The sequence below is a fragment of the Rhodanobacter sp. KK11 genome, assembly GCF_033345435.1.
Taxonomy (GTDB): Bacteria; Pseudomonadota; Gammaproteobacteria; order Xanthomonadales; family Rhodanobacteraceae; genus Rhodanobacter.
On sequence record NZ_JAWPMI010000003.1, the window covers coordinates 335566 to 450908 of the forward strand.

General features: G+C 65.6%; 97 protein-coding genes, 5 tRNA genes and 2 pseudogenes (1 of these 104 running past the window's edge). 34 read left to right on the top strand and 70 right to left on the bottom strand.

Annotation, left to right across the window (positions count from 1 at the left end):
• Positions 1-84: 84 nt before the first annotated feature.
• From R5H19_RS09505 to R5H19_RS09520, 4 genes are all read right to left on the bottom strand, one after another.
• Positions 85-393 (bottom strand): hypothetical protein, encoded by a 309-nt coding sequence (locus tag R5H19_RS09505; protein WP_318158752.1) that lies wholly within the window; start codon positions 391-393, stop codon positions 85-87.
• 687 nt (positions 394-1080) lie between these two features.
• Positions 1081-1860: a metallophosphoesterase gene (locus R5H19_RS09510; protein WP_318158753.1), complete on the bottom strand. Its 780-nt coding sequence runs from the start codon at positions 1858-1860 to the stop codon at positions 1081-1083.
• Positions 1838-2350 (bottom strand): 3'-5' exoribonuclease, encoded by a 513-nt coding sequence (locus R5H19_RS09515; protein ID WP_318158754.1) that lies wholly within the window; start codon positions 2348-2350, stop codon positions 1838-1840. The genes R5H19_RS09510 and R5H19_RS09515 overlap by 23 nt, the downstream gene beginning before the upstream one ends.
• Before the next feature lie 255 nt (positions 2351-2605).
• Positions 2606-3490 (bottom strand): DNA-binding protein, encoded by an 885-nt coding sequence (locus R5H19_RS09520; RefSeq protein WP_318158755.1) that lies wholly within the window; start codon positions 3488-3490, stop codon positions 2606-2608.
• Positions 3491-3594: 104 nt separating this feature from the next.
• Between R5H19_RS09520 and R5H19_RS09525 the strand changes: the two genes are divergently transcribed.
• The 6 genes from R5H19_RS09525 to R5H19_RS09550 all read left to right on the top strand — a co-directional run bounded on the left by R5H19_RS09525 (position 3595) and on the right by R5H19_RS09550 (position 12830).
• On the top strand, positions 3595-4674 hold the full coding sequence (locus R5H19_RS09525; protein WP_318158756.1) for a site-specific integrase: 1080 nt from the start codon (positions 3595-3597) through the stop codon (positions 4672-4674).
• Between the two features lie 35 nt (positions 4675-4709).
• Positions 4710-6416, top strand: coding sequence for a hypothetical protein (locus tag R5H19_RS09530; RefSeq protein WP_318158757.1), 1707 nt, complete (start codon positions 4710-4712; stop codon positions 6414-6416).
• Positions 6413-8113, top strand: a complete 1701-nt coding sequence (locus R5H19_RS09535) for a hypothetical protein (protein WP_318158758.1) — start codon at positions 6413-6415, stop codon at positions 8111-8113. The genes R5H19_RS09530 and R5H19_RS09535 overlap by 4 nt, the downstream gene beginning before the upstream one ends.
• A gap of 7 nt (positions 8114-8120) precedes the next feature.
• Positions 8121-9230 (top strand): hypothetical protein, encoded by a 1110-nt coding sequence (locus tag R5H19_RS09540; protein WP_318158759.1) that lies wholly within the window; start codon positions 8121-8123, stop codon positions 9228-9230.
• Positions 9231-9429: 199 nt separating this feature from the next.
• Complete coding sequence (locus tag R5H19_RS09545) at positions 9430-10749, top strand: SIR2 family protein (protein WP_318158760.1); 1320 nt, start codon at positions 9430-9432, stop codon at positions 10747-10749.
• Entirely contained in the window at positions 10746-12830 is a 2085-nt protein-coding gene (locus R5H19_RS09550; RefSeq protein ID WP_318158761.1) for an ATP-binding protein, read from the top strand. Before R5H19_RS09545 ends, R5H19_RS09550 begins: the two co-directional genes overlap by 4 nt.
• 1314 nt (positions 12831-14144) lie before the next feature.
• Here R5H19_RS09550 and R5H19_RS09555 read toward each other — a convergent pair.
• A complete protein-coding gene (locus tag R5H19_RS09555) occupies positions 14145-14285 on the bottom strand; it encodes a hypothetical protein (protein WP_318158762.1) in 141 nt (46 codons plus the stop codon).
• A gap of 661 nt (positions 14286-14946) precedes the next feature.
• On the opposite strand from R5H19_RS09555, the gene R5H19_RS09560 reads away from it, so the two are divergent.
• Together R5H19_RS09560 and R5H19_RS09565 are read left to right on the top strand one after the other, a co-directional pair.
• Entirely contained in the window at positions 14947-16059 is a 1113-nt protein-coding gene (locus R5H19_RS09560) for a DUF4062 domain-containing protein (protein ID WP_318158763.1), read from the top strand.
• A gap of 195 nt (positions 16060-16254) precedes the next feature.
• Entirely contained in the window at positions 16255-17094 is an 840-nt protein-coding gene (locus R5H19_RS09565) for a hypothetical protein (protein WP_318158764.1), read from the top strand.
• A 118-nt stretch (positions 17095-17212) separates the two neighbouring features.
• Here R5H19_RS09565 and R5H19_RS09570 read toward each other — a convergent pair.
• Positions 17213-18288, bottom strand: a protein-coding gene (locus R5H19_RS09570; RefSeq protein WP_318158765.1) for an IS3 family transposase whose coding sequence is annotated in 2 segments (ribosomal slippage) — positions 17213-18033 and positions 18033-18288 — 1077 coding nt in all. Because the reading frame shifts where the segments join, the coding sequence is not laid out codon by codon here.
• 271 nt (positions 18289-18559) lie between these two features.
• On the opposite strand from R5H19_RS09570, the gene R5H19_RS09575 reads away from it, so the two are divergent.
• The gene (locus R5H19_RS09575; protein WP_318158766.1) at positions 18560-19030 is read left to right on the top strand and encodes a hypothetical protein; all 471 of its coding nucleotides are present in this window, start codon (positions 18560-18562) and stop codon (positions 19028-19030) included.
• Between the two features lie 269 nt (positions 19031-19299).
• Here the strand turns inward: R5H19_RS09575 and R5H19_RS09580 are convergent, their stop codons facing one another.
• From R5H19_RS09580 to R5H19_RS09710, 27 genes are all read right to left on the bottom strand, one after another.
• Positions 19300-20007, bottom strand: a complete 708-nt coding sequence (locus R5H19_RS09580) for a sigma-70 family RNA polymerase sigma factor (protein WP_318158767.1) — start codon at positions 20005-20007, stop codon at positions 19300-19302.
• A gap of 3 nt (positions 20008-20010) precedes the next feature.
• Positions 20011-20763, bottom strand: a complete 753-nt coding sequence (gene fliP, locus R5H19_RS09585) for a flagellar type III secretion system pore protein FliP (protein ID WP_318158768.1) — start codon at positions 20761-20763, stop codon at positions 20011-20013.
• Entirely contained in the window at positions 20756-21097 is a 342-nt protein-coding gene (locus R5H19_RS09590; protein ID WP_318158769.1) for a flagellar biosynthetic protein FliO, read from the bottom strand. Before R5H19_RS09590 ends, fliP begins: the two co-directional genes overlap by 8 nt.
• 35 nt (positions 21098-21132) lie before the next feature.
• Positions 21133-21447 carry a FliM/FliN family flagellar motor switch protein gene (locus R5H19_RS09595; protein WP_318158770.1) on the bottom strand — a complete coding sequence of 105 codons (315 nt, stop codon included), beginning with the start codon at positions 21445-21447 and terminating at the stop codon, positions 21133-21135.
• Complete coding sequence (locus R5H19_RS09600) at positions 21444-22145, bottom strand: FliM/FliN family flagellar motor switch protein (RefSeq protein WP_318158771.1); 702 nt, start codon at positions 22143-22145, stop codon at positions 21444-21446. Before R5H19_RS09600 ends, R5H19_RS09595 begins: the two co-directional genes overlap by 4 nt.
• Positions 22146-22215: 70 nt before the next feature.
• A complete protein-coding gene (flgF, locus tag R5H19_RS09605) occupies positions 22216-23379 on the bottom strand; it encodes a flagellar basal-body rod protein FlgF (RefSeq protein WP_318158772.1) in 1164 nt (387 codons plus the stop codon).
• An 11-nt stretch (positions 23380-23390) separates the two neighbouring features.
• On the bottom strand, positions 23391-23813 hold the full coding sequence (locus R5H19_RS09610) for a flagellar hook capping FlgD N-terminal domain-containing protein (RefSeq protein WP_318158773.1): 423 nt from the start codon (positions 23811-23813) through the stop codon (positions 23391-23393).
• Entirely contained in the window at positions 23814-24701 is an 888-nt protein-coding gene (locus tag R5H19_RS09615; RefSeq protein ID WP_318158774.1) for a hypothetical protein, read from the bottom strand.
• On the bottom strand, positions 24698-25129 hold the full coding sequence (locus R5H19_RS09620; RefSeq protein WP_318158775.1) for a hypothetical protein: 432 nt from the start codon (positions 25127-25129) through the stop codon (positions 24698-24700). Before R5H19_RS09620 ends, R5H19_RS09615 begins: the two co-directional genes overlap by 4 nt.
• A 20-nt stretch (positions 25130-25149) precedes the next feature.
• Positions 25150-26478 carry a FliI/YscN family ATPase gene (locus R5H19_RS09625; protein WP_318158776.1) on the bottom strand — a complete coding sequence of 443 codons (1329 nt, stop codon included), beginning with the start codon at positions 26476-26478 and terminating at the stop codon, positions 25150-25152.
• Complete coding sequence (locus R5H19_RS09630) at positions 26475-27122, bottom strand: FliH/SctL family protein (protein WP_318158777.1); 648 nt, start codon at positions 27120-27122, stop codon at positions 26475-26477. The genes R5H19_RS09625 and R5H19_RS09630 overlap by 4 nt, the downstream gene beginning before the upstream one ends.
• A complete protein-coding gene (locus R5H19_RS09635; protein ID WP_318158778.1) occupies positions 27119-27571 on the bottom strand; it encodes a hypothetical protein in 453 nt (150 codons plus the stop codon). The genes R5H19_RS09630 and R5H19_RS09635 overlap by 4 nt, the downstream gene beginning before the upstream one ends.
• A complete protein-coding gene (gene fliF / locus R5H19_RS09640) occupies positions 27568-28953 on the bottom strand; it encodes a flagellar basal-body MS-ring/collar protein FliF (protein ID WP_318158779.1) in 1386 nt (461 codons plus the stop codon). The genes R5H19_RS09635 and fliF overlap by 4 nt, the downstream gene beginning before the upstream one ends.
• Positions 28954-28957: 4 nt before the next feature.
• Positions 28958-29251 carry a flagellar hook-basal body complex protein FliE gene (gene fliE, locus R5H19_RS09645; RefSeq protein WP_318158780.1) on the bottom strand — a complete coding sequence of 98 codons (294 nt, stop codon included), beginning with the start codon at positions 29249-29251 and terminating at the stop codon, positions 28958-28960.
• Positions 29248-29619, bottom strand: a complete 372-nt coding sequence (locus R5H19_RS09650) for a flagellar basal body rod C-terminal domain-containing protein (protein WP_318158781.1) — start codon at positions 29617-29619, stop codon at positions 29248-29250. The genes fliE and R5H19_RS09650 overlap by 4 nt, the downstream gene beginning before the upstream one ends.
• A 4-nt stretch (positions 29620-29623) precedes the next feature.
• Positions 29624-29986, bottom strand: coding sequence for a hypothetical protein (locus R5H19_RS09655; RefSeq protein WP_318158782.1), 363 nt, complete (start codon positions 29984-29986; stop codon positions 29624-29626).
• 10 nt (positions 29987-29996) lie between these two features.
• A complete protein-coding gene (locus tag R5H19_RS09660; protein WP_318158783.1) occupies positions 29997-31115 on the bottom strand; it encodes a flagellar basal body P-ring protein FlgI in 1119 nt (372 codons plus the stop codon).
• Positions 31112-31651 (bottom strand): flagellar basal body L-ring protein FlgH, encoded by a 540-nt coding sequence (locus tag R5H19_RS09665; protein WP_318158784.1) that lies wholly within the window; start codon positions 31649-31651, stop codon positions 31112-31114. Before R5H19_RS09665 ends, R5H19_RS09660 begins: the two co-directional genes overlap by 4 nt.
• Positions 31652-31709: 58 nt before the next feature.
• The gene (gene flgA, locus R5H19_RS09670) at positions 31710-32414 is read right to left on the bottom strand and encodes a flagellar basal body P-ring formation chaperone FlgA (RefSeq protein WP_318158785.1); all 705 of its coding nucleotides are present in this window, start codon (positions 32412-32414) and stop codon (positions 31710-31712) included.
• 5 nt (positions 32415-32419) lie between these two features.
• Positions 32420-33187, bottom strand: a complete 768-nt coding sequence (locus R5H19_RS09675; protein WP_318158786.1) for a flagellar hook-basal body complex protein — start codon at positions 33185-33187, stop codon at positions 32420-32422.
• Positions 33188-33198: 11 nt separating this feature from the next.
• Positions 33199-33873 (bottom strand): flagellar hook basal-body protein, encoded by a 675-nt coding sequence (locus tag R5H19_RS09680; RefSeq protein ID WP_318158787.1) that lies wholly within the window; start codon positions 33871-33873, stop codon positions 33199-33201.
• A 16-nt stretch (positions 33874-33889) separates the two neighbouring features.
• A complete protein-coding gene (gene flhA, locus R5H19_RS09685; protein WP_318158788.1) occupies positions 33890-35953 on the bottom strand; it encodes a flagellar biosynthesis protein FlhA in 2064 nt (687 codons plus the stop codon).
• On the bottom strand, positions 35950-37023 hold the full coding sequence (locus tag R5H19_RS09690) for an EscU/YscU/HrcU family type III secretion system export apparatus switch protein (RefSeq protein WP_318158789.1): 1074 nt from the start codon (positions 37021-37023) through the stop codon (positions 35950-35952). Before R5H19_RS09690 ends, flhA begins: the two co-directional genes overlap by 4 nt.
• 4 nt (positions 37024-37027) lie before the next feature.
• Positions 37028-37789, bottom strand: a complete 762-nt coding sequence (locus R5H19_RS09695; protein WP_318158790.1) for a flagellar biosynthetic protein FliR — start codon at positions 37787-37789, stop codon at positions 37028-37030.
• Between the two features lie 2 nt (positions 37790-37791).
• On the bottom strand, positions 37792-38055 hold the full coding sequence (locus tag R5H19_RS09700; protein ID WP_318158791.1) for a flagellar biosynthetic protein FliQ: 264 nt from the start codon (positions 38053-38055) through the stop codon (positions 37792-37794).
• An 11-nt stretch (positions 38056-38066) separates the two neighbouring features.
• Complete coding sequence (locus R5H19_RS09705; RefSeq protein ID WP_318158792.1) at positions 38067-39200, bottom strand: tetratricopeptide repeat protein; 1134 nt, start codon at positions 39198-39200, stop codon at positions 38067-38069.
• A 157-nt stretch (positions 39201-39357) separates the two neighbouring features.
• Positions 39358-40116: a transposase gene (locus R5H19_RS09710; protein ID WP_318158793.1), complete on the bottom strand. Its 759-nt coding sequence runs from the start codon at positions 40114-40116 to the stop codon at positions 39358-39360.
• A gap of 715 nt (positions 40117-40831) precedes the next feature.
• Here R5H19_RS09710 and R5H19_RS09715 point away from each other — a divergent pair.
• Positions 40832-41380 carry an RNA 2'-phosphotransferase gene (locus tag R5H19_RS09715; protein WP_318158794.1) on the top strand — a complete coding sequence of 183 codons (549 nt, stop codon included), beginning with the start codon at positions 40832-40834 and terminating at the stop codon, positions 41378-41380.
• On the opposite strand, the gene R5H19_RS09720 is transcribed toward R5H19_RS09715, so the two are convergent.
• From R5H19_RS09720 to R5H19_RS09740, 5 genes and pseudogenes are all read right to left on the bottom strand, one after another.
• Positions 41363-41794: a hypothetical protein gene (locus tag R5H19_RS09720; RefSeq protein WP_318158795.1), complete on the bottom strand. Its 432-nt coding sequence runs from the start codon at positions 41792-41794 to the stop codon at positions 41363-41365. The genes R5H19_RS09715 and R5H19_RS09720 overlap by 18 nt on opposite strands.
• The gene (locus R5H19_RS09725; RefSeq protein ID WP_318158796.1) at positions 41766-56744 is read right to left on the bottom strand and encodes a putative Ig domain-containing protein; all 14979 of its coding nucleotides are present in this window, start codon (positions 56742-56744) and stop codon (positions 41766-41768) included. Before R5H19_RS09725 ends, R5H19_RS09720 begins: the two co-directional genes overlap by 29 nt.
• Before the next feature lie 96 nt (positions 56745-56840).
• Entirely contained in the window at positions 56841-57221 is a 381-nt protein-coding gene (locus R5H19_RS09730) for a hypothetical protein (RefSeq protein ID WP_318158797.1), read from the bottom strand.
• Positions 57222-57401: 180 nt separating this feature from the next.
• Positions 57402-57571 (bottom strand): annotated as a pseudogene (locus R5H19_RS09735) (integrase core domain-containing protein); the annotation flags it as partial.
• A 528-nt stretch (positions 57572-58099) separates the two neighbouring features.
• Positions 58100-58267 carry a hypothetical protein gene (locus R5H19_RS09740; protein WP_318158798.1) on the bottom strand — a complete coding sequence of 56 codons (168 nt, stop codon included), beginning with the start codon at positions 58265-58267 and terminating at the stop codon, positions 58100-58102.
• Positions 58268-59643: 1376 nt separating this feature from the next.
• On the opposite strand from R5H19_RS09740, the gene R5H19_RS09745 reads away from it, so the two are divergent.
• The 7 genes from R5H19_RS09745 to msrA all read left to right on the top strand — a co-directional run bounded on the left by R5H19_RS09745 (position 59644) and on the right by msrA (position 66239).
• Positions 59644-60408 carry a hypothetical protein gene (locus tag R5H19_RS09745; RefSeq protein ID WP_318158799.1) on the top strand — a complete coding sequence of 255 codons (765 nt, stop codon included), beginning with the start codon at positions 59644-59646 and terminating at the stop codon, positions 60406-60408.
• Positions 60401-62278, top strand: a complete 1878-nt coding sequence (locus R5H19_RS09750; RefSeq protein WP_318158800.1) for a helix-turn-helix domain-containing protein — start codon at positions 60401-60403, stop codon at positions 62276-62278. The genes R5H19_RS09745 and R5H19_RS09750 overlap by 8 nt, the downstream gene beginning before the upstream one ends.
• Positions 62278-63216, top strand: coding sequence for an ATP-binding protein (locus tag R5H19_RS09755; RefSeq protein WP_318158801.1), 939 nt, complete (start codon positions 62278-62280; stop codon positions 63214-63216). The genes R5H19_RS09750 and R5H19_RS09755 overlap by 1 nt, the downstream gene beginning before the upstream one ends.
• A gap of 14 nt (positions 63217-63230) precedes the next feature.
• Positions 63231-64646 carry a hypothetical protein gene (locus R5H19_RS09760; protein WP_318158802.1) on the top strand — a complete coding sequence of 472 codons (1416 nt, stop codon included), beginning with the start codon at positions 63231-63233 and terminating at the stop codon, positions 64644-64646.
• A gap of 251 nt (positions 64647-64897) precedes the next feature.
• Positions 64898-65185: a helix-turn-helix domain-containing protein gene (locus R5H19_RS09765; protein WP_318158803.1), complete on the top strand. Its 288-nt coding sequence runs from the start codon at positions 64898-64900 to the stop codon at positions 65183-65185.
• A 92-nt stretch (positions 65186-65277) separates the two neighbouring features.
• Positions 65278-65727, top strand: coding sequence for a peptide-methionine (R)-S-oxide reductase MsrB (msrB, locus tag R5H19_RS09770; RefSeq protein WP_318158804.1), 450 nt, complete (start codon positions 65278-65280; stop codon positions 65725-65727).
• Positions 65724-66239, top strand: a complete 516-nt coding sequence (gene msrA, locus R5H19_RS09775) for a peptide-methionine (S)-S-oxide reductase MsrA (protein WP_318158805.1) — start codon at positions 65724-65726, stop codon at positions 66237-66239. The genes msrB and msrA overlap by 4 nt, the downstream gene beginning before the upstream one ends.
• A gap of 27 nt (positions 66240-66266) precedes the next feature.
• On the opposite strand, the gene zipA is transcribed toward msrA, so the two are convergent.
• From zipA to R5H19_RS09835, 12 genes are all read right to left on the bottom strand, one after another.
• Positions 66267-67244 carry a cell division protein ZipA gene (gene zipA, locus R5H19_RS09780; protein ID WP_318158806.1) on the bottom strand — a complete coding sequence of 326 codons (978 nt, stop codon included), beginning with the start codon at positions 67242-67244 and terminating at the stop codon, positions 66267-66269.
• Between the two features lie 11 nt (positions 67245-67255).
• The gene (smc, locus tag R5H19_RS09785; protein WP_318158807.1) at positions 67256-70765 is read right to left on the bottom strand and encodes a chromosome segregation protein SMC; all 3510 of its coding nucleotides are present in this window, start codon (positions 70763-70765) and stop codon (positions 67256-67258) included.
• Positions 70766-70908: 143 nt separating this feature from the next.
• Positions 70909-71163 carry a BolA family protein gene (locus R5H19_RS09790; protein ID WP_318158808.1) on the bottom strand — a complete coding sequence of 85 codons (255 nt, stop codon included), beginning with the start codon at positions 71161-71163 and terminating at the stop codon, positions 70909-70911.
• A complete protein-coding gene (locus R5H19_RS09795; protein WP_318158809.1) occupies positions 71160-71459 on the bottom strand; it encodes a YciI family protein in 300 nt (99 codons plus the stop codon). The genes R5H19_RS09790 and R5H19_RS09795 overlap by 4 nt, the downstream gene beginning before the upstream one ends.
• A 3-nt stretch (positions 71460-71462) precedes the next feature.
• Positions 71463-72986, bottom strand: coding sequence for a lysine--tRNA ligase (gene lysS / locus R5H19_RS09800; protein ID WP_318158810.1), 1524 nt, complete (start codon positions 72984-72986; stop codon positions 71463-71465).
• A gap of 71 nt (positions 72987-73057) precedes the next feature.
• The gene (locus tag R5H19_RS09805) at positions 73058-73408 is read right to left on the bottom strand and encodes a hypothetical protein (protein ID WP_318158811.1); all 351 of its coding nucleotides are present in this window, start codon (positions 73406-73408) and stop codon (positions 73058-73060) included.
• A 27-nt stretch (positions 73409-73435) separates the two neighbouring features.
• Positions 73436-74561 (bottom strand): peptide chain release factor 2 gene (gene prfB / locus R5H19_RS09810; RefSeq protein WP_318158812.1). Its coding sequence is split into 2 segments (ribosomal slippage): positions 73436-74485 and positions 74487-74561, totalling 1125 coding nucleotides; the frame shifts between segments, so codons are not numbered across the junction.
• 83 nt (positions 74562-74644) lie between these two features.
• Positions 74645-76312, bottom strand: a complete 1668-nt coding sequence (asnB, locus tag R5H19_RS09815) for an asparagine synthase B (protein ID WP_318158813.1) — start codon at positions 76310-76312, stop codon at positions 74645-74647.
• A 399-nt stretch (positions 76313-76711) separates the two neighbouring features.
• Entirely contained in the window at positions 76712-77086 is a 375-nt protein-coding gene (locus R5H19_RS09820; protein WP_318158814.1) for an STAS/SEC14 domain-containing protein, read from the bottom strand.
• 66 nt (positions 77087-77152) lie between these two features.
• The gene (gene recJ, locus R5H19_RS09825; RefSeq protein ID WP_318158815.1) at positions 77153-78907 is read right to left on the bottom strand and encodes a single-stranded-DNA-specific exonuclease RecJ; all 1755 of its coding nucleotides are present in this window, start codon (positions 78905-78907) and stop codon (positions 77153-77155) included.
• Positions 78904-79824, bottom strand: coding sequence for a phosphoglycerate mutase (locus tag R5H19_RS09830; RefSeq protein ID WP_318158816.1), 921 nt, complete (start codon positions 79822-79824; stop codon positions 78904-78906). Before R5H19_RS09830 ends, recJ begins: the two co-directional genes overlap by 4 nt.
• Before the next feature lie 3 nt (positions 79825-79827).
• Complete coding sequence (locus R5H19_RS09835) at positions 79828-81771, bottom strand: ATP-binding cassette domain-containing protein (protein ID WP_318158817.1); 1944 nt, start codon at positions 81769-81771, stop codon at positions 79828-79830.
• Positions 81772-81974: 203 nt separating this feature from the next.
• Between R5H19_RS09835 and R5H19_RS09840 the strand changes: the two genes are divergently transcribed.
• From R5H19_RS09840 to R5H19_RS09860, 5 genes are all read left to right on the top strand, one after another.
• Entirely contained in the window at positions 81975-82340 is a 366-nt protein-coding gene (locus tag R5H19_RS09840) for a hypothetical protein (protein WP_318158818.1), read from the top strand.
• Positions 82341-82528: 188 nt separating this feature from the next.
• Complete coding sequence (locus R5H19_RS09845) at positions 82529-83563, top strand: agmatine deiminase family protein (RefSeq protein ID WP_318158819.1); 1035 nt, start codon at positions 82529-82531, stop codon at positions 83561-83563.
• A gap of 48 nt (positions 83564-83611) precedes the next feature.
• Positions 83612-84502 (top strand): carbon-nitrogen hydrolase, encoded by an 891-nt coding sequence (locus tag R5H19_RS09850; protein WP_318158820.1) that lies wholly within the window; start codon positions 83612-83614, stop codon positions 84500-84502.
• 121 nt (positions 84503-84623) lie between these two features.
• Positions 84624-85859: a TraB/GumN family protein gene (locus R5H19_RS09855; RefSeq protein ID WP_318158821.1), complete on the top strand. Its 1236-nt coding sequence runs from the start codon at positions 84624-84626 to the stop codon at positions 85857-85859.
• A 61-nt stretch (positions 85860-85920) separates the two neighbouring features.
• Positions 85921-86007, top strand: a tRNA-Leu gene (locus R5H19_RS09860).
• 90 nt (positions 86008-86097) lie between these two features.
• Here the strand turns inward: R5H19_RS09860 and R5H19_RS09865 are convergent.
• The 11 genes and pseudogenes from R5H19_RS09865 to R5H19_RS09915 all read right to left on the bottom strand — a co-directional run bounded on the left by R5H19_RS09865 (position 86098) and on the right by R5H19_RS09915 (position 95071).
• A complete protein-coding gene (locus R5H19_RS09865; protein WP_007508565.1) occupies positions 86098-86478 on the bottom strand; it encodes an HU family DNA-binding protein in 381 nt (126 codons plus the stop codon).
• A 313-nt stretch (positions 86479-86791) separates the two neighbouring features.
• Positions 86792-86865 (bottom strand) — tRNA-Cys (locus tag R5H19_RS09870).
• Between the two features lie 84 nt (positions 86866-86949).
• A tRNA-Gly gene (locus R5H19_RS09875) sits at positions 86950-87025 on the bottom strand.
• Positions 87026-87137: 112 nt separating this feature from the next.
• Positions 87138-87213: transfer RNA gene (locus tag R5H19_RS09880), tRNA-Gly, on the bottom strand.
• Positions 87214-87284: 71 nt separating this feature from the next.
• Positions 87285-87884 (bottom strand): CDP-diacylglycerol--glycerol-3-phosphate 3-phosphatidyltransferase, encoded by a 600-nt coding sequence (pgsA, locus tag R5H19_RS09885; RefSeq protein WP_318158822.1) that lies wholly within the window; start codon positions 87882-87884, stop codon positions 87285-87287.
• Positions 87885-87955: 71 nt separating this feature from the next.
• The gene (gene uvrC, locus R5H19_RS09890) at positions 87956-89782 is read right to left on the bottom strand and encodes an excinuclease ABC subunit UvrC (RefSeq protein WP_318158823.1); all 1827 of its coding nucleotides are present in this window, start codon (positions 89780-89782) and stop codon (positions 87956-87958) included.
• Between the two features lie 39 nt (positions 89783-89821).
• Positions 89822-90601 (bottom strand): 3-deoxy-manno-octulosonate cytidylyltransferase, encoded by a 780-nt coding sequence (gene kdsB / locus R5H19_RS09895; RefSeq protein ID WP_318158824.1) that lies wholly within the window; start codon positions 90599-90601, stop codon positions 89822-89824.
• Between the two features lie 62 nt (positions 90602-90663).
• Positions 90664-91974, bottom strand: coding sequence for a 3-phosphoshikimate 1-carboxyvinyltransferase (aroA, locus tag R5H19_RS09900; RefSeq protein WP_318158825.1), 1311 nt, complete (start codon positions 91972-91974; stop codon positions 90664-90666).
• Positions 91971-93038, bottom strand: a pseudogene (pheA, locus tag R5H19_RS09905) (prephenate dehydratase); the annotation flags it as partial. The gene aroA and the pseudogene pheA, both read right to left, overlap by 4 nt.
• A 95-nt stretch (positions 93039-93133) precedes the next feature.
• Positions 93134-94222, bottom strand: a complete 1089-nt coding sequence (gene serC, locus R5H19_RS09910; protein ID WP_318158826.1) for a 3-phosphoserine/phosphohydroxythreonine transaminase — start codon at positions 94220-94222, stop codon at positions 93134-93136.
• A gap of 81 nt (positions 94223-94303) precedes the next feature.
• Complete coding sequence (locus tag R5H19_RS09915) at positions 94304-95071, bottom strand: FHA domain-containing protein (protein WP_318158827.1); 768 nt, start codon at positions 95069-95071, stop codon at positions 94304-94306.
• Positions 95072-95152: 81 nt separating this feature from the next.
• On the opposite strand from R5H19_RS09915, the gene R5H19_RS09920 reads away from it, so the two are divergent.
• Together R5H19_RS09920 and infA are read left to right on the top strand one after the other, a co-directional pair.
• Positions 95153-95428: a polyhydroxyalkanoic acid system family protein gene (locus R5H19_RS09920; RefSeq protein WP_318158828.1), complete on the top strand. Its 276-nt coding sequence runs from the start codon at positions 95153-95155 to the stop codon at positions 95426-95428.
• 107 nt (positions 95429-95535) lie between these two features.
• A complete protein-coding gene (gene infA, locus R5H19_RS09925; protein ID WP_008436469.1) occupies positions 95536-95754 on the top strand; it encodes a translation initiation factor IF-1 in 219 nt (72 codons plus the stop codon).
• A 114-nt stretch (positions 95755-95868) separates the two neighbouring features.
• Here infA and clpA read toward each other — a convergent pair whose 3' ends face one another.
• Positions 95869-98139, bottom strand: a complete 2271-nt coding sequence (gene clpA, locus R5H19_RS09930; protein ID WP_318158829.1) for an ATP-dependent Clp protease ATP-binding subunit ClpA — start codon at positions 98137-98139, stop codon at positions 95869-95871.
• Positions 98140-98205: 66 nt separating this feature from the next.
• Complete coding sequence (gene clpS / locus R5H19_RS09935; RefSeq protein WP_318158830.1) at positions 98206-98532, bottom strand: ATP-dependent Clp protease adapter ClpS; 327 nt, start codon at positions 98530-98532, stop codon at positions 98206-98208.
• 122 nt (positions 98533-98654) lie between these two features.
• Between clpS and R5H19_RS09940 the strand changes: the two genes are divergently transcribed.
• Genes R5H19_RS09940 through hflD form a run of 3 tightly spaced genes read left to right on the top strand, consistent with a single transcriptional unit; the run spans position 98655 to position 100919 of the window.
• On the top strand, positions 98655-99140 hold the full coding sequence (locus R5H19_RS09940; protein WP_318158831.1) for an NUDIX hydrolase: 486 nt from the start codon (positions 98655-98657) through the stop codon (positions 99138-99140).
• Positions 99137-100285 carry a tRNA 2-thiouridine(34) synthase MnmA gene (mnmA, locus tag R5H19_RS09945; protein ID WP_318158832.1) on the top strand — a complete coding sequence of 383 codons (1149 nt, stop codon included), beginning with the start codon at positions 99137-99139 and terminating at the stop codon, positions 100283-100285. The genes R5H19_RS09940 and mnmA overlap by 4 nt, the downstream gene beginning before the upstream one ends.
• A gap of 10 nt (positions 100286-100295) precedes the next feature.
• Positions 100296-100919: a high frequency lysogenization protein HflD gene (hflD, locus tag R5H19_RS09950; protein WP_318158834.1), complete on the top strand. Its 624-nt coding sequence runs from the start codon at positions 100296-100298 to the stop codon at positions 100917-100919.
• Positions 100920-101051: 132 nt separating this feature from the next.
• On the opposite strand, the gene R5H19_RS09955 is transcribed toward hflD, so the two are convergent.
• The gene (locus R5H19_RS09955; protein ID WP_318158835.1) at positions 101052-102311 is read right to left on the bottom strand and encodes a porin; all 1260 of its coding nucleotides are present in this window, start codon (positions 102309-102311) and stop codon (positions 101052-101054) included.
• A 249-nt stretch (positions 102312-102560) separates the two neighbouring features.
• Between R5H19_RS09955 and rnt the strand changes: the two genes are divergently transcribed.
• From rnt to phoU, 6 genes are all read left to right on the top strand, one after another.
• Positions 102561-103220, top strand: coding sequence for a ribonuclease T (gene rnt, locus R5H19_RS09960; protein ID WP_318158836.1), 660 nt, complete (start codon positions 102561-102563; stop codon positions 103218-103220).
• Between the two features lie 110 nt (positions 103221-103330).
• A complete protein-coding gene (gene pstS, locus R5H19_RS09965) occupies positions 103331-104404 on the top strand; it encodes a phosphate ABC transporter substrate-binding protein PstS (RefSeq protein WP_318158837.1) in 1074 nt (357 codons plus the stop codon).
• A gap of 76 nt (positions 104405-104480) precedes the next feature.
• Complete coding sequence (gene pstC / locus R5H19_RS09970; RefSeq protein WP_318158838.1) at positions 104481-105500, top strand: phosphate ABC transporter permease subunit PstC; 1020 nt, start codon at positions 104481-104483, stop codon at positions 105498-105500.
• Positions 105500-106366, top strand: coding sequence for a phosphate ABC transporter permease PstA (gene pstA / locus R5H19_RS09975; protein WP_318158839.1), 867 nt, complete (start codon positions 105500-105502; stop codon positions 106364-106366). The genes pstC and pstA overlap by 1 nt, the downstream gene beginning before the upstream one ends.
• Entirely contained in the window at positions 106359-107171 is an 813-nt protein-coding gene (gene pstB / locus R5H19_RS09980) for a phosphate ABC transporter ATP-binding protein PstB (protein ID WP_318158840.1), read from the top strand. Before pstA ends, pstB begins: the two co-directional genes overlap by 8 nt.
• Positions 107172-107188: 17 nt before the next feature.
• Positions 107189-107911 carry a phosphate signaling complex protein PhoU gene (gene phoU / locus R5H19_RS09985; protein WP_318158841.1) on the top strand — a complete coding sequence of 241 codons (723 nt, stop codon included), beginning with the start codon at positions 107189-107191 and terminating at the stop codon, positions 107909-107911.
• A 60-nt stretch (positions 107912-107971) separates the two neighbouring features.
• On the opposite strand, the gene sugE is transcribed toward phoU, so the two are convergent.
• The 4 genes from sugE to rnr form a co-directional block, all read right to left on the bottom strand.
• The gene (sugE, locus tag R5H19_RS09990) at positions 107972-108289 is read right to left on the bottom strand and encodes a quaternary ammonium compound efflux SMR transporter SugE (RefSeq protein WP_318158842.1); all 318 of its coding nucleotides are present in this window, start codon (positions 108287-108289) and stop codon (positions 107972-107974) included.
• A gap of 84 nt (positions 108290-108373) precedes the next feature.
• Positions 108374-108643 carry a hypothetical protein gene (locus R5H19_RS09995; RefSeq protein ID WP_318158843.1) on the bottom strand — a complete coding sequence of 90 codons (270 nt, stop codon included), beginning with the start codon at positions 108641-108643 and terminating at the stop codon, positions 108374-108376.
• Positions 108640-109386 carry a 23S rRNA (guanosine(2251)-2'-O)-methyltransferase RlmB gene (gene rlmB, locus R5H19_RS10000; protein WP_318158844.1) on the bottom strand — a complete coding sequence of 249 codons (747 nt, stop codon included), beginning with the start codon at positions 109384-109386 and terminating at the stop codon, positions 108640-108642. Before rlmB ends, R5H19_RS09995 begins: the two co-directional genes overlap by 4 nt.
• On the bottom strand, positions 109383-111911 hold the full coding sequence (gene rnr / locus R5H19_RS10005) for a ribonuclease R (RefSeq protein WP_318158952.1): 2529 nt from the start codon (positions 111909-111911) through the stop codon (positions 109383-109385). Before rnr ends, rlmB begins: the two co-directional genes overlap by 4 nt.
• Before the next feature lie 258 nt (positions 111912-112169).
• Here rnr and R5H19_RS10010 point away from each other — a divergent pair.
• A tRNA-Leu gene (locus R5H19_RS10010) sits at positions 112170-112256 on the top strand.
• Between the two features lie 312 nt (positions 112257-112568).
• Here R5H19_RS10010 and R5H19_RS10015 read toward each other — a convergent pair.
• Both R5H19_RS10015 and R5H19_RS10020 read right to left on the bottom strand, forming a co-directional pair.
• Positions 112569-113153, bottom strand: coding sequence for an alpha-ketoglutarate-dependent dioxygenase AlkB (locus R5H19_RS10015; protein WP_318158953.1), 585 nt, complete (start codon positions 113151-113153; stop codon positions 112569-112571).
• Between the two features lie 44 nt (positions 113154-113197).
• On the bottom strand, positions 113198-115343 hold the 3' portion of the coding sequence (locus tag R5H19_RS10020; protein WP_318158845.1) for an error-prone DNA polymerase. The gene runs 1106 nt beyond the window's last position; the window shows 2146 of its 3252 coding nt (coding positions 1107-3252); its start codon lies beyond the right edge, outside the window; it ends in the stop codon at positions 113198-113200.

Below are 115343 nucleotides of genomic sequence, written 5' to 3' on the forward strand. Positions count from 1 at the left end.
CTTGTCGAACACCTGTGGAGATAGGTCATTCAGGGCGCGGCGCGCTCTTGATCTGTGGTCAGCCCGGAGGGATGGCCATGCTTGTCAGCGGACCAGATAGAGCCGGGGCTTGTCGGCTTGCATGCGGTCTAGCGCGTCGAGCCTTGCCGGTTCTTTTACCCAGGCGAGGAATAGCCTCGCGTTCGCTGGTGTCAGCTTGGGGCCGTTCCTGCCGCTGAACGGCGGGATCAGGAATTGCCGGCGCATCTTCCAGCCTGACCACTCGCCCATGAAGTCGTAGCGGCAGTCGCGCCGATCGGCAAGCATCTGTGCGATCTCGCGCACGGATACGACCGTTCCGGCAGGGCTGCGCAGCTGCTGCCGGCGATCGTCGAAGGTCCAGTTAAACCGCATGTCCGAAGCGTCCTATGCACGGGGTGCACAGGGAAGCAAGCCACGTGCCAACGCGGCGGGAGGCGCGGGCAAGATTTGACATAATATACATTATGCGAAATTATTGAAATGAGCGAGGTGAGCCATGAATGCGAGCAAACGGCGCCCCGTGCGCCTGTGGTACGTCTCCCCTTCGGACTTTCTTGGGTTGCGACACGGATGTGTGATGTGGAATCGGCACGTTTCATTGCGCAACAGCGGCAGAAACGGTGTGCAACGAGGCACGCAGCACTATGCAACTTCCTCGGAAGGCAATGAAGGCTGGCATTCTCTTCGGAAACGCCCCTGAGTGCTCTGCGTAAATCGTGCCGATAAAGTTCCTCATCGCGGCCCGAGGTACACGCTTTTTTGGGGCTGGTTCAAAATGTTGTGGGCGAAGCGGCCTGGAGAGTCACGGTGGATCGAGGAGCAGCAGGACGAGGGGCAGCTGTTGGGCGTGTGGTCCGAGGGAGAGCACCCCTTCCGGTATCCGGACTTTCAATTCGACCTCGCTGGTCAAGTCCGGCCTGAGGTTCCTTGGTTACTCGGGACGATGGCGGGTCACCTCAGTGTTTGCCACCGAGTCAGCCCCGATCATTGCGCTTGTCAGGGACTGCGTTGAGCACGGCGAAGCTTAGTCTCTCGCGACCCTCGGGAAGGGTTCATAGCCTAGCTGTCCACCAAAAGATCCGCTCTGAAGCAGCGGTTTTCGCCTTGGCCTACACGGTTCTTGTAGCCCAACGGATTGCACAGCACTCGGCAACGTCCCAACTGATAGTCGAGCGAGTCATGCATGTGGCCATGGATCCAAACATCTGCCTGCTCTACGAGGTCATCAAGCCGGGAGGCATACGCGGCTGAGACCATATCGTCCGCATGCTCTGGGGTGACCGACCGCGCCGAAGGCGCCATGTGAGTAACGACCACCGTGCGGCCGTCAAAAGGCTCCGCGAGCCGCCTCCTCAGCCAGTGTTGGTGCTGAAGATGAAGCCGCTCGGTGTCGAGTGGCTGAAGCTTTCGATGTCCATCGGATGCCAGACGAATGCGCTCGTAGTCGTACATGGCCTCTCCGCACGCAGCGACCGCATGGGCGTGCCGGTCATTCCCGAATAGGCGAAAGTCAGTCCAGAGCGTGCACCCCAGAAAGCGCACCGGTCCAAGCCTCAGTTCTCGCATCTGGAGGAAGTGGACATGCGCTGTCTTCTGGCTTGCTTCACCCAGGGCAAGTTGCAGGTCGTCGAGCCGGTGACCGTAGGCTTCATGGTTGCCGTGGACGTAGATCACGGGGATACCAGAAAAGAAGGTGTCGGCCCATGCGATACCTCGCGTGCCCGTGTCGATATCCCCGGCAAGAACGACCACGTCCGGGCGAGTCCTCAATGCGGCGGAGAGAGGCGCCTGATCACGCCAAACCTCCAAGTGAAGGTCAGACAGGATCAGCAACTTCACCGTCGGGCCCCTCCCCCTCGATCTGCAACTGGCTCCAGGCCCAGCGAAGCGCCTCGGCATCAACGCCGGCGTGATGGCGCCGCTTCGCAACCTCTGGCCGCTCCCGGAAGTAACGTTCGATCAATGGGGAAATACTCTCCTGCGCCATGAGTGCCTCGCGATATCTGGGAAGCTCTGTCGGGGTAAAGCTGCCCTGCAGCGCGCGGCGAAGCAGCTTACCGTCATCGGGATGATCGAAGATCACCACAGGGTCGTAATGCTGGGCAAAGAATCGACGCAGAGATTCCGTCAGATCGTGGGCCCGCATCGACACCCAGCCATGTTCCAACAATGGGTACACCACCGCCTGCACGAACGCCGTGGGCCGGTTCGGCAGTGGTGATACCTCAGCGTAGAACCGATGCTGGCCATCTTCGGAGGTCAGCGCCAAGCTGACGAGTTGATCCGCGTGGGGGTCGGCCCACTCGCAATCGAGGAAGAGTTTGATCATTCCGGCACGCCGTGAGGCCGATCGTCGGTCGATGAACCTTTGATTGGTGGCAGCCAAGCAGAAGTTGGATCAGCATGTGCTTGGAGCGTATCACCCGAGGATTCGGCGTTGGGTGTACGCCTATGGGATGAATGGCGCCTTTCCGGCGGCAAACACCGCGTCGAAAGAAGGCCTCGGGCTCGAATGCAGATCAAGCTTCCCATTGACGTACACCCTGAGGCCTTCGGTCGGTCTCACGAATGAAAGCTCACCGGGTCAGCGCGCCTTTAAGGCCATCTGCCCGGTCCGCTTGCGCTTTCCCGCCCCAGATGTGGTTGGCTTTGCTCGCGCCTGCAGCGCCTTCTCGAGTGCGGATACCTGACCCGCAAGGCGAGCCGTTTCATGCTCAGCGCGGCGCAGCTGCTCCTTTAAAGCGTCCTGTTCGACCACTCGACCAGCTTCTGCTTCTCGATGCACCCGCTCAGCCGTCTCATGCCGCTGTTGCCATTGCTTGCTTTCTTGCCTCAGACGATCGACTTCCTGGTGAGCGCGATCCTCGAGGTTACGGACGTACACCTCTTGACGGGCGCGTTCCGCAGCCGCCGCTTGCTGCTGTTCAAACAGCTGACCACGCAGCCCTTGAAGCTCTGCAATCAATTGATCGCACTGCACCTGCAGACGGTTTCGTTGTTGGGCGAGGTCAGCCCGAAGCGCGTGGCTGTCCTGCAGCTGCGCATCCAAGGTGGTGCAGGCGTGTTCGGCCAGATCCTTGGCCGCTTGGGTCCGAGCACGGTCGGTCTCTGCGGCCTCCAAGCGGGCAGTCCATTCCTGGCGTTCGGTGGCCAGGGCGCTACGGACGCTCTCCAACGCCGCCCGCTCCTCGGCAAAGCGCCCGGCGATCGCCTGGCTAGCGTGCTCGGTGGCCAGCTGCCACAGGCCCATCATCTCTCGTCCCACGGGTGTCGGCAGATCCGGCAAGGCGCTGAGCTGGCGCAATCGTTCGCCGAGTTGGCCGCGCCACACGTCGAGCATGCGCGTCACTGTGTTAGGTGAGCCGGTCCCGAGCTCGGCGCGCACTTTTTCCACGGTCGGATTTTCGCCGGCGCCCAAGATGGCGTCGGCGGCGGCATTGACCTGGTCCTGGGTGATGCCTCGTGGCATGAAACGGTCTCCTCGATTGGCGCCCTGCCCGCTGGGTTTCGTACTCGCGATAAGTGATGATTATCGCCAGTATGTGCCCTATTTCGTAATATACATTACATAATATGAAGCATAAACACACATCTTCAGCGCTTGCCGTACCCGCTTCCAGCTTGGTGCTCCCGGAACAGCTGGCCCAGCAAGCGGCCGACGCCGTGCGCGAACTGCTGGCGGAAGCCGCCGCGGCCAACACCACCCGCAGCTACGCGGCCGCCCTGCGCTACTGGGCCGGCTGGCACCAGGCGCGCTTCGGCCTCGAGCTGACGCTGCCGATGAGCGAGGCCGCGGTGATCCAGTTCCTGGTCGACCACATCCAGCGCAAGAACAAAACCGGCCTGGTCAGCGAGCTGCCGCCAGCGGTCGATGCGGCGCTGGTGGCCGCCGGCCTCAAGGCCAAACTCGGGCCGCTCAAGCTCTCAACGGTGATCCAGCGCGTGGCCGTGCTGTCGACGGCGCACAAGCTCAAGCGGCTGGTCAATCCGTGCGAGCTGCCCAGCGTGCGCACGCTGCTGAGTCGCGCCAAGCGTTCGGCCGTAAAACGTGGCGAGCGTCCGACCAAGAAGACGGCCATCACGCGACAGGAGCTCGAAGCCATGCTGGCCACCTGCGACGACTCCCTCGAAGGGCTACGCGATCGCGCCCTGCTCTGCTTCGGTTTCGCCAGCGGTGGGCGCCGACGCAGTGAGATCGCCGCGGCCGATCTTCGTGATCTCCGGAAGACAGGCGACGAAGGCTACATATATAGACTGGAGTATTCGAAGACGCAGCAGGCGGGAGTCAAGGCGGATTCGACGCCGGACAAGCCGATCCTGGGGCGCAGCGCCGAAGCACTATCGGCTTGGCTGGAGGCGGCGGGGATTCGGAAGGGTGCAATCTTTCGGCGGATCTGGAAGGATCGGGTTGGCCCAGCCCTGTTGCCCGGCTCCGTGGCGACGATCGTCAAACGCCGGGCGGCGCTGGCGGGACTGGAGGGGAACTTTGGGGCGCACAGTCTGCGCTCGGGGTTTGTGACCGAGGCGGGCAAGCAAGGCGTACCCTTACCGGCGGTGATGGCGATGACCGAGCACCGCTCGGTGGCCAGCGTGATCGGGTACTTTCAATCCGGCGCAGCGGAGGAGAACCCTGCCGCGCGATTGCTCAAATAGCTATTTTCGGCACATGTCATTGACTGGGGGACGCCGTGGCTGTTTTACCAGTTCCGTCAGCGGAGCAGATCATCCAGCTTTACGAAGCCGGCAACCTTGCGGTCGAGCTCGCCGAATACCATCTCCCCGCTGAGGATGGGAGCGACACCTTCCTGAAGCGATGCGTCGAGCTGCATAACAATGGTGACATTGATCTTGTCGTTGTCCCGGGCCAGCCGGCGTTCGACGCCATCGACACGCACTCATTCTTCACGGCGCAGCAATTCTATTGCGATATCATCCCGCAGCTCCGCGCGAATGCCACCGCGTTGATGGCCTGCTGCCGTACCCTGATCGAACGCGCGGGGAACGACGGTGCCGCCCACATGCCGAACGGTGCCTTTCGGCAATGGTGCAAACGCAATCTGGAGAAAGCTGCGGGCGTCATCCGAAACGCCAAGGCCGGGGACGACTTGGCCATGCAGTTCGTGACATTCGCCCTCCAGGGTGCAAACGACATCGAAACGGCCACCGAGTTTGTCAGGGAGTACGACGATAACCGGCGGCTCTACGGCCTGTCGGCCTTGGGCCAGATGTCGTTTGCGGATGGCGACAGCGCCCGGCAGGTCGTCGTCGTCGTAGAGCCGTTCATCGTCAGCGGCAACGACGATGCGATTCGTGTCAACGCGCTGTCCACGGCGTTCGACATCCTGCGGCCGTTCGAAGACCACGCACTGGCACGACGGCTGGTCCAGTCCGCCGCGCAGAGTCCGGGACCGCAGGTCCTCTATGGTCTCGCACGACTCCTGTTCCAAGCGCATTTCTCGCTGGACAGGGAGACGGTCGGAATCGCATTGAACGCCCTACGGGCCATCGATCCGCAGCACCGAGGCACTCTTAGCCTTGTGGACTGCGGGCTGAAGCGAATGGTCGGAACGCGCAATGAATCACAGGCGCTGGACTACCTGACCGAAACGTTGCGCGAGGGAACGCTGACCATCGAGCACTTCAACTCGACCTCGCACAAGCTGAACACCGATGACCCGCAGCGAGTGTACGAATTGGTCGTGCGATGGCTGCTGTCGGGCAGCATCGCATTGGCCAACAATACCGGCCAGTTCGTGAGGGCCGACAAGGAACGTATCTTCAATACCAGCGCGCAGTCGCTGGGCCTGAGCCCAATCCAGCAACTATTCCTGTGCCGCAAGGCGATCGGCTTCTTGTTTATCTATCCCGTGGCCTGCTGCTCGATCCTGGTCTCTGTAATCCGTGCCGCGGATGAGGACGTCAAGGCGCACATCGGGCAGCTTCTGTTTGACCCCGTCCTCCTGAGCTACAGCGGCGCCGCTAGGAACTATCTGGCAAGCCTGCCCTCGACCGACGCGGCCTACGGCACGGTCCAGAACGTGCTGACCAGGTTCAAAGAGTTCCACTCCGCCATCGACGACATCGGCTCCATCAAGGAACTTCATCCTTCCGAGCGACAACTGGTCGCCGCGCATCAGCGATCACACGATCAGATGCGGGAAGCGCACAAGGAGGCGGAGAAACAGTCGATCATCCGCAAGCTTGTGCACCACTCGACCATACTGCACGGAAAGCGGACGCTCACCTATGTTGTGGACCCTGGGGGCCAGAAACGCGCAGTTGCCATGGATCTCCAGAAGCACGGCGCCTACGTCGAACTTCCACACCTGGAGAAACTCGACCCCGTCGGTTTGGACTACCTGCTGCGCATGTGCATGGTTGAGAAACCCGCATGAAGCTGATCTTCCGAAGCTACTTGGCGTCCCTGCGCGAACGCGAAGAGCTTGATGCGATTCTGCCGGACCTGCTCAGCGAACTTGGCTACAACGTCTATTCCCGACCGCAACGCGGCACGACACAGGCCGGCGTCGACATTGCGGCCGTCGGCGTGGACGAGGATGGCGCGCGCAAGCTGTTCCTGTTCACAGTGAAACGCGGAGATCTCACCCGTGAGTCTTGGAACGACGGCACGCCGCAATCACTTCGCGCCTCGCTCGACACGATCCTGGATAACTACGTCCAGCATCGCGTCCCCAAGCGCTACCAAGCCCTCAAGATCGTCGTCTGCATGGTATTCGGCGGCGACATGCAGGAGCAGGTGCGCAGCGACGTCGAGGGTTACGTTCGACGATACAGCACTGACAGGGTCTCATTTGCAGAGTGGAATGGAGACAAGCTTGCCGGCCTGCTGATGCAGGGCGTACTGCGCGAAGAGATCATGCCAAAGGCACTGCGACGCCACTTCCAGAAGGCGGTCGCAATGGTGGACGAACCCGAGATCGCCTTTGCGCATTTTTCGCGGCTCGTCCACGAACGGTGCCAAGCCGCCACCAACGACAAGGAGCGGACCAGAACCGCCCGCCAGATCTACATCGCATTGTGGGTACTGTTCGTGTGGGCACGCGATATCGACAACGTCGAGGCGCCTTACCGCGCCAGTGAGTTCGCCCTGCTCCGCCTGTGGGATCTGCTTCGTCCATATGTCGACAAGACTCGCAGCGCCGCCGGTAAAGCAATCACCGCCGTCATGGGCGATGCCATCCAGCTCCATCTCGCGATCACCGAGGAATTCCTGTATCGCAAGATCCTGCCGCACGTCGGTGTGCCCTATGGCATTTCGATGGCGATCCGCGGGGGGACCTCTGCCGACGTCAACTTGAGGCTGTTCGACGTGCTCGGCCGGATCGCGATGGCCGGCCTGTGGATCCATTGGATCAGTCAGCTAGACGCCGATGCCGACCGCAAGGCCCGGCTGAGCGCGCAGGCCCGGGATTTGGCGGATGCCGGCTTCCGGCTCATCAACAACAACCCGGCACTGTTCCTGCCGCTGCAGGACGAGCAATCCATCGACATTGCGTTGTTCCTGCTCCTGGTCGGGGCAGCCGGCGGCGACCTGCATGACGCCCACGCATGGCTGCAAGGAATGGCGCAGCGGCTGGCACTAACCGTACGTGCGCATGGCCGGTATACCTGTGTGTTCTCCGAATACCGCGACCTCATCGCGCATCCACGCAGCCGGACCGACGAATATCGCCAGGACGCGACCGCTGGCTCGACTCTGATTCCGCTCATAGCCGCCTTTCTCTCGTATTTCGGCGACGGTGAAAGCTTGGCTCAGTTGATCGACCTTAAGGACAAGGAACTTCAGCATTGCACGCTCCAGTTGTGGATTCCCGACGAATCGAGCGAAACAGGCCTTTACGTCGGCAATGACGAGCACGGGATCGGGCTATGCGACCTTCCCCTGACAACTGACGGCCAAGAGCAGATCGATACCCTCGACGCGACATTCAAGCAGGAGGACGCCTTCGACAAGCTCTCGGCGATAACAACCGGCTACTGGCCGATCGTGCTAGCTGCCTGCCACCACTACCGGCTGCCCGTACCGCCCCAGTTCTGGCGGCGTATCGTCGCTCCGCTTGCCGCGGAGTGACCGAGGCATGATGTCTGCGCTGCAACGGCATCTTGGGTCACCCGACGTGACACTGGAGACCCACGTGCGGCGCTGTCATGCCGCCCTGGCCGAGGAATTGCAGCCCCGGCGTGCCATCTACCTGGACACCAAGTATTGGATCATCCTGCGGGATATCGTCGCTGGTGTGCGCACGGCCGATTCGGAAATCGAACTGCTAGACATCCTGCGCAGACTTGTGTCGGCAGGCAAGGCCTTCTGCCCGCTCAGTGAGAGCACTTTCGCCGAAATTCTCAAGCAGAGTGATGAGCGAACCCGAATCGCAACAGCAGAAATCATCGATGAGCTGAGCTTGGGCGTCAGTTTGATCCCGTACGAGCAACGCGTCGCCATGGAACTGCGGATATTCATTTATGACCAATGTCGCGATCTCGGAGCCCCGGGACCCCTGAGGCTACCTTGGACGAAACTCAGCTATGTCCTGGGTGTGATACATCCGCACGAGACTGTCTTTGATGCCAGCACCGAGCTCGCAATCCAGAAGGCATTCATCGACCACATGTGGTCGATGTCGCTGTCGCAGATGGTCGATACGCTCGGTGGCAAGCAGATGTCCCCTGACTGGCACCCCCGACTGGCCGAACAGATCAACGCGGGCAATGCGAAACACGCCGACGAACTTCGTAGCTTTAGGCAAACCTACTCCATCGAAGCGCAGGGTGCGGCCGAGGTCTTTGCGCACATGGCGGTAGAAGTTACTCGCGATCTGCAGAAACTCATCACGGGAACGCTGCCGTCCGTGGCGGGCGATGCCACGGAAGCAGAGGCGGTTCGCATCTGGACCAAGATGCTGTCAACGGTGCTGTGCCATGAAAAGCATAAGTCCAGTCTCCCTAGCCTGCACATCAATACCAGCTTGCACGCAAGCGTGCGCTGGAACAAGGCCCAACAGCTCCGGGCGAACGATTTCGAGGACTTCCGCCATGCGTGCTCGGCATTGGCATATTGCGACATCTTCCTAACCGAACGCCGATTGATGGCAATGGCGACCGCAAATCACTTGGCGCTTGACCGTCATTACGGTTGCAAGGTCGCCGCTGCGATATCAGACGCGCTTGCCCTGCTCCATGCCGAATAGCGTCAAAGCCTGTAGTGCGCGATCTAGACGATTACACCAACTAATCGCTCCTCTGCGGCGTCGGATCCCTGCGAGAAGCTGAGGCGACTCACAATCGCTGTCCCTGCTCTTGGCACGAAGCTGATAACTGACGGGGGCGTGCGCGAGGGATAATCTTTGGTGGTTGCTCACAGGGGGCGCCCAGTCAGGAGAGGCACGGATGGAAACAAAGACACACGGGTATCGGGTCGGCAGCAATGAGGAGTGGCTCGATGCCCTTCCTGCCGGTGAGGATCTGGACAAACTCATCAAGCGCGCCCGACGCCACATTGAGCCATGGTTGTCGGCCGTCTTCCAGGCTGAGCATCTCAATCTGCTGGTCGGCAGCGGCTTCTCGATGGCTGTAGCGGGGCTCGCTGATGTCGACGGTGCCGGAATGGGGTTCAACGACTTGGGTACCACCCATGACGTGCAAATCAGGGCCCACGCGACCAAGGGCGCCGAAGCGATGGGTCGCGGCGCGCCCAACATCGAGGACCAGATCCGCTCCACGTTGGTGTTGCTGGAGGCACTTAACCTCCTCGGCGACGGCAACGCGGCCGACCTGCGCACGAAGCTGGACAAACGCTTAGTCGAGTTCCTCCAAGCCATCTTGAACATGGAGGCTGGCATCGTATCCGCCGACGAGGAACACTGGAAAGCCGCGGTCTTCGCGCTCCAGTCTTTCCTCCTTAGCTTCGCCAGCCGCTCGTCCTCTCGAGAGCGCCTCCACGCGTTCACCACGAACTACGATCGTCTGGTCGAATACGGGTGCGACCTGGCTGGCCTCCGAGTGATCGATCGCTTCGTCGGCACGATGGAGCCGGTGTTCAGATCATCACGGTTGGATGTGGATTACCACTACAACCCTCCCGGCATTCGCGGTGAGCCGCGCTTTATGGAGGGAGTTCTTCGATTCAGCAAACTCCACGGCTCGGTGGATTGGCACTTGGACCAACGCACCCGCCGGATCATCCGTCGAGGCATTGGGTTCGGCGCGAAAGATGCTCGAGCGGTACCCGATAGCCCAGTCGAGACCGTGATGATCTATCCCAACGCCGCGAAGGACGTGGAGACCACCGCCTACCCCTATGCCGAGCTGTTCCGAGACTTGGCGGCGGCCCTGTGCCGTCCCAACGCGGCCTTGGTCCTCTATGGATACGGTTTCGGCGACGACCATATCAACCGGATCCTCTCGGACATGCTCTCCCTGCCCTCGACGCACCTGGTGGTTTTCGTCTACGCACTGGACGACCGAGTGAAGCGCTTCTTGAAAAACGTCGATCGGCCGGCACAGTTATCGCTGCTGGTCGGCTCCCACTTTGCGGACCTTCGGCAGATCGTCGATCACTATTTACCAAAGCCCGCGATCGATCAGATCACGGGCCGAATGGCCGAGCTGCTGAAGTCCCGGCAACCGCTTCGAGACGACAAGAAAGAAGCTGAAAAAGAGGATCCAGAGATCGCTGTGCTCATCGGCACGAAGAAGGAGGCGCCATGACCACGCCCATGGAACACCTCGCGGGACTGGTCATCGGCACCGTGGAATCGGTCGCCCCCAGCGAAATCCGGGTGATTCTGGAAGCCTCCGCACCTCAGAGCACAGCCTTCAATACGGGCACGCCGGTGTCCTTCCCGCGGCTCAATGGCTACGTGCTCGTTCCAAATGAAGCGGGTGCCACGGTGGGCTTCGTGGCCTGGATCGGCACCGAGCGTGCGGCCGCCATAGGTGACCGGGGGCGGCACGAATTGGGGTTGGTCGACCTTCCCTTCCCCCAGCGCCGCATGGTCATCAATCCCATTGGCACTCTCGTCACCCGCAAAGACAAGGCCGGTGAAGAACCTCGGCTAGAGTTGCAACGCGGTGTGATCGCCTTCCCCTCCGTGGGCGACCAAGTGCTCATCCCGACACCGAAACAGGTGAGCGCGATTGTCGGGGCGCAGGGCACGAACCGACGGGTGCGCATCGGCACGTCGCCCATGGCCAACGATGCTCCCATCCATGTCGACCCCGACAAGATTTTCGGACGCCACTTGGCCGTGCTGGGCAACACCGGCAGCGGCAAGTCCTGTTCGGTCGCGGGCATGATCCGATGGTCTCTGGAAGCCGCTGCAGCAGCGAAGGCCACCGACGGCCAGGGCGGGGCCCCTAACGCCCGCTTTATCGTCTTGGATCCGAACGGCGAATACACCAAAGCCTTCCAAGATATAGGGAGGGTCCGTGTGTTCCGCCCCGGTGATGCCGACAACCCGCTGCAGATTCCGGCATGGCTATGGAATAGCCATGAATGGACGGCCATCTCCCAAGCTCAACCAGGAACGCAGCGTCCGCTGCTCAATCAAGCGCTTCGGAACATGCGCGCCGGGAGGGAAGCTCACGAACCCGCCGAGCGGACCGCTGCTCGGATATTGGCGGTCTACCGCACCCGGCTGAACGCGGTGATCGCCGATGGCTCCTTTATAGGATTTCCCGGCCGTCAGGACACCGGGAGCCTTCTTAGCTCCCTCGCAGAATCCCTTGCCGCGTTTGCTGCCAAGATACAGGACGAAAATAAGCGAGACGCACTTGAGCACCTGGCGGAAACGATAGCTCAACTGCTGAAAAATCGCGAAAACTACAGGAAGAACAATAAGATCTTCTACAACGACTTTTCCATCGAAGACTTTGAAGAAGTCGTCCACCTCTTTGACGTGACACAAGCAGCACTGCCTATGGCACCTCTCGATACAGAGGGTAGTGAAGACGCGCCGATACAGTTTGACGTTTCCCTGTTCGCCGACTTCATTGAAGAGCTGGCCAGTAGTGGAACTACGGGTGCCAACGTTTCCAACTTCATTGCTTTCTTGACGCTGCGTATTCGCAGCATGATGTCCACGCCTTCATTGAAACCTGTAATCCTTCCTGATGAACCGGTCTCTTTGGTGGAGTGGCTGGAAGGCCACATTGGCTCCGATGGTTCTGAGAACGGTGCGGTAGCGGTCATCGACTTGTCCATGGTGCCCTCCGAAGCCACGTACACCTTGATCGCCGTGTTTGCTCGATTGGTCTTCGAAACGAGCCAACGTTATCGAAAGTCGCGCCCGGGTGGCGAGCCATTGCCGACAGTGCTGGTGCTAGAAGAGGCGCACACGTTCATCAAGCGTGGCCGAGACGGTGAAGATGGATTGCCCTCCCCTTCTCGCCTATGTCGCGAGACCTTCGAGCGCATCGCTCGGGAAGGCCGCAAGTTCGGCGTAGGTCTGGTGCTCTCCTCCCAGCGTCCCTCGGAGCTGTCGCCCACCGTACTGGCCCAATGCAACACCTTCCTGCTCCATCGCATAGTTAACGACAGTGACCAGGACTTGGTTCAGCGGTTGGTGCCAGACAACGTTGGCGCTTTGCTCCGTGACTTGCCAAGCCTGCCCTCGCGTCAAGCTATCCTGCTGGGCTGGGCCACCCCTCTGCCGGTGTTGGTCGAAATGAGTGAGCTGTCTAAGGATGAGCGGCCGCAGTCCGAAGACCCAGATTTCTGGGATGTCTGGACTGGGAAGAGCGAGCGTGCCATTGATTGGGTAGCGATCGCAGATGAGTGGACAGGCTGATCTAGCCCGTTTCCGGCCGCCTTCGCTGCTCCAATGCCAGAGTTTGATCTGGCCTCTCCGAAGTCTGCGCTGCCAACGCGGTAGACATCTCATTTTATGCGGATTAGCGGACGAAGCGTCCGTGCTTTTTAGGCGGTGTGGGGTCACCATTTCAAGGGCCAATGGAAGCCGCACGCCCCACCTCCATAACATCGACAAGTCAATCCACCGGCGTCAGCTTCCCGCGGCAAGTTCAACCGATCATGTACTACTGCAAGCGGGTCCGCTTTCTTTCGCCTGAGAAAAGTCGATCGGGTGGCCCCGGCCCATTTCGAATTGCCGTATATTAAGTGCCGCAGGAACTGAGCAAAATGGAATGTCAGCAGTGTGCCGCCAGCACCGCACTACTGACTGCCGGCGGCTGATGTAAAAGTCTTTGAATAGACGAAGGCTCGCCCCAACGCGTTCCAGTGCCGGGTAATAATGCAAAGGCACCGCCAATGCAGGAGAAAGCTATGGGAATCAAGCCTGGACCGAAGCGAATCGCGAAATCAACTGGGAAGCCCGACAGGCGCCAAAGGGACAATAAAAAGATCCCCGGAAATACGCCATCTCTCAAGCCCCACAAGCACAAGAAGGGTGACTAGCACAAGAAGGGTGACTAGCGCGCCCACATGCCCAGAGAGGGCCGCCCACACGGTGGCCCAGTTTTCTATGGAGCGTACCCCGCCTGCAGGTCAAACGCTGGCTCGAGCACGTGTGCTGCGCCCAGAAGGCGACTAGCGTTCGCCGGAACAACTTGAAGCGGACTGTCAAACAGGGCGTTTGCCCGTGCTGCAACCGAACGTTCCGGCAGCTAGCCAGGCACATGGTCTCCCAGACCCGCGATTCCACGCGGGAGATGGCAGATCAGTGCGCGTGAGCGCGTGATCCCTAATAGCTTCCGCCTCCGGGATGCTTTGCGGAGCCACGTCACGGCGCGGAGGGCCTTCGAACATCGGCGTGCTGGAGCTCTCCAACGCCAGTTGGGCGATTTCCACTTAGCTCCAGGACTGAGTGGTGGCATCCCAGATATCAGCATCGCTAGCTACCTGGGCAACCAAGCGTGCACCGTGAATAGCATCGCTCTTGTTTTTGTATCCCTCGGCACAGTCCGCGATCTTACGAGCGTTCGCTGCGTAAAGCGTCCAGCGCCACTCAGCTGCCCCATCGCGGTTGTTTAGGTTCCCCTGCCATACCTGCTCCCTGGTCAATGAGCCGCGCTGGCTCAGGCAAAGATTACACCGAATTCCGCATCGGGCGAGTACTCATACTCCCGCTGCCTAGCAGCTAGCATCATGTCGCATCAATCGCATGAAGCCATCGTCGTTCGGTACCGTCATTTGCGATGGTCAGCTGCCGCAGCAGCGGCACGGCATTCTGATGCGATGCCAGCCCCAATTTGCTGCTGACAACTCCTTCGATCGAGATCCCCATAGCCCCTGTCCCTCCGACATCGCTCCAACACTCGGATCATAGGCCGGAGTCGCGGAAGATTCGAATTTTCGAAGGTCAACGCGGGGTCGCTCACGCTTTGCGATCACTGCGCCACGGGGCGATCCGCCGGGTTCCGGCCCTCCCCGATAACCCGCTCTAATCATGTGGCTTTCCCGAAGGAGAAATCCCAACCTCCGGTTCGAGGCCTCGCTTTATCCCAAACGCGCTGAATGGTTTTTCCCACATCCGAGACATTTCCGATAGGGTCCCCAGCGCCCTTCTCGCTCATTCCCGAGCAAGCATCCGCAGACAATGCAATCCACCGTCTTACCGAGCCGCCAACGCCACAAGCGGACACCTTGAATGGCGAACAGAATGAGGCTGATCCCCGCACCTATCATGCCAACGAGAAAGAGAACGTCGGATTGGTTGGCTGGTCCGCCAAGAGCGGCCGGCAGCTTCAAAACGGCGTCCATGGCGTAGGCCACAGGGATGGATGCCCACAGGGGCACGAGACACCAAGCCATCATCCGAAAGCACATCCGATCAACGTACGACATCGCTTTGCCTCTGTTGGTAATCTGGCTAGGCTCACATCTACCTGTCGCATCTGTTGAGACGTCTTCGTTGTCAAATAGCCCAACTCCAGGAAGGCCAGGCCATGAAACCCAAAATCTTCATCAGCTCGCTGATCTCCAGCATGGTTCCCTTTCGTGCCGCCGCCAAAGAGGCCATCGAGCAGTTGGAGTGCGAAGCGATCATGGCTGAGGATTTCGGTGCAAGACCGTCATCTCCCCAGATCGCGTGCTTGCAAGGGGTTCGCCAAGCTGCGGCCGTGGTGCTCTTGATGGGCGAGCGTTATGGGGAAACCCAGCCCTCCGGCCTCTCCGCGACCCATGAGGAGTATCGGGATGCCCGAGAGAAGCGCCCCGTCTTCGTCTTCGTGCAGAACGTTGACCAGCGCGACCCTGAGCAGAACGCATTCATCGATGAGGCTGGCAAGTGGGACTCAGGACTCTTCTGGCAAGGATTCGCCACACCTGAAGAACTACGGCGTTTGGTCACAAAGCAGTTGCATGGTTGGATGGTGTCCAACGCCACAGGTCCCGTCGATGAGCAAGCGATGCTTCAAGAGGCCTTGGCTGCGCTCCCAGAGGAACAGAGGGGTTATTCCCGGTTCGGCCGGACCTTGGTCCTCTCGGTCGCCTCGGGACCGAAGCAAGCGATTCTTCGCCCCAGTGAAATCGAAAGCGGCCAGTTGGCTGATGAGATCACCCAATCGGCGTTGTTCGGCCCCACTAAGTTGTTTTCGACTGAGAAATCCAACATCGCGAAGGTTCAAGGTCACGCCTTGGTCCTAACGCATGACGAAGGCCAAGGCGAAGTACGGCTTGAGCCGGAAGGCACTATCAACATCCGCTTGCCACTGAACCTTGCGAGCCATGGCATGGTGGTGATTGAAGAAGATGTCATCGTCACACTTTCTAAAGCGCTGCGCTACGCCATATGGCTCTTGGACAAGGTTGATCCTACTCAGCGCCTGACCCATTGCGCGCTGGCCGCCAAGATCACAGGTGGAGATGGTGGAACGTGGCGGACACAGAAAGAGCAGGAGGCGAGTCCTGGTTCGTTTCAGATGTTCATGGGCAGGCCAGAAGCCGTACATCTGCGCCCCGCCCATCGGCCCCGCCCCGCACTGACCCAGCAGACTGAACATTTGGTGGAAGATTTGGTGGCCTTGCTGCGCAGGGAATGGAAGAAGGGACATTTTTGAGATGACTACGCCACTTTTCGGATGCGGCCAAAGCGGCCCGTCGAGAGCTCCGAGAAATTTACGAAAGAGCCTACGCCCTTTTCCTCTACAAGCTCGAAGTCGCCCCAACAACAGAGCATTTCCCGCTGTCTACGCCGGCCTCATGTTCTCTCTCGGGCAAAGAAGAGTGGGTTGGTGTGATGGTCGAATGGGACGATGTACATCGTCATCTTGACAGAAAAATTCGAGAGAGCTGCGTTTCAGCCAAAGCAAGGAAGTGCGGAAAGCATGAGCAAAGTTACCATCAAGAGAGTACTTATCCCGGACGAGACCTTCGAGCGATCAGCCATTCTGAAAGCGCTTCAAGAGCTGTTGCATGAAGTCTTGCAAGACTCGGCTCTGAGGCAGTGCGTCCTTTACATTCCTACCAAGGGAGCCCTGCAAGGAACAACGCTCGAAGGCGCCCTCGGCACGAAGGCTTCCAAGGCGCTCCTTTCGAACAAGCGACTTTCCCTTGAAAGTAGTTCCCTGAGGCTAGAGACGGACGCCTCGTTTAAGGGCTATACGCCCTGCGACGCAGTGGTTGTGATCTATGCCGACCAGAAAATGATGGATAAGGTGGATTCCAACCCTCACCCGAAGTTGGTGATCTGTGTGCCTCACCTTCTTGAAGCCGTCGACAGCTGGAAGCGCTCGTGGGGGCCTATCACACCGAATAAGCCTCAAGAGGATTTCGAACCTATCGGCAACAAGGTAGTGGAAGCGGCACTACTGTCCATGACCTCACGCATCAACCTCGGCAGCCAGGTCCTCAGTTCACTAGACCAGGAATCCGTCAAGGATGCCTTTCGCATCCTTCGGGCGCACCGCCAAACCGAGGATCCGGGGAACATTCGGGCTTGGTGCATCAAGCATGGCTGGCACGCCAAGGCGGCCGATGAAGCGGTCAAATATTCGATCAAGGCCTTCGCACTTGCTTCCAAGCCTAGCCAGTATGGGAGGCATTGGGCGACCGACATTTATGAGCAGTGGGTTGAAGGCGCAGCCAAGGGCTGACGCCCATCCCGCCTGAAAACGGTTCGAGTAGCTCGCCTTCGTTCCATTCACTCTGATAGGTCCGCGGTGTGTCCGACGTCCCCCCGCTTTGAGTAGCGGGACGGTTTAGAGTCCGGGCTCACTTTAACTGCTTCGCATAGGCGGCGGGTGTCAGGCCGCCGAGCGCCTTCTTCGGTCGTTCCTCGTTGTATTCCCGCCGCCAGCTTTCGATCTCGGCACGCGCATGCAGCAGGCTGGGAAACCCATGCTCGTTGAGGCATTCGTCGCGCAGGCGGCCGTTGAACGACTCGATGTAGGCGTTCTGGTTCGGCTTGCCCGGTTCGATCAGCCGCAGCTGCACGCCACGCTCGTGCGCACAGGTGAGCATCGCCTTGCCGCAGAACTCCTTGCCGTTGTCGCTGCGAATCACCTTGGGCAGGCCGCGGCTGAGCGCCAGGCGATCCATCACCCGTGTCACGCCCAGGCCGGAGATGGCTCGCTCCACTTCGATGACCATCGCCTCGTGGGTGGCGTCATCGACGACGGTCAGGCACTTGATGACGCGCCCTTCGGCCGTGCGGTCGAACACGAAGTCCATCGACCAGACCTCGTTGGCTGCCTTCGGCCGGGCCAGTGGCTGTCGCTCGGCCGCGGGCACCTTCTTCCGCTTGCGTCGACGCACCTGCAGCTTGGCTTCCTGATACAGCCGTTCCACGCGCTTGTAGTTCACCAGCAGCCCCGCCTGTCGTAGCTTCAGATGGATCATTCCCACGCCATAGCGCTTGTGCCGCTGCGCCAGCGCCACGATGCGGTGCCGAAGCTCCCCGTTGTGATCCGGGCATGGCGTATAGCGATACGCGCTGGCGCTCATGCCCACGACCGCCAGCGAACGTCGCTCACTCAACCCCTTGTCGACCATCTGCCGCACCAGCTCGCGCCGCGCCGGTGCGCTCACCACTTTTTTCGCAGGGCGTCCTTGATGACCTCGTTCTCCAGCACCTGCTCGGCCAGCAGCCTCTTCAACCGCCCATTCTCCGTCTCCAGCTCCTTCAGCCGCCTGGCGTCGGGCACGCTCATGCCGCCGAACTTGCTGCGCCACAGGTAGTACGAGGCCTCGCTGAAGCCGTGCTTGCGGCACAGATCCTTCACCGGCATGCCGGCCTCCGCCTCGCGCAGGAAGCCGATGATTTGTTCTTCGGTAAATCGCTTCTTCACGTCCAATCTCCTTCGGATGGGGGATTGGACTCCAAACCGCTGTGCTACTCAAAAGCGGGGGGACGTCGTGTCTACGGTAACGTAAGGTAGCCGAAGTATCCTTTGAGTGTCGAAGGATCAGGCCGCTCCACTCGCGATAACCGTCTGAAATAGACCTCACGCGTCGACTTGGGCGGAGCCAACGAGTGCCATTCGAAAGTAAATTCTATCTATCTCGTGCCATGCGGTTGTGCTGAGTAAGATAAGGATGCCGCTCACAAAGGAACGCCAAATGTACGGTCCAATTAGCCTTGATAGTTTGCAAAAGCAACCGTTGCGTCGTAGTACCACCGGTCAATTTAATCTCTCGGAGTCGGGTCTCTTCCTGACCGGAAATTTCCACGGCCAGACCTGCTCATTCGCGTTGTTTGGTGATAATGCGTTCGTGGATGAATGGAACGACAAGACCGAGGTCGCAGTGCTTCCCTCGCTTCAACTTCAAGTCACCCTAGGCAGCCCATCCAGCGCACTTCCTGAAGATGGCCAGTGGCCACGGGGATGGATGGCCCTCCACAATGACAATCGCCTCAGAATCGCAATGGTGGTCCACAGTCTCGACACAGAGACAAGCTGCTGCTTCGTCGACCCGTTAACTGGGGAGATCAGATTGCATACGGACTTCCCGAATTCCCTGTGGTTCAAGAATTGGATCCTTTTTGCTGACAACGGAGAGCAGCACACCTACGAGTTGCTTCGGAGCTGAGGGGCGACTTGTACGCCAACACCCAATCAGCCGGTACGGGGCGGCGGATAGGCCATGAGCCAGTCAGTACATAGCCGGTGGCCAGTTGGGATCTGGACAGGATAGGCCTCCGGGAGTCGAAGGGTTTAACCTCCCCTACCCCCGATAACTTGGCCTAATCGCCCTACGGGCACCAGCGTCGATAACGACGCCGTGATACCTAACCTGATCATCGTGTCCGGAGAAGAAAGGCCACCTCAAAGCTAATTTTGCGGGAATGCTGTGCCCGCCTATCGGGCATCCACCGAATAGGACGTCTTCATGTGCGCCCGCATCGACTCGATCGCCTGACGATGGATCTGCGATATGCGGCCCTTCGTAAGCTGCATCTGACTGGCAATGTCGACGAATGGGACATGCTGAAAATAGTGCAATGTCAGCACCATGTGCTCCCGCCCAGACAACTTCCCAAGCGTGCATTTCAAGATCTCCGAGAGTTGTTCACGTACCGCTGTCGCATATGGGCCACGGTCGACATCGTCACGCCCATCCTCAAGCGAGGCGACTTCCAGCAAGTAGCCAATGCCCATCCCGACAGTCCAGGACGTGAAGGCCTCCAGCGGATCTGACTCGCCACCAGCAAGTGAAGATGATCGTTCTGCAAGAGCTTCCTGCGGGTGTCGAACATGCGAAGCGGAGGCGAGGTGGCGCAATCCATTGAACACCGAACCGCGTACCCGGTGCCTGGCGTAAGTACGAAAGTCGACGCCACGACCTAATTCGTAGTGGTCAATTGCCTCGATCAATCCGACCGTTGCGTTCTGTACATAGTCCGCCCACTCTGCGCCCCTGATGCGTGCCTTCAAGTAGACATCCCGCGCAACTAGGCGCGACCACGACACGTGCATCTGAATCAGCGCCTCGCGAGCTCTCTGCTCTCGCTGGTCGACCCAGCGGCTCCAAAGCTCCTTTTCGGGAATATTCAAGGTCGGCGACATGCGTCACGTCGGATGAAAGCTCGACAGCAGGGCTTGGGCAACCAACGACCAGCCATTGATGAGCAGGAACAGCAGTATCTTCAGCGGCAGGCTCACCGTGGACGGCGGCACCATGATCATGCCCAGCGCCATCAGGATCGCAGCCACCACCAGGTCGATGAGCAGGAACGGCAGGAAAATCACGAAACCGATCTGGAAAGCCGTACGCAGCTCGCTGAGCATGAAGGCGGGCACGAGTTCTAGCGCCGAGATGTCATCGATACTCCTGGGTGCAGGGTGACCAGCCATGCCGACGACAGCGAGCAGGTCCTCCTTGCGTGTCTGCCTGACCATAAAGACCTTGAGCGGCTGGAATCCCTTTTCCAATGCCACGGGTGCCGCAATCTCCTTGCGCAGGTAGGGATCCAGCGCGCTGGTCTTGGCTGTCTGCAGCACCGGTGACATCGTGAACAGAGTCAGGAACAGCGCGAGGGTCACCAGCACGCTGTTCGGCGGTGTCTGTTGCAGCCCCAGCGCACTGCGCAGAAGCGAAAGGACCACCACGATCCGCGTGAACGACGTGAGGCTGATCAGCAGCAACGGAACGATGGACAGCAGCGTGAGCAGCAGAAACGAGCGCAGGGCCGGGGAAAGATCCTGGGCCGAGGCCTTCGCCAGAAGGTCCTGGAGCGGATCGGCCATCGCCGTTGCAGGCAGCCACGCCGCCAGCACGACCAGTGCGGCCAGTACCCATGCCCTGAGCGGGAATTTACTCATGCCCTTCACCCGGCGCCGCGTTTCCTTCGGGCAACGCATGCAGGCTCACGTGCCTGGATGACTCGACCACTACGAAGCGCGAGCCATCGACTTCGACGACGTAGGCATGCGAAGACTGCCCGAGGCGGGCCTGCCCCAGGACGCGGGGAGCATTCCGGCCCGGCTTACTGCCACCACCCGCCATCATCGACCAGCGCTGCAGCCAACCCCGCTTGCGCACCCACAGCAGCACGCCAACGGTGACCGCCAACAATGCGATGGTCGCCCCGAACACCGACAAGGCCTTGCCGGCCGTGATCGCCGACTCGGTGCGGTAAGGGATGGATGGCGCCACGGTAACCCCAGCGCCCAGCAGCCTGGAGCATGTGTTCATTCGGCGAGGTCGGTGATCCTGAGGCCAAAGCGGTCACCCACGGCGACCAGGTGCCCGCGACCGATGACCTTGCCATCCAGCTGAAGCTGGACCGGCGCGTCGAGCTCGGTGTCCAGGGTCAGCGTGTCGCCCTGGGCCAGCGCGAACAGTTCCTTGACGGTCAGGGTGGTCTGGCCCAATACGATTTCCAGCTTCACCGACACGTGATTGAGAAGAGCCAGGTCGCGCTGGATCACGGGCTCCGCCTTCCCACGCCTGGCGACAGGGAGTTCGGGCAACTCGATAGTCTCGACGAGCGTCGCGGTGTTCATACGTTTTCCTGCTGTGATGATGGTTGAACCAGGGCGATGGCCAGACGGTTGCCGATGCGCCCCATGCGCGCGTTCCACACCGGCGCCGACCCGGGTGCCGATACCCGGATCGGCGTTTCGAGCGGACATTCGCCGACGAGCACTTCGCCCACGCGCAGGTCGGCAAGCTCGCGCATGCTGATCGATCCGAAATCGAGTCCGGCGGTCAGGCGTACGGAGGCTGTCCCGGCCGCATCCGCCCGCAGCTGCAGCGATCGACCGGTAGGGGAAGGCGTGGATGGGCAGACGGCGTCTACCGCATCGCGCGACAGCGCCAGGTTGACGGCAACGCCACCTACTTCGAATACGGCGCCGACCGCGCCCAATTCCTCGCGCGTCAGGTCTCGCGGCCAGGCGTCAGCACCGTACTGGGCTACCGTGCCGCTCCCTGCCAACTGGCCCATCCGCTGCGTGAGATCCTCGAGCGCCGCCCTGCCCACGTCGCACGACAGCGTGGCGGTGCTTCCGCGGATGTCAGCGAGCCAGTTGCCGAATCGCGCTAGGTCGTTGCGCACAATGGCCACCATGAGGCAGGCGTGATCGACGCCAGCCTGCAGCACACAGGCGTCGCCGAGTGGGGGCGAAACGATCGGCGCCCCTTCCACCGGAGGCGCCGCACCGTCGTGGGCTACCTGCCAGTCGGCCAGCCAGGCCTGCACGCACGCGGCGATCCTCCCGTACAGGACCGTGCGACGGGTGGAGCCCGTCCAACCGAAACGAACCGACACGTCAGCTGCCGCGCGTAGAGTCATAGAGCTGCTGCAGCATGTCGTTAGTTACCGTCATGACGCGGGAGTTGGCCTGGTAACCGCGCTGGATGACGATCATGTCGGCCAGCTCCTGGGTCAGGTCCACGTTGGACATCTCCAGGCTGCCGCCAGTGATCGTGCCGAACAGGCCCTCGCCTGCCCCGCCCAGCTGTCGTTGCTGGGCCGGACTGCCTTCGTAGAGGCGGCCATCGAGCAATTCGAGCGAACTCTCGTCGGCAAAGGCGGCCAGTGCAACGCGTGCGCCCTGGCGGGTCTCCTGATCGCCGTACTTGAGCTGCAGCACGCCGCTCTTGTCGAACGAATACGACGCCACGCCGACCACCGAATGGCCGTCCTTGGGCGAAGCGACCAGGTTCGAGGCGATACCGGCATAGCTGGTGGCGCCGCTTAGGGTTCCGGCGGCGCCGAAGTCCAGCGTCACGGGCTGGGTCTGGCCCGCCAGCGTCAGCGAGACGGCCAGGCTGTTGTAGCCGGCCATGATCGACCCGTCGGTGTTGAAACGGATCTCGCCGTCGACCACCGACTGCCCGTTTGCGTCGAGCAGGGTCACCTTCCAGCTTCCGGGCGTGGTGGCGCTGTCGTTGGTCAGCTTCGCGCTGTACGTGTGGGTGTTCCCGCTTGCGTCGTAGACCGTCAGGCTGCTGACGGTGAAATCGGTATCCTGGGGAGAAAGGTTGCCGGTCACAGCGACCGTCGTGGTCGCCTCCGCGGGCAGCGAGCGCAGCTTGTTGATGCTGATGTCGGCGAGGTTGCCGTTCTCGTCGATGCCCTGCACATGGAACTGGTTGACGGTATCGACCAGGTAGCTCTGGGCGTCGAACTGGAACTGCCCGGCACGGGTATAGGAGTACTTGCCCGTAGAAGGATCGCGCAGCACGAACAGGCCCTCGCCGGTGATCGCCAGGTCCGTGGCGTTGCCGGTTTGCTCGATCTGGCCTTCGCTGGTGCGGATGCCGGTGCCGTCGATGCGGGTGCCGTTCTCGCCCATGACGTTCTCGAAGAACGAGTCCTTGCCGCGAAACCCCGGCGTGTTCATGTTGGAGATGTTGTTGCTGATGGTGTCCAGGCTTTTGGAGAAGGCGAAAAGCCCGGACAGGCTGTTGTAGAGCGATTGCAGCGGCATGGCCTTGCTCCTCAGGGAGTGATCTGCTGGATCTGCGACATGCGGATGCCAGTCACCGTATTGGACGTCGAGGTCGCGACCGACAGCGAGGCGCCGCTGGCGTCGAACTGGATGGCCGTCACCCGGCCCGTCGACACCGTGGCGCCGTCGGGGCTGGTGAACTGGACGGTGTGGTTGAGCAGGCCCAGCGACTGCCCGCTGGCCGAAAGCATGAGCAGATTGTCCACACCCTGCACCGTCTGCTGCTGCTGCTGGATGCCGACGAACTGCGCCAGCTGGGTGAGGAACTGGCCGTTGTCCATCGGCTGCATCGGATCCTGGTATTGCAGCTCGTTGACGAACAGCTTGATGAAGTCCTGCTCGTTGATCTTCGAATTGGCGGGAAGCGCAGCATCCTGCGTCTGCAGCACGCTCCCGATCGCGTCTACGGCCATTCAAACGTCTCCTTGGAATGATTCCGCATGCCAGACGACCGTGCCGTTCACCATCACGCGGTCGAGCGCAATGCCTTCTTTCAGTGCCAGTTGCCGCAGTTGCGCGACCAGCGGTTGTACGGCTTGCGACGGCAACGCGTAGTCGCGTATCCACAGCGAGGTCCTGCCGTCGGACTTCCCGCTGAGGCGCAGCAGGCGCTCCGGCCAGGGTTGATTCGCCGCGGCGAACGGACCCAGCGTCCGCGCCAGCCGCTCGACAGACCGTGTGGTCGTGCCGGCCACGCTGTCCATGCCTTCCACGACGACCGGCCATGGAGTCGCCACGGCGAAATGTCGGTCGCCCGCCGCCGGCACCGCAACCAGCCCAGTCGTGGAGTCGGGCACTTCGGCGGCAGGCGCCTGTCCGACCGCCGCAGAAACCACGGCGTGGCGCTCGTTCAGTATGCCCGCACCTGGGACGTCGGCAATGAAGGAAAGGTAGCCGTTGGCGAAACCGTGCTGCTCGAACACCCTCGCGCAAGCCACTGTCCCAGTACTGGCAGAAGGCACGCAGTGCGTGGCCAGCAACGACAGGACGCCGCCAGCCCCCCGCAAGTCCGGCGCTTCCGCGAATACTTCATCCACGTTCTCGCGCTCGTCGGGGTACTTGAGCGCCTGACCCTGTACCTGTGGCTGAGGTCTCACGACATCGCGAGCGGTCCAGGTAGCTGAAGGACTCTTGCTATCACGGGGCAAACCCCTATCCTGGCGACTTCCCTTTTCTGGCGCGTCGTGTTTGCCCGCAAGCAGATGATCGAGGAAATTCTGTGATTGCCCGCGATTCGCTGGCGGGTTCTGCGACGCGCACGCGCGCGAAGTGTGCAGAGTATGAGCGTCGATCTGGGTCATGCGGCCTCCGTGCGCCGATAGGCCAGCCAGGCCTCGGTGGCGATATCGAGTTGGCGCATGTCATCGACCTGCCGATGGCGGTTCATGGTGGCCCCCGTCCTCTCATCCAGCATCTCCCGGCGGCGCATACGCCCGCTGGCAACGTTCGTGCGGTCTACAACCTGTTCCTCGCATTCGCCCAATCGCGCGCGTTCGCTTACCAGCGTGGCCTGGACGTGCGCGGACAGTTCCTGCAGCAATGGAAGTCGCGCCAGGGCAATGGCGGGGCCACGCAATGCGTCATGCAGTGCCGCATCGGAGCGGTCGACGCACAGCTGGGCCTCGCAGGTGCGTGCCCGTTGCGCGTCCTCCTGTTCGATGGCTTTCGCCAGCGCCTGCCTGGACTGGATCTCGCGAACCCGCGCCACGCGCGCCATCAGCGCAAGCATGCGGACGTCCCTGTGCGTCGTCATGCGTGTGCCTCCGCTGGGCCGATGGCAGCGGCAAGCATCGCCAGAGCCTGCGTGCGCGTACTATGCTCGCCCGGATTCTGGCGCAGCAGGCGTTCCAGTGCCGGCAGCACGCGCACGGCGTCGTCCAGCACCGGATCGTGGCCGCTTTGGTAGGCGCCCATGCTGATCAGGTCGCGCGAACGCTCGTAGGCAGCCAGCAGTGCGCGGGTGCGTGTCGCCAACTCTCGTTCCTCGGGCGAGGCCACCCGGCCCATCAGGCGGCTGATGCTACGAAGCACGTCCACGGCCGGCAACTGGCCGCGGTCGGCGAGCTCGCGGGCCAGCACGATGTGTCCGTCCAAGATCGCACGCATGTGATCGGCGATGGGCTCGTTCATGTCGTCGCCCTCCACCAGCACGGTGTACACCGCCGTGATGGAGCCGCCGCTGCGCAGCCGGCCGCAACGTTCCAGTATCCTCGGCAGCCAGGTGAACACCGAGGGCGGATAGCCGCGCGACGCGGGCGGTTCGCCGGCCGCGATGCCGATCTCGCGCTGCGCCATGGCGAAGCGCGTCATCGAATCGACCACCAGCAGTACGTCCAGGCCCTGGTCGCGGAAGTATTCGGCGGTCGCGTGGGCGGCATGCACGGCGTGGATGCGTAGCAGCGGCGGCTGATCCGCGGTGGCGGCCATCACCACGGCGCGGGACAGCCCCTCGTCACCCAGCGACTCGGCGACAAAATCGCCTACCTCGCGCCCGCGCTCGCCAACCATCGCGACCACGATCATGTCGGCCTTCGCCTGTCGCGTCAGCATGCCGAGCAGCGTGCTCTTGCCGACGCCGCTGCCGGCGAAGATTCCCACGCGTTGGCCACGGCCGAGCGTGACCAGGGTGTCGATCGAGCGGACGCCGGTCTCCAGCACGTCGCCGACCTCGGCGCGCTGCAGCGGCATGATCGGCGCATGATGCAACGGCACGTGCGCCGCATAGGCGATCGGGCCCTGGCCGTCGATGGGCTGGCCGAGCGCATCGACCACCCGGCCAAGCATGGCCTTGCCGACGGGCACGTCACGGCGGCGGCCGGCAACTCGTACCCTGCTGCCCACCGTAACCCCCTGCGCATCGCCGAACGGCATCAGCAACACCCGATCGTCGCGGAAGCCGATCACCTGCGCATCGAGCGAACGGCACCCTGCCAGGTCAATCGCACACAAGTCCCCGAGTGAGCTGCCGGGTCCGCGTGACTCCACCATCAGCCCGTTGCAGGCCGTCACGCAACCGCAATGCACACGGAAGGAAACATCGCGCACGGACTCGACCAGGCGCTGCGCCGTCCTGCTCATGCGCGCTCACTCGTGAGCGCGGCGGCGAGCGTCTCGCGCAGCCGGGCCAGTTGGGTGGCGAGGCCGGCGTCGATATCGCCCAGCGGCGAGTGCAGCAGGCAGGCACCCGGTGCCAGCGAGGCGTCGGCAACCAGCTCGATGCCTGGCGGCAGCTCGCCAAACGCCTCCCGATCGGAAGCGCTGACGCGCACCTGCGCGGACGGAACGTGCAGCGCGCGCAAAGTCTCGCGACAGGCTGCCTCCACCGCTCGGCGCTCGGCATGCAGGTGCCCGACGATCTGACGCACCGCGATTTCCGCAACGTCCGCGGCCAGCAGCTCCACCGCGTCGTGCTGTTGCGCGGTGGCCTGCGCAAACTGTTCGATGGCCTCGCGCAGGCTTTCTCGCCAACGCTGCTTTTCCACTTCCGCCTCGGCGAGTGCATCCGCGAGCTGCTGCAGCGATGCGCTGGCCTGCCGCTGGGCTTCCTTGCGGCCATCCTCCTCGCCGGCAGCGAAGCCCTCGAGATAGGCCTGCCTGTACATCTCTTCCGACTTGGCGGACGGCGCCTCGACTGCCGTGGTCGTCACCGGCGAGCGATCCAGCGGCCGTGCCGTGCTGCCGAGCAGGACGGCGGCGGTAGCGATCCTGCGCACGCCGCTCACAGGCAACTCCCCAGCGCCAATGCCCGCTCGCCACGCTGACGTACCAATTGCGCCAGCGCGCCCGCCAGTTTTGGCGGCAACGAGGCCGGGCCTTCGCGCAGTGCGCGCTCGACGTTCTCCTGGTCAACCGGTAGCTGCCCGGCCAGGTACAGCTCGCGATGGTCGAGCGCACAGGCGGTCAGAGTGCGGGCGACCCATGCCGGCGACAACCCGTCCAGGCCGGCAAGCAGCACGTCGGGCGTCGGCGGGTCCGGCCGCGCATCCTGTGCGGTGTGCAGAGCATCGCTCAATACGCCTCCATCGGCCTGCCCCAAGGCCCGCACCTGCCGCAGCAAGCGCTTCAACCGCCCCCGCCACCCAGCCGGCAACCGGCGTCGGATCCACGCGCGGTCGCTCGGGTGCAGGCTGGCAAGCAGGACTGCCGCCTGCCGCATGCCTTCATGATTCATGGCGCGCTCTCCGGTGCTTCGATCCACTGGCGGATGCGCACCAGCGCCTCCTGCCTTTCGGCCACGGTGAGTCGGCGCGGCTGCTTCTGGCGGAATACCGCCAGAAGCAGGAGAAGGAAAACGGTGCCGGCCAGCCCGCCACCGATCCAATACGCAAGCGCGGAGGTCGCAACGGTCCGCACTGGCCGAGCCGGCTGGGCGGCGGCGTGCGTCGTGGCCGGGTCCGGTGTGGCGGATACCTCCGCATGGGCTTCGGGGGCCACTGCAGGAGCGGTCGCAATGGCCAGTTCGACGCGATCGCCGCGGGACGGATCCAGGCCGATACCGGCCGCCACCACGCCGGACAATTCCTTGAACCGCGCCGCCGGCACCGTCACCGGCAGGACGATGCCCACGCTGATGCGCTCGATGCGCCCGGGCGCCTGCTCGATTTCTTCCTGCTCCGTGCCGTGCGCGTACTCGACCTCGCGGCTGGAGGCCATGTTGCCGCTGGTGCTGGCAGCCTGGGCGGGGGCCCGGTTGGAGTCGGTCTTCTCCCGCACCAGCACGCCATGGCCATCCTTGTCCTGGGCAAGCACGCGGTTGCCGACCCGCTTGACCCGGTCGTAGTTGAGCCTGACCGCAACCGATACGGTGAAGTCTTTGCGGTGCAGTGCACGGGCGAGCAGCGACGACGCCTGCGCCTGCAGCGAGGCCTCCAGCCGTGCAACCTGATCCTCGCGATCGGCCAGCATGTCCACGCCACCGGACAGGGCCGTACCCTGGTCGTCCAGCAGGGTTACGTTCGCCGGGTCGAGCCCCTCCACTGCCGAAGCGACCAGGCGCTGGATACCCGCGACCTGGTATGCGCCGAGCTTCTGGCGGTCGCGCAACGCAAGGCTGACGGACGCCTTCGAGCCCTCCTGGTCCTGCTCGAACAGGCCGGCATGATGGATGGTCAGGTGCACGCGTGCCGAGCGCACCTCGCGCATGGTCTGGATGGTGCGCTCCAGCTCACCCTGCAGCGCGCGCTGGTAGTTGATGCGCTGGGCGAATTCGGTGACGCCGTAGTCCGAATCCTTGAAGGCCTCGAAACCCACGCTGCCGCCGTGTGGGATGCCCTCGGCAGCCAACCTCATGCGCGTGGGATACACGCTCTCCCGCGGCACCAGCATGATCTTGTCGCCGTCCTCGAAGCGGTAGGGAATGCCCCAACCTGACAATGCCGCGCCGATCTCGGAAGCATCGGCAGGACGCATGTCGGTCGCCAGCACGGCATAACCCGGGTCCAGCGCCCACCAGGCACCGAGCCCAGCCAGCGTCAGGATACCGACCAGGCCCAGCGCAAAGAGCCAGCGTGCGCGGGACGTTGTATGAACAAGGAAGAAAGGCACGGCCGTCATCGCCTCAAAGCTGCATCTGAGTCAGTTGCTGGTAGGCCTCGACCGCGCGGTTGCGTACTTCCACCGCGAACTGCAGGTCCAGGCGGGCGCGCTCCATGGCGATCATCACGTCGTGCAGTGGAATGGCCTCGCCCGCCGCCATGGCGCGCAACGCATGGTCGCCGGCGTTGAGGCTGGTGTTGAGCGCACCCAGGCCCTCGCCAAGCAAACGGGAAAAGTCACCCGTGGAGTCGATCGGCCGCGGCGCGAGTTCTGGCACGGGCATGGCGCCCGTTACCGAAGTGATGGCGTCGATCATGCCTGGTCCTTGCCGATGTTGAGAGCGGATACAAGCATGTTCCGCAGCGTATTGAAGGCCCGCAGATTGGCCTCGTAGCCGCGGCTGGCCGAGACCAGCGTGCCCATCTCCGCGACGAGGTCGATCCTGGGGAAATGCACCATGCCGTTGGCGTCGGCCATCGGGTTGGCCGGATCGCGTACCAGCCGATCCGCGCCGTGGGCAAGGCCCAGCGCCGCGCCGAAGTCGCCACTGCGATCGGTGGCGGTGGGCTGGCCGGGCGCGATCGGCGTGTTGGCGACGGCGATGTCGCGCGAGGCGTTCTCGATGCGCGTGCGCTCGTAGTCCAGGCCGCTGCGGCTGACGGCAAACAAAGTGTCGTAACCCATGAATTTACTTCCCGCTGATCGCCAGTTGCATGAGCCCGAAATGCCGGCTTAACCCGTCCGTAAGGGCGCGGTAGGCCAACCCCTGGATGCTCAGTTCGGCCACCTGGTCGTCCTGGCTCGCCGCGTCGTCGGCGCCGGACTGCTCGATTTCGCCGCGCAGCGACTGTTGCGAGATGGCCTGCATGCGGGTGCCCGCGTCCGCGTCGCCCCTCTCCGCCGCAGCCAACGCGTCGAGCGCACTGGCGAAATCGGCCCGCTGCATCGTGGCGCCAGGGACGTTCGCGCGGGCAATGTTGGCGCCGGCTATCTCCGCTCGGACCTGGGCCAGGTCCAGCCCGAGGCGCACCGCTTCAGTCGTGATGTCCATGAGTTCCCCCTTACTGGATGACCAGCTCGCCGCGCAGTGCGCCAGCGGCCTTGATCGATTGCAGGATGCCGATCACGCCCTGCGTGTTGATGTGGATCGCGCGCAACGCTGCCACCAGCTCGGTGACGCTGGTGCCGCTCGGCATCGATACCGAGTGCGCCGGCGGCTCGTCGACCTTAATCGTGCTCTGCGGCACCACCGCCGTGGTGATGTTGCGCGAAGGCCGCACGTAAGCGCCCTCGGGCTGCGAGACGAGGAAATCCGTTTGCACCTCGATGCGCAGGTCGCCCTGCGTGATGGATACTGCGCCGATGCGTACGTCGCCGCCGGCCACCACGCTGCCGGTACGCTCGTTGACAACCACCCGGGCAACCTGGTCGGGCACGACCGACACGCTCTCGATCTGCGCAATGGCGCGTACCAGGCTTGCCGGTGGGCCAGGAAAGCGCACGGCGATCTTGCCCGCGTCCTGCGCAACCGCGCTCACGCCGGGGATGCTGCGGTTGAGCGATTCGGCCACCCGCTCGGCGGTGGTGAAATCGGGCTGGTAAAGCACCACGTCCAGGGTGCCGGGGTCGCCGCCCAGACCCAGCGGCGCCGCGCGTTCGATGGTCGCCCCGTTCGGGACGCGGCCCACGGTGGGATGGTTCTTCTGCGCCAGGCTGCCGAACGATTCGACCACGTAGCCGCCCACCGAGACCGGCCCCTGGGCCAGCGCATAGAGCTTGCCGTCCGGCCCTTCCAGCGGCGTCAGCAGCAGCATGCCGCCGGTGAGGCTGCGGGCGTCGCCCAGCGAGGACACTTCCACGTCGAGCTTCTGCCCGGATTCGGCAAAGGCCGGCAGCGTAGCGGTGACCATGACCGCCGCGACGTTGCGGGCGGACAGGTCGCCCGGGCCCACGTTGATGCCGTAGTGGCTGAGCGTGTTGGCGACCGATTGCACGGTCACGCGGTTCTTGGCCGAATCGCCCGAGCCCGACAGGCCGATCACGATGCCGTAGCCGGCCAGCGCATTGTCGCGCACGCCCTGGATGCGTGCGATGTCCTTCAGGCGTACGCTGGCGCCGTCCGCTCCCGCAGCCAGCGGCAGCAGCGCAAGCAGGATGCCGAGGAAATACGTGCCTCTCACAGCAACCTCAACCACTTCATGAAACGGTAGATGGCACCGTGGCGCTGGGCTTCGGATACGTCGCCCTGCCCGGTGAACTCGATTTGCGCGTCGCCGATCCGGTTCGACGGAATCAGGTTGGAGGCCAGGATGTCCTCCTCGCGCACCAGGCCGCTCAGTGCGATGCGCTGCTGCTCGCCGTTGATGATCACCGACTGCTCACCGCGCACATGCAGCAGGCCATCGGGCCCTACTTCGGTCACGCGCACCGCGAGCTGTGCCTGCAGAGTGCCGGCGCGCGAGGTCAGCCCCTCGCCCTGGTCGGAGCCGCCCATCCCGAAGCCGTAGGGGTAGGTGCCGCGGGGCGTACGGGCCTGCGCAGACAGCTTCAGGTCGTGCGAGCCGTCGGTGTTGGCGCTGACGCTCGCGTGCGCCGTCTCGACGACGACCACGGTCAGCATGTCGCCCAGGGCATGCGCGCGCCGGTCGGCGGTCAGCCCGCGGTAGGCGTCCGGCTGGATCAGCGAACCCGGCGCCGTCGCTTGCGACTGCGCCATGGCGGGTGCAGTGATCAGGCTTAGCACCAAGGTGGCCACAATGGCCAGGGAGAACGATTCAGCGCGCAACTTCGACCACTCCCTTGCCCGTTACCCGCGCCTGTACGGGGCTTTCCGCCCCGGCGGCGAGCACGGCGACCGTCTGGCCGGCGTCGCCAGCGCTCAATGCCGTGCCGCGCGTCTGCATGCGGACCGCCCCATAGCGAACCAGTACCGTGACCTGCTGGCGCGCATCGACATCCGGCAGCGGCTCGAAGTCCTCTTCAAGCACGGGCGCGCCGGCCAGCATCGCGCGGCGCAGGCGCTGCCCCTGCATGGCGGCCAGCGAGCGTGCTGGGTGGCCGTGCAACTGGGCCGTATCCACCTCTGCCATGCGAACCTGCACGGTCTGAGCGAGCGTGCCCTGTCCGGCATCAGCCGCATAAACGGCCAGGGACTGCATCGCCTTCACCGCAAACCACACGGTCTCGGTTCGTACCGGCCGCCCTGCGACCGACAACCGGACAGGCAGCGCCACCCGCGAACGCGGCCAATGGCCCGACGGCGCCGCCGCCCGGATCTGGAGGGAACCGGACGGCACCACCGCATCCGCCGGCTCGCCGACCACCTTCGCTTCCAGGCGCGTCCCGGATTCCAGCGGCAGCGCCTGTAGCGCCGCCCTGGCCGCATCGACGATGCGCGCGGCAGCCACCGTCTGCTCCGCCGCGTGGACGGGCAGGACCGGGGCAAACAGGAACAGGAGGGGGACGACCAGGGAACGCATCGCGATCAACGGCGCAGGTTGTTGATGGTGTCCAGGATCTCGTCCGCCGCCTGCAGCACCCTGGCATTGAGCTGGTAGGCGCGTTGCGCCAGCACCAGCGAGGTCATCGACTGCACCATGTCGACGTTGGACTGCTCGACCATGCCCTGCGCGATCGTGCCGTAGCCGGCGTCCTGCGGATGGCCCAGAGTGGGATCGCCTGATTGCTCGGTGGGCACAAAGGCGTTGCCGTCGACCTGCTTGAGCCCTTCCGGCGAAGCAAACGTCGCCAGTTGGATCTGTCCCAGCTCGGTGGCCTGGGTGTCGTCGCCGAGCAGGGCCGTGATCCGCCCGTCGCTGCCGACTGATACCGAACGGGCATCGGGGGGAATCTGGATGCCGTCGGCGAGGCGGTTGCCGGTGACCGTGGCGAGATAGCCCTCGTTGTCCACGTGCAGTTGGCCGTCGCGCGTATAGATGTGGTTGCCGCCGGCATCGACGATTTCCAGGAAGCCCTGGCCGTGGATCGCCAGATCCAACGGGTTGCCGCTCTGGACCAGGGCGCCCTCGGTGAACACCGCCCGGGTGCCGAGCACCTCGATGCCCGCGTCTTTTCCTTCCGCGGACGCATCCTGTTGCACCTGCGCGGGCGACAGCGCCGCCACGTTGGCGAAGCTGACGTGGGATTGCTTGAACCCCGGCGTCTGCAGGTTCGCCAGATTGTTGGAAATGGTGTCGATCTGGGCCTGCGAGCCCTGCAGCCCGGAAGCCGCGATGTAGAGTGCGTCGATCATGGGAGGTTCTCTCAGCTGTTCTCGCCGATGTGGTTGATGCCGGCCTGCAGCACCTGGTCGTAAGCCTCCATCGCGTGCTGCAGCGACTGGGCATGACGGGTGATTTCCATCAGCCGCACCATCTCGTTGCCGGGGTCGACGTTTGACTGCTCCAGCGCACCGGTGCGCAGCGTGCCGCTCCAGTCCTGCACGGGGCCGGCATAGGCGTACAGGCCGCTGCCGAGATCCTGCAGCCGCTCGGGCTGCTCGACGTCGACGATGCGCAGGCGATCGATCACGCGCCCATCCTCGACCACCGAACCGTCCGCGTGAATGCGCGCGGCAGGGCCAAGCGTGATCGGGCCGCCCTGCCCGAGCACCGGGTGCCCGGCCGGATCGACCAGTTGCCCCTGACTGTCGATGCCCAACTGGCCCGCGCGCATCAGCAGCGTGTCGCCGCCGACGTCCACCGTAAAGAAACCGGCGCCCCGTAGCGCGACATCCAGTGGGCGCCCGGTCTGTTCGAGCGCGCCATTGCCCATGTCCAGGCGCACCTGGGAGGCCGCCAGCGCGTTGCCGAAATCCGGCGTCAGCTTCTGTGCGCGATAACCCGGCGTGCGCAGATTGGCGATGTTCTGGCTCGCTACGTTGAGCGCGTCCACATCCTGGCTCAGGTAGCGGGTGATGCCTGCAATGGTGGTATCCATGGGTTCCTGGTTCTCCTCAAGCCGCTGCCGGAACATGGGCGGCGACGGTGCCGAAGGCGCGCACGACCGCATGGGTCGGCACCTCGCCGACCGCCAGTACGCTGACGTGCGGCAAGCTGCGCTGGATCAGCTGGCGCAGGGAGCGGCGGATGCTGCCGGGACACAGCAGCACGGGCAGCAGGCTGCGCCCCATCATGGCCTCGGCCTGGTGGGCCAGGCTCGACAGCAGGGCTTCCAGTTGCGCCGCGTCGTTGAGCAGCACCGCGCTGCCCTCGCGCTGGCGCACGGTGGCGACGATGGCGCGCTCCAGCTCCGGCGCCAGCGTCAGCACGTGCAGCTCGCCCTGTGCATTGCAAAGTTTCTGGCAGATGCCGGGGCCGAGCCGCTCGCGCACCCGCTCGGCCAGTTCGTCGGCCTGTTTGGTCGTCTTGCCAGCGTCCACCAGCACTTCCAGGATGGTCTCGATGTTGCGGATGCTGACCTGCTCGCGCAGCAGCTGCTGGAGCACCTTCTGGATGTCGGTGTAGGACATCACGCCGGGCACCAGCTCGTCGATCAGGGAGGCCTGCTGCTCGCGCACCCGCTGCACCAGGCGCTCGGTTTCGGCGCGGGTCAGCAGGTCCGCCGCGTGGCGCTTCATCAGCTCGTTCAGGTGCGTGACCATGACGGTTTCGGGGTCGACCAGCGTGTAGCCGGCACCGCGCGCGAACTGCCGCTGCGCCGGGTCGATCCACAGCGCCGGAAGACCGTAGGCCGGATCGCGGGTTTCGCGCCCTTCCAGCCGTGCGCGCTTGCCGCCGGGGTTGATCGCCAACAGTGCGTCCAACCGCAGTTCTCCCTGCCCCGCCCGTGCGCCCTGCAGGTGGATCTCGTAGGCCTGTTCGCCGACCGGGCGATCCTGCCGCACCTGCACGGTAGGCATCACGAAGCCGAAATCGAGCGCGAACTGCTTGCGGAACAGCGCGATGCGCTCGGTCACGTCGAGAGACTTTTCGCGGAACCCCGCCGCCAGCGCGCTGCCGATGCGCAGCTCGATGGCATCGACCTGCAGCAGCCGGTAGAGATCCTCTTCCCGATTCGTAGGCAGCGCCGGTGGCTCCTCCGGCAGGGCCTCTTCCTTCTCGCGGTTGCGTGCGGCCATCCAGGCCACCGCCACCACCATGGCCAGCACGACGGCCACCGGCCAGGCCGGCAGGCCTGGCAACACCAGCAGCCCGCCCAGCGCCACCGCGACGATGGCCAGCGTGCGCGAATTGGAAAGCACCTGGCGCGCGATCTCCGTGCCCAGCTGCGCATCGGTGGCAGCGCGCGTGATGATGATGCCGGTGGCGACCGCGATCACCAGCGAAGGAATCTGCGTGACGATGCCGTCGCCGACCGTGAGCAGCGTATAGCGCTGCGCCGCATCGCCCCATGCCATGCCCTGCTGCACCATGCCGACGGTGAGTCCGCCGACGATATCGATCAGGATGATCACGATGCCGGCGATCGCGTCGCCCTTGACGAACTTGGTGGCGCCGTCCATCGCGCCGTAGAAGTTGGCTTCCTTCTCGATCTGGGCGCGGCGCCGGCGGGCCTCGTGCTCGTCGATCAGCCCCATGTTCATGTCGGCGTCGATGCTCATCTGCTTGCCGGGCATGCTGTCCAGGATGAAGCGGGCCGCCACCTCGGCCACGCGCTGCGCACCGCTGGTCACCACCACGTACTGGACCACCACCAGGATCAGGAACACCACCAGGCCGATCACGTAGTTGCCGGCCACCACGAACGAGCCGATGGCATGGATCACCCGCCCTGCCTCGCCGTGGCCGAGGATCAGGCGCGTGGCGGAAATGTTGAGCGCCAGCCGGAACAGCGTGGTGATCAGCAGCAACGACGGGAAAGTCGAGAAGCTCAGCGGCGTCTCGGTGAAAAAGGTGATCAGCAGCACCAGGAGCGCCATGCTGAAGTTGAGCACCAGCAGGAGATCGAGCAACGGCGAGGGAATCGGCGTGAACAGGATCACCAGGATCCCGATCATGCCGAGCACCAGCGCCAGGTCGCGCTTGCCCGTCAGCAGTTGGCGCAGCAACGAGGTCATGTGCGGATCCGGTTGCCGGGACGCGACATCAGCCAGCGGTATACCGGCACGAGATGGCCGAACAGCTCGGCCGGCACGGGCTCGTCGATGCCGCACTTGCGGAACAGCGCGCGTGCAAGCTCGGGCGAGCGCAGCATCGGCACGCCATGACGTTCGGCCAGCTTGCGCATGCGTGCGGCGACGCGGTCGCTACCCTTGGCCAGCACCACCGGCGCATGCATGGTGCGCGGGCGATAGCGCAGCGCCACGGCCAGGTGCGTCGGGTTGTTCACCACCACGTCGGCCTCGGCGACCCGGCCGACGGCGCGGGCGCGCTTGAGTAGTTCGGCGGAAAGGCGCCGCCGCTTGGCGCGGACTGCCGGGTCGCCTTCATGGCGCTTGGTCTCGTCCTTGATGTCGCGCCGGCTCATGCGCAATTTGCGCACGTACTCGCGGCGTGAGAAAAGCACGTCGGCAATCGCCAGCAGCAGCATCACTGCCAGCAGCCACATGGCCACCTTGTCGAACACCGCCAGGGTCAGCCGCGGCAACTGCCTGGGGCTGGCCGAGGCGACGGCGCCGACCACCTGCGCCAACTTGCCCATGGCGTACCAGGCCAGCAACGCCAGGGCGCCGGCCTTGACGCTGAGCTTCGCCAAATCCCACACCGTACGCATGCCGAACAGGCGCTTGACCGCCTGGGCCGGATTCATGCGCGTGAAGTCGGGCTTGAGCGGATGGGTGCTGAACACGAAACCGGCCTGCAGCACGTTGCCCGCCACCGCTACGACCAGAACGGCCAATACCAGCGGAACCAGTGCCTGGCCCACCGGCGCAAACGTCCCGGCGATCCAGTGCGCGAGCGCGCCACCGGCCGTCGGTGCGTTGCCTGCCAGCTGCAGGCAATCGCGCAGCGCTGCGGCACAGGCGCCGGCAAGCCGCCCCGCGCACACCGCCAGCGTCACGCTGAAAGCCAGCAGGATCAGCGTGCCGCCGAACTCCGCGCTACGCGGCACCTGCCCGCGCTTGCGCGCCTCCTGCAGGCGGAACGCGGTCGGTTGCTCGGTTTTGCTCTGCTCGCTCTCGGACACGGCGTCACGGCCCCCCGGTCGAGATGGCGCCGAACGCTTGCGAATACACCCGGCCGATCAGCTCCGGGGCATAGCGCAGGTCGGCGGCGAGCAGCAGGAAGGCCGCCGCGATCTTCAGCGGCAGCGCGACGAAATAGATGTTGGCCTGGGGCATCGAGCGGCTAGCAAAAGCCACCGCCAGGTCCACCCCCAGCAGGCCCAGGATCACCGGCGCCACCACGGCTAGGCCGAGAAGGAACTGGCTGCCCAGCAGGCTCACGAAGGCGCCCGGAGTGATGGCGAGAAAGGCGCTCCCCAACGGCGCGAAGCGCGTGGACGCAAGCACCCAGCGCAACAGGAACAGGTGCAGGCCGAGCGCGAAAAACACCAGCGCCGCAACCCACTGCATGGCCGTGCCGGTCATCGACTCCGCAGTCCGCATGGACGGATTGAAGATGCTCACCGCCGACGCTCCCGACTGCACGTCGACCACGTTCGCCGCCATGCCGATGGCCGCGCCCGGCAATACCACCGCCAGCGCCAGCGTCAGGCCCATCGCCATTTCGCCGAGCAGGGCCACGCCCAGCGCGATGGGCTGGTCGATACCGGCCAACCCCGTCTGGACCGGCGCAACGCCAGCTGTCAGCAACCCCACCGCCAGCAACAAGGCCAGTCGCACGAACACCGGTACGAACGCGAACGGCGTCAACGCCGGAACCGCCAGCACCGGCGTGAACCGCGCCGTGGCAAGCAGGAAACGGATGGCAATAAGCTCCAGTCCGGCCACGGCTACATCCCCGCCACCGAGGCGATCATCTGCCGGGCGAACGCCACCACCACCGACATCATCCAGGCCCCGAAGCCCAGGAACATGACCACCACCACCACCAGCTTCGGGATGAAGGTGAGCGTCATTTCCTGGATCTGCGTGACCACCTGCACGATCGAGATCAGCACGCCGACCACCAGCGTCGCAAGCAGGATCGGTGCCGAGACCTTGGCTGCAGTCAGCAGGGTCTGCGCAAGAAGGTGCATAGCGGTGTCGGCATCCATGCTCGGTCTCCTCAAGCCTCGACCATCCGCGCCCGCAAGCGGCGCAGGAACGCCAGCGGATCGGTGCCCTGCGAGGCAGGCGGCGTCTGTGCCAGGATCGGCGCCACCAGCGTGGCCGCCTCGTCATCCCTCCCATTCGCCAACAGAAGCAGCGCCTGGGCGTAGACCGCGCTGCGGCCGTTCGGATCGAGCCGACGCGCGCGTGCGATGGCTGCTTCAGCCTCCGCTGCGTTTCCGCGCAAGGCATGCAATACGGCGAAACCACCATGGGTTTCGCCGAAACTGCGGTCGAGCGCAAACGCCTGCTCGTAGCTGGCCTGCGCGCCCGCGAGATTCCCCAGCAGCAACTGACACCAGGCCAGTGCATGCCATGTACCGATGTGACCGGGCATGCGCACCACCGCCTGTTCCAGCAGGCGGCAAGCCTCCGGGATATTCGCTCCCAGCATGCACGCCTGGCCAAGGCCGGCCAACGCGCGCCCCGCATGCGGATGGCGGCCCACCACCCTACCGAAAGTGGCGACTGCCTCATCCACGCGCTGACTCCATAGTGCGAGCGTGCCGGTGGTGATGCTCGCCTCGAGCTGCGCAGGATCGCGTGACAACACCGCCAAGGCCGCCTGCCTCGCTTCGTCGAAGCGCCCCAAGTCCAGGAGCAGCAGGGCGCGAACGCCACCGGCTTCCACATCACCCGGTTGCCCGGTCAGGATTTCGTCAATGGCGGCGAGCGCTTCGTCCAATCGCCCCTGCCAGTGGAGCAGGCGTGCGTGCAGGCGCTGGACCTCCGGCAACGGCGGAAGCTGCCGGAGCGCTGGCTGCAATGCCTGATCGGCCAGCTCGATATGGCCCAAGGCGAACTCGGCATAGGCCAGGTCGTGATGGATCGTCGCAGCTTCGGCGCCATCGGCCAGCAGGCTGCGAAGGATGCTTGCGGCAGCAGCGGCATCACCGGCCTGCAAGTGTGCGCGAGCCTCGAGAAAGCGCAGTCCATGATCCGCCCGCACGCCGGGTGCCAGACCGTCGAGTACCTTGAGCGCCTGGTCGACGCGACCCGCAGCCAGCAGTCGGCCGATCAGGTCGGTAGCCAACACCGTATTGGAAGGATCTTTCCGGAGAAAGGCCTCAAGTTGGTCGAACTCGGGCATGTAATCCATCACTTCTTGCGCACGACTGCGTGCCCTGCCGTCGCGTACTGCGGCTTTCGCCTCATTCCATGGCGCCGATGCTTACCGACCAACGCCCCCCTGTTTATCCCGAACTGCTGCTTCCACCTGGTGCGAGCTGGAGCGTCCGAGATCCCGTTCACAAAGTCTCGACGAAGGCCAGCCAATCTGTCAAGAGAAAAGGGGACAGGAAAAATGACGCAAGCCTGTCGGTCGCCTTGGGCTTTTTGCGTGGCCTTCCCCGAGGCCGTGCGGGCCGATGCTCCCCGAGCACGGTAGCCACGCGCCGCAGGAACCGCTCGCTTCCCCACGCTCGGCCCTGCCGCGTGTGCATGTCCAGCGCCTCGTCGATCTCGTGGCTCTGCGCAACCAGTTCGCGATAGCGATGCAGGCGTTCGTCCGGGCTGACACCCAGTGCGACGTAGGCGGCATGCAGGCTGACCAGCGGGTCGTGTCGGCCGTGCGCGTTGTGCGCATGGCTGGACCAGGCATGATCGGCATGCAAAGTGTGGGGGCCGTGCCGTGCGCTCCGCTCGACATGGGCGCAGGTAAGCAGGATGTGTCGCTGTCCGCCTACCGGGCATGAAAGGTAACGGCCCCGCCAGCACGCGCCGCGGCGACCGTCACGCGCGTTGGCGTGCCGTGCGTAGGCCAATCCCACCCGCCGCATCATCCGCGCCACAGCCCCGGGCACCGGCCCGGTGACGAGGAGCTGCGTACGCGAGGGGGCGAGCGCATAGGCATGGATCTCGCAGCCGTCCCCACGGCTCGCTTCAGACAGATACTCCAGGTACGTCCAGCAATCGTCCGCGCAGGCGAAGGTCGGCGCATCACCCGCTCCGATCTGCATCACGTGCTGAGGTACGCCTGCGATATCCAGGCGGGCTAAACGGGGCATGCAGGAACTCCAGTGCAACTGATGGGGAATGCCAATCCCCAGGCTTGACCGACAGTTTAGGGGGGCGAGGACACGGGCGCACCTGAACCAGCCGTCGGATCGCCTGCGCGATGCTCTTCAGCGTGTCCCCGAACTGCACCACGTAGCCCGTGACCACCGCCCGGTCTCGCCAACAGCGAAGCCTTTCGCGACCTCCACGCCAACAGCCAAAGCGACACCATCGAACCCGGATGCAGCCCGCTGGATGCTCCCACCACCGAAGGCCTCTTCGCCGCCCTGTACTTCCTCATCGAGCAAACCGAACGGCCCAGCCAGCCACTCCTGCCCCAGCTCGCGCCGCTCCACCCGGGCGACGCGCCTTACTGAGCCCCAAGCGCAGACCACGCCGGGCCACCCACCAAGGTGCGCCCGGCAGGGCCGAAGGCTAGGCTTGCATACTCCATCGCGGCTGGCGCTCGTCTCGCCAAGGATCGTCTCGAACACCAGAGAGCCGAAGCGCGTTGTCCATGGCAAAACGGCCGCATCGAGCGCTTCTTCGGCACGCTCAAGGACACACTCCCGGTGAGCCATAACCGCACTTATCGACCATTTCGGATGGCGGTTGCTTCAAAAAAGGGCATCGCCGAAGATGCGTAAGGGCTATTTGGACAGCGGACGCCACACCGGCACTGCTGGGCAGTGGGCGAGCTTTTTTAGCAGCTAAGAAGATAGATCAATGAGCAAACAACACACGGAAGTCAGCAAGTTCCTCAGCTACGTGCTGCGCCACGAACCGCACGCCATCGGCTTGACCCTAGATAGCGAAGGCTGGGCGGAGGTCAATGCGTTGATTGCCGGCGCTAAGCAAGCCGGCCGCACGCTCGATGTTGAGCTGATTCGTGCTGTCGTCAACAGCAGTGATAAAAAACGCTTCGCGCTCTCTGACGATGGCTCACGCATTCGCGCCGTGCAGGGGCATTCGACCGATACCGTCGCCATCCAGCGCGAACCCAAGCAGCCGCCGGAGTTCCTCTATCACGGCACCGCCACGCGCTTTTTAGACTCGATCCTGGCCGAAGGCCTACGCCCTGGTGAGCGCCACCACGTGCACCTGTCGGAAGACGTTTCGACTGCGACAGCGGTCGGCCAGCGCTACGGCAAACCCGTCGTCCTAAAGATCGAAGCCCTGCGGATGCACCAGCAGGGCTTCGTGTTTTTTCAGGCGGACAATGGGGTGTGGCTTGTCACGAATGTCCCAAACTCTTTCTTAGTAATTGGGCCCTGAGCCACTTAAGAAGTTCTCAATACCAGCAGCATGAACCTTTGCGAAGGCAAGCCATTCCTCAAAGTCCTTAAAAGAATAGCTCCTCCCGGACTCATCCAAAACCAGCATCAACACGGCCGGGTTGCCAGACGCGTCGTCGCCATCAAAGCAAGCAATGTCATTGAGGTCGGCATCCACTTTCGCAAACGGGATCAGATTTCGCCCATCTCTCTGCCTACGACTAAACAAGCCCTTCCCCGTTTCGGTTGATGCATCAATAAACCACCACGGATAGATTTCGGGCAAGGCGCCAGATGCCGCCATGTCAACAAATACCCGAGGGTATCTAAACCCGTTCGGCAGCAATTCCGGCGAATAAAGTGCCAATTGCTTCTCACTCATTGAATTAATGCCCCATCCAAATGTTCGGATCATAGATAGATCCATTCGGGAATCGTTGCGACCAGTTCATAACGCCGCCATTTCTCAAGACATCGTTCTGCAGCGGGCTATTGATCCTGAGCAACGCTGCGTCGCCCCATGTACTGGGAGTCACGCCACGAACGCTCAAAGAGTCCGTTCGATTGGCATCGAGAATCAGATCATCAAAAGCACGTACATTCGCTTGAATCTCTATTCCCGCCTGACGAGCCGCCAAGATGCGCGTGTTGTCAATACTGGTCAGCGTACCATCTAGCATACGAACAACATCGACGGGCTTTCCTACCCAACCATTGGTACTCATGCTCTCAACCAATGTGTCGAAATTGTAGCTCGCGCCTAGCTTATGATACGAAACCCAACTCTGTGTGAAGCTTGTCTTTGTCGGATCAAGGGTCTGCAGTCCCAGCCTCACTTCGCTGTTTGCAACCCCAAACGCCGCCTCTCCTTCCAGCATCCGCGCCGACGACATGCCAACACTTTCCAACGACCCCACGCCCATCACGGCCAAGTTCGCCACAGTATCGAACCGCGTGTTCCATGCCTCCATACCCATGACCGATCCGTGGGTGAATGGGTTGACTCCCTGCTCCGTTACCACGTTGTCCGATGACCATAGTGCGCTAAAGCCCGCGTAGACGCTGCCCAAACCCTCCAACACCTTGGGAACAAGGCGCCGCAAGCCCGTCATTCCCGGTGCGTAAGCGGCGTCCTCCGGCGTCACCGCATTCGCATCGTTCTCGAAGTAGTCATATACCTTGTTGAGCATAGTCTTATCCAGCGCACGCGTACTACCGAGCTGGCCGGAATGCGCAAGATCAAACGCTGCTTGAGTGCCTCCAGTGTACGAAAGCTCCGAACCAAGGCTCGGACCACCAGGCCAGGTACCGATGAAGGAGCTGGACGAACTTGTACTCGGTACCGCCACACGCGCCCATGCTCCCGACCCCAGATTTCCTTCTGCATACGCCATCAAACGCGCATCCATGCCTGACTCGACCGACGCACCCAGCATGTCACCCGCCTGCATGCCGAGCGCTTCCATGTCGCCGTTGACCGACGCCTGCGCTCGATCATTCATGTCCGCATCCAACCGCGACCGCTCGCCGGTCAGCAGCGTGTTCTCGGTGGTCGCTATCTGCTCCATCCGCCGCTGGTTGCTGCGCACCTCGTACGCATTGATCCCCGCTACCGCCGCATTGCCCAGCGCATTGCCGAACACGTCCTCGCCGACCTGCTCCCAGCTCTGCACGTGCGAGTCACCGAGGATGACGCTCGTCTCACGCTTGACGACATCCTGCACGACGTTCGCGCCTACCCTGCCCCAGTAGCTGCTGCCGCCACCCAGCGCGCCGGCCCCTCCCTGCGCCTGCGTCGGGCCGATCTCGCCGGCCGCCGCCGAGCCCGCGGCATTAGCCACCAGGCCGGCCCAGCTGAAGTGGGTGCTCTGACCCACGACCTTGGACACCACATAGCTGCCCGTGTAGCTGGCCGCACCGACGATGGCATTGCCACCCCAGGAGATACCGTTGGCAGCCGCTGCATCGCTGAGCGAACTGGTACTGGAACTGAATTCGGAACTCAGGCCTCCACCAATCGCGCCACCTGCGGCCCCAACAGCGACTTCTCCCAGACTGAACCCTTGATGGACGCCAAGCGCGTCGCCGGTGAGCTGCCCCGCCGTGCTCGCGGCCGCACCAGCCACCGCACCGCCAAGAACCTCCGATCCGAGCAGATGACTTGCCCACGGACCTGCGTAGTACGCCACCACGACCATGACGGCCACCACCACGATCTGCGCCAACGCATTGCAATGGTGATGGCTCGGCGGCGGGGGCGGTGGCGCGTACACGCTCGGCGGCGTGGTGCTGCCCGCGATCTTTGCCGGGTCGTACGGCTTGAACGTGTCCGCCGTGTTCGCGTTGGTGGTCACCTCGGGCAAGGTCAGCGACTGCCCCACCACCAGGTCGCCGTCGCTACCCAGCGCATTGGCCTGCGCCACCACGTACCACAGGCTGGCGTTGCCGTACGTGGCCTGCGCGATGCTCTTGAGCGTGTCCCCGAACTGCACCACGTAACCGGTGCTGCCCGCCTCGGTGTTGCTGAAGGCGGTCAACCCGTCCAGCGCGTCGATGCCGCCGGCCTCGTCCACGCTGCCCACCTGCTGCCCGGCCACGTAGGCGTAGTGGTCGGTACCGGCCCCGCCCTGCGCGACGAAGGCGCTTCCCGACAGCGTGCCGTCCCGGCGCTGCAGGATCTGACCGCTGCCGTCGAAGGCGAACGCCCGCACCGTGTCGGCGACCGTGCCGCTGGGCAGCTGCACGTGCTGGTCGATCGCGATCCGCTCGCCCAGGTTGTCGTAGTAGCTGGTGTCCGTCGCCGGCACGTAGTTGCCGTTGCTGCTGCTGCCGGAGGTGGCCCGCTCCAGGTAGCCGTCCTTCTTCAGGTAATTGACCGTGTAGGTGTCCGTGCGCGCCGCGGCCAGGTCGTAGTACTGGTAGCCGACCACGTTGCCTACGGCGTCGTAGCCCGTCCCCGCCGCCCCGACCGCCGTCTTGTAGGTCACCTCGTTCTGCAGGGCTAGCCCGCCCCAGCTGGTGGCGTCGAGCGCCGGCGCCGCCGGCACCGCGCTGCTCGCACCCGTGCCGTCCCAGCCGGCCGCGTGCCCGAAGTTCTGCTCCTGCAGCAGCTGTCCGCTGGCGTCGTAGTGCTCCGCCGTGGCCGACGCCAGCATGCCGCTCACGTCGGTGCCGTCGTAGTAGCCCTCCTCCTCCAGGTCCGGGTCGCGTTTGTAGTACGGCATGTTGGAGCCGCCGACCGTGGTGCCGTTGGCGTAGAACTGCGCCGTGACGGACAGCCGCCCCGCCGCGTCGTAGCTGCGCGTTTCCTCGACGCCCCGCGAGGCGCCGCCCGTGGTCAGGTCGACCGAGTAGTCCGCCCGCACCAGCTCGTTGCGCTCGTCGTAGTACGACGACTGCACCAGAGTGTCGCCGCTGCTGGCGCTGACGGTGGTGCGCGCGCGCGTGTTGCCTGCCGCGTCGTAGCTCAGTTCGTACGACGCCGCCGACGCCTTCAGCGTGACGTGCCCGTTCGACAACTGGCCGTTGACGATGTCCACCCGGTTGTCGGCGTCGTAGGTGAACCAGTAGGACTGGATGTTCGGCACCGGCGGCGTGGAGGTGCCACCGCCCCCCGAGGGCGGCGGGTCGTCCGGGTCGGGCAGCGGGAGCAGGTTCGGCGTGACCTCTCCGCCGGTGTCCGTGCCGCCGGCCGGGTGGCCCTGACCGGCTGCGGCGCCTTGTGCGTTCACCGGGAGCGCCGGGTTGGCGCCCGAACCGCCGGCTGCGGCGCCGTGCGCGTTCGCCGGGAGCGCCGGGTCGGCGCCCGGATCGCCGGGCCCCACTCCATGCGCGCCCGCCGGGGATGCCGTGCCGGCACTGGAGGTGCTGACCGTCAGCGACGACGTGCCTGCCGCACTGTTGCTCAGCGTGAACTGGGCCGTCGCCGAGCCATAGGCGTTCGTGGCGATGACCTCCAACTGGTAGCTGCGGTCGTGCTGGTAGGTGTCCGTGACTTCGTCGATGAGGTAGTCGAGGGTCGTGGGCGTACCGCTGATGGTACCGTTGGCGCCGATGGACAGACCTACCTGGCTGATCGCCACCCATTGCGCCGGCACGGTAATGACGTCGCCAGGGGGGAGCATCATGGGCGTGACCGTATCGGACGGCTGGGTTTTGGCGACGATCATGTCCCCATTGAGGGTGGTCAGCTGGTGCTGTGGAATCAGCACCTTGGCCGTGTAGGTCAGCGCCTGCCCGCCAGGCGAGGTGAAGGCCCCCGCCGGCATCGGAATGCTCAGCGGCTTGCCGATCGTGCCCGTCACGTTGGTATAGCCGCCGTGGTAGACCGGCGGCAGGGTGGCCGCCACGATCGTCATGGTGAAGGTCCGGGTGGACGACGCTCCCTTGCTGTCGGTGGCCGTGTAGCTGACCGTATAGGTGCCGGCCGTGGTCGGGGTGCCCGAGAAGGTTCGCGTGCCGGCGTTGAAGGCGATGCCGGGCGGCAGGCCGGTAGCGCTGTAGGTGATCGCGTCGCCGTTGGCGTCGCTGGCCGCCGGCCCCTGGAAACTGGTGATGGCGATGCTGGTGGTACCCGACTGGTTGGCGGGAGCGGTAAGCACGGGCGCGACGTTGTTCACCACCAGGGTAAAAGTGGTGGAGACCGTCCGGTTGACGGCATCCTTCGCAATGACCTTGATGGCATAGCTCCCGGAGGCGATCTGCCCGATGGAGAGGCTCGTGCCGCTCCAGACAAGCCCACTGTTCAGCGCCGTCCCATCGGCCATGGTGGCGCTGTAGGTCAGGCCGTGGCCCCAGGGGTCGCTGAAGGTGTTGCTCTGCACGACGGTGAAGGCGGCGGTGTTGGGGTTCTTGGCCGGCGGGTTGGCAATGGCATTGAGTAGTGCGGGCGGACCGGCGACGGCCATTTGGAACGTGACGCTGGTCACCGCGCCCTTGCTGTCGGTGGCCTTGTAGGTGACGGTGAAGTTACCCGCCGCCGTGGGCGTACCGCTGAAGGTGCGGGTGGACGCGTTGAAAGTCACGCCGGTGGGCATGCCGGTGGCGCTGTAGGTGATGGCGTCGCCGTTGGCGTCGGTGGCGGCCGGCGCCAGGTAGGCGGTCATCGCGACGGACGTGGCGGCGCTCTGGTTGACCACGCCGCCCGAGAACACCGGCCCGACGTTGTTCACGGTGACCGTAACGTTGGCGCTGGCCGTGCGGCCCAGGCCATCGGTGGCGGTGATCGTGAGGGTATAGTTGCCCGAGGCGAGCTGGCCGACCGTGAGCGAGCTGCCGCTCCAGCTCATGCCGGCGGGCAACGCCGCCCCGGAGGACAGCTTGGCGCCGTAGGCCAGTCCGGCGCCGTAGGGGTCGGTGAAGGTGTTGGCCTGCACCAGCAGGATGGCGCCCGCGTTGGGGTTCACCGCCGCGGGCGTGGCGATCGCGTTCTGCACGGCGGGCGGCGCGTAGGAGTTCGCCAACGTGAACTGCGCGGCAGCGGTGCCGCCCTGCCCGTTGGTCGCGATGACCTCCAGCTGGTAGCTGGTGTCCTTCTGGTAGGTGTCGGTGACCTCCGAGACCAGGTAGTTCAGTGTGGTCGGCACACCCGTGATGGCGCCGGTGGTGGCGTTGATGCCCAGGCCCACCTGGCTGATCGCCACCCATTGTGCGGGCACGGTGATGGTGTCGCCCGGCGGCAGCAGCATGGGCGTGGCCATGCCGGATGGCTGGGCCTCGGTGGTGACCATGTCTCCATTGAGAGTGGTCAGCTGGTGCTGCGGGATCAGCACCATGGCCGTGTAGGTCAGCGCGCCGCCGTCCGGTTCGGTGAAGGCGTTGGCCGGCTTGGCGATGGTGATGGCGCTGCCGCCGATGACGCCGGCCTGGTTGGTGTAGCCGCCGTTGTAGACCGGCGCGGGCTGGACGTAGGCCTCGACGCCGACCGTGAACGCGCCGGCGGCCGACTGCCCCTGCGGGTTGGTCACCGTGACGGTGAGGGTGCTGCTGGTGCCGATCGCCGTGGTGGGCGGCGTGCCGGAGAACACGTGGGTGCTGGCGTTGAAGGTCAGCCAGCTGGGCAGGCCCGTGGCCGCGTAGGTCAACGCGGTCTGGTCGTTCTCGTAGAACGCGCTGGCCGGCACGGTGTAGCTGAAGGCCCGGGTGGCGTCCGCCGTCTGCGCCGCCAGCCCGCCCTGGTAGACCGGCGGGGTGGAGGCGACGGTGAAGGTGAAGCCCAGGGCCGCGGAGCCGCCGTTGGCGGCGCTGGCCAGCACGCGCAGCGAGTAGCTGCCGATACTGCCCGCCGGCGGCGTGCCGCTGAAGACGCGCGTGGTGGCGTTGAAGCTGAGCCAACTGGGCAAGGCGACCCAGGCCGAGCCGTTGGAGTACTGCGCGGTATAGGTGATCGCGGCGCCGTTGGCGTCGGTGGCGGCCGGGGCGGTGAAGCTGAGCGCAGTGCCGATCTTGCCGGTGGGCGGCGTGAGGCCGCCGCCGAACACCGGGTTCACCAGCGGAACGGTCACGGCCAGCGTGGTGCTGACCGTGGCGCCGGTCACGTCGGTGGCGGTGAGCGTGACCGTCCAGCTGCCGTTGGCCAACGGGTTGCCGCTGAGCACGCCATCCGCGCTCAGGTGCATCCAGGCCGGCAGGTTGGCCCCGGTGAAGCTGAGGCCGAAGCCCAGGGTGTCGGTGAAGGCGCTGGCAGCGTTGAAGCTCCAGGGCTGGCTGGGCGGCGCGGTCTGCGCCGCGATGGTGGCGACGGTGGGGCCGCCGGTGCCGGTGTTGATGGGCGAGGCGTTGGTGCCGAAGCCGCTCTGTACGAACACGGCGCGCCGGTTGCCGGCCGCGTCGTAGTTGTAGGCCGTGCGCATCAGGCCCACGTGCGTGTCGGGATTCTGGTTGGTGACCACCGACAGGCGGTTGTGGCTGTCGTAGCGGGTCACCGTCTCGTTGTGCACCACCTGGCCGGCGCCGTCGGTGGTGTAGGTGGCCACGTCGGTGGCGTTGCCGGAGGCGTCGTACTGGTAGGTGGTCCAGGCCGAGGTCTGGCTGCCGGTCTTCTCGGTCTTCTGCTGGACCAGGCCGTTGGCGTAGTAGGCGTAGTCGACCTCGCTGGTGGTGCCGACCCAGGTGCCGGGGATATAGCCGGGGTTGGCCTGGCCGGCCGGCGCCCAAGTGCTGGTCTGCCGGGTCAACAGGCCGGAATAGGCGTCGTAGGTGTAGCCGTAGCTCGCTCCGCTGAGGTCGGTGTGCGCGCGCACCCGCCCGAAGTAGTCGTAGACCCAGCTCTGTGCGTTGCCGTTGGCGTCGGTCTCGCCGATCTTGTTGCCGTTGGCGTCGTAGCTGACGGTGTCGGCGACGTTGCTGGCGTGCTGCACGGCGGTCTGGCTCTTCAGCACGCGATGCTGGCTGTCGTAGTCGTAGTACGCGGTGTTGTTCAGGGCGTCGGCGACCTGGCGCCGGTCGCCGTTCTCGTTGAGCGTGTAGGTGCGAAGCGCATGCGCCGTGCGGGTGGCGCCGCTGGCGTCGAGCGTGAAGTCGCCCTGTGCGGTGACCTGGTCGTCGGCGTCGTAGGTGGTGGTGGTGATGTGCGCCACCGTGCCGGTGCTGGTCTGCACCGGCGGCGTCTGCTGGACCAGGGCGCGGCCCAGCGTGTCGTAGGCGGTATAGGTCTTGGCGCCGAGCGCGTCCTGGCGGATGGTCAGCTGGCCGGCGGCGTCGTAGGTGTTCCAGGACGCATGGTTGTTCTCGTCGGTCACGCCCATCAGGCGCCCGTTGACGTCGTAGTACCACTGCTTGACCGGCATCTGCCAGGTGCGGCTGCCGTCCGCGCCCACCACCAGCACCTGCGGCTCGGTGGTCTTGATGACGTGGTTCCGGCTGTCGTAGACGAAGGTGGTGACGTAGCCCCGGGCGTCGGTCTCGGACAGCACGTTGCCCCAGCGATCGTAGGTGAACGTCAGATAGGCGCTGCTCTCGCCGGTCGCCGCCGACTCGCTGGGCTGGGACTGGTATTTCCGCCGCCCGTCGAGATCCACGACCCATGAAGTCCAGACACTGGAGCCACCGCCAGTGACCGTGTGTGTGTCGCCCAATCCGTTCCCGACCAGGTCGCGGGCGTAGCTGTGCAGGCTGCCGGTGCCGGCATCGGTGGCCATGCGCAGGTTGCCGGCATTGTCGTAGGTGTAGCCGATCTCGTAGCCCGTACTGCTGTAGGCATTGATGACCCCGTCGCCCCGGGCCGCCACTTCGCCGAACGCGTTGTACTTGACGTACTCGGCACGGTCCGGCGTGCCGGCGCCGGCGCGCGTGGTCACCGTGCTCAGGCGCTGGTTGGCCGCATCGTAGGTCGAGGTGGTGGTGACCACCGTCGAGACGGTATTACCGCTGAGGGTGTACCACGAACCGGTGAGGTTGCCGGCGGCGTCGTAGGCACTGTAGGTCGGATGCCCGTTGGCGTCGAACTCCGCCACCTGGCGCCCCAGGGCGTCGTAGTGGTCGTAGGTGGTCTGGGCGGCGACGCCGGCGCCAGTACGCACCGTACGCACCGCGTTGCCGAGCGCATCGTAGGTCAGCGTGGTGACCGGTGCGGCCTGCACGTACAGCGAGGCGGTGGACAGGTCCACGCTGGCGCTGCCAGCCAGGGTGGCCTGCCAGGTGCTGGCCAGCACGGCGCGGACGGGTTCGGTGACGGAGAGCACGCGGCCCAGGGCGTCGTAGGTGGTGCTGGTGGTGGCGCCGTTGACGGTGACCGAAGTGACGCGGTCTTCGCCGTCGTAGCCGAAGCCGGTCACGCTGCTGCCGGCGGCGATGCCGGCGGTGCCGTTGACGTAGCTGAAGTCACCGCCCTGGACCTGCTGGGTCTTGCGGCCGATGCCGTCGTAGGTATAGCTGGTGGTCCGGTCGTAGCCGCTGGCCACGGTGGCGGCCGCCGGCAGGCCCGGCGGCGTGGCCGTGGTCAGGCCGCCGGTGGCGATCGCGTTGGCGTACTCGGTGGTCGAGGCCACTTGCCCGGCGCCGTTGTATGCCCAGGTGGTGACGTAGCCCATCGGGTCCACGTCCATCACCTTCGCGTTGCGCGCGTCGTAGTAGCTGTAGGTCGTCGCCCAGACCGGAGCGGCGTAGTCGGGCTGCCCCAGGGTGCTGTGCGCCCCCTGCAGCAGTACCGCGGTACTCACCACGTTGCCGTAGGCGTCGTAGGCGTAGGTCGTGGTCGGCGAGCCGTTCGACCAACTGCCCGCATAGGGTCCGGTCCCGAAGGCGTAGCTGATCGAGGACAGGGCGACGCTGGTCTTCCGGTTCGCCTGGTCGTACGCGGTGGTGATCGTGCGGTCGCTGTCGGAGGTTGCGAGCCCCTGCTGGACCTGCACCACCGAAAGCGCCTGGCCCGCGCTCCACCCACTGATCGCGGCGGTGTTCAGGGCGGTGGCGTAGCGGGTCACCGCCGTTTCGTTGCCGTAGGCGTCGTAGGCATGCGCCGTGACGTAGCCGTTGGCATCCACCTCGTAGGCCACTTCGCCGTCGAGGTCGTACGTCTTGTACGCGTAGTGGCCGCGCACGTCCTTGCTCACCACGGCGCGGCCGAGCGCGTCATAGGTCACCACCGCGGTGGTGGCCCCGGTCGGGCTGGCCGCCTGGTAGATGTTGTTGCCGGGATTGACGTAGCCCGCGTCCGGGTACGTGGTGGTGGTCTGGTGGTTGCGGCTGTCGTAGGCGTAGGTGAGGGTGCGCGCCGCGGCGGTGCCGTAGGCGTCGGTCCGGCTGATCACGTTGCCGTTGGCGTCGTAGGCCAGCGCGGTCACCACCGAGGCGGTGGCCGTGCCCAGCGTGTTGCCGCTGGTGTACGTGGCGACGGTGATCGGCGGGCTGATCTGGCGCGTCTGCCGCCCGGCCGCATCGTACTGGTAGGTCCACACCGCGCCGTCGCGGTTGGTTTCGGTGAGTTTCAGGCCGGTCGCGTCGTAGGTGCTGGACGCCCGGGTGCCGAGCGCATCGGCGACCCGGGTCAGGCGCCCGGCCAGGTCGTAGGTGTTCTGGGTGTAGCGCGTGCTGCCGGCGGTGTTGGCCGCCGCCACCGCACTGGCCACGGTCGCTTCGGTCAGCGCTCCCGGCACGGCGATGGCGTTGAGGTACGTGAGGACCTTGGCGACCCGACCTTCGGCGTCGTACTGCTGCTCGGTGACGTAGCGGCCGGCGTCGATCGTGTAGCGCAGGCGCCCGGCCGCATCGTAGACGTAGCGGCTCGTGTGCAGGTTCGTGCTGCCGGCCAGGGTCTGGGCCACGCTGCTGGTGGACAGCTGGGTGGTCAGCGCGCTGGTGCTGAGCGGGATCGTGGTGCCGTAGGCGATCTCGCTCAGCACCCGTCCGGCTGCGTCATAGCGGCGCTCGCTGACCTGCGCCACCCGCTGTCCGTTGATGGTGTTCTGCTGCACCACGAAGCGGACCTGGCCGTCCGTGTCGTAGAGGTTCAGCGTGGCGTGGGCATTGGCCTCGGTGTTGCCTGCCGCCGCGACCAGCGACGCCATCCCCGCATCGGCCGTGCCCTGGGCCAGCGGCCCGCCCAGGTTGGCGGTGCTGATCGCCTGCGGACTGACCGCGCTGGCATATGCCAGCGTTTCGGCGAGGCGGCCGGCGCTGTCGTAGCGGCGTTCGGTGACGAAGCCGCGCGGGTCCAGCGTGTAATGCAGCCGGCCCGCCGCGTCGTACACGCTGTAGCTGACCGGGTCGGTGCCCGCCGGCGTCACCGCCGCCGCGACCTGGGCCACCGTCGGGGCCGCGCCCAAGGCGGCAAGCGCCGTCGCGTCCAGCGCCGTCGTGTAGCGCCGGGTGGTGACGATCCGTCCGTCGGCGTCGAACCCGGCCTGCGTGACACCGCCGGCCGGGTCGATCGTGAAGACCTGCTCGCCGGCTTCGTCGTAGACGTAGCGGGTGAGGTTGCCGTTCGGGTCGGTCAGGCCGACCAGGTGGTCGTTGCCGTCGTAGGCATACGCCGTGGTCAGGTTCAGGTGGCCGCTGCCCGGATCGACCACCGTACGAATGCGGCGACCCAGGTTGTCGTACGCATAGCTGGTGGTACGTGCGCCGGCCGTGCCCGCGCCTTCGGTCACCGAGAGCTCTTCGCCGGCGCCGTCCCACGCATAGACCGTGGTCAGGTTCAGGTGGCCGCTGCCGGCATCCTCCACCATCGTCAGCACGTGGCCGTCCGCGTCGTAGGCGTAGGTGGTGACCTCGCCGCCCGGGCCGGTCACGCTCACCACCTGGCCGCGCCCGTCGTAGGTGTAGGTGGTGACCAGGTTCAGCCCGCTCGGGTCCACCGTCCGGGTCAGCACGCGGCCGCTGGCGTCGTAGGTGTAGGTCACCCCGTGGCCGGTCGCGTCCGTGGCCTTGAGCAGGTACCCGTCCGCGTCGTACTGGTTCGTGCTCGCCTGGCCCAGGGCGTCGGTCCGCTGCAGCAGGCGGCCGTCGCCGTCGTAGGTGTAACGGGTCACGTCGCCCGCGCCGTCGGTGACCGACAGCGTGTCGCCGTAGGCGTCGGTCACCGTGGTCACGGTCACCCCGTCGGGCGTGGTGACCTGGACGGTGTGCGTGTCCGGCGCGTAGCCGTAGGCCGTCACCTGCCCCATCGCATCGGTCTGCGTGAGCACGCGCCCGTAGGCGTCGTAGGTGGCCTCGGTAGTCCGCACCGTCCCCTGCACGCTCTGGCTCCGGGTCACCTGCCGACCCAGGCGATCGTAGGTGTACGTGGTCGTCGAGCCCTGGGCGTCGGTCTGGCTGGCCACCCGCCCGAAGACGTCGTAGGCGACCTCGCTCGTGCGGTTGAGCCCGCCGACGTCGTCGGTCTCGCTGATGCGCTCGCCGCGGCTGTCGTAGCCGTAGCGGGTGATCGTGCTGTTGCCGGCCCCCAGCGCCTGGCCCGGCTGACTCAGCTGCCGTTGCTGCTGTACCACCTCGCCGAAGGCGTCGTACTGGTACGCCACCTGGTAGCCCGCCCCATCGACCACGCTGGCCACCTGGCCGTCGAGCGTGTACAGGTAGGTCGCCAGCGCGTCCTTCGACGGGTTGGCCAACACCGCCGAGGCCGTCGCCAGGTCGGCCAACGCGGCCGTGCCGGGGTTCAGCGTGCTGCCGCTGCTGCTGCCGCCCGTCAACGTCGCCCGCCCGGCCAGCTGCCGGCGGCTCGCCACCTGGCCGAAGGCGTTGTAGGTGTACGCGGTGATCTCGCCCCAGGCATTGAGGGTGCCGCCACTGGGCTGGCCCGCAACCGTGTACGCCAGCCGGCCGGCTGCGTCGTAGTAGGACCAGAGCTTGTTGCCCAAGGCGTCGGTCCGCAGCGTCTCCCGGCCACGCGCGTCGTACGCATGGGTGGTCACGGCCTGCGCCCCGTCGGTCGCCGTCCTCACCTCGCCGAAGGCGTCATAGGTGGCGCTGGCGCTGCGCACCTGACCGCCGTTGGGCGGGGTGGTGGTAGTGCTCAGCAGATGGCCGACGCTGTCGTAGGCATAGACCGTGACCGCCCCGTCCGCCGCCGTGACCTGGTGGACGCGCCCTTCCGCGTCGTACGCCGTCACCTGGGTCTGGGCGGGGCTTCCGGCCACGTCCGCCACCAGCGCCGCCACCGACTCCTGGCCGGTCAGCGCGCCGAGCTGGTCCGCCGTCAGGGCCTGGCCATAGCGCGACGTCGTCGTGCTGTCGCTCGCCTCGTCGTACGCGGTGGTGGTGAGATATCCCGCGGCATCCACCGCAGCCACCAACTGCCCGCGGTTGTCGTAGTAGGCACGGGTGACCTGATCGCCCTGGCCGGGGGTCACCGCGGCCAGCACCGCCGCCAGCGACGGCGATGCCCCGAGGGCGCTGCGCTGGGCCGCGCTGAGTGCCGTCGCGTAGGCCACGGTCTTCACGACCCGCCCGGCCGCGTCGTAGGTGGTGGTGGTCACGCCGCCGGCCGCGTCCAGCGTGGCCACCGGGCGACCAGCCAGGTCATAGAAAGTGTAGGCCGTACGATCCTGGGCGCCGGGCACGACATCGGCCAGCAGCGTCGCCAGCGAAGGCGCCGCTTGCAGTGCCGCCAGCGCTGCCGCCGACAGCGACGTGGCGTAGGCGGTGGTCGATACCCGGTGGCCGGTACCGTCGTAGCGGTACACCGTGACCGCGCCCAGGGCATCCACGTCCGCGGCGTGCCGCCCGGCCGCATCCCACAGGCTCAGCGTCACCCGGTCGCTCGGACCGGACGCCGGAAGGACCGCCGCCAGATCGGTGGGCACGACGGCCCCGCCGCTCAGCCAGGTCGTGGTGTCCACCCTCGCGGCGTACTGCACTGTCTCCACCACCTGCCCGTCGGCGTCGCGCACGTAGCGGGTCACCGCGCCGGTGTCGTCCACCGTGCCGGCCACCCGGCCGGCCGCGTCGTAGAAGGTGTAACTGACGCCGCCGCCGGCATCCTGCACCGCCCGCAACTGGCCCTCGGCGTCGTAGACGTAGTGCGTCGTCCGCGTGCTCTCGCCGCTCGCCGACTCGGTCACCGCCACCACCTCGCCGGCGCTGTTGCGCACCTCGGTGTGCACCAGGCCGTTGGCGTAGGCTACCGCCACTGTCCCCTGCGCATCCTGGTAGGCGTAGCTGGTCACCGATGCGGCGACGTTGTCCGTCCGGCTCAGCAGCCGGCCCAGGCCGTCGTAGGCGTAGGCCACGCTATCGAGTGTCGTGCGCGCGCTGCCGCGTACCGTCACCTGCTGGCGCAGCAGGCCCTGGCCGTCGTACACGTAGCGGGTGATCGCCTCGCCCACGTCGGCCACGCCGTTGCCGCTGCCGTCGACCTGGTCCCAGTCGATCCGCTGGCTCAGGCGCCCCGCAGTGTCGTAGCCGTAGTCCGTGCGGGTCGTGCGCGTCAGGTCCTGGGTGCCGGCCCAGCCGGTCATCGTCGCCAGGTCGGGCGCCGCGTCGGCGGCCAGCCCGCTGGTGTCGAAGGCCGCCTTGGCAAAGCTCCGCGTCAGGCTGACCCGGCCCTGCGCGTCGTACTGCGTCTCCTGCACCCCGCCGTCCGCGGCGATCACGAAGCGCAGCCGGTCGCTGCCGTCGTACACGTAGCGAGTGGTCGCCGGATCGGCCGGTGCGCCCGCATCCGCGGCATCGGTGCCATCCGGGTCCGCCCTCCGGTACACCGTCCTGGTCAGCAACTGGTCGTCGGCGTTATAGGTGTAGTTCACCGTGTCGCCGGCCGCGTCCCGCTCCAGTATCCGGTTGCCGTGTGCGTCGTAGCGGTACAGCGTGGTCTGGCCCAGCGCATCGGTCATCGAGGCCGGGTAGCCTTCGGCGGTATACGTGTAGCTGGTCACCTGGCGTTGGCCATTCACCGCCGGCGAGGTCACCGCGGTGAGGTTGCCGGCGGCATCGTAGCCGTAGGTCCACGCCCGGCCGCCGGCGTCGGTCACCGTGGTGGTCCGCGACGCCAGGTCGTAGCCGAAGCTCAGCGTCTGCGCCGCCGCGCCGCTGCCGGTGGTGACCGAGGCTACCCGGTACGCCCCCTGGCCGTCCTGGGCATAGGTGTACTGCACGGCTACCCCGTCGCTCTGCGTCAGCGAGGCCAGCCGCAGGCTGTCGCCGTCGTAGGCATAGGTGGTAGTGAACGCCTGGGCGTCGCCCGCATTGTCGGGCGTCAAGTCGGTGGTGACGCTTTGCAGCCGGCCCAGCGTGTCGTAGCCGTATGTCACCCGCTGCCGCGTCACCGCTGCGCCGCCGCCGGCCGGGATCTCCACCGTCGACAGGCTGCCGAGGCGGCCGTCGGCATAGCCCAGCAGCAGCGCCTCGCCATCGTCGGCGGTCACGCTCGCCAGCTGCTGCGTGACGCTGTCGTACCCCAAGTGGTAGTGCGCGCCGCTCTTGCCGTCCGTCAGGTCGGTCAGCGCGCCGGCTGCGCTGTACGTCTCCTGCTGGCGGCTGCCGCCGCCGGTGTACGTCCAGGTCGCGCTGCCGGCCGACCACACCAGTGTGTCCTCCGCACCGGCCTTGGTCGTGCCCGCGTACAGGCCGCGCGCCGCGTCGTAGGTGAAGAGCTCTTCCTCGCCGTCGCCGCCATCCCGGCTGATCGTGCTGCCGGCCGTGCCGAGCGTGCCGGTCAGCGACCCCAGGCGGCGGTCCAGACCCAGCAGCCACGCCCCCGCACCCACGTCCCCGGTGCTGCCCAGGCTGTTGTAGGTCCGGGTCAGGCCGGCCAGAAGTCCCTGGGCGACCAGTTGCTCGTCGCGGTCCTGCAGCACCAGGTTGCCGGTGGCCACGTTGACGTACTGACTCGCCCCGCTCTGCCCCAGCCCGCCTCGGCTGTCCGGCCCAAGCGCGGACGCGGACGTACCCAGCAGGCCCAGACCGTTGCCCGAAATCACTGCCACCATCGTGCTTCCCCTCGCCAGGATCGCTTGTAGCCCAGCCGACCGCCGGGCCTTCCAAGCACCTAATCCAGTGGAAGCAGAGAAAGTTTAGAAGGGCGTTCAGCCCCGCAAGTGTCTAAGCAAAGCCAGGAATTGATCGGGCATCGCCGGATCGGCATCCATCGCGGACTCGATCCGATCTACCGTCGCTGCAAAGTCCGGGTGCTCGACAAAACTTTCCCCGAACTCTGACAGCAAAATTCGACGGAGTACCGGACGGCGCAAGGCGCGGACCGCAGCTTCCGACTCGAGGTCCACTTCCCTGATCAGCGCTATCAGATCACCACGAAGCAGTGTCGACTGCTTTTCCGCCGGCATATCCATGTGGTGTGCAGATACAGTTCCCCCCTGCCCGAGCACGCCCGTCCGGGCCACCTTGCGCGAGACGCTTCGAATCAGCGATGTGATCGACGATCCGCTACCAATCCGATTCGAATTCATGCATGGACTTCCCGATTCCGAAGGAGGAAGAGCCACCTCGATGTGGCGCGCGACAGCAGGCACGGCGCGGTGGCCCACGGCGGACGGATACTAACAAGATGGCGGATAGCGCAGGTGGCGCTGCTCTGCAGACTGCGTCGTATGAATTCGATCTGACCTGCGTATGAATTTTGTAGCCGATCAAACGGTGAGTCCAGGGTTGATGGTATCGGGTTCCAGCCAGCTCCGGCGAACAGTCATCGGAGGTTTGTAGCCATGGGCGCTGTGCGGCTTTTACTCGTTGTAGAACTGCTGCCAGCGCTCGACCAGCACCCACATTTCGGCGCCCGGTTACAGAACCATTCGCGGTTGTGCCTTGGGCAAGATCATGGACACACCAGAAGCACAGTGCGGCGAGTCCCTTCTGATGATTCTGTGGGGAGAACCCGGCACATGGACGTCCACGATCTGGCGCACGCATAGGCGCTCACGTGGTCTCTTATCTCGGTTCCCGAAGGTATCCCAATGCCGTTGTGCCACTGATGCGTTTGACAAATGGCGGGTAGTAGGCGAGCCAACCCTCTAGTTCTTATCGATCGAGGTGTGGAGCTTCGAGGGTATCCGGCGCTAGGCCGCGAGACTGTGGCATTTTAAAGGTGGTCCCGCCGAACGGAGGGCGAAGCCAGAGATTGCCTTCACATCCTTCGAGCCTATGGGTAGGAAGCAGACGCCGCCCTACCCCCGATAACGCACCCTAATCGCCCTGCGCTGGCGTTTGCTTTGGGCAAGAATATCCCCTTCCCCTGGGTGTCCGGCAAGACACGCTCCTCATAGGCCTGCAGCGCAGGCGCCACCACTTTCTGCACGATCTAGCCTTTTTCGGGGAGTAGCCCAGCCATTCAAGATTCGGGGGTGACTTGATTGGCATCCTCGTTGGCTAGATCAATCACTGCTTGCGGTACATCCAAGAAAACCTCGGCGGGCATCCGCGCGACATCAGGGATGGCAGCGAACCGACCAAGAACCTTCAGCGGCGCCTCAAGCGTGGCCGCACGCAGGGCCAGCACCTATTCGCTGAGGCATCCATGAAGCGGGTAGAGCCAGAATGCGCGATCCCAGCCGTTCTTGTCGTTGTCGGGATGCAATTGAGGTTGGCGCGTGAGCGCCTTCCTCAACTCCCGCAGCTTAGGGTTAACCGAACCATCGCTCAGGAATTGAAAGGGTGGATAGCGGCAACCACCACGGTCACGGCCTGCCCACACACGAAATGTAAGGTCGCTCGCCGGCCTCGCCTCGCCGGAAGTGTTCGCGTCGGTAGCAGGCTTGCATCCTCTATGACTGGAAGCTAGCCAGTCCTGAGCCAAGAGCTCCTCGCGCAAGCTCCAAATGGCCGCGACGGCATGCGCAGTCGGTTGAATTTCGTTGTATTCATGGGCTGCTGATACCGCTTCCGCTCAGATCGGCACCACCGCCATGGATAGTGCACCGGTCCGGCTGACCAATCCTGTATCCGAAATAGATCGAACTGGAAGAAGCGGTCTACCGATGAACAGATCATCGGCCTCCCTACAAAGATGGCATGTCGCACTCGCATTCAATGGGAGCATGGGCTATCCGGCCGCATTCAACTTCCACCCCTGCCGTACAATCCCGTGATCGCAACTGCGCCCCTTCACACCGCGGACAGTGATCTACCGGGGCGATTGTTCGCCAGTCTGAAAATGACCCAGTTTCGACAAGATGACGACATGATCTGCCAATCGCTTATTTGGATCTGGATATTAAAGCCATTCCAAGTTTATGGCATCCAATAGAATGGTATGAATTGATATGATTTGGTATGACATGATGTCATTTAACCATGATCCCCATGCCTTAATTGACTGACTACGCAAAGTGGTTTACATGGTAATAAATGGCCACAGGAGCCGCTCACTACCGCCATGACCCACGCCCACTCCAGCTTTCTCGCGGAAAACGAGGGCCATGCGCCACCGCCGGTCGCCGAGGGCGCCTTGCGCTGACTGCAGCTTGGTTGGCGGCGAAAGCGGCCGGCGCAGGCTCAGATCGCGAAGTTCTCTTGCGGCCGCACAGGCCATGACGCTCGACATGTCATGACTACTCCGATAGGCGAAGCAGACACAGCATGGTGCTGTTTTCCTCAAGCCAGGTTCGGCCGCCTGGTGAGCGAAGCCGCCTCCCTGCTCCCCTTAGTCAAAACACGGAGGGATCAAGCTAGCGAAAAATCATACCCATCACCCAAGTCGGATGTGACGCCGTAAAAAGGAAATCCCCGCTGCCAGGCGGGGATCTGGGATGAAAAATAAAACGTCTTAGTGTCTGTAGAGTCCCACTTTCCTTTTGCAACGTCAATCCCCTTCGCGCCTCCAATCAGTCGGCGCGACGGGCGGATTTTGCCCAGACACAGCATAAGGAGACAGCCATGACCTACACCTGCTTAGCCGACCTGTACCATGGGGAGCCAAAACGTGCCGTCGCGACATCCGCCATGGATGGGGATCCCGCGATCCGATCGCTTCATACGCCACCCTTCAAAGCGCGACCGCTCACACGGAGGGAACGGCGCGATGAAGATCTGTATGCCTTCCAGTCACCCAAGGGGCGGCGTCTCGTCGAGGTGCTAGGCGTTCCGACGTTTTGCCTAGCACTGTTGCTTGAGTTCAACCCGCAGATCTCGGCGTACGTTGAGCGCCCTCGCACCTTGGGCACGCCGGCCAGTCGTCTCGAGCTTTCGTTCTGGATCCAAGACCGGCAAGGGAGGGAGCGTTTCCTATTGATTGTTCCCACTGCGGAGTCGTTGCCCGCCCAAAGCGGTAGAAGGACGCATCGCCGGGCAGAAGCTCTTCTGGAGGCCGCTAGTGCCGCAAGCATCCAACTCCTCTTTATCTCGGAACCCGATCTCCTCGAGCAACGTGCACGCATCGCACAGGCGCTGCGTATGCTCCCTTATGTTCAGGATGTTCAACGCCTGCCCCATCGGCTGTATTTGCGTGAACGCGTCTTAAGCCTCCTCGCCACCAATCCCCGCGTACGCTTTAGCCAGGTTGAGCACTCGCTGTCGGATTTCGTCGCCAGCGACGTCCGTGCGGTGGTGTGCGATCTCATCCATCAAGGCGATCTCGCGCTCGATCTCGAAGCGACGCTCACGATGAACTCCATCGTCAACGCAGGAGGGCGTCATGAATAGCACCTGCCGAGACCTTCTCTATCCGGAGGGAGAAGACCTCCTGCTATGGCCCGCGCCCGACCTTCAGGCGATGCCTGAAAAATACAGGCCCATCTATATGGCGAGAGCCGATGCACTTCGGGCTGTCGTTTCAGGTACATCCATCCACCAAGCTGCCAGCCATTTTGGCGTCAACCGAACCACTCTGTCGTCTATTTGCCGGCGATCCGTGGAGCTTCACGCGGATGGGCGTCCTTGGGGATTTCGAGCGTGCGTCCCGAATACAAAGAAGGGATTCGCGTTGGCGCCCTCTGCGGAGTTCCCGGCGGCACACGCCCCGCACGCCTTCGAAAAGGTGCTTGCCAGTTTTCCTGAGGTGAAGGACCTAGTAGACCGCTACTCAGGCCCCCTGCCCCGTCGAGGTAGTCCGTCAGCGAAATTCAACCGACTGTACAAGAGGCTCAAGAAAGAACTGGAGGATGCTGGACTGTCCCACCTGTACCCATTGAACACACAAACGCAAGGTCGCCGTGCGCTGATTACCTACGTCTATAAGCGGCGCCAAGTGGTGATCGCGGCCGGCGGCGGTGATGGCACCGAGGCCCCGTCCGCTCTGACACGGCTCGATCAGGTCGTCAGTTTGATGCCATTGGAGCGTGTGGAGTTCGATGCGCATCACATCGATGTCAAAACGACCATGTTGGTCCACACCGCAAAAGGCGAAGTCGTCAGTCGGCCGGTCGGCACGATCTGGATTCTGGTCGCCATCGATGTATGCACACGCGTCATTCTTGCATGGCTGCTGGTGTATGGGCCTAGCTACAAGCGCTTTCCGGTCCTTCGCTTGCTCGCCAAAGCCCTGACGCCATGGCGGCCGCGCCAACCGACGGTGGCGGACATGCATTATTCCTCGAAGGCTTGGATGCCCTCCCTGGTCGACGCCCACGGCCTCGTTCACCGCGCCTTGATGATCGCCATGGACAACGCAAAAGCGCATCACGCCCATTTATCAATGGGCAATATTCATGACTTCCAGTTAGGCATGGCGAACGCTGGGCGTGCTCATTCTCCCCAAGGACGGGCGTTTATTGAGGCTCTCTTCAAGACGCTCGAATCCCAGGTGCTTCGTTATCTGGCGGGCGGATTCGAGCCTGCCCGGGAACGTGGCGAGAGCGCCAGGCCCGTCTCGACAAAAAAGGCCGAACAGCACCCCATCGATCCGGTGGCTATGGACGACCTGATGGATGTCTTCGTTGCCAATTATCACGGCGTCGATCATTCGGGCTTGCAAAATCGCACACCGCGCGAAGCGTTCGAATCGTATTTCGCGGCGGGCGGCTGGTTCTTTACCTCAACGAACACCGCAACGGATGTCGACAAGCTGACGGAAATTCACTTCTACGCGACGATCCGCGGCTATCGGCGCGACGGCAAGCCACCACATGTCCGCTGGAAAGGGGCTACATACCGCGCCTCGGCCCTGATGAGCCACTGGGACCTCGTTGGTCGACGCTTTCCGGCTGCCGTTCGGTTTTCAGATGCGCGCCAGATGCGCCTTTTTCATCCGGAAACTGGCGAGCTCTTTGTCGTACTTGAGGCCCTTCCCCCCTGGCATGCGACGCCCCATACGCTCGAGGTTCGCGAACGGGCTCTGATCTACCTCAAGCAGGCTGGCCAACTGCGCGAAGACATTGAGGACGCCGTTGCGGCCTATCACGAGCACACCCGTCAGCAAGTTATCGAGCAAAAGTTGCCCGCCAATCACTTTATCCAGGCCGGCGCGCCAATAGCGCCCTCCAAAGCGACGCCTCGAAAACCCGTCGCCCAGGACCCCAGCACGTATACGCCGAGTACCGGCTGGGTATCGTTCCGCTCAAAGAGGGGGGCGTGATGGACATCCAATACCAAGATCGCCATCCGCTCCTGCACATTGTGCGTCCACCGTTTTTTACGCCACCGATTGAAAAGCTCGGGAACTTCGTCATCAACGCCTACCAAAGTGGCCGACACGGCTGTCGCGTGATCAGTTTTACCCGGTACGGCAAGACCTACGCAATCACGTACCTCAAGGACAATGCGGGTTGGCGAACCGACCCCGCAGTCTTTCTGGATATGCGCATTCTTGCGCCAGAAAAATGCACGGAGAGGTCGTTTTTCACCACCATGTCGTTGGCATTGCACTTACGAGAACTCCATCAGTCCAGCAGCGCTCATGCCGTGATGCGTGTCGCCCATCACCTCAACATCCTAGCGGAAGAGGAAGGTGCTGAGCTCATCATCTTCGCCCTAGACGAATCGCAGCGTCTGAATGGTGAGGACTGGCAGCATGTGGTGACGCTGGACAACGAAGTCAGTGCGTTGGGTAAACGGCTCTTTCTAATCTTTATCCATCAGCTGGACACAAAAGGCAAAGAGGCAGAATCGATTCATGACGATGTGCCTCCACAGGTCCTCGAGCGATTCACCAAGCCGTGCTTTGACTTTCCCGGCATCATCGGTGCACTTGAGGTCAAAACGTGTTTCGAAGAGTACGACGCAGGCGCAACCTGGCCCCTGGGAAGCGGCACTACTTACAGCGCTTACTTCGCTCCCGACGCGTTCGCGCGCGGATGGCGCCTTTCCCAGCACGCACAGCAGGTCTACGACATCGCCACTGAGTTCCGCGCAGAAAGCGGCTTATACACTGAGGGATGGCAATGGCCCATGGTTTCCCTTGAGGCCCTCATGCGCTACCTCCTGGTGTCGGTGGCATCTCGAACGCCTGGCTTCGATGGCTTCTCCGATGAGGACATCCGCAAGGCCCTCATTGCTGCGTTCTTCGTCGACTAATTCGGAGAACTCCCATGACCATCACCCAGGGTTATACGCCGCACCAAGCGCACCAGAGCGAATCATCACTGCCTGTCGCTATGCTTGTAGGATCGAATCTTTGTCGCTATCCCTACATGTCGGCCTATGGCGCGATGATGCGTGTGTGTCGCCTTCATGTGTTACCTAGAGAAATGCGATTTCGCTATTTAGGCGTTCGATTTAATCGCCATGATGATATCCCCAAAATGTTGGCGACATCCGGTGCGCGAAAAGATCAACTTTTTCGCCATATCGGAGGTGATGAAAGCATAAGGACATACTGGGACATCGAACCGTGGCTCCCCTTCTCCACGTCCGTATCGGAGGCTGATCTAATCACCCCTCTGCGCATCTGCCCGTGCTGCAGCCGCTCGGGCTACCACACCATCCTGTTTCATTTGCCATGGGTTGATCGATGCCCATGGCACGGTGCGCGAATCGTCGATCAGTGCCCTTCTTGCAGTCGCCCGCTCCTACCTCAGTTCATCGACGCCGATCTGGTGCCGCATGATTGCCCATGTGGTGTCAACTTCTTCGATGTCAAATCTGCAATCCATGGGGATCCTTCGATCGATCACCATGCCCGTGCGTGGCAAGCGAGCTATCTGGCATGGGCGAACGAAGCAAGAACTCAGCGATATCTCGTCGCCGGGGCCAGCCTCCAGGATCTCGACGCCGCCGAGGCCGGAGTTCTGGCCGATTTGCCATTGAATCTGCGCACCACATGTAGCATGCATGCTGCTGGGGCGGGAAAAGGTCGCGTACAAGTACTTCGGCCAGCGACGTCAGCCGCAGCCGGCCAGACTGCGACGGATTTTCTCCTGGCCATGAAAGCGTTGCCCGTTACCGAACGAGCGGCCATCAATGTGCCACCGTCGCTGCTTCGCTCCTTTCGAGCCGTCGCTCAGAATATTGTAGAAAAATTACCCGCCCGAACGTTTTTCGAGGGGGACTTGCTGCGCATCTATCCACCAGACGATCCTGGTCACCGGCGCCGGCCTCCGGGCTTGCCTCATAGGCAGCACGCGGAGTTGACCTTCCTTCCGTTGCTTCAATCCCCCACTGGAGGCGTTCTCGACTGTACGTCGATCGATAAGCACATTCGATCTGTGGTGCGCGGCGCAACCTGGGATCTTATGGAAAAACTTCCTCATGCTCAGGACGGCCCCATCATTCGGGATCTCGACCTTGGGACGAGGACGGTGCTGGCGGCGCTCGGGAAGCGACTGCTTCTCCACGGTTACGCACAGGGGATTCGGATCATTCTAGGCCGTCACGTGGCAACGCTTTACGATTTGCCACGTGATAGACCAAGGCCTCGGCGACCTATTGCCATAGTCTTCACTTCCCGGGATCAGGTGACCAAGGCGAATCTGATTTGGGTTAAAGCGCCGGCGGCGGATGCTTGACCCCACAATTTATACGAGTTTTTGGGTGCAGCTAGCCACCAGCGATTGGGTAAACTGGCCGAACCAAGCCGCGGCGAATTCATTGCGCGATGCTAGGTGCCTATCCGAGGGTTCTGTCAGCTTGGCTTGCCTTACGGAAGAATGTGCCAGCCTGAAGTGCGGGGCCCGCTGCGGACAATCGGTTGGGAGTGGCAGTCGATTGCAATTAAATCAAATGTTTGCGACTGATGGACTTAGCTGCCGATTCCATGATGAGCCGCAAAGCCTGCGCCGAGTTCCTCGGGGTTTCGCCGGCAACGGTACGGCACTGGGAAACCGGTCGTCACCGTGTGCCGTGGTCCGTCGTGCGGCTGCTGCGTCTGGTGCGTTGTGGCGACCTCGGCATGTTGTCGACGGAATGGACTGGCTGGACAGTCAACCGGCTGGGCCTGCACGCGCCGGCCGGCCGCACGTACCGGGAGCGCGACATGCGACTGTGGTGGCAAACCTGCGAGCAGGCGCGCCTGTTCCGCGAGGCTTACGATCGCCGGACGCGCTGAGCTGCCCTGCTCTTGGTGCGGCGCCGGGCTTGATATCGACCCGGCAACAGCCATCTTCATACACACTGGAAGCAAACCGCAGGAGACTCGACATGCCACGCTACAGCAGGACTCCCGATGCCTTGTCGCGGCTCACTCCCGAGCAATACAGGGTGACCCAGCAAAGCGGCACGGAGCGCCCCGGTACCGGCGAATACCTGCACAACCGGGAGCCGGGCATCTACGTCGACGTCGTGTCGGGCGAGCCGTTGTTCGCCTCGACCGACAAGTTCGAATCGGGCTGCGGCTGGCCGAGTTTCACCCGGCCGATCGAGCCGGCCCACGTGCACGAGCTGCGCGACGCTTCGCACGGCATGATCCGCACCGAGGTGCGCTCGGCGCACGGCGACAGCCATCTCGGCCACGTCTTTACCGACGGCCCCGCCGATCGCGGCGGGCTGCGCTACTGCATCAACTCGGCCTCGCTGCGTTTCGTCCATCGCGACGACATGGAAGCCGAGGGCTACGGCGCTTATCTGGACCAGGTGGGGGACGTGCGATGAGCACGGAACGTGCGGTACTTGCCGGCGGTTGCTTCTGGGGCATGCAGGAGCTGATCCGTCATCAGGACGGCGTCGTGTCGACGCGGGTCGGTTACACCGGCGGCGACGTGCAGAACGCCACCTACCGCAACCACGACGGCCATGCCGAGGCGATCGAGGTCATCTTCGACCCGGCGCGAACCAGCTATCGCACGCTGCTGGAGTTCTTCTTCCAGATCCATGACCCGTCGACGCCGAATCGCCAGGGCAACGACCGCGGCAGTTCCTACCGCTCGGCGATCTTCTATACCTCGGAAGAACAGCAGCGGGTCGCCGAGGACACCATCGCCGACGTCGACGCCTCGGGCCTGTGGCCCGGCAAGGTGGTGACCGAGGTGGCGCCCGCCGGTGATTTCTGGGAGGCCGAGCCCGAGCATCAGGATTATCTCGAGCGCTATCCCGACGGCTACACCTGCCACTTCATCCGACCGGGCTGGAAGCTGCCCCGCCGCCCGGGCCCGGCCACCGGTTGACGGCAAGCGGCCGGCACGAGCCGGCCATCAACGCCCGAAGATGATTTCCTTGCCTTCGTGGTCGCGGTCCCAGCCGCGCAATTGGTCGCGGATGTGGGCGATGCGCTGGCGACCGAGTGCGTTGCGTTCCTCGTCCAGCACCTGGCCGTCCAGCAGCTCGGCCAGGCGTTGTGCCGTGGGCAGCATCGCATCCCACGCGTCCAGCGCGGGCAGCGGCGCCGGCAGGGTCATGAAGAAGCTCACGCCGGGCGTGCGCAAGGCATCGAGCTGCGCCAGGTCGAAGTTGCCCGGCTTGAGCATGTTGGCCACGCTGAAGATCGGCCCCAACTCGCGCTTGCCGTCGACCAGTCGGTGGTAGATGCCCATGTCGCCGAACTCCAAGCCGGCTTTCTCGGCGGCCACGACCAGGTCCGGGCCATGGAAGCGCCCGCCATCGCGGGCCACCACGAACAAGGTGACGATGCGCTCCACCGGCAGCTGGGACGGACGCCGGCCGAGCTCGGAGCGCGGTGGCGCAGCCGGCGCTGCCGCGGCTGGAGCGGCTGCCGGCAGCGGAGCTTCTTCCGCCACGGGCGGGTGTTCGGTTGCCGTCACCGGCTCGCCGGAGCTGGGCGCGCGCAAGGCGTCGATGATCGAGGCGACATGGTCGGCCAACTTGGGCTGTTGCCGGGACCTGGCGGTCCTGGCTACGCCGGGCGCGGGCGCCTTGGCGCGCTCGCCGGACAGCGTGGCACCCAGCCGTTCGAGCTCCTCGCGCAGGCCGATCTCGAGTTCGCCCTGCTGCGGCTGCGTGCTGCCGATGAACGGCTCGCCCGCGACCGGTCCGTCCCCGGGCTCACCCAGGGTGGGCTCGCGGCGTTCACCGGCGTGCGGCTCCGACGCCGCCCTGCGCCTGCCCTGCTCTTTCTTCGGCTGGCCGAACAGCCAGATCAACGCCAGCACGATGAGGCCGACGATCAGCAGCGGGATGCCGACGGCAGGGTTCCAGGCAAAGGCAATCGTCATCACGGGCTCCTTCAGGCAGCTCCCGCCAGTTTAGCCGCTTCGGCCAGGTCCACCTGCACCAGACGCGACACGCCCGGCTCGCGCATGGTCACGCCGCACAGCTGGCTGGCCGCTTCCATGGTGGCCTTGTTGTGGCTGATGAAGATGAACTGCACCTTCTCGCTCATTTCGCGCACCATATTGGAGAAGCGACCCACGTTGGCCTCGTCCAGCGGCGCGTCGACCTCGTCGAGCAGGCAGAACGGTGCGGGATTGAGGTTGAAGATGGAGAACACCAGGGCCACGGCGGTCAGCGCCTTCTCGCCGCCGGAGAGCAGCGAAATGCTGGACGGCCGCTTGCCCGGCGGCCGCGCCATGATCGACACGCCGGTGTTGAGCAGGTCATCGCCGGTCAGTTCCAGGTAGGCATGGCCGCCGCCGAACAGGCGCGGGAACAGCTCCTGCACGCCGGCGTTGACCTTGTCGAAGGTTTCCTTGAAGCGTTGGCGGGTCTCGCGGTCGATCTTCTTGATCGCGCCTTCCAGCGTTTCCATCGCGTTGGTGAGGTCGGCCAGCTGGTTGTCCAGGTAGGTCTTGCGCTCGCTCTGCTCGGCGTGCTCCTGGATCGCAGCCAGGTTCACCGGCTCCAGTCGCGCGATCTTCTGGCCGATGTCGTTGAGCTGGGCGCGCCACTGGTCCGCGTCGATGTCCTCGGCCAGTTCGGTCAGCAGGGTTCCGAGCTCCAGGCCGGACGCGGCGATCGCCTCGGCCAGTTGCTCGGCGCGCAATTGCAGTGCCTGCGCGGCAAGGCGTTTCTCGGACAGGCCCTCGCGCAGGCTGGCCAGCCCCTGCTCCGCCAGGTGCCGCTGCTGTTCGAGCTTGCGGAATTCGACGTCGCAATCTTCAAGCGCGCGACGCGCCTCGACCAGTTGCCTGTCGACCAGCAGGCGCTGGTCCAGGTAGGCCTGCCGTTCGGCTTCGAGTTCGGCGATCGGGTCGGAGCCGGCAGCGAGCTGTTCGGTGATCTCGTCGCGGCGCGCCTCGATCTGGCGCAGCTGGGCCTCCATGCGGCCCAGCGACTGTTCCAGCGAGCTCAGCGACGAGCGTTTCGATTCCAGCGCCAGCGCCAGCGCGTGAGACTGTTCGGCGGCCTCGCGTGCGTTCATGCGCGCTTCCTCGCGCGCTTCGAGCAGCGTGCGGCGCTCGTTCTCCAGTTCGCGGCGCTGGTCTTCCAGGTCGCCCATCAGGCCGACCGATTCGTCCAGCCGCGCGCGCGCCTCGCGGGTCTGGCTCTGCAGCTCGTCGAGCTGGGTGGCCAGATCATTCAGTTCGCCGCTGACCTTCTCGGCGCGGGCGCGGGCGGTTTCCAGCTTGCCACGATGACTCTGCAGCTGGCCGGCCAGTTCGGACTGGCGGCGATGCGCGTTGTACAGTTCGCGCTGCGCATCGTCGCGGGCGCGCTCGGCCTCGAACTTGCTGGCGCGCAGCGCGTCGAGCCGCTCGCCGGACTCCTCCAGTTGCGCTTCCAGTGCAGCGATCTGCTCGACCAGCAGGCGCAGCTCACGCTCGCGTGCCAGCACGCCGACCTGGCTGCCCTGTGCGCGGCGCACGCGCGCCCAGCCCGGGCCCAGCCATTCGCCGCTGCGCGTCATTACCGACTGGTACGGCGCCAGCGCGGACAGTGCGGCGACGCGCTGATGCGCCTCGTCCAGCGATTCGGCGGTGAGCACGTGGCCGAGGATCGCCAGCGCCGCAGCGGGGCCACGCACGTGGGCGGCCAGCGTGCCGGCGGTGTGGGTGCCGCCGTCGGCGGCGTCGAGCAGCGCCACGTCGGCGTTTTCCAGCGCTTCGAATTCGGCGGCCAGCGCGTGCGAACCGTCCACCAGCACGCTGTCGAGGAAACCGCTCAGCGCGGTTTCGACGGCAGTTTCCCAGCCGTTTTCGACCTGCAGCGATTCGCCGAGGCGGCGTGACTTGTTCAAGCCGAGGCGGGCCAGCCAGCCGCTGGCGGCGTTTTCTTCCTGGCCGAGTGCGGCGTGCTGCAGCGCCTCCAGCGAGGCCTGCCGACCGCGCGCTGCCTGCAGTTGCTGGCGCGCCTCGTTCAGCGCCGACTGCACCTGGCGCTCCTCCTCCAGCAGCTTCTCGTGAGCGGACTTGTGCTGGTCGAGCAGGCCGCCCAGCGTCTCGACGCGCTCGCGCTGGGCCTCGTGTTCGTCGATCAACTGCTGGCCGGCGGCGTCCAGCGCGGCCACGTCGGTGGCCTTCTGCTCGGCTTCCAGTGCCTCGCGCCGGCGCGACAGGTCGACCGCCTGGCGGTCGAGATAATTGAGCTTGGTGCGTTCCACCTCGGCCGCACGGTTGGATTCGCCGGCGTTGCGGGTATGGCTGTCCCAACGCTGCTGCCAGTCGGCCAGTTTCGCCTCGGTGCTGCGCTGGGCTTCGGCAGTGTCGTCCTGCAACTGCTGCAGGGCTTCCAGCTTCGGCTCGCCCTCGGCCAGCGCCAGGCGCAGCGCCTCGACCTGCTCGCGGTCGGCGGCGATGTGCGCGGCCAGCTCGGCATGCTCGCGTTCGGCGTCGCCGTGGGCGCGCTGCAGGCGCTCGGCGGTCTCCTTGTTGTAGCGCACCTGCTGCTCGACGCGGGCAATCTCGGCGCCGACCTTGTACACCTCGCCCTGCACCGCGTTCAGGTGCTCGCTGGCGTCGGTGTGGCGCTCGCGCACGCTTTCCAGCTGCGCCTCGATCTGGCGCTGGCCGGCCAGCTGCTTTTCGATCTCGATCTCGGCGGCGGAGAGCACTTCGCCCTCACCCGCGTGCTGGCTCTTCAGTGCACGATATTCCAGCGCGCGCAGCTCGGCCTCCTTGCGCGTCTGCTCTTCCTTCAGCGCCTTCCAGCGCTCGGCCGCGCGGGCCTGGCGATTCAGGTGTTCGAGCTGCTTGTCCACCTCGTCGCGCACGTCGCGCACGCGGTCGAGGTTCTCGCGGGTGGCCTTGATGCGGCTTTCGGTTTCCTTGCGGCGCTCCTTGTACTTGGAGATGCCGGCGGCTTCCTCCAGGTGCGTGCGCAGATCCTCGGGCGCCGCCTCGATGATCTGGCTGATCATGCCCTGCTCGATGATCGAGTAGCTGCGCGGGCCGAGGCCGGTGCCGAGGAACAGGTCGGTGATGTCGCGCCGGCGGCAGCGCGCGCCGTTGAGGAAGTAGGCGGACTGGCCGTCGCGGGTGACCTGGCGCTTGACCGAGATCTCGGCGTACTGGCCGTACTCGCCCTGGATCGAGCCGTCGGCATTGTCGAAGATCAGCTCCACCGTGGCCTGCCCCACCGGCTTGCGCGTGTTGGAGCCGGAGAAGATCACGTCGGTCAACGAATCGCCACGCAGGCGGCTGGCCGCGCTCTCGCCCATCACCCAGCGGATCGCATCGATGATGTTGGATTTGCCGCAGCCGTTGGGGCCGACCACACCGATCATGTTGCTCGGCAGGTGCAGGGTGGTCGGGTCCACGAAGGACTTGAAACCGGCGAGTTTGATCGTGCTCAGGCGCATGCGGTCGTCATTGGGTCGGCAGTAGTGCCCGCGCAGTCCGGGCGACAAGGCACTGTGCCAAACGCACGGCGGCGCCGCAATGCATTCCTGCATGCTGCACTACTTTAATTATATGATTCAATTTACTGTTTTAAATTACTTTTTTACTTTGCATCGATCGACAAGGCATGGATACCGTTATCCATCAGCCCGTCGAGCGCTGCATAGATCATCCGGTGACGCCTGATCGGCGACTGGCCGGCGAACGCAGCGCTGACGATGCGCACGTGGAAATGGCCCTTGCCCTCCCCCGCGTGGCCAGCGTGCTTGTGGCCTTCGTCCAGCACCTCCAGCTCGGTCGGCGCAAAGGCGGTCTGCAGGCGCCCGCGGATCTGCTCGATGACGGGTGGCGCGCTCACGGCAGCACTTGGCGGAACGGCTTGACCGTGGTTTCGCGGTAGACGCCGGCGGCGACGTACGGATCGGCGCCGGCCCAGGCCTGCGCCTCGGCCAGCGAAGGGAACTCGGCCACGATCAGGCTGCCGCTGAAACCGGCCGGACCCGGATCGTCCGCGTCGATCGCCGGGAACGGACCGGCCAGCAGCATGCGGCCTTCATCCTGCAGCTGCTGCAGGCGGGCCAGGTGCGCCGGCCGCGCGGACTTGCGCGCTTCCAGCGAGTTTGCGTTGTCGGTGCCGATGATCGCGTACCACATGGGTCAAGCCTCCGGGCGCATGTAGGGGAACAGCAGCACGTCGCGGATCGAGGACGAGCCGGTCAGCAGCATCACCAGCCGGTCGATGCCGATGCCGAGGCCGCCGGTGGGCGGCAGGCCCACTTCCAGCGCGCGGATGTAGTCGGCGTCGAAGTGCATCGCTTCGTCGTCGCCGGCGTCCTTGGCTTCCACCTGGGCCTTGAAGCGCGCGGCCTGGTCTTCCGGGTCGTTCAGCTCGGAGAAGCCGTTGGCGATTTCCTTGCCGCCCACGAACAGCTCGAAGCGGTCGGTGATGCCCTTGTCGGTGTCGTTCTCGCGCGCCAGCGGCGACACCTCCACCGGATGCTGGATGATGAAGGTGGGCTGGATCAGGGTGTGCTCCACCGTCTTCTCGAAGATCTCCAGCAGCAGCTTGCCCCAGCCGTAGCCGTCCTTGACGTGGATGCCGAGGCGCTTGGCGTGCGCGGCCATCGCCGCGCGGTCGCGCAGTTCCTCGCGGCTGATTTCCGGGTTGTGCTCCAGCACCGCGTCTTCCATCGTCCAGCGGCGGAAGGCGGGGCCGACGTCGATCCGCGCGCCGTCCCACTCCAGCTGCGTGGTGCCCAGCACGTGCTGTGCGGTGTCGCGGATCACCGATTCGGTGAGATCCATGATCTCGTTGTAGGTGGCGTAGGCCTGGTACAGCTCCAGCATGGTGAACTCGGGGTTGTGCCGGGTCGACACGCCCTCGTTGCGGAAGTTGCGGTTGATCTCGTACACGCGATCGAAGCCGCCGACCACCAGCCGCTTCAGGTACAGCTCCGGCGCCACGCGCAGGTACAGATCGAGATCCAGTGCGTTGTGATGGGTGACGAACGGCTTGGCCGTGGCGCCGCCGGGAATGACGTGCATCATCGGCGTTTCCACTTCCATGAAGCGGCGCGAGGGCGCCTCCAGCCACTGGCGCATGTAGCCGATGATCCGCGAGCGCAGCATGAAGGTACGCCGCGCTTCCTCGGTGACGATCAGGTCGACGTAGCGCTGGCGGTAGCGCTGCTCCACGTCGGCCATGCCGTGGTGCTTGTCCGGCAGCGGGCGCAGGCTCTTGGTGAGCAGGCGCAGCACGTCCACCCGCACCGACAGTTCGCCGGTCTTGGTGCGCATCAGCACGCCCTCGGCGCCCACGATGTCGCCCATGTCCCAGCCCTTGAACGCCTCGTAGGCGGCCTCGCCGAGCGTGCCCTGGTGGATGAACAGCTGGATGCGCCCGGTCATGTCCTGCAGTTGCGCGAAGCTGACCTTGCCCTGCACGCGCTTCAGCACGATGCGGCCGGCCACCTTCACCCGGCGCTGCGCCGTCTCGACGACCTCGGCGGTGTACTTGTCCTTGTCGGCGAACTCTTCATGCAGGTCGCCGACGAAGCTGTCCACCTTGAAGTCGTTGGGGAAGGCGATGCCCTGCTCCCGCAACGCTGCGAGTTTCTCGCGGCGCTCGGCGATCAGCTTGTTCTCGTCGACGGCAGGCAGGGTATCGGTGGCTTCGCTCATGGGGCTTCCGTGGTGACCGGCGTACGCACGCCGGTCGGCAGGTGTGTCTTGGTGGTGTGGATGTGGGGCGGTCAATCGCCCTTGTCGAACACTTTCCTGGTGGCGTTCCTGGTGGCCTCCCAGCCTTCCTTCGCGCCGTGACCGATGGCGATGCCGGCGTCCCTGGCACCATGGCCGACGGCAATGCCCGCCTTCTTCGCGCCGTGGCCGATGCCGGTACCCGCTTCCTTGGCGCCGTGGCCGACCTTCCTGGCCACGCGCTTGGTGGCGTGGCCCACGTCGCGGGCGCCGTCGGCAACGCCATGGCCGACGGCCTTCGCGTCCTGCTTGATGCCGCCGCTTTCCTGCGACTGCGCGGCCACGCCGAACGCCGCCAGCGCGGCGCAGGCCAACAGGAGGGTGCAGATCTTCTTGCCGTTCATGCGGGTCACCTCGTCAGTGATCGGAACTCAAGCATCAATGCGTTTGGCGCCGGCGTCCAGACCGGACTTCAAGCTGGCCTCGATGAACTCGTCGAGATCGCCGTCCAGCACCCTCTGCGTGTCGGAACGCTCCACGCCGGTGCGCAGGTCCTTGATGCGGCTCTGGTCGAGCACGTAGTTGCGGATCTGGCTGCCCCAGCCGATGTCGGACTTGGTCGCTTCCAGCGCATCCTTCTCGGCATTGCGCTTCTGCATCTCCAGCTCGTACAGCTTCGCCGCCAGCATCTTCATGGCGCGGTCGCGGTTGGCGTGCTGGCTGCGTTCGGTCTGGCAGGCCACCACCACCCCCGTCGGCACGTGGGTGATGCGCACCGCCGACTCGGTCTTGTTGACGTGCTGGCCACCGGCGCCGGAGGAGCGGTACACGTCGGTCTTCAGGTCGGCCGGATTGATCTCGATGTCGATGCTGTCGTCGACCTCGGGCGAGACGAACACGCTGGTGAAACTGGTGTGGCGGCGGTTGTCCGAATCGAACGGGCTCTTGCGCACCAGGCGGTGCACGCCGATCTCGGTCTTCAACCAGCCGTAGGCGTAGTCGCCCTCGACGCGGAAAGTGGCCGACTTGATGCCCGCCACGTCGCCGCCGGAGACTTCCAGCAGCTCGGTCTTCCAGCCGCGGTGCTCGGCCCAGCGCAGGTACATGCGCAGCAGCATCTCGGCCCAGTCCTGCGCCTCGGTGCCGCCGGCGCCGGCCTGGATGTCGACGAAGGCGTTGGCCGAATCCATCTTGCCGGAGAACATGCGCTGGAATTCCAGCTTGTCGACCTGTGCCTCGAGCCTGGCCAGGTCGGCGGTCACCGACTGCGCGGTGTCGTCGTCGCTGTCGGCAATGGCCATCTCCAGCAGCTCGTCGGCGTCGGCGAGACCGGCGGTCAGCGTGTCGATGCCGTGCACGATGGTGTGCAGGCGGGCGCGCTCACGGCCCAGTTCCTGCGCGCGCGCCGGGTCGTCCCACACGGTGGGACTCTCCAGTTCGCGGGTTACTTCTTCCAGACGTTCGCTTTTCGTAGCGTAGTCAAAGATACCCCCTAAGCGACTCGACGCGGTCGCGAAGGTCGGCGATCTGCGCATGGATGGGATTGGTCTCGATCATGTCGGTTTCAGGCTTGGATGCAAGCCACTTAGGATAACAGACGCCACCGCATCGACGCACCGCCGCGCCCGCTCCGGCGCCGCTCAGGCCAGCGCCTGCTGATGCACGCCTTTCACCGCCCGCCCGGACGGATCGGCGGCGTTCGCAAACGCCGGATCCCACGCCAGCGCCGCCGGCGACGAGCAGGCGATCGACTTGCCGCCCGGCACGGTGGCGGCGCAGGCCGTGCCGGGGAAATGCTGTTCGAAGATGCGCCGGTAGAAATACGCTTCCTTGGTCGTCGGCGTGTTGAACGGGAAGCGCGCGGCCGCCGCGGCGAACTCGCGGTCGCTCACTTGTTGCTCGGCATGCGCCTTGAGACCGTCGATCCAGCCGTAGCCCACGCCGTCGCTGAACTGTTCCTTCTGGCGCCAGAGGATTTCCTTCGGCAAGGCGCCCTCGAAGGCTGCACGCAGCACATGCTTCTCGATCCTGCCCTGCCCCGCCATCTTGTGCGCGGCGTCCATGCCCATCGCCACGTCGATGAATTCGAGATCGAGGAACGGCACGCGGGCCTCCACGCCCCAGGCCATCATCGCCTTGTTCGCGCGCAGGCAGTCGTAGCTGTGCAGCGCGTCGAGCTTGCGCACGGTCTCCTCGTGGAACGCCTCGGCCGACGGTGCCTTGTGGAAGTACAGGTAGCCGCCGAAGATCTCGTCCGAGCCTTCGCCCGACAGCACCATCTTCACCCCCATCGCCTTGATCCGCCGCGCCAGCAGGTACATCGGCGTGGCGGCGCGGATGGTGGTGACGTCGTAGGTTTCGATATGGCGGATCACCTCGGGCAGCGCGTCCAGCCCTTCCCAGAAGGTGTAGACGAAGCCGTGATGCACGGTGCCCAGCGCATCGGCGGCGACCTGCGCGGCGGCCAGGTCGGGCGAACCCTCCAGTCCGATGGCGAACGAATGCAGGCGCGGCCACCAGGCCTCGCTGCGGTCGTTGTCCTCGATGCGCTCGCGCGCGAATTTCGCGGCACAGGCGGCAACCAGCGAAGAATCCAGTCCGCCGGACAGCAGTACGCCGTACGGCACGTCGGTCATCAACTGGCGGTGCACGGCCTGCTCGAATGCCTTGCGCAACGCTGATGCGGCTACATCGTGGCCGCGCGTGACGGCATAGTCGCGCCACGGCTTCAGGTAGTAGCGCTGCAGCTCGCCGCTGGCGCTGTCGTAGACATGGCCCGGCGGGAACGGCGCCACGTCGGCGCACACGCCGACCAGCGCCTTCATCTCCGAGGCCACGCACAGCCGGCCCTGCGCGTCGTGGCCCCAGTACAGCGGGCACACGCCGATCGGGTCGCGCGCGATCAAGTAGCGCTGCGCCGCGCCGTCCCACAGCGCAAACGCGAAGATGCCGTTGAGCCGGTCCACGAAGTCGCTGCCCTGCTCGCGATACAGCGCGTTGATCACCTCGCAGTCCGAGCCGGTGGTGAAGTCATACGTGCTGGCGGTGCGCAGTTCGCGGTGATTGTAGATTTCGCCGTTCACCGCCAGCGCCAGCGCGCCGTCGCGCGAGCGCAGCGGCTGCGCGCCGCTGGCCGGGTCGACGATGGCCAGGCGCTCGTGCACCAGGATCACCCCGGCGTCAACGAACACCCCGCTCCAGTCCGGTCCGCGATGGCGCTGGCGTTGCGACAGCTCCAGCGCCTGCCGGCGCAACGCCGCCAGGTCGTCGCCCGGCTGCAGGTCGAACATCCCGAAAATCGAACACATGGCGAAGTTCCTCGGTTGCTGGTGATGAATACCGCTCTTGTGAAGAGTCAGCCATGGATGGCCGGGTGTTGCTCTTGCGCGGACGGAACCGCGCACAAAGTTGAAACATCGGCCATGGATGGCCGGTTTGCCTTGCGCGAACGGATTCGCGCGCACATAACGAAAGAGGCCCGCACTGGGCGGGCCTCTTTCGCGTATTCGATGGAAACTTGCAGCTACGCGCGGGCCCGCCAACGGTTGGCGTTATTGTTCGCGCGATTATTGTTGTTGCCGGCCGGCACGAAGCCCCGCGCGGAAGGCGCGGTGAGGTTCAGGCAGCTGGCGGCGACGGGATGCATGGGCCAACTTGAGCAGATCGCTCCGGCCTTGGCAAGTGCCGCGAACACCCCGACGGGTGCCTCAGCCATCGCCTGGAGCCGTGATCCAGCGGGTGGCTTCCTCGATCTCCGCGCCGTGGAACAGGCGGAACTGGGCCGGTATGACGAAGCTGAAAGCCATCGCGGTGGCGCGCAGCCAGACCACGTCGGTGACCAGGGCCACGCGGTCCCAGCCGCTGAAATGGCGCATGCCCAGCTTGGCATCGTCCCACATGGCGCCCGGGTCGAAGCCGGTGAAATCGTCGGCGGTGACGTACAGCAGGCGCAGCTTGCGGTTCAGCGCGAACGCGGCCTCGACATCCGGCACGATGATGTTTTCGTAATCCTGCGCCGTCACCTGGCCGTGGGCGCGGAAGCCCAGCGTACCGGGCGGCAGTCCTTCGATCAGTGCGATCACGGGTGTTCTCCATGAGCGGGCGAACGCCAGTCTGGAACGGGTCGCGTGAAAAACGCGCAAGCGGCATCAGGCCGGTTCGAGATGCCGCAGCAGCAGCCGCGGCGACTCACGACCCTGCCAGTCGTTGATGGTCAGCTCGTAGGCCGCGCGCAGCCGCGACGGTGGCGGCTGGCCATGGTAGGCGTTGAACATCACCGCCTCGTGCACGGCACCGTCGCGCGGGTCGCGCAATTGCAGGCGCAGGTGGCTCTCACCCATCAACTTCCAGCCGGCGCACTCGAACAGGTTGTCGAACAGCGGCTCCGGGAAGGCCTGGCCCCAGGGCCCGGCTTCACGCAGTTGCCGGGCCAACGCCAGTGTGGCGGCGCCGGGCGGCAGCTCGCCGTCGGTGTACAGCACCGCCTGCAGGCGCTCGGGCTCGATCAGCTCGCGCGCGACGGCGTCGAAGGCGGCGGCGAAACGCGGGTAGTCGGCGGTTCTCAGGCTCAGCCCGGCAGCCATCGCATGGCCGCCGAAGCGTTCGATCAGGCCAGGCTGGCGCGCGTCGATCGCAGCCAGCGCGTCACGGATGTGGAAGCCGGGGATCGAGCGTGCCGAGCCGCGCAGATGCCCGGTATCGTCCTCACTGGCGGGGGCGAACGCGATCACCGGGCGATGCAACCGCTCCTTCAATTTCGACGCGACCAGGCCGACCACACCCGCGTGCCACGACGGTTCGTACAACGCCACGCCGACCGCGTCGACATGCCCCAGGCCGGCGACCATGGCCTCGGCTTCAGCCACCATCGAGGCCTGCAGCTCGCGCCGCTCGCGGTTGATCGCATCGAGCTGCCCGGCAAGGTGGCGCGCCTGCGCCACGTCGTCGGTGAGCAGGCACTCCACGCCCAGGCGCATGTCTTCCAGCCGCCCGGCGGCGTTCAGGCGCGGCCCGATGGAAAAACCGAGATCGCTGGCGCACAAAGTGGCCACGCTGCGTCCGGCGGCTTCGACCAGCGCGGCAATGCCGGCACAGGCGCGGCCGCTGCGCATGCGCTGCAAGCCGGCCTCGACCAGCACGCGGTTGTTGAAATCCAGCGGCACCAGGTCGGCCACCGTGCCCAGCGCGACCAGGTCGAGCAGCGGCGACAGATCGGGCTTCGCCGCGCCGAACGCGCCGTCTTCGTGCAACTTCGCACGCAGTGCCAGCAGCAGATAGAACATCACCCCCACGCCCGCCAAGTTTTTCGTGCGTGCGTCCTGCACGCGAGAGTCAAAAAGCGGGCTCCCCTGCCCGCACTTCTCAAGACTCACATTGGGGTTCACGAGCGCATCGCACGCCGGCAATTGCTCGCCGGGCAGGTGGTGATCGGTAACGATGACCTTGATGCCGCGCGCCTTCGCCGCGGCGACGCCGGCCACACTGGCCACGCCGTTGTCGACGGTGACGATCAGTTGCGGCGTCGGCTGCATCGAGGCCACGAACGCCGCGCTCAGGCCGTAGCCGTGCACGAAGCGGTTGGGGATCGCGTAATCGACCCGTTTCGCGCCGAGCAGACGCAGCCCGCGCACCGCCACCGCGGTGCCGGTGGCGCCGTCGCAATCGTAGTCGCCGGCGATCAGGATCGACCGGTCGTCGCGGATCGCCTCGACCAGCAGCTCGACCGCCTGCGCCATGCCGCCCAGCAATTGCGGCGACAGCATCCGTGCCAGCCGGTGCTCGGCCTGGCCGGGTTCCAGCACGCCCCGCGCGGCGTAGATCCACTGCAGCACCGGGTGCACCGAGTCCGGCCAGCCGTGCGGCGTACCCCTGCTTTCGCGTCGACGCAGCTGCAGCAAGCTCAACGCCCTGCCCCGCGCCAGAAGCGCCAGCGATGACCGGGCTTGTGCAGCCAGCGTTCGCCGCTGGCGAAATGCAGCACGACAACGCGGCGTTCGAGCACCGGTTGCAGCAGCGGCCACCAGCGCGAGGCCAGTTCGTGCGCCGGCAGGTCCTGCAGGTCGATCAGCCAGCCGGCCTCGCTGGTGGCGATGGCCTCGGCTGTGCGCAGTTGCTGCGCGATGCCGGCACGCGCGGCCAGCGCGCGCAGCAGCAGGTCGTCGCTGACCACGCCGGCCAGTTCGCTGGCCACCGGCGGCGGCAGGCATCCACCGCCCCACAGCCACAGGCTGTTGACCGGCGACTGCCCGCGCGCCTGTCGTTGCGCATTGAGCGGATGCTGGTGCAGCAGCACCTGGATGTCGTTGAGCAGTACACGCCAGCGGCGCCCTTGCGCGCCTTGCGGCAGGTGCTGCGCCAAGTCCTCGCCCAGCGCCTGCTCCGGCGCGGCAAACTCCGGCAGCGGCGTATCGGCCGGCAGGCGCAGGTGCCAGTGGTCCGGCGTGGAAATCTCCAGTTGCATGCCGGCCTCGTCGAATACCGGCCGCAGCGGTGCGGCCAGCGCCTGCGCTTCGTCCATGCCCAGCTCCATCCGGCCGCAGGCGAGCAGGCGCACGCCGTTCATGTCCGGCTGCACCCAGGCCGGGTCGGCTGACAGCCAGCTGTCGTCGCCTGCATCGCCGGCGAGGAATTCGCGGGTGATCGCCGCGGCGGGCACGAGCGCGGCGATGCCCCGGAAATGCTCGCCCAATCCGCCCAGGTAGCCGACGCCGCCATCCGGCAGGCGGTCAGCGCGGGGCAGCCATTGACGCAACGGATGGCCCGGCTCGACATGCGCGAGTGCAGGCAGCCACAGTTGCAGCGATCGCTCCGGCTTGGACATTTTTCAGGCTTCCAGTTGTTCGACCAGTGCCAGCCACTCGGTTTCCAGCGTTTCCTTCTCGTCGCGCAGCTGTGCCTGGCGCTGGCCGATGCGCATCATTTCACTGGTCGGGCCGTTGTACGTGGCCGGATCGGCCAGCTGCGCCTCCAGCGCGGCCAGCTCGGTGTCGATGCTGGCGGTGCGCGTCTCGATTTTCTTGACCCGCTGGCGCGCGGCTTTCTCGTTGTCGCGCTGGGCGGCGGCCTGGCGTCGGGCGGTACCGGTGTGCGCGTCCTGCGCGCGGGGATCAGAAGGCGGGCTTCCCTGTCCGCACTCTTCATTTTTTTTCGCGTTCTTCTTCACTGCGCTGCTGCGCGTCTTCAGCCAGCGCGCGTAGTCGTCCAGGTCGCCGTCGAATGGCGCTACCTCTCCGTCGGCGACGCGCCAGAAGCTGTCGCAGACCATGCCGAGCAGGTGGCGATCGTGCGAGACCAGCACCAGCGCACCGTCGAAGTCGGCCAGCGCGTCGGCCAGCGCTTCACGCATGTCCAGGTCGAGATGGTTGGTCGGTTCGTCCAGCAGCAGCAGGTTCGGCTTGTCCCACGCGATCAGCGCCAGCGCCAGGCGTGCGCGCTCGCCGCCGGAAAAGCCGTCCACCGATTCGAACGCGCGGTCGCCGGCGAAATTCCAGGTGCCCAGAAAGTCACGCATGACCTGGGTGGCCACGCCAGGCGCCTTGTCCATCAGGTGGTCGAGCGGACTGGCGCCCTCGCGCAGGCTTTCCACCGTGTGCTGGGCGAAGTAGCCGATCTTCAGGTCCTTGTGCACCTTGCGCTCGCCGCCGAACGGCTGGAGGTCGCCGACCAGGGTTTTCACCAGGGTGGACTTGCCGGCGCCGTTCGGGCCGAGCAGGCCGATCCGTTCGCCGGCCTCGATGCTGAAGCGCACGTCGGACAGCACGATGTTGGCCACTTCGTTGCCGTGGGTGGAAGGATCGGCCAGGTAGCCGGCGGTGATGTTCTCCAGTTGCAACATCGAATCGGGCAGCCGACCCGGCGCCGGAAACTGGAAGTTGAACGGCCGCTCGGCGCGCACCGCCTCGGTGCCTGACAGCTTTTCCAGCCGCTTCATCCGTGACTGTGCCTGCTTGGCCTTGCTGGCCTTGGCCTTGAAGCGGTCGATGAAGGACTGCAGGTGCGCGCGCTCGGCCTGCTCGCGCTCGTGCGAGATCTGCTGCTGGCGCAATTGCTCGGCGCGCAGGCGCTCGAACGCGCTGTAGTTACCGGTGTAGAGCCGGGCCTTGCCGTCGTTGAGGTGCAGCGTGTGGGTGATCACGCCGTCGAGGAATTCGCGGTCGTGCGAGATGATCAGCAAGGTGCCCTGGTAGCGGCGCAGCCACTCCTCCAGCCACAGCACGGCGTCGAGGTCGAGATGGTTGGTCGGCTCGTCGAGCAGCAGCAGGTCGGACGGACACATCAACGCGCGCGCCAGATTCAGCCGGCCGCGCCAGCCGCCGGAGAATTCCTGCACCGCGCGCTCGTGCGTTTCCGGCGGAAAACCCAGGCCATGCAGCAGCCGGCCGGCGCGGGCGCGACCGTCGTAGCCGTTCAGTTCCTCGATACGATGATGCGCCTTCGCCATCGCCTCCATGTCGCCGCGCTCGCCGGCTTCGGCCTCGTCGCGGATCGCGGCGGCCAGTTCCTCGTCGCCGCCCAGCACGTAGTCGATCGCCGCGTCCGGCAGCGCCGGAGTTTCCTGCGCCACCGAGGCCAGGCGCAGCTTGCCCGACATTTCCAGCTCGCCGGCATCACCCTCCAGGCTGCCCTGCAACGCGGCGAACAGGCTGGACTTGCCGCAGCCGTTGCGGCCGATCACGCCGAGGCGCCAGCCGCCCTGGATCACCAGGTCGATGTCGGAGAGCAGCAGCCGGCTGCCACGGCGCAAGGCGAAATGTCGGAAGGAAATCATCGAAAACCTGGATCGGAAGCGGGCGGGCCGTCGCCCGCAGCCGCCCATGATAGCGGCGATGGCGCTATTCTCGACGAACCGGCTGGTGCTGCCGTGCAGAGACGAATGCCGAACCCATCGCAATCGGCGGTCATCGGCATGGCGCAGCACTTGCGGTTCTGCTACAACGACGCCGCATACAGCCTTGTATGGAGAGGGGAGCCATGGTCAAGTTCACGAGCAGTTTGCCGATCGTCATCATGCTGGCCGCTGCCGCCGGCCTGGCCGTATCGCAGCCGGCCAGCGCGGCCCAGTCGCGCGAACACGGCGACAGCCTGCTGATCCATCGCGTGCAGCAGGAAAAGGACATGAACCTGCCACGTCGCGGACTGAGCATGGCCCAGGTCGAGAAGACCTGGGGCGCACCGCAGCGCAGGCTGTCGCCGCGCGGCGGCGACAGCAAGAAGCACCCGCAGATCAACCGCTGGGAATACTCGAACTTCATCGTGTACTTCGAGCACAGCCATGTAATCCACTCGGTGCTCAACACGCCGGCCGGCAACAACACCAATCCGGCAGACGTCAACTGAACGGACGTCCCGAACAAGGCGGCCCGCGGCAACGCGGGCCGCTTTTTCGTGGCGTACATCCCGGTGCGCCACCTTAAGGCGGGTATCTTGCCGCGCACAAAACGCCAATCCCGCCGTTTTGTCGTGCGCATATCGCTTAAAATGTGCGGTCCGGCGCCGTGCGGCGCCCTCCCGCACGAGAATCCGTCATGACCGACCCCCGCTGGCGCCTGCCTGCCGAATGGGAACCGCAGGCCGCGGTGCTGATCGCCTGGCCGCACGCCGGCACCGACTGGGCCGAACGGCTGGCCGCGGTGGAAACCACCTACGTGGCGCTGGCCGCTGCGGTGACGCGCTTCCAGCCGCTGATCGTGGTGGTCGCGGATGCCGCACTGCGCGCGCATGTGCAGATGCAGCTGCGCGGCGATGGCGCGGACCTGTCGAGAGTCCGCTTCGTCGAGCTGCCCTATGACGACACCTGGCTGCGCGATTCCGGCCCGATCACCCTGGTCGACGACGCCGGCGGCTTCCGGCTCACCGACTTCCGCTTCACCGGCTGGGGCGGCAAGTTCAGCGCCGAGCAGGACGACGCACTGATCACCGGCCTGGTGCAGTGCGGCGTGTTCGGCCATGCCATGCACAGGCGCATCGACTGGGCGCTGGAAGGCGGCGGCATCGAGAGCGACGGTGCCGGCACCGTACTCACCACCTGGAAATGCCTGCACCAGCGCCACCCCGAGCAGTCGCGCGAGTCGATGGACGCGATCCTGCGCGAGGGCCTGCACGCCGATCGCGTGCTGTGGCTGGACCACGGCTACCTCGAAGGTGACGACACCGACGCGCACATCGACACCCTCGCCCGCTTCGCGCCGGGCGAGCGCATCGTGTTCCAGGCCTGCGACGACATGGCCGATCACCACCACGACGAACTCCAGCGCATGGGCGAAGAACTGGCCGCGCTGCGCACCGCCGATGGCCGTCCGTACCAGCTGCACCCGCTGCCATGGGCGCAGCCGATCATCGACGAGGGCCGCCGGCTCGCCGCATCCTACGCGAACTACCTGATCGTCAACGGCGCCGTGCTGGTGCCGGCCTACGGCGACCGCGCCGACGCGGAAGCCGCGCGCATCATCGGCACCGCGCACCCCGGCCGCGAGGTGGTGCAGGTGCCATGTCGCCCGCTGATCTGGCAGAACGGCAGCCTGCACTGCGTCACCATGCAGCTGCCGGCGGGGATCGCCTGAGCCGCATCGGCTAAACTGCCGGGTCTGGCCGTGCCGAGGACCCCACCCATGACCCGCAAGACCCTCAAGGTCGCGCTGCTGCAGGAAACCGACCGCGGCAGCCGCGACGCCAATCTCGACGCGATCGAAGCCGGCCTGCGCGAAGCCGCCGCGGCCGGCGCCGAGCTGGTGCTGCTGCAGGAGCTGCACAACGGCCCGTACTTCTGCCAGCACGAGTCGGTGGATATCTTCGACCAGGCCGAGACGATTCCCGGCCCCGGTACCGAGCGCATCGGCAAGCTGGCCGAAGAACTGCAACTGGTCGTGGTGGCTTCGCTGTTCGAGAAGCGCGCGACCGGGCTGTACCACAACACCGCCGTCGTCTTCGATCGCTCCGCGACGATCGCCGGCAAGTATCGCAAGATGCACATCCCGGACGATCCGGCGTTCTACGAGAAGTTCTACTTCACCCCCGGCGACCTTGGCTTCGAGCCGATCGACACCTCGGTCGGCCGCCTCGGCGTGCTGGTGTGCTGGGACCAGTGGTACCCGGAGGCGGCCCGCCTGATGGCGCTGGCCGGCGCCGAACTGCTGCTCTATCCCACCGCGATCGGCTGGGACCCGAACGACGACCAGGCCGAAAAGGACCGCCAGCGCGACGCCTGGATCACTGTGCAACGCGGCCATGCCGTGGCCAACGGCCTGCCGCTCTTGTCGTGCAACCGCACCGGTTTCGAGGCCGATCCCTCGGGCGTCGGCGCCGGCATCCGGTTCTGGGGATCCAGCTTCGTGGCCGGCCCGCAGGGTGAATTCCTGGCCCTGGCCGGCAACGACCAACGCGAGCTGCTGCTGGCCGACGTCGACCTGCAACGCAGCGAGCATGTGCGGCGGATCTGGCCGTTCCTGCGCGACCGCCGCATCGACGCCTACGCCGATCTGCTCAGGCGCTTTCGGGATTAATGCGATCATCCCTGATCGCGAAGATCACACGGGCGGCCATCCCCGGCCGCACTCTTCACTTGCTTCGCGTGGGATGCGTCCCCATGCATGGATCTCTACCCACCATCGGCCTGCTGAACGCATGAGCGCCCCCGAAACCGAAGTCACCGCGCCGCCCGCCGCCCTGCATGGCCAGCCGATCGAGCGCGTGCAGCGCGACGGCGTGGAATACGTGGTGCTGGGCACGGCGCACGTCTCGCGCAGCAGCATGGAAGCGGTCGAGGCGCTGCTGGAACATGAGCACTTCGACGCGGTGGCGGTGGAACTATGTGACAGCCGCGCGCAGAGCATGCGCGACCCGGAAGCGTTCAGGCAGATGGATCTGTTCAAGGTGATCCGCCAGGGCAAGGCCGGCATGGTCGCCGCCAGCCTGGTGCTGTCGACCTTCCAGAAGCGCCTGGCCGACCAGTCCGGCATCCAGCCCGGCGCCGAGATGAAGGCCGCGATGGACGGCGCCGAGGCGCGTGGGCTGCCGTTGTGGCTGATCGACCGCGAAGTCGGCACCACACTCAAGCGTGCCTGGCGCAGCGTGGGCTTCTGGCAGCGCTTCGGCCTGCTCGGCGGCCTGCTGGCCAGCGTGTTCGAACGCGAAGACATCGAACAGGGCGAGATCGAGAAGCTGAAGCAGGGCGACCTGCTGGAAAGCGCGTTCAGCGAATTCGCCAGCGGCTCGAAGCCGCTCTACGACAGCCTGATCGGCGAACGCGACGCGTTCATGGCCGCGCGCCTGCGCGAGGAAGCCGGCCGCACCGCCACCGCAGAGAACCGCCGCGTACTGGTGGTGATCGGCGCCGGCCACCTCAAGGGCCTGTGCACCCTGCTGCGCGAGCAGCAGGACGATCCCGCCGCGAAGGTCGCCGAGCTGGCCGTCCCGCCGCCGAAGGCGCGCTGGCCGAAGTGGGTGGCCGCCGGCCTGGTGCTGCTGGTCTTCGCCGCGATCGCCTGGGCCTTCCACCGCAACGCCTCACTGGGCACCCAGGCACTGCTGGCCTGGGTGCTGTTCACCGGCGGCTTCGCCGCGCTCGGCGCGCTGGTCGCCGGCGCCCATCCGTTCAGCATCACCGCCGCCTTCATCGCCGCGCCGATCAAGCCGTTCCGCCCCGGCATCCCGGCTGGCGGCATCAGCGCGATGGCCGAAGCCTGGGCGCGCCGCCCGCGGGTGGTCGACTTCGACACCCTGCGCGACGACATCGTGCACTGGAGCGGCTGGTGGAAGAACCGCGTGGCGCGCACCCTGCTCAACTTCTTCCTGGTCAGCGTGGGCACCATCATCGGCGAGTACAGCGCCGGCATCCACATCTTCAAGAGCCTGTTCTGACCCGGCCACAGACGCGTCGCGTGCTACGATGCGCGCGCCCGCGCACCGCCGCGGACGCCATGCCCGGATGGCGAAACTGGTAGACGCAAGGGACTTAAAATCCCTCACCCTCACGGGTATCCCGGTTCGATCCCGGGTCCGGGCACCACCTCTTCGACGAACTTGCCTCGCCCACAAAAAAAGTGCGGCGGGATCGCCCGCCGCACTTTCGATTTCGGAACTAGAAGAACGGGGACGATCAGGCCGCCGCGTCCTTCAGCTTCTTCAGCGGGCGGATCTTGATCTTGGTCGACGCCGGCTTGGCCGCGAACCACTGCTCTTCCTTGGTGAACGGGTTGATGCCCTTGCGCTTCGGCTTGGCCGGCACGCTCACCGCGGTGATCTTCAGCAGGCCCGGCAGCTGGAACGAGCCGGCGCCCTTCTTGTGCACCGAACCGGCCACCGCGCCTTCCAGCGCTGCCAGCACCGCGCGCACGTCCTTGGCCACCACGCCACTGGCTTCGGCGATGTGCGCCACCAGGCTGGACTTGTTCAGGACTTCCTTGATCGGCTTGGGTGCGGCGGGTGCGGCCTTGGATGCCGGCTTGCTCTTTGCAGCTGCTTTCTGCGTCTTTGCCATGGGTTTCCCCTCGTGGATATGTAGTGGTTGGTTCGTATGCCTTGCGGCACGCTGAATGTAGGGGAATTCCGCGATGCCGCCAACGGGTTGGGCGGCAAAAACCGCAAAAAAGACGCTGTAGCAGCGCAATTGATGGCCCGGATGCCTGCCGCAAGTGCGAAACGACCGCCGCAGCCGCGGCAAACCGTCTCGGGCGACTACTGGTCGCGAAGCCTAGGCAGGCAAAACCTGCTGCTCGACGTACCTGTTCCGCGGCACAAAAAAACCCGCCGAGGGCGGGTCTTCTGCGGCTGCATGGCAGCCGGTTGCGCAATGGAGGCCAAGGTCGGAATCGAACCGGCGTACGCGGATTTGCAGTCCGCTGCATGACCACTCTGCCACCTGGCCATTGCTTGGTGCATCGCGACCATGATGATCGCAGGTTGCCTGTAAAAAACAAAACCCCGGCGGCCCGAGGTTCTGTTTGCAAACTGGAGCGGGAAACGAGACTCGAACTCGCGACCCCGACCTTGGCAAGGTCGTGCTCTACCAACTGAGCTATTCCCGCATCAGAGCCGCGAATGATAGCAGAACGAAGTTGCTTGTGAATAGCTGTCGCGCTTCCGTCACGGCCCCAAAAACGACCAGGCCCCGAACGGGTCGGGGCCTGGCGAAAAAACTGGAGCGGGAAACGAGACTCGAACTCGCGACCCCGACCTTGGCAAGGTCGTGCTCTACCAACTGAGCTATTCCCGCATCGGAGGCGCGCATTCTAATACGTGAATGCGGATCGTCAAGCCCGTTCCGTCCTGCCGCGATTGCCGCACTCAGGGATTGCCCTTGCCAGGCGCCCGGTCGGCGCTGAGGCTCGGCCAGGCGGCCCGCAGGTAATACAGGCCCGACCAGATCGTGAGCACGCCGGCAACCACCAGCAGGCCCTCGCCGATGTGGTACAGCCGCAGCGCCTCGGCCGCCTTCTCGTGCTGCACGATCAGCACCACCAGCGCGACCATCTGCATCACCGTCTTCAGCTTGCCGATGAAGGCAACCTTGACGGTGGCGCGCATGCCGATCTCGGCCATCCATTCGCGCAGCGCCGAGACGCTGATCTCGCGGCCGACGATCACCGCCGCGGTCACCGCCATCAGCACGCCCGGCCAACCGCCGCGGTGCGACTCGACCAGCAGGAACAGGGTCACCGCCACCATCAGCTTGTCGGCCACCGGGTCGAGAAACGCGCCGAATGCCGAGGTGAGGTTCATCCGCCGTGCGAGATAACCGTCGAGCCAGTCGGTGACCGCAGCCAGCACGAACACGACTGCCGCGGTGATGTTGTGCCCCGGGAAGGGCAGGTAGAACACCACCACCATGACCGGCAACAGGGCAACGCGAAAGAGAGTCAGCCAGGTCGGCAGGTTGATGTGCATGGTTCGTCCCGATGATTTGTTACAGTTTCGCACGCCGCTGCGCCGCTGCCGAGTGAAGGCATGCGCGGCATTCAGCCGTGCAGGCTGGCGTAGATGCGCTCGGCCAGGCCGCGGTCGATGCCCTTCACCTGCATCAGTTCCTCAACGCCGGCACGCTCCAGCCCCTGCATGCCGCCGAACGCCTTCAGCAAAGCGGAACGCCGGCGCGCGCCGATGCCTGGCACGTCTTCCAGCACGCTGCGTTCACGCGCTTTCTCGCGCCGCTTGCGGTGGCCGCTGATGGCGAAGCGGTGTGCCTCGTCGCGCACCGCGGCCACCAGATGCAGCGCGGGCGACGACGAACCCGGATGCAATTCGCGCCCCGAATCGGCGAGCACCAGCGTTTCCTCGCCGGCGCGACGACCCGGTCCCTTGGCCACGCCGACCACCTCGATGCCGTCGACGCCGAGTTCCTTCAGCACCTCCAGTGCCTGCGCCACCTGCCCGCCGCCGCCGTCGATCAGCAGCACGTCCGGGCGCGCGCCCTCGCCCTCGGCGACCTTGCGGAAACGCCGGGTGAGCGCCTGGTGCATCGCTGCATAATCGTCGCCGGGCGTGATGCCGGCGATGTTGAAGCGGCGGTAGTGCGACTTCTCCGGCCCCTCCGGGCCGAACACGACGCACGAGGCCACGGTCAGCTCGCCCATGGTGTGGCTGATGTCGAAACACTCGATGCGCCGCGGCGACGCCGCCAGTCCGAGCACTTTCTGCAGGTCGTCGAAGCGCGTGCCGAGGGTCTGCCGGCTGGCCAGCCGCGCGGTCAGCGAGGCTTGCGCGTTGCGCTCGGCCATCTGCAGGAACTGCGCGCGCTCGCCGCGCACGCTGGATTTCAGCTCCACCGCGCGGCCGGCGTGCTGGCTCAGCAGCTCGGCCAGGATGTCCCGGTCGGCCAGCGCCTCGCCCAGGATCAGCTCGCGTGGCACCGGGCGCTCCAGGTAGTACTGCGCGATGAACTGCGCCAGCACGTCGCCCGGCTCGGCGTCCAGCGGCAACCGCGGGAAAAAGTCGCGCGTGCCCAGGCTGATGCCGTTGCGGAAGAACAGCACGCTGACGCAGGCCAGGCCCGCCTCGATGCGGCAGGCGATCACGTCCATGTCGGCGCTGGCGCCCTGCACGTGGTTCTGCGCCTGCAGCTGGCGCAGCGCGGCCACCTGGTCGCGCAGCTTCGCGGCACGCTCGAACTGCAGCGCCTTGCTGGCCTGCTCCATCGCCTCGGCCAGTTCGTCGATCACGGCGTTGCTGCGCCCTTCCAGGAACATCTCGGCGTGGCGCACGTCGTTGCGGTAATCCTCCACACTGATCAGTCCCACGCAGGGCGCGCTGCAGCGGCCGATCTGGTACTGCAGACAAGGCCGCGTGCGGTTGCGGAAGTAACTGTCCTCGCACTGGCGCACCTTGAACAGCTTCTGCATCAGGCTGAGGCTTTCGCGCACCGCGTAGGCGCTAGGGTACGGCCCGAAGTAGCGCCCCGGCAGGTTCTTCGCGCCGCGGTGGAAGGCCAGTCGCGGGTAGTCCTCGCCGCTGGACAGGTAGATGTACGGGTAGCTCTTGTCGTCGCGCAGCAGGATGTTGTAGCGCGGCTTGAGCGACTTGATCAGCTGCGATTCCAGCAGCAGCGCCTCGCCCTCGGTGCGCGTCACGGTGATCTCGACGCGGGCGATCTGCGCCACCATCGCGGCGATGCGCGGCTCCATCCGCGGCTTCAGGAAATAGCTGCCGACGCGCTTCCTGAGATTGCCGGCCTTGCCCACGTAGAGCAGCTCGTCGGCCGCATCGAAGTGACGGTAGACGCCGGGCGAAGTGGTGAGCGTGCGGACGAAGGCCTTGCCGTCGAAGGGGGGCGGTTGCGCGGACTGCATGGGGTCATTCTAGCGGCGATGACCTCGTCACATGGAGGCTCAGTGCTGCGTGCGCAACCACTGCTCCGCGCGCTCCAGGTCGGCCTCGGTGTCGATGCCGGGCGGAAACGGCTCAGGGGTCAGCCGCACCGCGATCGCGTGGCCGTGCTCCAGCACGCGCAGCTGCTCCAGCGATTCAGTCTGCTCCAGCGGCGTGCGCGACAGACGGCTGTAGCGGTCGAGGAAGCCGGCACGGTAGGCGTAGATGCCGATGTGGCGCAGGAACGGCGAACCGGACGGCAGCGCATGGCGGTCGATGGCGAACGCGTCGCGCGCCCACGGCAGCGGCGCGCGGCTGAAGTACAGCGCACGGCCGTTGGCGGTACGCACCAGCTTCACCACGTTCGGGTCGAACAGTTCTTCGGCGTCGATGATCGGCGTGGCCAGGGTGGCCATCGGCGCGTCGTCGCCGGCCAACGCCTGCGCCACCGCGCGGATGCCGGCGGCCGGCGCGAACGGCTCGTCGCCCTGCAGGTTCACCACGATGCTGTCGTCGGCCCAGCCGTAGTGCTGCGCGCACTCGGCCAGGCGGTCGCTGCCGGAGGCGTGGTCGCTGCGGGTCATGCAGATGTCCACGCCTTCCTGTCCGGCCAGTGCGTCGGCGATACGGCGGTCATCCACCGCCACCACCACCTGGCTGGCGCCGGCCTGCAGGGCGCGCTGCGCCACGCGCACCACCATCGGCACACCGTCGATCTCGCGCAACGGTTTGGCCGGCAGGCGGGTCGAACCGTAACGGGCGGGAATGGCGACGATGAATGGCGGTACGGCATTGGACATGGGAGCAATCTTCAACCAGGGGGCAGACCTTGCCGCAACGATACATGCACGACGCGGACAGTTCAGCCCGCGCCGCGCAGCGCGAAACCGCAGCCGTTGGCCAGTTCCAGGAAGCCGGGGAAGGAGGTGGCGACATGGGCGCAGTCATGGATCCGTACCGGAGCGGCAGCGACCAGCCCGGCCACCGCGAAACTCATCGCGATACGATGGTCGAGATGGCTCTCCACCGCACCGCCGCCGAGCTGGCCGCCGTGGATGACCGCGCCGTCCGGTGTTTCCTCGACCACCGCGCCCAGTGTGCGCAGGCCGCTGGCCATCGTGGCGATGCGGTCGGACTCCTTCACCCGCAGCTCGGCGGCGCCACGGATCGTGGTGCGGCCGCCGGCCACCGCGGCGGCGATGAACAGTGCGGGGAACTCGTCGATCATGTCCGGCACCAGCGCCTCGGGCAGTTCGACGCCATGCAGCGGCGCATGGCGCACCACCAGGTCGCCTACCGGCTCGCCGCCGGCCTCGCGTTCGTTTTCGATGGCGATGTCCGCCCCCATCAACTGCAGCGCCTGCAACAGGCCGGTGCGGCGCGGGTTGAGCCCCACCGCCGGCAGGCGCAGCGCCGAACCGGGCACGATGCTGGCGGCGACCAGGAAGAATGCCGCCGAGGAAAAATCGGCCGGCACCTCGATGTCGGCGGCATGCAGCGCATGGCCACCTTCCAGTTTCGCCCAACCCGGCGCGAAGGCGATCGGCCAGCCGAATGCAGCCAGCATGCGCTCGGTGTAGTCGCGAGTGGGATGTGGCTCGACGATTTCGGTCTCGCCTTCCGCGTACAGGCCGGCCAGCAGCAGCGCGGACTTCACCTGCGCGCTGGCCACCGGCAACTCGTAGCGGATACCGCGCAGCGGCTGGCCGCCATGCACGGTGAGCGGCGGCAGGCCATCGCGAGTGTCGATCCGAGCCCCCATCCGGGCCAGCGGCTCGGTCACCCGGCGCATCGGCCGCTTCGACAGCGAGGCGTCGCCGACCAGCGTGCTGTCGAACGCCTGGCCGGCCAACAGGCCAGCCAGCAGGCGCATGCCGGTACCGGCGTTGCCGCAATCCAGCGGCTGCGCCGTGCTGCGCAGGCCGTGCAGGCCCACGCCGTGCACCACGCGTTCGCCGGGCGACGGCGTGTCGATGCGCACGCCGAGCTGCGCCAGCACCGCGGCGGTGGCACGGGTATCCTCGCCTTCCAGGAAGCCGCGGATGCGCGACTCGCCCACGGCGATCGCCGCCAGCATCAACGCGCGGTGCGACACCGACTTGTCGCCGGGCACGCGCACGCTGCCATGCAGCGGACCGCCCGCCCGGCTGCTCCAGTCCAGGCGGCCGCTCAAGGCAGGGCTACCGGGTAGGAGCCGAGCACGCGGACGGTCGCCGCCGACGTGCCGATCTCCTGCACCGACGCCTGCAAGGCGGGGTCGTCGATGTGGCCGGAGACGTCGATGAAGAACGCGTACTGCCACTTGCCGGTATGCGCCGGGCGCGACTCGATCCGGTTCAGGCTGACGCCGTGCCGGGCGAACGGGCTGAGCACGTCGTACAGCGCGCCGGGCTTGTCGTTCACCGTGACCAGCAGCGAGGTACGGTCGTTGCCGGACGGCGGAAACAGCGTGCGGCCGATCACCAGGAAGCGGGTGGTGTTGTCGGCGCGGTCCTCGATGCCCTGCGCCACCGTCTTCAGCCGGTAGACCTTGCCCGCGCTTTCGCCGGCGATCGCCGCGACGTCGTCGGCATGCAGCGCCAGCCGCGCCGCCTCGGCGTTGCTCGACACCGCGACGCACTCGACCTCGGGCAGGTTGATGCGCAACCAGGTCTTGCACTGCTGCAGCGACTGCGCGTGGGCATAGATGCGGCGCACGTCCTCCAGCCGGCCAGTGAGCGAGTGCAGGCACTGGTGCACGCGCAGCTCGATCTCGCCGCAGATGGTGGCTGCGGAAGTGAGGAACATGTCCAGGGTGACCTGGATCATGCCCTGGCCCGAGTTCTCCACCGGCACCACGCCGAAGTCGGCATGGCCGGCGGCAACCTCCTGGAACACCTCCTCGATGCTGCCCAGCGGCAGGCCGTAGGCGGCGTGGCCGAAGTGCTTGCGCACCGCCTGCTCGCTGAAGGTGCCTTCCGGGCCGAGGAAGCCGATCTTCAGCGGGTCTTCCTGGGCCAGGCAGGAGGACATGATCTCGCGGAACAGGCGCACCATCTCGGTGTCGGACAACGGCCCCTCGTTGCGGTCCACCACCATGCGCAGCACGTGGGCCTCGCGCTCGGGGCGGTAATAATCGATCGCGGAAAGCCCCTCCCCTTTCACCCTGGCCACCGTCTGTGCATGACGGGCGCGTTCGGAAATCAGCTGCTGGATCTGTCGGTCGATGCTGTCGATGCGCTCGCGCATCTCGTTCAGCGGGGTCTTGGAATCGGTCATGCGTCGGGCCGTATGGATGGCTGGAAGTCCAAATGATGGGTCGGCATCTTGCCGGAAAACACGGCCCGCGTCCGCTAGCCGTGCCGCTGCGCGAAGTCGCGCATGAACGCCGCCAGCGCCTCGACCGCCTCCGGCGGCACCGCGTTGTACAGCGAGGCGCGCATGCCGCCGAGCGCCTTGTGCCCCTTCAGCGCGAGCAGGCCGGCGGCCTCGGATTCCTGCAGGAAGGCGATGTCCAGCGCTGCGTCATGCAGAGTGAAGCGCACGTTCATGCGCGAGCGTGCGGCGGGCTCCACCGGGTTGCGGTAATAGCCGCCGGAGCCGTCGATGGCACCGTACAGCAGCTCGGCCTTGGCCCGGTTGCGGGCGGCCATCGCGTCGAGGCCGCCCTGCGCCTTCAGCCACTGGAAGGTCAGCCCCGCCACGTACCAGCCCCAGGTGTTCGGCGTGTTGAGCATGGAGTCGGCAGCCGCATGCTCGGCGTAGCGGAAGATCCGCGCCATCGGTCGCCCCGTGCGCTGCAGCAGGTCGCGGCGCACGATCATCACGACCAGGCCGGACGGGCCGATGTTCTTCTGCGCGCCGGCGTAGATCAGCCCGAAGCGGCGCACGTCCAGTGGCCCGGACAGGATGTTCGAGGACAGGTCGGCCACCAGCGGCACCGCGTCGCCGACGTCGGGGATGTCATGGAACTCGACGCCGTGGATGGTCTCGTTCGGCGTGTAGTGCACGTAGGCGGCGTGCGGGTCGAGCCGCCAGTCCTCGCGTGGCGGCAGCTTCAGGAAATCGTCTGCCTCGCTGCTGGCCGCCACGTTCACCCGCAGGTAAGGCTTCGCCTCACTGGCCGCCTTCGCGCTCCAGTGGCCGCTGACGACGTAGTCGGCGCTGTCGCTCTCGCCGGCCAGGTTCATCGGGATCTGCGCGAAGTGCTGGGTGGCGCCGCCCTGCAGGAACAACACCGCGTAGTCGGCCGGTATGCCCATCAGCTCGCGCAGGTCGGCTTCGGCCTGGGCGGCCATGGCGATGAAACGCTTGCCGCGATGGGACTGCTCCATCACCGAGGCGCCGCTGCCATTCCAGTCCAGCATCTCGCGCTGGGCGCGCTCGAGTACCGCCAGCGGCAACGCCGCCGGACCCGCGCTGAAATTCCAGATTCTGCTCACGTGCGCCTGCGTCCTGTCGAAGGGTATCCGGTGCATTATGGCGCAGCGCAGCATGAAGCCGTCAACTGCCAGCAGCGGCCGTCAAAAGCGGATCAGCAGCACCAGCGCAATGCCCAGTGCCAGCACGGCAGCGGTGACGATCAGCCACCACACTTCACCGCTCGGGCCAGCCGACGCCTCGGGCAGGCGCGGCGGCAGCGGTTCGGCCATCACGATCTCCGGTTCCGGCTCCATGCCTGGTCCGTCGACCACGAAACGGTGCATCGCCACGCCGATCTGGTCGCCGGGCTGCAGCGCCAGCTTCTGCACCGTCACGCCGTTGACCCTGAGCGGGTGGCGTTCGCTCGGGCGGGCGGCCTGCAGCCACAGCTGGCCTTCCTCCCAGAATATCCGCAGCATCACAACGTCGCCCTGCGGCAGTTCCAGCGGGCAATCGCCGTGCGGCCCGAACGTGAGGCTGTCCCGCAACGGTAACACCCGCCCCGACAGCGGACCGGCCACGGCGCGCAGTGCTACCGTGCAACGGCCCTGCTCGGGCACGTTCAACGGCGGTCGGCGGGCAGGATCTTCATCGGCCCGCAGCAACAGGCGGCAGTCGCCCACGCTGACCACGTCGCCGGCACGCAACAAGGCCCGCTCGCGCACCGGTCGCGCATTGACGTAAATGCGGTCGGCCGATGGCAGCACCTGCAGCACCCAGCCGCGGCGATCTTGCTGGATGCGCAGGTGATGCGGCGCCGCCTGCTCGATGGCCAGCACCAGGTCGTTGTCGGGAGCGCTGCCGATGCGCAGCTGTGCCGACGCCCAATGGAAATCCTCACGGGCCGCATTGGGAAATTCGATACGCATGGATCAACCGGTCGATGGACCGCGAGACTCTAGCATGCAGCCGCGTGGCATTAAGATGGAGCTTTCGACCCGGAATCCGCCATGCCCAAGATCGATATCCGCCGCCCGCACCAGTTGCCGGTCGCCGAGGCCCGTGCCGTGGTCGACCAGGTCGCCGCGCGCATGCGCGAGAAATTCGGCATGGAGGGCCGCTGGCAGGACGACACCCTGCTGTTTTCCCGGCCCGGCGTCAGCGGCTCGATCGCCGTGAGCAGTGACGCGATCCAGGTCAGGGCCGAGCTGGGCCTGTTGCTGGCACCGCTGAAGGGCGTGGTCGAGCAGGAGATCCGGCGCAAGCTGGACGAGCATTTCGCCTGATTCGGGCCGGTACGGATCAGCGTTGATGATTCTTTAACCACGCACTCATCCGTGGCATAATCGACGGCTTACGCAGCCATGACGGCTGTGCGTGACCCCCGGAACACATGGCCAAAGACGACGTCATCGAAATGGAAGGCACGGTCCAGGAGACCCTGCCGAACACCATGTTTCGTGTGCAGTTGGAGAACGGGCACGTCATCGTCGCCCACATCTCCGGCCGCATGCGCAAGCACTACATCCGCATCCTTACCGGCGACAAGGTCAAGATTGAAATGACCCCGTACGACCTGAGCAAGGGACGCATCACCTACCGCATGAAGTAAGCGCGTCTGCGCCGGGCGACCGCGCCCGTACGCGGTGCTGCGCTCGCGGGATGGGGGTGTCGGGCACGACAAAGGCGGCGCCATGCGCCGCCTTTGCTTTGCCCTTCGTTCAGCTTACTCGACCACGGCCGGCAGCTTTTCGGCCGCCTTGCAGTCGACCTTCAGTTCGCCGTCCACCACACTCAGGCGGACCACGCCACCCTCGGCCAGCTTGCCGAACAAGAGCTCGTCGGCCAGCGGGCGCTTCACCTTCTCCTGGATCACCCGCGCCATCGGGCGTGCGCCCATCTGCGGGTCGAAGCCGTGCTCGGCCAGCCAGCGGCGGGCGTCCGCGTCCACGTCCAGGCTAACCCGCTTCTCGGTCAGCTGGCTTTCCAGCTCGATCAGGAACTTGTCGACCACGCGCAGGATGTGCTCGAAATCGAGCGCGGCGAACTGGATGATCGCGTCCAGCCGGTTGCGGAACTCCGGCGTGAAGATGCGGCGGATCACTTCCATCGCGTCCGATTCGTGCTTCTGCTCGACGAAGCCCATGCTGCGCCGCGCGGCGATCGCCGCACCCGCGTTGGTGGTCATCACCACCACCACGTTCTTGAAGTTCGCCTCGCGGCCGTTGGTGTCGGTCAGCACGCCGCGGTCCATCACCTGCAGCAGGATGTTGAACACGTCCGGGTGCGCCTTCTCGATCTCGTCCAGCAGCAGCACCGCGTGCGGATGCTTGGTGACCGCCTCGGTCAGCAGGCCGCCCTGGTCGAAGCCGACGTAGCCCGGGGGCGCGCCGACCAGCCGCGACACCGAATGCCCTTCCATGTATTCGGACATGTCGAAACGGATCATCTCGATGCCCAGCTGCATCGCCAGTTGCTTGGTCACCTCGGTCTTGCCCACGCCGGTGGGGCCGGCGAGCAGGAAGCAGCCGATCGGCTTGGACGGATCGGCCAGACCCGAGCGGGCCATCTTGATCGACGCGGCCAGCGCCTCGATCGCCGGGTCCTGCCCGAACACCACCATCTTCAGGTTGCGCTCGAGGTTCTTCAGCACGTCGCGGTCGGAAGCGGAGACCTGCTTGGCCGGGATCCGCGCCATCTTCGCCACGATGTACTCGACCTCGCCCACGTCGACCGTGCCGGTGCGCTGGTCTTCCGGCAGCAGCCGCTGGCGCGCGCCGGCCTCGTCGATCACGTCGATCGCCTTGTCCGGCAGCAGCCGATCGGGGATGTGCTTGACCGACAGGTCCACCGCCGCCTTCAGCGCCTCGTTGGTGTAGGCCACGTGGTGGTGTTCCTCGAAGCGCGAGCGCAGGCCCTTGAGGATCTCGATGCTGTCGGCCACGGTGGGCTCGACCACGTCGATCTTCTGGAAGCGGCGGGCCAGCGCACGGTCCTTCTCGAACACGCCGCGGTATTCCTGGAAGGTGGTCGAGCCGATGCAGCGCAGCTCGCCGGAGGCCAGCATCGGCTTGATCAGATTGGAGGCGTCCATGGTACCGCCGGAGGCCGAGCCGGCGCCGATGATGGTATGGATTTCGTCGATGAACAGGATCGCGCCCGGCTGCTTCTTCAGCTGCGCGATCACGCTCTTCAGGCGCTTCTCGAAGTCGCCGCGGTACTTGGTGCCGGCCACCAGCGCGCCCAGGTCGAGCGACCAGATGGTGGCGCTCTCCAGCACCTCGGGCACCTCGCCGTCGACGATGCGCTTGGCCAGGCCCTCGGCCAGCGCGGTCTTGCCCACGCCGGCCTCGCCCACGTACAGCGGGTTGTTCTTGCGCCGGCGGCACAGCACCTGGATGGTGCGCTCGATCTCGTCGGTGCGGCCGATCAGCGGGTCGATCTTGCCTTCCAGCGCCAGCTCGTTGAGGTTGCTGGCGAATTCGTGCAGCGGATTGCCCTTGGCCTCGCCGCCCTCCTCGCCTTCGCGCTCGCCGCCGGACGCGCTGGCGGCCGGCTCGTCGCCGATCTTGGCGATACCGTGCGAGATGTAGTTGACCACGTCGAGCCGGGTGATTTCCTGCTGATGCATGAAGTACACCGCGTGCGAATCCTTCTCGCCGAAGATCGCCACCAGCACGTTCGCGCCGGTGACCTCCTTCCGCCCGGAGGATTGCACGTGGTACACCGCGCGCTGCAGCACGCGCTGGAAACCCAGCGTGGGTTGCGTATCGCGCTCGTCGCCGGACGGCAGCACCGGCACGGTTTCGTTGATGATGCGTTCCAGGTCGGCCGACAGCCGCGGCAGGTCCACGCCGCAGGCGCGCAGCGCACCCAGCGCCGACTGGTTCTCGGTCAGCGCCAGCAACAGGTGCTCTACCGTCATGAACTCATGGCGCTGTTCGCGAGCCCGCTTGTAGCAATGGCCGATGGTGACTTCCAGATCCTTGCTGAACATTCGGATCGTCTCCGCTTTATGGGGTGAACGGCCTTCAGCGCCGCAATGAACCCAAAGTGGGGGTGCTCAAAGCTTTTCCATAGTGCACAACAACGGGTGCTGGTGGGAACGTGAATATTCGTTGACGTGGGTTACCTTGGTTTCGGCCACCTCGCGGGTAAATACACCGCAAACACCCCGGCCGCGCGTGTGGACATGCAGCATCACCTGCACCGCCTGCTCCTGATCCAGGTTGAAAAAGGTGCGCAACACCTCGACCACGAAGTCCATCGGGGTGAAGTCGTCGTTCAGCAGCAGCACCTGGAACAGTGGAGGTCGCGCCACCTCGGGCTTTGCGGTTTCCAGCGCCAGGCCGCGGCCGCCGTCTTGCTCGTGTTCGGGTTCGTGGGCCATGGTTTCTTGGGGTGTGATCTCTGGTTCCAAGTATACGCCGCGGTACCGATTTCACCCGGCCGCGGTGTGACAAGGGAGGTGATGGCACAATGGCTGCTTTTCCAGTCCCCGCCCACCCCGCCATGGCCGATTCCGCCCCCTTTGCCGAGATCTGGCGCCCGCACGTCACCGTCGCCTGCGTGGTGGCCAGGGACGGGCGCTATCTGATGGTCGAGGAAGAAGTCGCCGGCCGGCTTGTCTGGAACCAGCCGGCCGGCCACCTGGAAGACGGCGAGACCCTTGCCGCGGCCGCCGTACGCGAGACACTGGAGGAAACCGGCTGGACGGTGGCCCTGCAGCACCTGGTCGGCGTGCACCAGTGGCACAGCACCGAGCATGGCGACGCGGTGGTCCGCTTCAGCTTCGCCGCCCGTGCGCTCAGCCATGACCCGGACCGCCCGCTGGACACCGACATCCGCCGCGCCGCGTGGCTGACCCGGGCCGAAATCGCCGCACTGGGTGAGCGTCTGCGCAGCCCGATGATCCTGCACAGCATCGACCTGTGGCTCGGCGGCCAGCGACTGCCGCTGGACACTCTCGGCCACCTGCCCGGAGGCGGCAAGCCGTGAAGGTGATGGTGGGCATTTCCGGCGGCGTCGACTCCTCGGTGGCGGCCCTGCTGCTGCAGCAGGCCGGCTACGAGGTCGAGGGCCTGTTCATGCAGAACTGGGAGGAGGACGACCGCTCCGGCCCCTGCACCACCGACGCCGACCGCAAGGACGCCGTGGCGGTATGCGGCCGGCTCGGCATCCCGTTCCATGCACGCAACTTCGCCGCCGAATACTGGGACGGCGTGTTCGAGCACTTCCTCGCCGAGTACCGCGCCGGGCGCACGCCGAACCCCGACGTGCTGTGCAATCGCGAGATCAAGTTCAAGACCTTCCTCGACGAGGCCCGCGCGCTGGGCGCCGACAAGATCGCCACCGGCCACTATGCCCGCGTCGACTGCGTGGACGGCCGCTACCGGCTGCTGCGCGCGGTGGACGCGGCCAAGGACCAGAGCTACTTCCTGCACGCGCTGGGCCAGCGGCAACTGGCCGCCACGCTGTTCCCGCTGGGCGGGATCGAGAAGCCGCGTGTGCGCGAAATGGCCCGCGAGGCGGCCCTGCCGACTCACGCGAAGAAGGACTCCACCGGTATCTGTTTCATCGGCGAGCGTGATTTCCGCGGCTTCCTGTCGCAGTACATCCCCGCCCGCCCCGGCGAGATGCGCAGCCCTGATGGCGAGTTGATCGGCCAGCACCAGGGCGTGATGTACTACACCCTGGGCCAGCGCAGCGGGCTGGGCATCGGCGGCCGCCACGGTGCCGGCGGCCAAGCCTGGTACGTGGTCGGCAAGGACGTGGCGTCCAACGTGCTGTACGTGGCCCAGGGCGGCGAGAACCACTGGCTGTACTCGCGCCGGCTGCGCTCGGAGACGCCCAGCTGGGTCGACGGCGCCGCGCCCGCCACCCGCTTCCGCTGCACCGCGCGCACCCGCTACCGCCAGGTCGACCAGGCCTGCGAAGTCGAGGTGACCGGCGACGGACTTGAGGTACGCTTCGACACTCCCCAGCGCGCCGTCACCCCCGGGCAGTCGGTGGTCTTCTACGATGGCGAGGTCTGCCTCGGCGGCGCGGTGATCGCCGCCACCGATGCGCCCTACGGCGGCCTGCTGCCGGCATTCGTCCCCTCCACCACGCCCCCAGCAAGAGAATCGCAGTCCCGTGTTTGAAACCTTTTCCATGACCGAAGAACGCGTGCTCGCCCTCGCCGGCCTGTTCCAGGCCTGCGCATTGGCGCAGCAACTGGCCAACGAGGGGCGCTGCGACGAGGGCGCGATGGAAGCCAGCGTGGCCAGCGTGTTCCGCATCGACGCGCCGTCGGTGGTCGGCGTGTACGGCAACATCTCGAATGTGCGGCTCGGGCTGCGCACGCTGATCGCACAGCTGGACGAAAGCACCCCCGACATGTCGGTGACGCGCATGACGGTGACCGTGATGCGGCTGGAACGAAGCCTGTCGGCGCGCGCGGACCTGCTGGAGAAACTGCAGCAGGGCATCATCGCCGCGCAGCGCCAGGTCGAGCACTTCGGGCAGGACTCCAGCCAGGTCACCAGCAGGCTGGCCGAGGTCTACGCCTCCACCCTGTCGATCCTCAGGCCGCGCGTGATGGTCAGCGGCAATCCGCAGCAACTGCAGCAGGCCAGCGTGGTGGAAAAGGTGCGCACCAACCTGCTTGCCGCCGTGCGCTCGGCGGTGCTGTGGCGGCAGCTCGGCGGCCGCCAGTGGCAGCTGCTGCTGTACCGGCGCCAGTGCAGCATGCTGGCGCGCGGCCTGCTGACCGGGGCTACGCTGGACAATCGCTGACGGCAATTTGCCTGCGGCGGAAAAGCAAACGGCGGGCTGCTGCCCGCCGTTTTCCGTCCATGGGTGGAACTCCGTTGCGATAGACCGTTCGTCACTCATTCCGCGCAGGCAGCATGCCGCCTGCGCATTGCATCAGAATGACACTTCGCCGAACACGCCGATCTCGTTGGTCTTGGTGTTCTGCACGTGCGGCGGCACCGGGTTGGCCACCGACTTGTCGACCTTGCCATGCTTCCACACGCCGGCCAGCTTGAAGCCCTTGGTCACCTGGTACTCGACACCGGCGTTGTAATAGGTGTCCTTGGCATCGCGATCCAGGTTCTTGCTGAGCTTGGCATTGTCGTAGCGGGCGAACAGGTTCACGTTGTCGGCCACCGCCACGCTGCCCCAGACCGAGTAACCGTCGGCCTTGTCGGCCAGCGGGCTGAGCACGTTGTTCCAGTTCTTCGCGGTGAAGTACTCGGCGCCGAGGCGGAACGCCTTGCTGGCGTAGGCCAGCATGAAGTCGCCACGCTCGGCGGTGTGTGCCGCGGCGATGTTCTCGGTTTCCTGGCCGCGATGGCCGCTGTAGCCGCCGACCGCCACCACCATGTTCTCGAACGGCACAAAGCCCACGCGTCCCTCGAAATCCACGCCCTTGCTGCGGCCCGGGTTCTTGTAGCCGTTGCCGTTGACCACCGACACCGCGTAGTTGAGCGACTTGCTGGCGCCGATGTCGCCGCCCAGGTGCAGGCCCCAGTCGGCGGAGTTGCCGTACTTCAGGCGGTCGGTGATGGTGTTCTCGACGTAGCGGAAGCCGTAGTACTTCTCGGCGAACGGGATCCACGGCATGTCGGACGAACCGACGCGGAACACCGCGGCGTCGTCGAACTTGCCCTGCACGTAGGCCTTCTTGACGAACACGCTGGTCTGGCCGTCGCTGCTGGCATAGTTGAAATCGGTGGTGAGGTTGGCCGACCAGATGTCGTTGAACTTGTGGTCGACGCCGAGGTAGAAGCGCTTCACGTCCAGGCCGATGCCGGACTTGTCGCTCTTGCCCTTGTCGCTGTTCTTGTCGTCGATGCTGGTGAAGTCGAAGAACATCTTGCCCGACAGCGTGGTGTTGTTGATCGCCTTCGACAGCGCGGCGAGCTTCTTGTCGCTGGCCGCCGTCACGTTGGTGGCCTTCTCCACCGCCTGGCCGGTGCTGACGTTGATCTCGGACTGGGCGTCGGTGCGCTGCTCCAGTTCGTCCACCTTGGCCTGCAGCGCGGCAAGCTGCGCCTTCAGCATCTCGACCTCGGCGCTGCTGGCAGCCGGCGTCGTCCTTTGCTGTGCGGGTGCCGCAGCAGCCGTGAAGCTGGTGATGCCGAGGCCGGCGACGATCGCCGCCGCCATCAATTTGGAACGCATGTGATTCTCCGCATTTGGGTGGAAGACATATCGATTGCCCCATCGATCCGATGGCCGGCCAGCGATTCGTTAAAAGTTTGCCGAGGTTTTTTTACCGCAGGATGCCGTTTTGATGACAGCTTCAAGACAAGCAGTCGACGGTCGAAAAACTGCGCCGCATACGTCACGCCGGTACCAGCATGCCGCCACCGGTCGACGGCGCCCAGCGGCTGCCGGGGCGGCCCTTGCGGCGGCTGATATGCTTCGCCGATGGATATTCTCAGCAACAGCATCGCGCCGCGCATGGCCGAGCGGTTCCGCGGCTTCCTGCCCGTGGTGGTCGACGTGGAAACCGGCGGCTTCGATGCCGAGCATGACGCCCTGCTCGAAATTGCCGCGGTGCCGCTGGCCATGGACGAAGGCGGCTACCTGCAGCTGCAACCCACTGTATCCACGCACGTGGAGCCTTTTCCTGGCGCGAACCTGGACCCGCGTTCGCTGGAAATCACCGGCATCGACCCAGGCAACCCGCTGCGCGGTGCGCTGGCCGAGCGCCAGGCGCTGGACCATATCTTCCATGTGGTGCGCGAAGCGGTGCGCGAGGCCGGCTGCCAGCGGGCGATCCTGGTGGGCCACAACGCCGCGTTCGACCTGGGCTTTCTGAATCAGGCGGTGCGCCGCAGCGGCCACAAGCGCAACCCCTTCCACCCGTTCAGCTGCTTCGATACGGTCAGCCTTGGCGGCCTCGCCTACGGCCAGACCGTGCTGAGCAAGGCGGTGCTGGCGGCCGGCCATGCGTTCGACAGCCGCGAGGCGCATTCGGCGGTATATGACGCCGAGCGCACCGCCGAACTGTTCTGCAGCGTAGTCAACCGCTGGCGCCAGTTGGAGCTGCTGGAGCAGGCACACGGCAGCCCCAGCGCGGCCTGACCCTGCGCGGCAGGGCGGGCACCGCCTGCCCTGCCGCGAAACGGCCGTGTGACAGTCTGTCATACGAATGCAACATTCACTTCATTCAATGGCAACACGAAAAGCCTGAAATGGTGGGGTCGCATCCGACGTCCCTCCAAGGAGCTACCGTGTTGACCATCAAGCATTCCCCGCTTCGCTTCGCCGCCGCAGCTACGCTCGCGGTAGCCGCGACCTTCGGTGCAGCCGCCCACGCCACCGACATCACCGGCGCCGGCTCCAGCTTCGTCTATCCGGTCATGTCCAAGTGGTCGGCCGCGTACGCCGAAAAGACCGGCAACCACCTCAACTACCAGTCGGTGGGCTCGGGTGCAGGCATCGCGCAGATCAAGGAAGGCACCATCGACTTTGGCGCCTCCGACGCACCGATGAAGACCGAAGACCTGCAGAAGTTCGGCCTCGGCCAGTTTCCACTGGTGGTCGGCGGCATCGTTCCGGTCGTCAACATCGCCGGCGTGACGCCGGGCCAGATCAAGCTGGACGGCACCACTCTCGCCGACATCTTCCTGGGCAAGATCATCAACTGGAACGACCCGAAGATCGCGGCACTGAACGCTGGCCTCAGCCTGCCCGCCGGCAAAATCACCGTGGTGCACCGCTCGGACGGTTCGGGTACCTCGTTCAACTTCACCAACTACCTGTCCAAGGTCAGCCCGGAGTGGGCCAGCAAGGTGAAGTTCGGCACCGCCGTGGAATGGCCGACCGGCGTGGGCGGCAAGGGCAATGAGGGCGTCTCGCAGTACGTGCGCCAGATCAAGGGCTCGATCGGCTACGTCGAGTACGCCTACGCGGTGAAGAACAAGATCAGCTGGGTCGACCTGAAGAACTCCACCGGCAACGTCGTCTCGCCGACCGCCGCCAGCTTCGCCGCCGCCGCCGCGACGGCCGATTGGGCCAGCGCCAAGGACTTCAACCTGATCATGACCAACGCTCCGGGCGAGCAGGCGTGGCCGATCACGGCGACGGTCTGGATGATCATGTACAAGAACCCGAAGAATGCGGCCAACAGCAAGGTGGCGTTCGACTTCTTCAAGTTCGCCCTGGAGCAGGGCCAGCAGGCCGCCACCGCGCTGGATTACGTACCGCTGCCGGCATCGCTGGTCAGCCAGATCGAGGCGTACTGGGCATCCGAGTTCAAGCATTGATGCAGTAAAACGCACTCCCCCGCCGGCTCGGTCGGCGGGGGAGTGCGAGTTTCCATCCCCGCACCACTGGACCATCATGCCAGCGATCGACACGGTCATTTCAACCACCGACATCCTGGAACAGCGCAGCCGTCGCGACGCACGCCACGAGCGGCTGTTCCGCTGGCTGTTGAAGGGCTGTGCGCTGATCGTGCTGGCCTCCCTGCTCGGCGCCGCCGGCGCCACGTTGTGGGGCGGCCGCGACGCCTTCGGCACGTTCGGCTGGCACTTCCTGGTCAGCTCGGCGTGGGACCCGGGCAACGAGGTCTACGGCGCCCTGGTGCCGGTCTACGGCACGGTGATCACCTCGTTCATCGCGCTGCTGATTGCGGTGCCGATCAGCTTCGGCATCGCGGTCTACCTTTCCGAAGTGGCGCCCGCCTGGCTGCGCACGCCGGTCGCCTCGGCGATCGAACTGCTGGCGGGCATCCCCTCGATCATCTACGGCATGTGGGGGTTGTTCATCTTCGCCCCGTTCTTCGCTGACCACATCAAACCGTGGCTGACCAACAACCTGGGCAACAAGCCTGACGACGGCAAGCTGTCGTGGGTGGCCGAGCACGTGCCGTTCGTCGGCAAGCTGTTCGGCAGCGACTATCCGTTCGGCGCCAGCATCCTGGTCGCCGGCATCGTGCTGGCGATCATGATCATCCCGTTCATCTCCTCGGTGATGCGCGAGGTGTTCCAGACCGTGCCGACCCGGCTGAAGGAATCGGCCTATGCGCTGGGCTCCAGCACCTGGGAGGTGTCCTGGGACATCGTGCTGCCATACACCCGCTCGGCGGTGATCGGTGGCATCTTCCTCGGTCTCGGCCGTGCGCTTGGCGAGACCATGGCGGTGACCTTCGTGCTCGGCAACGCCATGCACCTGTCGGCCTCGCTGCTCGATCCCGGCGCATCGATCGCCTCGACCATCGCCAACCAGTTCAGCGAGGCGGTCGGCCTGCAGAAATCCGCGCTGATGGCGCTGGCCTTCCTGCTGTTCGTGGTCACCTTCATCGTGTTGCTGATCGCGCGGCTGATGCTGCGCCGGCTGGCCAACAAGGAGGGGCGCTGATGAGTGCGCTGTACCTGCGCCGCCGCCTCACCAACGCGCTGGCGATGGTGCTGAGCACGCTGGCCACCGTGATCGGCCTGGCCTTCCTCGCCTGGATCCTGTGGGAAACCCTGCGCCAGGGCATCGGCGCGCTGGACCTGAAGCTGTTCACCAAGGTCACCGCCTACGGCGAGGACGGCGGCCTGCTGAACTCCATGGTCGGCAGCCTGATCATCAACTTCATCGGCATCGGCATCGCCACGCCGATCGGCGTGCTGGCCGGCACCTGGCTGGCCGAATACGCGAACCGCACCCGGCTGGGCGAGTCGATCCGCTTCCTCAACGACATCCTGCTGTCGGCGCCGTCTATCGTGATGGGCCTGTTCGTCTACACCATCATCGTGCTGCCGAGCACTGCCCTCACCCACGGTTCGACCACGTTCTCCGGCTTTGCCGGCGGCGTGGCGCTGGCGCTGATCGCCCTGCCGGTGATCGTGCGCACCACCGACGAGATGCTGCGACTGGTGCCGTCCACGCTGCGCGAGGCGGCGCTGTCGCTGGGCGTGCCGCAGTGGAAGCTGACCTTGCAGATCCTGATCCGTGCCGCGCGCTCGGGCATCATCACCGGCGTGCTGCTGGCGCTGGCGCGGATCAGTGGCGAGACCGCGCCGCTGCTGTTCACCGCGTTCGGCAACAACTACATGGCGTTCAACCCGATGGACAAGATGTCCAGCCTGCCGCAGATCATCTACCAGTACGCCAACGACCCGGGCGAGGCGATGCACGCCCTGGCCTGGGCCGGCGCGTTCGTGATCACCATGTTCGTGCTGCTGCTGAGCCTGGCCTCGCGCCTGATCCTTTCCCGCACCAAGGTGTCCCATGACTGATTCCGCCCTCGCCATGAACCCGACGCCGGTGGCGGCGGCAGCGGCGGCAGTTGCGCCCAAGCTCGTCGTGCGCGACCTGCACTTCTACTACAACGGCTTCCAGGCGCTGAAGGGCATCAGCATGGACATCCCGGAGAAGCGGGTCACCGCGATCATCGGCCCGTCCGGCTGCGGCAAGTCGACCCTGTTGCGGATCTTCAACCGCATCTACGCGATCTACCCGAAGCTGGAGGCGAAAGGCTCGATCGAACTGGACGGCGAGAACATCCTCGACCCCGGCTACTCGCTGAACCGCCTGCGCAGCAAGATCGGCATGGTGTTCCAGAAGCCGGTGCCGTTCCCGATGACGATCTTCGAGAACGTGGCCTACGGCATCCGCCACCACGAAAAGCTGTCGAAGCCGGACATGGAAGGCCGCGTCGAACAGGCGCTGCGCAGCGCCGCGTTGTGGGACGAGGTGAAGGACAAGCTCAAGCAGAATGCGCTCGGCCTTTCCGGCGGCCAGCAGCAGCGCCTGTGCATTGCCCGCGCGATCGCGCTGAAGCCGGAAGTGCTGCTGCTGGACGAGCCGACCTCGGCGCTCGACCCGATCGCCACCAGCCGCATCGAGCAGTTGGTGGAAGAGTTGAAAAGCCAGTTCACCATCGTCATCGTCACCCACAACATGCAGCAGGCGGCGCGCGTCTCCGACCTCACCGCCTTCATGTACCTGGGCGAGCTGATCGAGTTCGACCAGACCGAGAAGATCTTCACCAAGCCGGGCAAGAAGCAGACCGAGGATTACATCACCGGGCGCTTCGGCTGATCACACAGGACCACACCATGAACACCGGCACCGACCACATCATCAAGAGTTACGACAGCGAACTGGCCCGGCTCACCGGCGAGATCGTGCGCATGGGCGAGCTGTCGGTGACCCAGCTGGAAGCCGCCATCGACGTGCTCGAACGCCGCGACGAGCGCGCCGCCCAGCGCGTGGTCGGCAACGACGACGCGATCGACCAGTTGGAGCAGGAAATCGGCCATGACGTGGTGCGCCTGCTGGCACTGCGCGCGCCGATGGCCGGCGACCTGCGCAACGTGTACGCCGCGCTGCGCATCGCCTCGGACATCGAACGCATCGGCGACTACGCCGCCAACGTCGCCAAGCGCTCGATCCCGCTGTCGATGGTGGCGCCGGTGGCGCCGGTCGGCGGCCTGCACCAGTTGGCCACGCTGGCCGCCAGCGAGGTGCGTGAAGTGCTGGCGGCCTACCGCGACCGCGATACCGAGCGCGCTTATCGGGTGTGGAAGGATGACGTGGTGCTGGACGAGGCCTATACCGGCTACTTCCGTCAGCTGCTCACCTACATGATGGAAGACCCGCGCAACATCACCCCGTGCACCCACCTCTTGTTCATGGCCAAGAACATCGAGCGCATCGGCGACCACGCCACCAACATCGCCGAGAACGTGTGGTTCCAGGTCACCGGCGAGCCGCTGGACAAGCAGCGCAGCAAGCGCGATCTGACCTCGAGCCCGGAGACCACCAAGCTCGGCGAATGACCTTCAGCGTACGCTGCCCCGCAGGGCGGCCACGGCCCACCCTGCGCAACTGGGCTTCAGCTAGTTGGCGGTGAGCTTGAGGCCGACGATGCCCGTCAGAATCAGTGCCACGCACAGCAGCCGCGGCCACGTGGCCGGGTCACCGAACAGCACGATGCCCAGCGCCACCGCGCCGACCGCGCCGATGCCGGTCCATACCGCATAGGCGGTGCCGATCGGCAGCGTCTTCACCGCCAGCGCCAGCAGCACGATGCTGACCGCCATCGCCGCCAGCGTGCCCGCGCTGGGCCACAGCCGGCTGAAACCGTCGGTGTACTTGAGGCCGATGGCCCACACGACTTCGAACAATCCGGCCAGCAACAGATAGATCCACGCCATGACGACGCTCCTCGGTTTGCTGCAGGGCCGTCCCCGCGCTGGAAAAGCGCGCGGGGGTCGTCCCCGCGCCGGCGGGCTACCTTACTACGGCAACTCGCGCGCCTTGCGGCGACGCTGGACGCCGCGCACGATGCCATAGCTGCCGATCAGCAACCAGGCCACCTGCATGATGAACGCCGCCAGGTTGAAATTGCCGAACCCCAGCGACAGCATCACGCCGATCGCACCCAGCACGTTCATCAGCTGATAGACCAACCCGCTGCCTTGCAGCTTGCGTTCCTGCAGCAGGAAGAACGCCAGCAGCACCAGCGCCACGCCGAGGTAACCGGCCCAGTCGTACCAGAAGAAGCTCATCGTTTCGCTCCGCGCTGACGCAAGGCCTCGAACAGCACCACTCCCGTGGCGACCGAGACGTTGAGGCTTTCCATGGTGCCCGGCATCGGGATCTTCGCCACGAAATCGCACAGTTCGCGGGTGAGCCGGCGGATGCCCTCGCCTTCGCTGCCCAGCACCAGCGCCACCGGCCCCTTGAAATCGACGCCGTAGATGGTGGTGTCGGTGTCACCGGCCAGGCCGGTGATCCACACGCCGGCGTCCTTCAGCTCGCGCAGCGTGCGCGCCAGGTTGGTCACCGCGACCAGCGGCACCCGGTCGGCGCCGCCGGCCGAGGCGCGGCGCACCACCGGAGTCAGCCCGACCGCGCGGTCCTTCGGCACGATCACCGCGGTGACCTTCGCCGCCGCTGCGCTGCGCAGGCAGGCGCCGAGGTTGTGCGGATCGGTGACGCCGTCGAGCACCAGCACCAGCGTGTCGCTGCCGTCGCGCTCCAGCAGGCCGGCCAGGTCGCTTTCGTGCGCGGCCGGCGCGGCTTCGTAACGTGCCGCCACGCCCTGGTGGCGCGCCTCGCCGGCCAACCGGTCCAGCTCGTCGCGCGGACGGTGCTGCACCGGGATCTTCAGCTTCTTCGCGCGCTCGGCCAGATCCAGCACGCGGGCGTTGCGCTGGCCGTTCTCGACCAGCACCTCGCGCACGCGCTCGGCGTCGTTGCTCAACGCGCCTTCGACCGGGTTGATGCCGACAATCCAGCTCTCGCTCATGGCTTGCCTTTCGGTTTCGGTTTGCGACCGCCGTGTTTCTTCGGTGCCGATGAAGCGGCAACCGGAGCCGGCCCACGCCTGGCCGAACCATCCTTGCGCGGGCGACGGTCGGACGACGGCTCGGCCTTGCGGCCCGCCGGCTGCGCACGCGGCGGCGGATTATCGCTCGCCGTGGCCTTGCGCGGTGCCGGTGCGGGGACCTCGGCTTCCTTGCGGCCGAATGCACGGCCGATCGCCTTGGCGGCACGGCCGAACATGCCCGGCGCCTTGGTCGTGGCGGCGGCCTTCTTCGGCAGCGAGTAACGCTCGCCCGCGGCGGCGTAGTCATACGCCTTGCCGCTGCCGACCGGCGGCGTGGCCGGCGTGCGCGGCGAAACCAGCCGGAAGTCGATCTTGCGATCCTCCAGGCTGGCGCGCAGCACCTGGATGCGCACGTGGTCGCCGAGGCGGAACTGCGCGCCGGTGCGCTCGCCCTTCAGCAGCTTGCGGGTGGCGTCGAAGTGGTAGTAGTCGTTCATCAGCTGGCTGATGTGCACCAGGCCCGACACCTTCGACTCATCCAGTTCCACGAACAGGCCGAACGAGGTGACGCCGGTGACCACGCCGTCGAACTCGCTGCCGATGTGCTTTTCCATCCACGCGCACTTGAAGCGCTCGTCCACGTCGCGCTCGGCTTCCTCGGCACGACGCTCGCGCTGCGAGCAGTGGACCGCCATCGCCGCCATCTCGGCGGGCGTATAGGTGTAGTCGGAAGGCTTGCCGCCGGTCAGCGCGTAACGGATCGCGCGGTGCACCAGCAGATCGGGGTAGCGGCGGATCGGCGAGGTGAAATGCGCATACGCCTGCAGCGACAGGCCGAAGTGGCCGCGGTTGTCCGGCTGGTAGGCGGCCATGCTCTGCGCGCGCAGCAGCACCGACTGGATCAATTCGCGCTCGGGGCGGTCTTGCACCATGCGCAGGAGCTCGGCGAAATCCGCCGGCGTCACTTCGTCCACCGGTGGCATGCGCAGCTTGAACTCGCGCAGGAACTGCTGCAGGTCCTCGTACTTCTCCGCCGGCGGCGGCTCGTGCGCGCGGAACAGCGCCGGGATCTTCTTCTTTTCCAGGAACAGCGCCGCCTGCACGTTGGCGGCGATCATGCATTCCTCGATCAGCTTGTGCGCGTCGTTGCGCTCGGTCGCGCCCATCGATTCGACACCGCCGGTCTGGTCGAGGCGGAACTTCACTTCCGGCGTCTCGAAGTCGATCGCACCGCGGCGCTTGCGCTGCGCCGCCATCGCCTTGTACAGCGCATGCAGGTGCTCCAGCTGCGGCAGCACGTCGGCTACCTCGTGGCGCGCGTCCGGTTCGCGCAGGCCCACGGCCTGCCACACCTTGTCGTAGGTCAGCCGCGCATGCGAGTTCATCACGGCGTCATAAAACTTCGACTTGGTGACGCTGCCCTCGGCGTCGACCAGCATGTCGCAAACCATGCACAGCCGCTCGACGCTCGGGTTCAGCGAGCAGATGCCGTTGGACAGGGTCTCCGGCAGCATCGGCACCACGAAGCCCGGGAAGTAGGTCGAGGTGCTGCGCTCGTGCGCCTCGCGATCCAGCGCGTTGCCGACCTGCACGTAATGCGAGACGTCGGCGATCGCCACGATCAGGCGCCAGCCGCCGCCACGCCTCGGCTCGGCATACACCGCGTCGTCGAAGTCGCGCGCATCGGCGCCGTCGATCGTCACCAGCGGCAACTGACGGAGATCGCTGCGGCCTTCGCGCTCGGCGGCGGTCACCGTCGATTCCACCTGCGCCGCATCACGCAGCACCTCGGCCGGCCACTCGTGCGGCAGGTCGTGGCTGGCGATCGCCATCTCCACCACCAGCGAGGGTTCCAGCCGCTCGCCCAGTACCGCGCGGATCTCGCCGATCGGGCCACGCTGCAAGGTCGGCGGGTCGGTGATTTCGGCCACCACGATCTGGCCGGAACGCGCGCCCAGCTCGCGACCGGGCTTGATCATCACGTCCTGGTTCAGGCGGCGATCGTCCGGCGTCACCAAGGTCACGCCATCATCGATCACCACCCGGCCGACCAGCCGCGGCGAACGCCGCTGCAGCACTTCGGCGATCGCACCCTGCCGGCGACCGCGGCGGTCGATGCCGACCACGCTGGCCAGCACGCGGTCGCCGTGCATCACCGCGCGCATCTGCTGCGGCGACAGGTACAGGTCGTCGCCGCCCTCGTCGGGGCGCAGGAAGCCGTAGCCTTCGGTATTGGCCAGCACCACGCCGGCGATCAGATCGAGTTTCCGCGTCGGCGCGTAGCCGCCGCGCCGTCCCAGCAGCAGTTGGCCGTCGCGCACCATCGCGGCAAGCCGCTTGCGCAGCGCCTCGAGGTCGGTTTCGTCGTGGATATCCAGCGCCTCGGCAATGCGCGCCTCGGTCAGCAGTTCGCCGCGTTCTTCGAGCAGGGCGAGGATCGCCTCGCGGCTGGGAATCGGGCGCGCATAGCGCTGCGCCTCGCGATGGGCATAAGGGTCGCGCACGGCGCCGGCGGCGGCCTTGTTGCGCTTGTCCGGTGCAGCGGTGGTTCGCGGCGTCCGCTTGGCAGGCTTTTTCGCGGAATGCGCGTCGCGGGGATGGCCGGAACGAGGGGGAGTTTTCCTGGTCACTCAAGATCCTTGTGATGTTTGCGCCGCGGAGCATGCCACGTCGCCATGAATGGATGTGAAAAAGTGTTGACAAGCCGTCGGCAGATGCCTAAATTACGCGGCTCACGCAGCTCGCCGAGCGGCGTGACACCTGCCCAGGTGGCGGAATTGGTAGACGCACTAGCTTCAGGTGCTAGCGGGGGCAACTCCGTGGAGGTTCGAGTCCTCTCCTGGGCACCAATTGTAAACGAAGGCCCGCAGCAATGCGGGCTTTCGTCTTTTCAGGGGGTCGTTCGAGCGCCTGGCCCATGCTTGGTACACAAGTTGGTACACATGCGCGGCTCTTGGTCTGTTCGACGGGGCGAAACCCTCCACCTCCGGATGCGCGTCCCTACCGCGAACTCGGCCAGCCCGCTGCACGAGAGGTCGAAGCACTCGCAGGAGCGGCGCGAGAGCGCCCGCGCGATACGGATCGTGCGAGAGCCCGAGCTCGAGGATGCCCTCGCAGGCCAGCGAAAACACGTAGAGATAGCAGACACCCACCGCCCGCCCTCACGCATCCGGCGCCGTGCGCCGGCTATCGGCCACCGCGGTGACCCTTGCGCGGAACACCACGCTGATCCGCATTGCCTGCTCGCACCGAGTCTTCGGGATGCCGTGCTCGTGGGTGAGCTGCGAAGCATGGCTCATGCGCAGCAGGCTGCCGGGCGCGAGATCGATCGCGATCGTTTCGCGCCGCCCGCCGATCGCACGGATCAGCATGCGGCGCGTCGACCCGAGCGACACCAGCGTGATCGGCTGGCCGGCCACCAGCGAATGCAGCTTGTCGTGGTGCATCGACACGCTGTCGCGGCCGTCGCGGTAGAGATTCATGCCGACGTGGGTGTACGGCGCTGGCGCGAACTCCTGCACGCGCGCCAGGATATCGGCGATCGGCAGGTGCGGCGGCAGCGCATCGAGCGCATGGCCGGCGAGTAGCCGCGGCACGTCGACGACGCGCTCGTACATCGGCCGCTGCAGCGAGGACCAGGCGGCGTTCCTCTGCAGGCAATCGAACCATGCCTGCGCCGTATCCGCGTCGATGAAATGCGGCCAGTAGCGGATGCCGCCCTCAGCATCCGCGACCAGTTGCACCATGGACGGCGCGAACAGGTCGCCGGCAAGAGACAGGGCGTGCAGGCTCAATGGAAGTCCCGCGAGGTGGTGCGCAGCTCGCCGAGCAGATGGCTCAGGTCGTGCAGATCGTGCGCGATCAGGTGCTGCACGCCATCCACCTGTTCCCAGCGCCCGCGCACGGCGAGCAGGCGCGCGCCGAGCAGTGCCTTGCGCCGGCGCAGCGCCACGTCCGGCCAGACCACGATGTTGACCATGCCGTGCTCATCCTCAATCGTCACGAAGATCGTGCCCTTGGCCGTGGCCGGGCGCTGGCGCTGGGTGACGATGCCGGCCGCACGCACGTTGCGGCCGTGCGGCACGCCGCGCAGCTGGCTGGAGTCGAGCACGCGCTGCTGCCGCAGCCGCTGGCGCAGCAGCGACATCGGATGCGCCTCCAGCGTGAGGCCGAGCGTGCGGTAATCCGACAGCACGTCCTCGCCCAACGTCGGCGCCGGCAGTACCACCTCGTCCTCATCGGGACTGCCCGGCAGCAACGGACGTTGGCGCTCGATGCCGGCCACCGCCCAGCGCGCGGCATGCCGGTGGCCGGCCAGTGCCTGCAACGCACCGGCCTCGGCCAGCACTCGGCGCGCCTTCTCGTCGAGGCCAGCGCGCAGGCACAGATCGCGCACGTCGCGGAAGGCGCCCTGCGCACGCGCCGCGACGATCGCCTGCGCCATCACCTCCGACAGGCCCGCGATCTGGCGCAGGCCCAGCCGCAGCGCGGGCTGCCCGCCGTCGTCGACACCCCGCCGCGCATGCCCGCCCTCGAGCGTGTTGTCCCAGTCGCTGCAGGTCACGTCGACCGGACGAATCTCGACCGGCGCGCGCGCTCCCGCGCCACGGCGCGCGTCCTGCACGACCTGGCCGGGCGAGTAGAAACCCATCGGCTGCGCGTTGAGCAGCGCGCACGCGAACGCGGCCGGTTCATGCCGCTTCAGCCAGCAGCTGATGTAGACCAATTTCGCGAACGAGGCCGCATGCGACTGCGGGAAGCCGTAGGAGCCGAAGCCCTTGATCTGCTCGAAGATCTGGTCGATGAACGCGGACGAGTAGCCCTTGCCTTCCATCAACTGGCGGATGCGCATGCGGTGCGGCTCCATGTCGCCACCGCGCCCCCACGCTGCCATGGAGCGGCGCAGGCCATCGGCCTGCTCCGGCGAGTAGCCGGCATGGATGACCAGCTCCATGACCTGTTCCTGGAACAGCGGCACGCCCAAGGTGGGTCGCAGGATGTCCTCGATCTCCGGCGAGGGGTATGCCACGGACTCCTTGCCCTGCCGTCGGCGCAGGTACGGATGCACCATCCCGCCCTGGATAGGGCCCGGCCGGACGATCGCGACCTCGATCACCAGGTCGTAGAACGTCTCCGGCTTCAACCGCGGCAGCATGCTCATCTGCGCGCGCGATTCGATCTGGAACACGCCGACGGTATCCGCCGCCTGGATCAGCGCATAGGTCGGCGCATCGCCGGCCGGTAGCCGCGCCAGGTCGATGGCATAGCCGCGATGCCGCTCGACCAGGGCGACCGCCTTGCGGATGCAGGTCAGCATGCCGAGTGCAAGGCAGTCGACCTTGAGCAATCGCATCGTGTCCAGGTCGTCCTTGTCCCACTGGATGATCGTGCGATCGACCATCGCCGCGTTCTCCACCGGCACCACCGTGGACAGCGGCGCATCGCTGATCACGAAGCCGCCGACGTGCTGCGACAGGTGGCGCGGATGGCCGCGCAGCTGCGCGGTCACAGCGAGCACGCGCCCGATCAGCGGGTTGTCCGGATCGAAGCCGGCCTCGCGCAGGCGCTGCTCCATCGGCGTCTCGCCGTTGCCCCAGCCGAAGCATTCGGCGAGCAGCGCGATCTGGTCCGGCGGCAATCCGAACGCCTTGGCCACGTCGCGCACCGCGCTCTTGCCTCGATAGCGGATCACGGTCGCGGCCAGCGCCGCGCGCTCACGACCGTACTTCGCGTAGACGTACTGCAGCACTTCCTCGCGTCGCTCGTGCTCGAAGTCGACGTCGATGTCCGGCGGCTCGTTGCGCTCGCGCGACAGGAAGCGCGCCATCAACAGCCGGCTCTCGGCGGGATTGACCACGGTGATGCCGAGCGCGAAGCACACCGCGGAGTTCGCCGAGGAGCCACGCCCCTGGCAGAGGATGTCGCGCGAGCGGGCG

Excerpts from the sequence above, each read along its gene's own strand:
- R5H19_RS09505 (WP_318158752.1), bottom strand. The coding sequence starts at position 393 with ATGCGGTTTAACTGGACCTTCGACGATCGCCGGCAGCAGCTGCGCAGC.
- R5H19_RS09515 (WP_318158754.1), bottom strand. The coding sequence starts at position 2,350 with ATGATCAAACTCTTCCTCGATTGCGAGTGGGCCGACCCCCACGCGGAT.
- R5H19_RS09520 (WP_318158755.1), bottom strand. The coding sequence starts at position 3,490 with ATGCCACGAGGCATCACCCAGGACCAGGTCAATGCCGCCGCCGACGCC.
- R5H19_RS09525 (WP_318158756.1), top strand. The coding sequence starts at position 3,595 with ATGAAGCATAAACACACATCTTCAGCGCTTGCCGTACCCGCTTCCAGC.
- R5H19_RS09535 (WP_318158758.1), top strand. The coding sequence starts at position 6,413 with ATGAAGCTGATCTTCCGAAGCTACTTGGCGTCCCTGCGCGAACGCGAA.
- R5H19_RS09540 (WP_318158759.1), top strand. The coding sequence starts at position 8,121 with ATGATGTCTGCGCTGCAACGGCATCTTGGGTCACCCGACGTGACACTG.
- R5H19_RS09545 (WP_318158760.1), top strand. The coding sequence starts at position 9,430 with ATGGAAACAAAGACACACGGGTATCGGGTCGGCAGCAATGAGGAGTGG.
- R5H19_RS09550 (WP_318158761.1), top strand. The coding sequence starts at position 10,746 with ATGACCACGCCCATGGAACACCTCGCGGGACTGGTCATCGGCACCGTG.
- R5H19_RS09555 (WP_318158762.1), bottom strand. The coding sequence starts at position 14,285 with ATGGGGATCTCGATCGAAGGAGTTGTCAGCAGCAAATTGGGGCTGGCA.
- R5H19_RS09560 (WP_318158763.1), top strand. The coding sequence starts at position 14,947 with ATGAAACCCAAAATCTTCATCAGCTCGCTGATCTCCAGCATGGTTCCC.
- R5H19_RS09565 (WP_318158764.1), top strand. The coding sequence starts at position 16,255 with ATGTACATCGTCATCTTGACAGAAAAATTCGAGAGAGCTGCGTTTCAG.
- R5H19_RS09575 (WP_318158766.1), top strand. The coding sequence starts at position 18,560 with ATGTACGGTCCAATTAGCCTTGATAGTTTGCAAAAGCAACCGTTGCGT.
- R5H19_RS09580 (WP_318158767.1), bottom strand. The coding sequence starts at position 20,007 with ATGTCGCCGACCTTGAATATTCCCGAAAAGGAGCTTTGGAGCCGCTGG.
- fliP (WP_318158768.1), bottom strand. The coding sequence starts at position 20,763 with ATGAGTAAATTCCCGCTCAGGGCATGGGTACTGGCCGCACTGGTCGTG.
- R5H19_RS09595 (WP_318158770.1), bottom strand. The coding sequence starts at position 21,447 with ATGAACACCGCGACGCTCGTCGAGACTATCGAGTTGCCCGAACTCCCT.
- flgF (WP_318158772.1), bottom strand. The coding sequence starts at position 23,379 with ATGCCGCTGCAATCGCTCTACAACAGCCTGTCCGGGCTTTTCGCCTTC.
- R5H19_RS09610 (WP_318158773.1), bottom strand. The coding sequence starts at position 23,813 with ATGGCCGTAGACGCGATCGGGAGCGTGCTGCAGACGCAGGATGCTGCG.
- R5H19_RS09615 (WP_318158774.1), bottom strand. The coding sequence starts at position 24,701 with ATGACCCAGATCGACGCTCATACTCTGCACACTTCGCGCGCGTGCGCG.
- R5H19_RS09620 (WP_318158775.1), bottom strand. The coding sequence starts at position 25,129 with ATGCTTGCGCTGATGGCGCGCGTGGCGCGGGTTCGCGAGATCCAGTCC.
- R5H19_RS09625 (WP_318158776.1), bottom strand. The coding sequence starts at position 26,478 with ATGAGCAGGACGGCGCAGCGCCTGGTCGAGTCCGTGCGCGATGTTTCC.
- R5H19_RS09635 (WP_318158778.1), bottom strand. The coding sequence starts at position 27,571 with ATGAATCATGAAGGCATGCGGCAGGCGGCAGTCCTGCTTGCCAGCCTG.
- fliF (WP_318158779.1), bottom strand. The coding sequence starts at position 28,953 with ATGACGGCCGTGCCTTTCTTCCTTGTTCATACAACGTCCCGCGCACGC.
- fliE (WP_318158780.1), bottom strand. The coding sequence starts at position 29,251 with ATGATCGACGCCATCACTTCGGTAACGGGCGCCATGCCCGTGCCAGAA.
- R5H19_RS09650 (WP_318158781.1), bottom strand. The coding sequence starts at position 29,619 with ATGGGTTACGACACTTTGTTTGCCGTCAGCCGCAGCGGCCTGGACTAC.
- R5H19_RS09655 (WP_318158782.1), bottom strand. The coding sequence starts at position 29,986 with ATGGACATCACGACTGAAGCGGTGCGCCTCGGGCTGGACCTGGCCCAG.
- R5H19_RS09665 (WP_318158784.1), bottom strand. The coding sequence starts at position 31,651 with ATGGCGCAGTCGCAAGCGACGGCGCCGGGTTCGCTGATCCAGCCGGAC.
- flgA (WP_318158785.1), bottom strand. The coding sequence starts at position 32,414 with ATGCGTTCCCTGGTCGTCCCCCTCCTGTTCCTGTTTGCCCCGGTCCTG.
- R5H19_RS09675 (WP_318158786.1), bottom strand. The coding sequence starts at position 33,187 with ATGATCGACGCACTCTACATCGCGGCTTCCGGGCTGCAGGGCTCGCAG.
- R5H19_RS09680 (WP_318158787.1), bottom strand. The coding sequence starts at position 33,873 with ATGGATACCACCATTGCAGGCATCACCCGCTACCTGAGCCAGGATGTG.
- flhA (WP_318158788.1), bottom strand. The coding sequence starts at position 35,953 with ATGACCTCGTTGCTGCGCCAACTGCTGACGGGCAAGCGCGACCTGGCG.
- R5H19_RS09700 (WP_318158791.1), bottom strand. The coding sequence starts at position 38,055 with ATGGATGCCGACACCGCTATGCACCTTCTTGCGCAGACCCTGCTGACT.
- R5H19_RS09705 (WP_318158792.1), bottom strand. The coding sequence starts at position 39,200 with ATGCCCGAGTTCGACCAACTTGAGGCCTTTCTCCGGAAAGATCCTTCC.
- R5H19_RS09710 (WP_318158793.1), bottom strand. The coding sequence starts at position 40,116 with ATGCCCCGTTTAGCCCGCCTGGATATCGCAGGCGTACCTCAGCACGTG.
- R5H19_RS09715 (WP_318158794.1), top strand. The coding sequence starts at position 40,832 with ATGAGCAAACAACACACGGAAGTCAGCAAGTTCCTCAGCTACGTGCTG.
- R5H19_RS09720 (WP_318158795.1), bottom strand. The coding sequence starts at position 41,794 with ATGATCCGAACATTTGGATGGGGCATTAATTCAATGAGTGAGAAGCAA.
- R5H19_RS09725 (WP_318158796.1), bottom strand. The coding sequence starts at position 56,744 with ATGGTGGCAGTGATTTCGGGCAACGGTCTGGGCCTGCTGGGTACGTCC.
- R5H19_RS09730 (WP_318158797.1), bottom strand. The coding sequence starts at position 57,221 with ATGAATTCGAATCGGATTGGTAGCGGATCGTCGATCACATCGCTGATT.
- R5H19_RS09745 (WP_318158799.1), top strand. The coding sequence starts at position 59,644 with ATGACCTACACCTGCTTAGCCGACCTGTACCATGGGGAGCCAAAACGT.
- R5H19_RS09750 (WP_318158800.1), top strand. The coding sequence starts at position 60,401 with ATGAATAGCACCTGCCGAGACCTTCTCTATCCGGAGGGAGAAGACCTC.
- R5H19_RS09755 (WP_318158801.1), top strand. The coding sequence starts at position 62,278 with ATGGACATCCAATACCAAGATCGCCATCCGCTCCTGCACATTGTGCGT.
- R5H19_RS09760 (WP_318158802.1), top strand. The coding sequence starts at position 63,231 with ATGACCATCACCCAGGGTTATACGCCGCACCAAGCGCACCAGAGCGAA.
- R5H19_RS09765 (WP_318158803.1), top strand. The coding sequence starts at position 64,898 with ATGAGCCGCAAAGCCTGCGCCGAGTTCCTCGGGGTTTCGCCGGCAACG.
- msrB (WP_318158804.1), top strand. The coding sequence starts at position 65,278 with ATGCCACGCTACAGCAGGACTCCCGATGCCTTGTCGCGGCTCACTCCC.
- msrA (WP_318158805.1), top strand. The coding sequence starts at position 65,724 with ATGAGCACGGAACGTGCGGTACTTGCCGGCGGTTGCTTCTGGGGCATG.
- zipA (WP_318158806.1), bottom strand. The coding sequence starts at position 67,244 with ATGACGATTGCCTTTGCCTGGAACCCTGCCGTCGGCATCCCGCTGCTG.
- smc (WP_318158807.1), bottom strand. The coding sequence starts at position 70,765 with ATGCGCCTGAGCACGATCAAACTCGCCGGTTTCAAGTCCTTCGTGGAC.
- R5H19_RS09795 (WP_318158809.1), bottom strand. The coding sequence starts at position 71,459 with ATGTGGTACGCGATCATCGGCACCGACAACGCAAACTCGCTGGAAGCG.
- lysS (WP_318158810.1), bottom strand. The coding sequence starts at position 72,986 with ATGAGCGAAGCCACCGATACCCTGCCTGCCGTCGACGAGAACAAGCTG.
- R5H19_RS09805 (WP_318158811.1), bottom strand. The coding sequence starts at position 73,408 with ATGAACGGCAAGAAGATCTGCACCCTCCTGTTGGCCTGCGCCGCGCTG.
- asnB (WP_318158813.1), bottom strand. The coding sequence starts at position 76,312 with ATGTGTTCGATTTTCGGGATGTTCGACCTGCAGCCGGGCGACGACCTG.
- R5H19_RS09830 (WP_318158816.1), bottom strand. The coding sequence starts at position 79,824 with ATGTCCAAGCCGGAGCGATCGCTGCAACTGTGGCTGCCTGCACTCGCG.
- R5H19_RS09835 (WP_318158817.1), bottom strand. The coding sequence starts at position 81,771 with ATGATTTCCTTCCGACATTTCGCCTTGCGCCGTGGCAGCCGGCTGCTG.
- R5H19_RS09840 (WP_318158818.1), top strand. The coding sequence starts at position 81,975 with ATGGTCAAGTTCACGAGCAGTTTGCCGATCGTCATCATGCTGGCCGCT.
- R5H19_RS09845 (WP_318158819.1), top strand. The coding sequence starts at position 82,529 with ATGACCGACCCCCGCTGGCGCCTGCCTGCCGAATGGGAACCGCAGGCC.
- R5H19_RS09850 (WP_318158820.1), top strand. The coding sequence starts at position 83,612 with ATGACCCGCAAGACCCTCAAGGTCGCGCTGCTGCAGGAAACCGACCGC.
- R5H19_RS09855 (WP_318158821.1), top strand. The coding sequence starts at position 84,624 with ATGAGCGCCCCCGAAACCGAAGTCACCGCGCCGCCCGCCGCCCTGCAT.
- R5H19_RS09865 (WP_007508565.1), bottom strand. The coding sequence starts at position 86,478 with ATGGCAAAGACGCAGAAAGCAGCTGCAAAGAGCAAGCCGGCATCCAAG.
- pgsA (WP_318158822.1), bottom strand. The coding sequence starts at position 87,884 with ATGCACATCAACCTGCCGACCTGGCTGACTCTCTTTCGCGTTGCCCTG.
- uvrC (WP_318158823.1), bottom strand. The coding sequence starts at position 89,782 with ATGCAGTCCGCGCAACCGCCCCCCTTCGACGGCAAGGCCTTCGTCCGC.
- kdsB (WP_318158824.1), bottom strand. The coding sequence starts at position 90,601 with ATGTCCAATGCCGTACCGCCATTCATCGTCGCCATTCCCGCCCGTTAC.
- R5H19_RS09915 (WP_318158827.1), bottom strand. The coding sequence starts at position 95,071 with ATGCGTATCGAATTTCCCAATGCGGCCCGTGAGGATTTCCATTGGGCG.
- R5H19_RS09920 (WP_318158828.1), top strand. The coding sequence starts at position 95,153 with ATGCCCAAGATCGATATCCGCCGCCCGCACCAGTTGCCGGTCGCCGAG.
- infA (WP_008436469.1), top strand. The coding sequence starts at position 95,536 with ATGGCCAAAGACGACGTCATCGAAATGGAAGGCACGGTCCAGGAGACC.
- clpA (WP_318158829.1), bottom strand. The coding sequence starts at position 98,139 with ATGTTCAGCAAGGATCTGGAAGTCACCATCGGCCATTGCTACAAGCGG.
- clpS (WP_318158830.1), bottom strand. The coding sequence starts at position 98,532 with ATGGCCCACGAACCCGAACACGAGCAAGACGGCGGCCGCGGCCTGGCG.
- R5H19_RS09940 (WP_318158831.1), top strand. The coding sequence starts at position 98,655 with ATGGCCGATTCCGCCCCCTTTGCCGAGATCTGGCGCCCGCACGTCACC.
- hflD (WP_318158834.1), top strand. The coding sequence starts at position 100,296 with ATGACCGAAGAACGCGTGCTCGCCCTCGCCGGCCTGTTCCAGGCCTGC.
- R5H19_RS09955 (WP_318158835.1), bottom strand. The coding sequence starts at position 102,311 with ATGCGTTCCAAATTGATGGCGGCGGCGATCGTCGCCGGCCTCGGCATC.
- rnt (WP_318158836.1), top strand. The coding sequence starts at position 102,561 with ATGGATATTCTCAGCAACAGCATCGCGCCGCGCATGGCCGAGCGGTTC.
- pstS (WP_318158837.1), top strand. The coding sequence starts at position 103,331 with ATGGTGGGGTCGCATCCGACGTCCCTCCAAGGAGCTACCGTGTTGACC.
- pstC (WP_318158838.1), top strand. The coding sequence starts at position 104,481 with ATGCCAGCGATCGACACGGTCATTTCAACCACCGACATCCTGGAACAG.
- pstA (WP_318158839.1), top strand. The coding sequence starts at position 105,500 with ATGAGTGCGCTGTACCTGCGCCGCCGCCTCACCAACGCGCTGGCGATG.
- pstB (WP_318158840.1), top strand. The coding sequence starts at position 106,359 with ATGACTGATTCCGCCCTCGCCATGAACCCGACGCCGGTGGCGGCGGCA.
- phoU (WP_318158841.1), top strand. The coding sequence starts at position 107,189 with ATGAACACCGGCACCGACCACATCATCAAGAGTTACGACAGCGAACTG.
- sugE (WP_318158842.1), bottom strand. The coding sequence starts at position 108,289 with ATGGCGTGGATCTATCTGTTGCTGGCCGGATTGTTCGAAGTCGTGTGG.
- R5H19_RS09995 (WP_318158843.1), bottom strand. The coding sequence starts at position 108,643 with ATGAGCTTCTTCTGGTACGACTGGGCCGGTTACCTCGGCGTGGCGCTG.
- rlmB (WP_318158844.1), bottom strand. The coding sequence starts at position 109,386 with ATGAGCGAGAGCTGGATTGTCGGCATCAACCCGGTCGAAGGCGCGTTG.
- R5H19_RS10015 (WP_318158953.1), bottom strand. The coding sequence starts at position 113,153 with ATGGTGCAACTGGTCGCGGATGCTGAGGGCGGCATCCGCTACTGGCCG.